The sequence below is a fragment of the Clostridium sp. MD294 genome, assembly GCF_000364165.2.
In the GTDB taxonomy this organism is placed as follows: Bacteria; Bacillota; Clostridia; order Lachnospirales; family Anaerotignaceae; genus Coprocola.
In genome coordinates this window covers 2,249,186-2,364,528 of sequence record NZ_CP097810.1, presented here as the reverse complement: position 1 = coordinate 2,364,528, position 115,343 = coordinate 2,249,186, and the positions used below count along the sequence as shown (strand labels likewise).

The following is a 115,343-nucleotide window of genomic DNA, read 5'->3' as shown; positions in this document are numbered from 1 at the left end:
GAGGGGCGGTAGTGATTTTGTGGTGTTTTATTCCTATAATCCGCCTCAAAGTCAGTCAAATTGGGTGAATGAGGAAGTGTTGCAGAAAAGAAACGACCGTCTAGTACATCATAGTACATATTTGACCGTGCCGCCTGAATGGCTGGGGGAGCAGTTTTTGATAGAGGCGGAGCACCTCAAAGCCGTGAAACCGCAAGCCTATCAACATGAATATATGGGCGAAGTTACCGGTACGGGCGGTGAAGTTTTTACCAATTTAACACTTAGAGAGATTACGGATAGTGAAATCAGTCACTTTGACCATATCGCTAGGGGCATTGACTGGGGCTATGCCGCTGACCCTTTTCACTATACTGTCAATCATTATGATAAAACAAGAAGGCGTTTGTATATCTATTATGAAATTCAAATGCTGAAATTGAGCAATAGAAAGGCAGCGGAATTGGTGAAAAAAGAGAATAGATGGAATGATGTTGTAATATGTGACAGTGCAGAGCCAAAAAGTATAGCAGAAATGTATAGCTATGATTTAAGGGTATTGAAAGCAAAAAAAGGTTCTGATAGTGTGCAATATGGCATAAAGTGGTTGCAGGATTTGGAAGAAATTGTAATTGACCCTAAAAGATGCCCTAACACCGCTAGGGAATTTTTGGAGTATGAACTCGAAAAGGACGCAAACGGTAATTTTAAAGGCTGTTTTCCAGATAAAAACAATCATAGTATTGACGCTGTACGCTATAGTCGTGAGTTCGATATGAGAAATGTTAAAATTGGATAATATTTGACCTAAACAAGTCGAAAAACTGTTCTTTTTTTATGCTCAAAAATATTAAGGTAATCACTAGAAAGGAGATTTTAAAAATGAACTGGCTAAAAGAATTGTTGGAGAAAGAGAAAGATAGTCAAGAACTAGAAAAACAAATAGCCGAAAAGCTAAAACAGGAGTATGTGCCTAAAGCCGATTACGATGCGGTTGTGGTTGCTAAGAATGGCTTAGAGGGGCAGATTGCTCAAAGGGACAACGACATAAAGGCGTTGAAGGAAGGGGCAAAAGATAACAAGGATTTGCAGAAAAAGTATGATGAATTGCAGGAAAAATACAAAACAGACACCCAAAATCTACAAAAACAATATCAAGATAGTCGCAAAAATAGTGCCATTGATATGGAGATTATGAAGGCAAAAGGTAAAAATACTAAAGCAATAAAGGCATTGCTAGATATGGAAAATATCACGTTAAAAGAAGATGGTACGCTTATAGGGCTTGACTTGGAAGGGCTCAAAAAGTCCGATGGCTATTTGTTTGAAGTGGAACAAACACATAGACAGGGCATTGATGGCGGTGTTGGTAGTGGTTTTGGATATGAGAGCAAAAATAACAACAAAAATACATTTGCAGAAAGCGTATTCAGAACATTAGGAATAAATCAAAATAAATAAGGGAGGTATCAATTATGGCGAATACTTTAGAATTTGCAAAAAAATACGTACCAGTGTTAGATGATTGTTATAAACATTTGTCTAATACGGCAAATATGGACGCAGGAAAAAAAGTTGATTTTACGGGAACAAATGAGGTAAAAGTGCTTATTACAAATGTAGATGGCGGTATGGGTGACTACTCCAGAATAAATGGTTACCCTAAAGGCGATGTTAGTGCAACATGGGAAACATTAAAATTGACAGAAGAAAGAGCAAAGGAACTTAATGTTGATAGAATGGACAATGAAGAAATGGAAAATGTTTTTGGTATTCTCACAGCAAGATTTATGGAAGATTATGTTGTGCCAGAATTAGACGCTTTTCGTTTTGCGAAGTATGCAAGTGCAAATGGCATTACAAAAGCCACACCAGCAATATTGACAAAAGATGACATTATAGCAGAAATTGACGAAGCTATAAGACAATTAAATGCTGATGAAATACCTATTGCAGGAAGGGTGTTGTACATCAATAGCAACTTACAGCCGTTGTTAAATAGTGCTTTGCCTAGAAGTTGGAGTAGTCAAGGCAGTGTTAGTACACTATTGACAAATTACAATGGTATACCTATTAAATATGTGACACCTTCTAGGTTTTACAGCGAAATTGAATTAAATGATGGTAGCACAGCTTGGGGTTACAAAAAGTCTGAAAATGGTAAAAATATCAATTTTATGCTGATATATCCAGAAGCAATATTGCAAGTAGTAAAATTTGCTTTACCTAAAGTGTTTACGCCAGACGAAAACCAAGACAAGGATATGTGGAAATTTCAGTTCAGAATATATCACGATGCCTTTGTATATGAAAATAAAGCGAAGGGCATTTATTTGCATACTGCAACAAATTGATGGGGGTGTTATGATATGAAAGTGTATAAAAATGGTATTTGTAGGGAAATTGACCAAAAAAGAGAACAAGAATTTAGAGAAAAAGGATATACCATAGAAGGAAAAACGACTACTGATACTGTAGAGGTGTTGAAACAAGAAAAGGAAGTGTTAAAAGCAGAAAATGAAGCACTAAAAGTTGAAAAGGAAGCATTAAAAGTTGAAAAGGAAGCATTAAAAGTCGAAAAGGAAGCACTAAAAGTTGAAAATGAAGTGTTAAAAGCAGAAAATGAAGCATTAAAAGCACATACGGGCGGTGAGGAAAATGCTGACACAGGCGGAGAGATTGGAGAAACTAAAGCTACTACTAGGGGTAAAAAATGAAGAAAAAGACAATATATTGTTATTTGTGATAGATAAAGTAAGTGATATGGTGTGCAACTATTGCAATATAAAACAAGTGCCTAAAGGGCTTGAAAATGTGTTGTTGAATATGGCAGTAGATTTGTACAGAGCAGAAAGTTTAGGACAGGAACAGGCCGAAGGAAATGTAAAAAGCATTACAGAAGGTGATGTGACAGTGTCATTTGCTTCTGCTAGTGCTATCAGTGAAAATAGTGGTATGCAGTTTTTGAAAAACTACACGGCACAACTAAATAGATATAGGAGGTTAGGCTGGTGAAGTATTCTGATTTGGTGAAAAAGCATATTGAAAAGTTGTACGATGGTGTTTGTACTATTATGTATTATGAAAAAAAACAGGGGATTATTAACAACACAATGTTAGCAATCAAAGCGAAAAATGTAAAATGTAGATTAAGTTATAAAGATGATAATGCAGTAGTACAAACAGAAAGCGTTGCAAAAGTGTCACGAACAATAAAGCTGTTTTTGCCACCAGATACTGAAATCAAAGAGGGTTGCAAGGTGATTGTGACGCAAGAAGGTGAAACAAATGCTTTTATTTGTGCGGGAAAACCGCTTAACTATGGCAGTCATAAAGAGGTTGTGTTGGAGTTAGAAAAGAGGTATGCTTAATGGCAAATTGGGGACAAGTAGATTTTTCGGAATTGGTGGCGTTGAGAGATAAATTTCAAAATTTGCAAAATATAATAGATGATTTTTGTATACAAGTTACACAAGAAATATCACAAGATTTTGTTAAGGCTGTTATAGCAAAAACACCCGGCGGGCAAACAGGTGCACTAAAAAATAATTGGGTAAGCAATATTATAAAAGAGGGTAATATATATAAAATTGAAGTGATAAATCCCTTAAAATATGCGGAGTTTGTAGAGTTTGGGCACAGACAACAACCAGGTCGATATGTAAAAGCAATAGGAAAAAGACTAAAAAAGGGCTGGGTAGAAGGAAAATTGATGCTAACCATAACAGAAAGAGATTTACAAAGAAATTTAGATAAAATCATAAGAGAAAAAGTAAATGCGTTTATAATGGAGGCGTTGCAGTAGTGGTAAATCAGTTGACTATGGCAATCGCTAGAGCGATAAAAGAGCAATTTCCACAAACAGATATTTTTACGGAACAGTTAGAGCAAGGATTTGAAAGTCCTTGCTTTTTTGTTTTGTGCATTAGCCATAAAGAGCACGATAGGCTTGATGTAAGATTTTTGACGGAACATACATTTTGTATTTCTTATTTTCCACAAAAAGGAAATCAAGAATGTTGGGAAGTACAGTCGAAATTAAATAGACTATTGGAATTGATTGCACTTGACGATGGTTCACTTGTGAGGGGTACAAACAGAAAAGGGGAAATTCATGACAATGTATTGCATTTTTTTGTAGATTATGATTTCTATATGCTCAAACGAAAACAACCAGACGAATATATGGAGGTGTTGAATGTTTATGAAAAAACTAGAAACGGTAGAAAATGAAAAGCAACAAACAAAACAACAAAAACTGTATACAAAACAAAATGTGTTACAAAGTAAGAGGTTTGAAGCATACAAAGATATTTTCACTGTAAAGCTGAAAAAGGATAAATTGTATAGTATGAAGGAATTGGAAGAAATAGAAAAAACGATGAAGCAAAAAGGAAAACAAGAAAGAAAGGAGCAGTAATTATGGCGTTAGGTGGAGGAACATTCACGGTACAAAATAAAATATTGCCCGGTGCGTACATCAATTTTGTATCGGCGGCAAATGCTTCTACAACATTGTCTGATAGGGGCGTTGTGGCAATGCCTTTTGTGGCAGATTGGGGCAAAGAAAATGAGGTCATAGAAGTCACAAATGAAGAATTTTTCAAAAATTCAGTGAAGTTATTTGGCTATGACTACACACACCCACAAATGCAGATGTTTAGAGAAATATTTAAAAATGCTAAAAAAATGTACGGCTATAGGCTCAATAGCAATGCCCAAAAAGCCCAAAATGCCTATGCAACAGCGGTGTGTGGCGGTACAAGAGGAAATGCTATTACAATAGTGGTAGAAAATGATGTCGATGTAGAAAACGGCTTTATTGTTAGGACGCTTTTGGATAATGTAGAGCAAGATAGACAGACGGTTTTGACTGCGGAAGAATTGAAAAACAATGATTTTGTGACATTTCAAAAAGAGGTAACGTTAGAAGCTACTGCAGGGATACCACTAACAGGTGGTACAGATGGGGAAGGTAGAACGCCCCAAAATTATCAAAAGTTTTTAGAAAAAATAGAAAAATACAGCTTTCACGCACTGGGTTGCAATTCTCCAGAAAAAGAAATCGTTGATTTGTTTATTGCGTTCACAAAAAGAATGAGAGAGCAACACGGCGTAAAATTTCAAACAGTGGTATACAGGGCAGAAAATGCTGATTATGAGGGTGTAATATCTCTTGAAAATAAGTTGTTGAATGTGGATTATAACTTATTTGGTGACTTTTCACTTGTGTATTGGCTTACAGGGGCAGTTGCTGGTTGTGCCGTGCAAAGTAGTCTAACAAATAAAATTTATAATGGAGAATATGACATTGATACAGATTATACACAAACACAATTAGAGCAGGTGGTAGAAAATGGTAAATTGATATTTCATAAAGTTGGTGACAATGTGTGTATATTAAAAGACATTAACAGCCTTGTGACGCTCACAAAAGAGAAAAACCAATATTTCCAAAGTAATCAAGTGGTTAGAGTGCTTGACCAGATAGGCAATGATATCGCTAGTATATTCAATAGTAAATATCTGGGAAAAGTGCAAAATAACTATGCAGGACGTATTGCTTTTTGGAATGATATTGTAGATTTTTACAACAAGCTACAAAGAATAGAAGCAATTACTGATTTTAATGCAGAGGATATTGTAGTAAAACAAGGAGAAAGTAAAGAGAGCGTTGAAGTAACAACATATGTCACACCAGTACAGTCTATGGAAAAATTGTATATGACAGTAATAGTAAGATAGAGATATTAGGGATTTTGTCCCTAATACCCTACAAGCTTTTTGAAAAAAGCTTGACAAAAACTTTTTGAGAAAAACTGGCGTTTTTCTATATTTTTTTTAGCGAAACATACGTTTCGCTTTGAAAGTTATTTGTTTCTTTCTTTCAAGGCTCACCGCCAAGATAGGCGGACGCCGCTAGGTGGCTTTTGCGTAGCAAAAGTGATAAAAAGAAAGAGGTTGTTAAGGTTTTAATAGAAAGGAGAATAAATATGGCTTTTCATACAATGCGTGCAAAGGATAGTATAGCAGGTAGTAGCGGAGAATGTTATGTTTTGATTGATGGTAGACGTATCAATTTTATGTCCGCTGTAAAAGTAGAAGCAACCGTTGAAAAAATAAAAGTAGAAGTGCCTATATTGGGGCAAAGAATGAAGGGAAACAAAACAGTAGGTGCAAAAGGTACCGGTACGGCTACATTTCATTACAATACTTCAATATTCAGAAAAGCTATGAAACACTTTGCCGATACAGGGAAAGATATGTATTTTGATATGATAGTGACAAATGACGACCCTACCAGTGCCGCAGGCAGACAGACTACAATATTAAAAGGCTGCAATTTAAACAAAACCGTTGTAGCAAAAGTGGACGCCAACAACAACAACTATTTAGAAGAAGAAATTGATTTCACTTTTGAAAGCTGGGATATGCCAGAAGAATTTAACGAATTAGAAGGAATGTGAAAGGAGCAATACATATGAATTTAAGTGCATTTTTAAATCCAATAGAAAAAGAAAACAAAAAGGTAGTAGTGAGTGATAGATTTGTAGAAAATGGCAAGCCTGTAGAATGGGAAATTAAAACAATATCAGAAGAAAAAGAAGAAGCCATTAGAAAAAGCTGTACTATAAAGAAAAAAGGCAAAAATGGTGCTATGGAAAAAGAACTTGACGAAAATTTGTTTAATGCAAAAATGGCAGTAGAAAGTATAGTATATCCAGATTTGCAAAATGCAGAATTGCAAGACCATTATAATGCCTTAGGGGCAGAGGATTTGCTCAAAAAAATGCTTACAAGTGGAGAATATTGGTCATTTGTGCTTTTTATACAAGAATTTAACGGCTATGGTAAAACACTTGATGATATGGTGGATGAGGCAAAAAACTAATGAAAGAGGGCGACGCAGAAACGACTATTGCATATTTATGTTTTAGAGAGTTTCATATGTTGCCCTCTACATTTGTAAATTTGCCCAGACAAGAAAAAGCAATGATTGTTGCATTTGTAAAGCAATGGGCAGAGGATTGTAAAACACAACAAAAACAGTTCAAAAAATAAGGAGGTGAGGGTATGAGTGTTATTGATGAAGTGCTTGCTTATGTGGATAGGCAAATCGGTAAGAGTTACAGCCAATCAAACAGATACGGCAAAAATAGTTTTGATTGTTCTAGTTTGATATATAGGGCGTTTGATGCTGCAGGGGTGAAGCTGATACATAAAGATACAGGTGGTAAAGTAGATATTAGTAGTAATGAATGTTATGCAAAAGGTTTTGAATTGGTTTATCCGGATAGTTATGCTAAAATTGGTAAAAATCTGCCCTCCCCTTCTAACATTACTGAAAAATATCAAGCGGGTGACATCATTTTTTGCTGTACAGATAATTCCACAGCGAGGGCAAATAAAATTACACACGTTATGATAGTAAATCAGTACGGCGGCATTACCCACGCCGCCAACCCTCGTGATGGCGTTGGTAAAGTGGGAAAAAATACATATTCTACTAAAGTTTGTGCACTGTTGCGGTATCAAGGAGAAGGTTATACAGGTAGTGGCGGCGGTTCTGGTGGTTCTGAAAATGCTTCAGAAAGCAATAACAAAGAAATTACATCTATACAAATTGTGTATGGTGAGGATAACAAGCCCGTTGCAAAAGCAAATGATGAATTAAAAGGCATTAGGAAGTTAACGAGGAATGCTCGTGAACTGCTTATTGAACACAAAGGCAATGTTATGTTACCTATTGCTTGCGAGAGTGTAACAGTAGAATTTAGTAGAAGAAGCACCGCAGGAAAATTGCAATGTAAAGTGTTAAAAGATGACAAATTAGACTTTCACGAAGGCGATGCGATAAGTTTTCAAGTCAATGGCACGCCTTATTTTTATGGGTATGTTTTCCAAAAATCAAGAGTGGGTGACGGCATTATTAACATTATTGCGTATGACCAGTTACGTTATCTCAAAAATAAAGATACTATGATATTTGGCGGAACGGCTACAGAATTATTGCAATTAATAGGTAAGAATTTTTCATTAAAGCTAGGAAGTGGCGTTGAAAATACTGGTTTTTCGGCTCAAACAAGGATATTTGACAACAAAACACTTTTTGATATGTTAGAAGAAATACTTGACGATACGTTAATTGCTACAGGTAAAAATTTTGTACTTTATGATGATTTTGGTTTTCTATTTTTGAAAGATATGGAAAATATGGTACTTGATGACTTTTTGATAAACGACAGTAATATACAAGATTACAGTTATACTACTAGCATTGACAGTGATACTTATAACAAAATCAAACTTGCCTATGACAATAAAGAAACAGGTGTGAGGGAAGTTTTTCAGACGCAAAATGATGAAAATATGGGGAATTGGGGCACGTTGCAGTATTATGAAAAAGTGAGTAGTAAAGAATTGGCAAAAGTGAGAGCGGAAGCCTATTTGAAAATATATAACAGAAAGACAAGAAATTTACAGATAAAAGGAGCGTTCGGTGACATTAGAGTGAGAGCTGGCACGGGAATTTATGTCAATTTGGACATAGGTGACATTGTGCTAAACAACAGAATGTGGGTGGAAAAAGTCAAGCACACGTTCGAGCAAAATTTACATACTATGGATTTGACATTAAAAGGCTGGGAATTTGTAGAGTAAAGACAAAGACAAAGACCTTGAGGCGTTGCCTCAAACTCCACTTCCTTTTTGGAAAAAGAAAGCGAAAAACTTTAAAAGCGAAACGTGCGTTTCGCTAAAAAATCTAATAGAAAAACGCTAGTTTTTCTCAAAAAGTTTCGCTCAAGCCTTTTCAAAGGCTTGTAGGGTTTTAGGGACAAAGTCCCTAAGGTCTTAAAGCTTTAAAGTCTTAAAAGTAGGTGATGTTGTGGCAAATGAGGAATTATTTCTAAAAATAATAAAACAAGCGGCACTTGATGCCGTGCAAAATAGTAGCCCGTGCGATTTCTGCATTGGTGTGGTTGTAAGTGAAAGCCCTTTGTCTATACAGCTAGACCAAAAATTGACGCTTACAGAGGATTTTTTACTTTTGACAAGAAATGTCACAGATTACACCATTACTATGGTTGTAGACCATACTACAGAGCCCGAAATGGGCGGTAGTTGTGGGGAACATTGCAGAGAACACAGTCACGATTATATAGGAGAAAAAGAATTTATAGTCAAAAATCATTTGACGGAAGGCGAAAAAGTTGTACTTGCAAAAATGACAGGCGGTCAAATGTTTATTGTATGGGATAGATTGGGGGTATAGCAGTTGTTTTTGACACAAACAGATTTAATCAATGCGAAATTGATGGCAGAAGGGGCATTGAATGAAAGTGATATACTAAAATACATCATAAATGATGATGTAAATAGCCAACAAAAAAAAGAAATGCAGAAAGGTGAAAGGTATTATAATGGGGAACACGATGTACTACAGAAAGATTTTACTAGTTCAAAATTATTGGAAACAGAGAAAAAAGAGGGAATAGTACAGCAAAAAATTACCACATTTCGTAATGTCAATAGAAGCAATCACAAAAATATCAATGCCTTTTTGAAAATATTGGTAGACCAAAAAACCGCTTATTTGGTGAGCAAAGAACCCACAATTAAAGTGTCTGGTGCAGAAGAAAATACAGAACAAAAAGCATATGAAAAAATGTTGTGTGAGTTTGCAAATGACAACTTTAATGAAGTTTTGCAGGATTTGGTGACAGGGGCAAGCTGTAAGGGCTTTGAGGTATTGCACATTTACTATGACGATAATGGAGAATTGCAGTATTGCATTGTGCCAGCGAATGAGATAATAGCGATTTACGACACAAATAATCAGAAAGAACTACTTGAAGTAATACGCTATTATGATATTACAGTAGTTGAAAATGGACAAAAATATATTCGCAAAAAAGTAGAATGGTGGACAAAACAAAATGTCACATATTATATTGAAAAAGAAAGCAATTTGTTTGTAAAAGATACGTCTATTTCGGTCAATCCCGCTCCCCACTATTGGAGTATTACAACATTAGACGGCTTTCAGAAAAACAAACAAGGGCATAGTTGGGGACGTGTGCCTTTTTTGTTGCTCAAAAATAACCGAAACAGTACCACCGATTTAGAACATATAAAAGGCTTAATTGACGCTTATGACCTCATATCTAGTGAAGGTACAAATAACTTTTTAGACCTTGTGGAGTTGTACTGGGTAATATATGGTTTTGGTGGCGATGAAGCAAGCACTGTAACAAAAAAATTGCAGATAAACAAGGCTGTTAATATGATGGGTTCGGGTGAAGATGGTAGAGTTGAGGCAAAACAGGTCGAATTGCCCGTTGCTGGTAGGTTAGAGTTTCTCAAAATGTTGAGAAAAGATATATTTCATTTTGGTATGGGTGTTGATACCGATAGTGACAAATTTGGCAATGCCCCATCGGGCGTTAGCTTGAAATTTCAGTACACGCTACTAGACCAAAAAGCGGGCAATATGATAGCAAAATTAAGAAAAGTCATAAAAGAATTGTTATGGTTTGTGACGGAAGATTACAACAGTAAAAACGGTACAAACTACAATGCCAATGACATACAAATTGACATTAACAAAAATATTGTCACAAATGATGTTGAAACGGTGAATATGATACAATATAGTAAGGGAATTGTTTCGGACAAAACGCTTTTGAGTATGCACCCGTTTGTATCAGATGTCAATGCAGAATTGCAGGAATTGGAGGCTCAAGAGCAAAAAGAGTTAGAAAAGTTTGGTGATATGTATGCCACAAAATGACTATTGGGAAGAACGATTTTTGTTGCTTATGGAGATGTTGCTGAAACAGGGTGACGATTATATACAACATTCTGCAAACAATTACATAGCGACTATGGCAGAAATTGAAAAGGATATAAACAATTTTTATATGAGATTTGCCAATGAAAACGGTATCACATATCAGCAGGCAAAACAGTTATTGACAAGTGAACAACGACAGGCTTTTCAAATGGAAATTGACGACTACATAGCATACGGACAACAAAACGGACTTGATGATGTGTGGATAAAAAAGCTAGAAAACGCCAGTACGCTTCACAGAATAACAAGGCTACAGGCAATACAATATCAATTAAGACAGCAAGTGGAAAAGCTAGAAGCCCAAAAAATAAAGGGCATTACAGAAACACTCAAAAACATCTACAAAGAAGGGTATTACCGCACCGCTTACGAAATACAAAAAGGCACTGGCATAGGGCAAGCATTTTCTAAAATAGACGAAAATAAAATTGATAAAGTGTTAGCAAGGGCTTGGGCTCCCGATGGTAAAAACTTTTCTGAAAGGGTATGGGGTACAGATAGGACACAACTGATTTATCAGCTACAAACACGATTTACACAGGGCATTATAAGGGGCGAAGGCTCTCAAAAAATCATAAAAGATATGTCAAAGGCACTGTATAGTTCACGAAAAGCCACAGAAAGGCTTGTGTTAACAGAAAGTGCCTTTGTTGCGTCTGCGTCCAGAAAAGATACTTACGAGAATTTAGGAGTAAAACAGTACAAAGTGCTTGCGACACTGGACATAAAAACAAGTGAAATGTGTCGTAAGCTAGATGGTAAAGTGTTTGACTTGAAAGACTACAAAATAGGGCTTACTGCTAACCCTTTTCACCCAAGATGTAGAAGTACCACAGTACCAAACATAGATAGCAAATACATACAAAATCAGCAAAGAGCTGCAAGAAATAAAGAAGGTAAAACTTATTATGTGCCATCTGATATGACATATGAACAGTGGCATAAAACTTATGTAGAAGCCGACACTGAATGGCTGTTGCAGGAGAAAAAACATCAAAATAAGAGTGTAGATAAAAAACAGTATGAACAATATAAGGCGGTTTTGGGGAGAAAAGAAGTCGGAAGTTTTGACAATTTCCAGAATATGAAACATAGTGATAGTGAAAAATGGAGTGGTTTTAAAAAGAAATATGCAGAAAAAAGTCCTAATAGCAATATAGAAAAATTTAAGGTAGAAGCTTCAAAACAACTAGAGAATTTGACAGAACAAGAAAAAACAGCCCTTAAAAAATATACTGGAAATAGTGCATATCAAATCAATAGAAAACTTGCAAAAGGTGAGGATTTAGGAAAATATGCAGAACAAGCGGAACAAATAAGTTCTGCATTACAGAAATGTGAAATACCAAGAAATATTGTTGTACAAAGAAAAACAATATTAGAACATTTGAATATTCCTGATGAGATAGTGCAACAAATAAAGAACAATAAAAATTTAATTGTTTTATTAAAAAATAAGGTTATAACAAATAAATCATTTACATCAACAAGCATTATTGATTTTGATTATCCCCCTAGAGATGTGGTTATAAAATTTAAAGTGCCTAAAGGGTATAAAGGTGCATCTTATATTAAAAGTGCAGCTTATCAAAAATATCAAAATCAAGAAGAAGTTTTATTTGATAGAGGATTGAAATATAAAATTGTATCTGCTAGAATAGAAAATAATAATTATTGTTTAGAAGCGGAAGTGATACTATGATAGAAGAAAAAGAACCAATGATTGAAAATCAAGATGATGTTCCTACTAGTTGCCAAGTAGTTTATGGTGAAGCTGAAATTACATCAATACCAATATGTTCATTCTGTAAAAATGAAATATTAGAAATATATGAAGGTTGCAAAAATTGTAAGGTTTATGGATTTGCACCAAATGAATACTTAGATAATCATAATAAACGAGATTGTAAAAAATTTGAATTAGATAAAGATGGTATATTTTATAAATATTATAGCCATTTGTTAAAAAGAGATTGACAAAATAATTGACCTGAACAAGTCATAAAACTGTTCTTTTTTTATGCTTAAAAATATTAAGGTAATTTTTTTCGCAAGAATGCGAAAAACCATTCGTACATTTGACATTCGAATTGCTCCTGCGTTACTTCGTCAACGCTATGTCGCAACTCTCATAAGCGTCAAATGTACTCACTAAGGAGGTGTAGCAAATGGGTGAGATACGTTCCACAATACAACTTGCAAATGGTATGACACCAGCATTACAGAGCATTACAAATGCTTTAAATATGACAATAAGCCATTTCGAACAAATGCAAAGGGTATCAAGGAATAGTATTGATGTTACGGGCTTTGAAGCAGCTAGGGCTGAAATCAGAAATGCTGAAGCGACTATTGTGGAAATGGAAGAAGCTTTGACAGGATTTAGCAGAAGTGGTGCAGAAGTTGCAAGAAGCTATGATGATGTGGGTTTAGCAGCAAATGGTGCATTGCAAACAATACAGCAACAGCAAAATACAATAGCAGGATTGGCAGGGGCATCTGAAACTGCATTACAGCAAATGACAGAAGCAATACAACAACAGACAAATAGCATATTGACAATGTCTGAAGCAATGCAACAGTTTATGAATAGAGCAAGTGAAAGTTCACAAAGACAAACACAACAAACGCAACGCCAAACAGAAGGAACCCGTCGACAAACACAAGAAACACAAAGGCAAACACGTGAAAGGCGACGACAAACGCAAGAAACACAAAGGCAAACGGAAGAAACACAAAGACAGACACAACGTGTGACATTACTTAGAAGGATTTTTCAGACAATGACGACACCGATAAGAGGGGCGGCACACGCCGTTTCTGTTTTGGGAAGGGAATTGGCAGGGGCAAACAGTGCCGCAAATGGACTAATGGGGACATTAAAAAGTATGGCAGGTATGTATTTATCATTTCAAGGCATTAAATTTGCTGGGGAATTATCTGATAATGTGACATCGGTATTGTCTAGATTAAATTTAATGAATGACGGTTTGAGAACTACAAAAGAATTATCAGAAGTAATAATGAAAGCGGCTTATGAAAGCGGTGCAGGGTATTTGGACACCGCCGAAGCTATTGCCAAAATGGGTTTAAATGCTGGTTCGGCATTTTCAAGTAATGATGAATTGATAGCGTTTATGGAGCAAATAAACAAGACTTTTGCTATAGGCGGTGCGTCGGCAGTAGAACAGTCAAATGCTATGGTACAGTTGTCACAAGCTATGGCAGCGGGGGCACTGAGGGGAGAAGAACTCAATTCTATATTAGACGGTGCACCAGGTATAGCCCGAAATATTGAAAAATATATGGGTTGGGCAGAAGGGAGTATTAAAAGTTATGCGGAAGATGGCAAAGTAACTGCGGAAGTGGTTAAAAATGCTATGCTCTCTATGGCAGAAGAAACAAACGAGAAATTCAACAGTATGCCTACCACAATAAGTAGAACATTTGAAAAAATAAAGACGCTTGCACTAAAAAGTTTTACGCCCGTTTTGCAAGGGATAAACGGCTTATTCAACAACAGCAATGCAGAAAGCATACTGTATCAGTGGGGTTCGGTATTCCAATATATTGCAGACAGAGCGACTGTTACAATAGAAAAACTTAAAACATTGCTAAATAGTGAACAATTTCAAGCATTTTCAAGTGATATTATGACGATATTTGCAGAAGCTGGTGCGACGATTACTTGGGTATTTGACAATATCGTAAACGCTTTCAACTATGTTGTCACACATTGGGAAGAAGTCAAACCCGTTTTAACGGGCTTGGCGATGACAATCGGTATCGTCACGGCGGCACAATGGGCACTAAACATTGCGATGTCACTCAATCCTGCAACGCTTGTTATAGTAGCAATAGGTGCATTGATTGTGATGTTTTACAAGCTTGTTGACCACATAAACAAAGTGAAAAATACAAGCATTTCCGCAACGGGTATCATTGCGGCAGCGTTTGCTGCAATTTATGCTACAGCAAAAAATAGTGTTGTAGGTGCATGGAATTTATTTGCTGATTTCGTGAATTTCGTATATAATTTTTCCAAAAATAAAACAGAAGCGATAAAAGTGTTGTTTTTTGACTTGGGAGATGATATACTTGCAAGTTTTCAAAATGTGATACAAGGGCTTTTATCTGTTACAAGTCACATACCGAAATTATCTTTTATTACAGAAGGGCTCGAAAAAGCGGATAACTTTTTGACAAGATGTAGAAATACGGCACAAGATTTATCACAACAAGCAAAAAATAAAATGGATTGGGAAGAGTTTATACCTAGATTTGGTTATACAAATGTTACTGAATTGGTAGAAACAGTATACCACAAAATTGCTGATTTTGGGGCAGGTTTTGGGGAATATATGGAGGATTTTAACCCTTTTGAAGGGGTAGAAAGTATGAATGGCTTACTTGAGGGCATATTGAAAAATACACAAAATATGTCAAAAGATACAAGTAGTATAAAAAGCAATATGGAAATGGATAAAGAGGATTTGGAGTTTATAAGGACAATGGCAAATATCAAATATGGTGATAAATATATTATGCCTCAAGTGAAAATTGAAATGACAAACAACAACACAATACAAAATGATATGGATTTAGACGGCTTTTTTAACAAAAAGGTTGAAGAAATGGCAAATATTGTGCAAATGTCAGCGGAAGGAGTGCATATATAATGTATCAATACTATATAGATGGTGTACTACTACCCGTTGCCCCAAGTGCTATGGACACAAACATCAACAACAATAATACCACAATAAAGTTGTTGAATGGTGAAGAAATTAACATCATAAAAAAGGTGGGGCTGTCTGATGTTTCATTTACGGCACTTTTGCCAAACAAAGAATATCCCTTTACAATATATGAAGGTGGCAGTTTTCAAAATGCAAAATATTATTTGGATTTATTTGAAAGGCTTAAAAAATCACAAAAGCCTTTTTTGTTTTTGGTGATAAGAACAGATGAAAGTGGTAATGTCGTTTATAGGGGCGGTGACGACGAGGACAAAGAGCCGTATTACACATTGGAAGAATATACCATAAAAGAAAATGCAGAAGAATATGGCACGGATTGTGGTGTGGAATTGTCACTAAAACAGTATAGAAGTTATGCTACTGCAACGGGCAGTATACAAATAGACCAAAATAGTCAAACTGCTACCCTAACACAAAAAAGAGATAGCACTTCAAAACAAACAGCAAAAAGTTACACGGTTCAAAAAGGCGATACACTATGGAATATCTGCAAAAAAGAATTGGGTGACGGTGCGAAATATCAAGAAATTGCACAGAAAAACGGTATTACTACACCAAACAACATACAGGTGGGACAGGTGATACAGTTGGAGTAAGGGGGTATAATAGTAATGTTACCGCAAAATAATAACTTGTTAAATCGTGGCATTGAGGTGAAAAGCAATGCTTCTAAAACATATTATATTGACACAAAAAATGAAAAAATGACAGGTATGACAGATGGCATTGAAGCGTTAAAACAAGCTATCTATTTGATACTTAGTATCGAAAGGTATGATTATGTAATATATAGCTGGAATTATGGTATAGAACTAAAAGATTTGTTCGGAAAGCCTACAACATACGCTTGTGCGGTGTTACCTAGCAGAATAAAACAAGCACTACTGCAAGATGACAGAATAAAAAATGTATACAATATTGTCACAAAAGCAGAGGGAGAAACGGTTTTTGTAAAATTCACAGTTGATAGTGTTTTTGGAGCGTTTGAACAGGAGGTGAAGTACATTGTATGAACATATGACATTTGAAAAAATAATAAAAGATATGCTTGATAAAGTGCCAAATACGTTAGATAAAAGAGAGGGAAGCGTACTATATAATGCCCTTGCACCTTCTGCTGTAGAGTTGCAAAATGCCTATATCGAAATGGACAACATACTAGATATGGTATTTATAGATACTACAGAGGGTGTTTTTCTCACTAAAAAATGTCACGAAAGGGGAATTGAAAGACTACCCGCTACCAATGCTATATGTAAAGGGGAATTTAACATTGATGTGCCTATAGGTAGTCGCTTTTATTTGGAGGGGCTACATTATATTGTTACAGAAAAAATGTCACAAAATGTTTTTAAATTGCAGTGCGAAACTTCTGGAGAAAAAGGCAATCACCCACTAGGAAATATGATACCAGTGGAGTACATACAAAATTTGACAAGTGCCGTACTAACAGAAGTGCTTATTCCTGGTGAAGAAGTAGAAAGTGACCAGAGTTTAAGACAAAGATATTATGATAGTCTTTTTGGGCTTGCTTTTGGTGGAAATATTGCAGATTACAAACAGAAAGTGTTGCAAATGCAAGGTGTTGGAGCGGTGAAGGTGTACCCTACTTGGCAGGGCGGCGGTACAGTAAAGTTAGTGATACTTACATCGGAATACAACGCCCCTAGTCAAGAATTGGTGGATATGGTGCAAACCGCAATAGACCCTACACAAAATCAAGGGCAAGGCTTGGGATTAGCACCTATTGGACACGTTGTGACGGTGGTAGGGGCGGAAAAAACGACAGTAAATGTCGCTGCTCATATCACATATCAGAATGGTTATTATTTTGATAGAATACAAGCGGCACTTCAAAATACTATTGACGATTATTTTAAACAGCTTAATGAAAGCTGGGGAAATGAGAAAAATTTAGTGGTGAGAGTGTCACGAATTGAAAGCCGTATATTGGATTTAGAGGGCGTATTAGATGTAAGTGATACGGAACTAAATGGGCAAATGAGAAATATTGAAATTGACGAAAACAATATTGTAGTAAGGGGGCAGGTGTATGACAAGAGAAGTTGATTTGTGTCAGTATCTGCCAGAAGTGATAAGAAATGTAAGAGAATATCAAGTGTTGTGCAATGTACAAAGTCCACAAGTCAATGCACTGTGGAAGGCTCTTGAAGTCGTTTTCGATAATGGCTTTTTAGAAAGTTTGACGGAATATGGTTGTAAACGTTGGGAGGACATATTGCAATTAAATGCGTCTGATACAGATACATTAGAAATCAGAAGAAAAAATATTTGGATACGATTGAACGAAAATTTGCCTTATACATGGAAAAGACTTGTAATGCTTATGGATAGTATATGCGGTGAAAATGGCTACACTATGACATTGTACCACAATGATTATTTTTTAGACGTTTCAATACAACTCACAGAGCAAAATTTAGAAAGTCATATTGTCAAACAAGTGCTTGAAATGTTCGAAAGGGTACTACCAGCGAATATTGAATACATTAAGAAATTTCGATACGATGCAGAGGATACAAGTGTAAAGGTAGGTGGCACTACCGTAATAGCACAAGTTGTCGATGTGCTGCCAATTATGCCCTCAAACTATCAAAATGAAGCGGAATTGTATACAGATGGTGTGTTGTGTGTGGGATTGAGTGCAGAAATAAAGGAGGGATAGTATGGCAGAACAAAAATATTATACCATTGTGACAGATTTGGGTGCGGAATTGATGGCAAAAGCCGCACAAAAAGGACAAAAAGTAAATGTAGTAAGTATTGCGGCTGGTGACGGTGACGGCGTTTTTTATAAGCCTACAAGCGATATGACAGCATTAAAAAGGGAAATATGGAGAGGAAAAATACAGAATTATGAAATAGATAGTATTTCACAAAATGTCATAAAAATTAGTGGTACTATTCCAAAAGATGTAGGACATTTTACACTAAGAGAAATGGCAATATTTGACGACAACAACAATATGATAGCAGTGTGTAATGCACCAGATTTATTAAAAGCAGTGTTGGAAGAAGGGGCATTGACAGAAGCGGTTGTGTATATGAGAATAGCCGTTACAAATACAGAAGTCGTAAATATTGTGGTAAATTCTAGTGCTGTTTATGCTACCATGCAAGAACTTGACGCTCACAAAAATGATGAAAATGCCCATAAAAATTTGTTTGATGAAAAGGTAGATAAAACCGAATTTACAACAGAACTAAACAAAAAAGTAGATGAAACGGATTTTACAACAGAACTAAATAAAAAAGTAGATGAAACGGAATTTACAGCAGAATTAAATAATAAGGTAGACAAAACAGAATTTACAACAGAACTAAATAAAAAGGTAGACAAAACGGAATTTACAACAGAATTAAATAAAAAAGTAGATGAAACGAAATTTACAACAGAACTAAACAAAAAAGTAGATGAAACGAAATTTACAACAGAATTAGATAAAAAAGTAGATAAAACGAAATTTACAGGGGAAAAAATAGGAGAATTGTTAGAAGCGGCTGGTTGGCAAAGTGGTACTTCTTTAACAAAAACTGAAATTTATAACGTTTTAAAACCTTCTGGAGGTGGCAGTGAAAATATATCATTTGGTATAAATGCTTTGGCACAATCTGTATCTGGTTCAATGAATACAGCCGTTGGAAATCAAGCACTATATAATAATACAAATGGACGACAAAATACAGCAGTAGGCTTTGTAGCATTAAAAGCAAATACAGCAGGACATAGTAATACGGCAGTAGGAGAAGAAGCGTTATATAACAATACACAAGGAAATCAAAATACGGCAGTAGGTTTATTTGCATTAGGCAATAGTAAAACAGGAAACTGTAATACAGCTTTAGGAGAATATGCTTTAGGTTACAATACAACGGGAAGTGACAATACAGCAATAGGCTGTCAAGCCTTAAAAACAAATACAAATTATTCTAATTGTACTGGTTTAGGTGCAAATTCCACTGTTACGGCTTCTAATCAAGTACAACTTGGTGATACGAATGTCACCGTATACGCTCAAACCGCTGTACAAACCCGTTCGGACGCTAGGGACAAAATAGAAATACAAGACACTGTACTAGGTTTAGACTTTATTAAAAAGCTAACACCTAGACAATTTAAAATGAATAGCAGAGAACTCTATTTTGAACAGGGAAAACAAAGAGATTATACAGCTACAAATGATGGCAGCAAGGCGGGAAAACGCTTTCATCAAGGATTTGTAGCACAAGAAGTCAAAAAAGTCATAGAGGAAATGAATGTTGATTTTGCAGGCTATCAAGACCACAAAATAAACGGTGGGGAAGATGTACTTTCATTGGGCTATACAGAATTTATTGCCCCTATTGTAAAGGCAATACAGCAACAACAACAAATGATAGAATTGCAACAGCAAGAAATAGAAGCATTAAAACAAAAAGTAAATGGGGAGGTGTTTTCATGTCAACAAGAAAATATTTTGCAATATTGACAGATGTGGGACAGTCTAAAATAGCCGAAGCGGTAGCAGGAGGACAAAAGCTAAATATTACCACATTTTTAGTAGGTGATGGTAATGGGGAATATTATGTGCCCACAAGTGATATGACCGCAATCAAAAATGAAGTGTGGAGGGGTACGATTTCTAAAGCCGATGTTGTACAGGACGCTCAAAAAATATTGAGAATTACTACAGTAATTCCCGCAGAAGTGAGTGGCTTTATTGTAAGAGAAATAGCTTTACTTGATGAAACAGAAGAACTTGTTGCAATAGGGAATACTCCCGATTTACCAAAAGTGCGATTGGAGGACGGTGCTTCTACAGAACTCAAATTAACGATGCGATTAGCTGTTAAAAATACAGAAGCACTTTCCTTTACTATAGACCCTCATACTGTTATTATGACAAAAGATATGCTTGATACCCATAATGTAGATGACAATGCCCATAATGAATTGTTTGAGGGGAAGGCGGATAAAGAACACCAACATAGTGTAGATGATATTATAAGCGGTACATTGTCTATAGCAAACGGCGGAACGGGTGCTACAACAGCGGCAAATGCTAGAACAAATTTAGGTGCATTCCCAAGTGCAGGAGGTACGATAAGCGGTGCAACTATCATTCAAGGAAATTTGACATTAAAAACAGCTAGTAGCAACTATGGTTGCAAAATCAATTTTGGCGATGGTGATTATGTTCATATTAGTGAACCTACAGATGATAATATGGAGATTAAAGCTAAAAATGTAAATTTTATTGTGAGTGGAAATATTACTAAAAATGGTGCAGCTTTTGGTGGTACAATGACAAAATCTGAAATTGATAATGTAATGATAGGGGCAGGAACAGGATATGGTAATGTAGGTTTAGGAAAATATACTTTGTCAAATAACACAACAGGAAAGTATAATACTGCGATTGGCAGTCAAGTATTACAAAATAATATATCTGGTGATAATAATATAGCAATTGGTGCTTTGTCTATGTGGAAAAATAAAACTGGCAGCAAAAATATAGTGATTGGAAATGATGTTTGTAAGGATATAGAAGAAATGGGTTCAGAAAATATAGTAATAGGTCATAGCAACTATTCAAGTATTGGAAATACACACGCTAATATAGCAATAGGTAATGATGCCTTAGCAGTAAGCTCAGGTGGAACGCTTACTAATTGTAATATAGCAATAGGGTCTGATACTTTATATGGTATAACTTCGATAGATGGAGGTTCATCTAATAAAAGAAGTCAAGGAAATATCGCAATAGGTCATAGTGCTATAGGATATAATTACACAGATGAAGATAGAATAATAGTAGGCACTATAGCTATAGGAGAATTTGCTTTACAAAATGTTATTACTGGAGAATACAATGTAGCTTTAGGTTACTTAGCATTATATTCTTTAACAAAAAGCTCAAATAATTGTGCAATTGGATATAAAACACTTACGAACTGTAAAACAGGTAATTACAATACAGCTTTAGGTGCAAGTGCATTGGAAAATTTAACAACTTATACTAATTGTACTGGATTAGGTTACAATGCCCAAGTTACAGGCTCTAACCAAATACAACTCGGAAATACTTCCGTCACTGTATATGCTCAAAAAGCGTTAGTAGTTCGCTCCGACGCCCGTGACAAGCTAGACATTGAGGACAGTCCACTAGGATTAAATTTTATAATGAAGTTACGCCCTAGAAAATATAGAATGAACAGTCGTGAAGCGTATTTTGAACAGGGCAAAGAGAGAGATTTTACAGCTACAAACGATGGCAGCAAGGCGGGCAAACGTCCACACTATGGACTGGTAGCACAAGAAGTAAAAGAAGTAATGAATGATTTAGGCGTTGACTTTGCTGGATATTTGGATAGTAAAATAGATGGTGGGGAAGATGTATTGTCATTAGGATATGCAGAATTTATTGCGCCTATGATAAAGGCAATACAGCAACAACAACATATGATAGAACAATTACAAAAAGAGATAGAATTATTGAAGGGCTAAGGCTCTTTTTTTTATTGATACTTTTGTAGACTATTTTGATTTTAGTATGGGTAGGAAGGAGGGAATAGTATGGAGTGGGAAATTGTAACAGTAATGATTGCATTGCTAGGGCTGATTGCTACAGTCACAAAGCCTATTATGAATTTGACAAACACCATTACAAAATTAAATGATACTTGTGAGCATTTAGAGTCAAAAATGGAGAAATTTGAAAATCATAATCACGACAGCCACGTTAAAATATGGGCACACAATGACAAACAAGATGAACAACTAGCAGAACACGAGAATAGAATAAGTATATTAGAAGAAAGGAAGGTATAGCTTATGAAAAAAATCAACTGGAAGGTAAGGGCAAAAAATCCGTATTTTTGGTTTGGATTGGTGGCGATAGTGTTGGCGGCGGTTGGTGCAAAACCAGAAATGTTTACCAGTTGGGCAATACTAGCGGAACAAGTGAAAAATCTTTTGAGTAATCCTTTTGCATTAGGGTGTGTAGTTGTAGCAGTTGTGGGCTATGTCAATGACCCTACTACACAAGGAATTACAGATAGTAAACAAGCATTGACTTATCAGAAACCTAAAAAAGATTAAAAAATAGAGAAAATAGGAGGAAAATATATTATGAAAAAAATAGCAATGATATCACAAACAATGGGCGGCAAAACAGAGCAAGAAATTTTACAAACAAGAGAAAGGGCAGTAGCAGCTTTAACAGAAAAAGGCTATGAAGTGTTAAATACTTATTTTGATGATAATGAACAGGATTTGAAAGAAAAAGGTTTTGAAAATGTTCCTTTGTATCATCTTGCAAAATCTCTAAAATATATGTCAACCTGCCAAGCAGTTTATTTTTGTAGAGGTTGGGAAAAGGCAAGAGGATGTAGAATTGAACACGAAACGGCTAAGGCTTATGGTTTAGACATTATTTATGAATGAAAGGTGATACTATGGAAGTCAAACAGATGTTAGCACATCAAAGTAACTACAATAAAGGTAGAAAATCATCTATACAGTACATTGTAGTACATTATACAGCGAATAACGGTGACAAGGCAGAAGGTAATGGTAATTATTTTGCTCAACCAAATAGAAATGCTTCGGCTCATTATTTTGTAGATGAAAGCAATGTAGTACAAAGTGTAAAAGATACTGATACGGCTTGGCATTGTGGAGCAAAAAGCTATAAGCACCCAAAATGTAGAAATGATAACAGCATTGGTGTTGAAATGTGTAGCGAAAAAGATGACAAAGGGCAATATTACATAAATGAACAAACGCAAAATACAGCAATTAAACTCATAAAGGTTATTATGAAAAAGTACAACATACCAATAGAAAATGTGCTTAGGCATTATGATGTCACAGGAAAAATGTGTCCAGAACCTTTTGTCAGAAATCAAATACAATGGCTAGATTTTAAAAAGAAGTTGAGTGAAGAAAAGAAGGAAGGAAATGAAATGCTTTACAATAAAATAGATGATGTACCAAAATGGGCAAAACCCACAATTAAAAAGTTGATTGACAAGGGTGCTCTTGTAGGAAATGAAAAAGGAGAGTTGATGTTAACATATGATATGTTGAGGATTTACGTTTCTCATGATAATATGGGATTGTATGACAGATGAGGGCGAAAAGCCCTCTTTTTTTATGTTAGGAGGTTTGTTGTTATGGATAGTTTTATTACTTGGATTGGCGGTAAAAAGCTACTTCGAAAAGAAATTGTAAAAAGATTTCCACAATATATTAGCAGATATGTAGAAGTGTTTGGCGGTGCAGCTTGGGTATTGCTTTATAGAGAAAAGTATGCGGAACAAGAAGTATATAATGATATAAATAGTGATTTAGTAAATCTATTTCAATGTATTAAAAAGTATCCTAAAGAAGTATTACAAGAATTGAAGTTCACGCTCAATGCAAGGGAGATTTTTAACAAATTTAAACAAGACTATAACAAAAAAGAACTTACAGACATTCAAAGGGCAGCAATGTTTTATTATATGATTAGAACCTCTTACGGTGCAAAATTAGAACACTATAGTGCAAATTACAGAAGTCCTTATTTGCTTTTGCAAAATGCAGAAAAAATTGCAAAAAGGTTATCAAAGGTAGTAATAGAAAATAAAAGTTTTACAGATATACTAACACGATATGATAAAGAAGGTACGCTATTTTATTGTGACCCTCCATACTATAAGGCGGAAAAAGTATATCATATGGGAGATTATGTTTTTGATAAAGAACAACATATACTTTTGAGGGATAGCCTTAAAAACATAAAAGGGCATTTTGTACTTAGCTATAATGATAATGAATTTATAAAAAATTTGTATGAAGGATTTGATATACAAGAGGTAGAAAGAAGTAGCAACTTATCTCTTAGTAATGGTAGAAAAGGAATGTATAAAGAATTGATTATAACAAATTTTTAGGAGATAGGGGAGAAATTCTCCCCTTGTTTTATATAACAAATCCGTCCTACAATTTTGTTTTTTTGTCCTTCTTTTGTCCCACTTTTATACGAAAAAACACACATATTACCATAAATTAAAAAAGGTATTTTTCTATAAAAGTGTTGAAAATACAACATTGTAGACTTTTCCCGTTAAAATACAAAATGATTATCATTATATTGATGTGATAATATCATAAAAATTTGGGAAAGAAATATTTACACACTCTGCATCTATGATAGTTGTTTCACCTAAAGCAGCAGTTCCAGCAACTGCCATAGCCATAGCAATACGATGGTCTTGATAGCTTTGTGTAACACAACCTTTTAATGTATTTCCGCCCTGTATTATCATACCATCATCTGTTTCAGTAATATTAGCACCAAATTTTTTTAATTCTGTAATAATTGTTTTAATGCGATTTGACTCTTTTACTTTTAGTTCTTGTGCATCTTTTATAATTGTTGTGCCTTCTGCAAAGCAGCCAGCTACAGCAATAACAGGGATTTCATCAATAAGACGAGGAATGTCAGCACCGCCTATTGTGCTACCATGAAGAGTAGAATATTTTACATGAATATCACCTGTTTTTTCACCATTTATTGTTTTTTCATTTTCTATTGTAATATTGCCTCCCATAGATTGCAAAGCATCAATAATACCTGTTCGTGTTTCATTGATACCTACATTTTTTAATAAAATTTCACTATTTTTACAAATACAAGCCATTACAATAAAATAAGCAGCAGAAGAAATATCACCAGGTACAACAATTTTTTGAGCATAAAGTTCTGGTACTGGTTTACAATGTATTTTATTTCCAATTTTTTGTATATCTGCTCCCATATAACGTAGCATAATTTCAGTATGGTCACGAGTAGGCTCTGGTTCTACTATAATTGTTTCACCTTTTGCAAAAAGTCCAGCTAATAATATAGCACTTTTTACTTGTGCACTTGCTACAGGGAGTGTGTATTTGATAGAATGTAGGGCTTTTCCCTCTATAGTAAAAGGAGCAAATAAATTTTCTCTATCATTTCCTATTAATACAGCACCCATTTTACGCAAAGGTACAGCAATACGGTTCATAGGGCGTTTTTGTATAGAGCTATCTCCTGTTAAATGACATAAAAAAGGTTGAGCAGATAATATGCCACTGATTAAACGTAATGTTGTACCACTGTTTCCTACATCTAATGTTTCACTTGGTTTTGTTAAGCCATGTAATCCTTTTCCGTAAACAAATATTTTATTGTTGTTTTGTTCTATTGTAATACCTAATTTTTGAAAACAGGAAATTGTAGAAAGGCAGTCTTGTCCCATAAGAAAACCCTCTATTTCTGTTACTCCTTTTGCTAATGCACCAAACATAATACTTCTGTGAGAAATAGATTTATCACCAGGTACTGTTATGGTAGCACGAATATTTTTTTTAGGTGTTATAATTTGGTTCATTAGTATATCAATCCTTTACAAAAACATCATAATTTAAGTCATTAAGCAAATGAATACTTTTTTGTCTATCTTCTTCTGTATCAAAAGCAAAATATAAAGCACCTTGTTGTTGTTCTCTGTTATTAACAATGCTCATATTTTTAATATTAATACCATGACTAGAAAAGAGTACTGCAATAATAGCAATACTACCAGGACGGTCTAATACATCAACAGTAATTTCATAGCGTTTTACAAAACTTTTCGGTGTAATAGAAAGAAAAGAGTCTCTGTAAACTCTTGCTATATCAAAATAATCATGTACAGATTGATATTGTTCTTTTGATAACTTTTGACGAATATCTTGTATTACTGTTTCAAAAGAAGAAAGCACTTTTAATATTTGCTCTTTATTTTCCATGCAAATACCTTGCCACATATCAGGACTAGAAGAAGCAATTCTTGTAATATCTTTAAATCCTCCCGCTGCTAATAAGTGCATATATTGATTTGGTGTATCCAAATTTTTCACATTATGTACAAGAGCAGATGCAATAATATGAGGAACATGACTAATAGAAGCAACAACATAATCGTGTTCTTGAGGGGAAAGTATTACAGTAATTGCACCAATAGAACGTATAAAGTCTGAAAAAGCATTTGTTTTTTCTTCTGTAATGGTTTCATCTGGTGTTAAAATATAGTAAGCATTTTCAAAAAGATGTTCTTTTGAAGCATTATATCGAAAACGTTCAGAGCCTGTCATAGGGTGTCCGCCAATATATGTAAATTTATCAGAATATTGTTTCATTTTTTGATATAATTCCCATTTTGTACTACCTACATCTGAAACAATGCAATCTTTTGATATAAAAGGAATTAATTTTTCTGCATATTCCATAATGTTTTGAACGGGTGTACAAATAAAAATAATGTCACAATTTTCAAATATATCTGTAATTTCTGTAGCATAGTCATCAATAACACATTGCTTTTTTGCTTCTAATAAAACATCTTCATGACGATTAAATGCTACAATTGTTTTGACAGAGGTTCTGTTTCGAAATGCTTTTGCAAGAGAACCTCCTATCAAACCAAGTCCTACAATGCCAATTTTAGAAAACATATTTAAAACTTCCTTCCTGACAGTTGTATATATGGTTTTAATTCTTCACAAAGTTGTTTAAAATCTTCTGGATTTAATGACTGTGAACCATCAGACATCGCTGCAGCAGGATTTGGGTGTACTTCAATTTCAAGACCGTCTACACCAACAGCTACTGCGGCACGACTCAAAGGAGCAATATAATCACGTACACCAGAAGCATGGCTTGGGTCTATAATAATAGGTAAATGTGTTTTGCTTCTTAAAACAGGCACAGCACTAATGTCTAAAGTATTTCGTGTACTTGTTTCGTAAGTACGAATACCTCTTTCACAAAGTATTACTTTTTCATTTCCTTCACTCATAATATATTCTGCAGCATTTAGCCATTCATCTATTGTTGCAGAAAGACCTCTTTTTAATAATATAGGTAATTTAGATTTTCCTACTTCTTTAAGCAATTCGAAATTTTGCATATTTCTAGCACCAATTTGCATAATATCTACATAATTAACAGCAGTTTCTGCAGCTTTACAGCTTGTTACTTCAGTAATAACAGAAAGACCTGTTTCTTTTTTAATTTCTGCCATATAACGAAGACCTTCTTCTTCTAAACCTTGAAAAGAGTAGGGAGAAGTACGAGGTTTATATGCACCACCTCTTAATATTTGAGCACCAGCGTTTTTAGCTGCAATAGCAGATGCCATAAGTTGGTCATAGCTTTCAATAGCACAAGGCCCTGCCATAATAACAAAATTGTCACCACCTATTTTAACACCATTTACATCAATAATAGTAGGTTCTGGGTGAAATTGAATGTTAGCTACTTTATAAGACTCACTAATTGGAACAAGTTTTTCAACGCCAGGCATAAGCTGAGGATTTTCAGCTAAAAATTTAGATTTATCACCAACAACGCCTATAATAGTAATAGATGCACCTCTAGAAAGATGAGCATCTAATCCTAAGCTATATAATTTTTGAATAATGGATTGTATATTTTCTTCTGTTGCAGAATGTTTCATTACAACTATCATGTTTTTGTTCCTCCTTTAACATATTGTAAAAATGTATTTTATGTATATTCTACTCTCGGAAATAATACATGTCAATCATAGGATAATTTTCTACTTGAGCATAATTTTCTTGAAACATATAAGTAGAAATAGCATTTAAAGTAATCTGTCTGTAAGGACGACTAATAAATGCTTTTTTATCTGTATTATAAAAACTAACTGTCCAATTTCTGGAACTTTTATCAATTTTTAAAATTTTATAAGGGTTGATAATATAAGAGCGATGAGATTGTATTAAAGTGTTATCTGGTATTAATTCTAAGAAATGTTGAAATGTTATAGGCACTTCTGTAATTGTATTATTTTCTGTATAAATAAAAACTTTTCTGTTTCTAGCTTCTGCAAATAAAATATCATCTATTGAAAAATGATAAGAACAAGAAGAAGAGTTTAATTCTAAAGTTTTTTTATAGCTTGTTTTATACATATTATAATAAATATAAATATATTCTGATAAATTATTAGAAATTTCTTCAGTGATAGGCAATAAAATTGCTTGGAAAGGCTTTAATTGGAAAAAAGCATTTAATAAGTAGTTTTTGTTGTAAGAAAAAATAATGATAGGATAGTTACGGTATTTTGAACTATTTTGTATTGTTTTTATAAATTGTATTGTATGATATGGGTCTTTATCTAAATAAAACAAAAATAAATGAATTGGAAAATTCATTTGTTTCGACTGCATAATATTACATATCATAATTTTTATATTGCTTTTTTCTTTTGGAAAAAAATCTATAATATTTGGAATAATTTCTTGATTGACAAAACATTGTAATATCGTAAAAGGATAAATGGAAATCACCTCTTCAATTATTTAAAAATAAACAACACATAAAAAACTTCTATATATGAACTTTTTTCTAATTTTTTTCCAAAATAGAATTAATAAAAAAATTTGAAGAAATATCTTATAAATTTATATTAGAATTAATTAAGAAACTTTAAAATAATATCTCATAAGCTAATTTTAACAGTTTATTAAAAAATATTATAAAAAAATTTTATCATATTTTATCATAACTGTACAGAAAAATTTTTGTAATATGTCATATACTAAAGGGGATTTTCATAAATATAAATAATAAAAAGGAGGACAACATATGTCAGTAAAAAATGTGCTTTTGAAAACATTTGGAGAAAATTTAAAACAAATTATACAATCATTAAAACAAGACTTTTTAGAAGAAATAGAAGAAATACATATTAGAGTAGAAAAACCTCTTTTTATATTTGCTCAAAGAAAAGAATATATTATAAAAGAAGATGGAAGTATTACAGACAAAATAGAAGAAGCTTATTTTCCAAAAAGAGAAGATATACAACATATATTAGAAAGGGCAAGCAGATATTCCTTGTATGCTTTTTCAGAAGAAATAAAAAATGGTTTTTTAACAATAGAAGGCGGCCATAGAATTGGCATTGTAGGAAAAGTAGTAGTTGAAAATGGTGCTATAAAAGCAATACAAAATATTAGTGCATTAAATATAAGAATTTCTCATGAAGTAAAAGGCTGTAGTGATATGGTTTTAAAGTATGTTATAGAAAACAAAAATTTTTATAATACACTTTTAGTTTCGCCTCCTGCTTGTGGTAAAACAACACTATTAAGAGATATGGTAAGACAACTTAGCAATGGTAAAAAAGGCTTTTTTGAGGGACAAACTGTAGGTGTAGCAGATGAAAGAGGAGAAATAGCAGGCTGTTATAAAGGGGTTGCTCAAAATGATGTAGGAATTAGAACAGACATTTTAGATTGTTGTCCTAAAGCAGAGGGTATGCTTATGCTTGTTAGAAGTATGTCACCTCATATTATTGCTGTAGATGAAATTGGAAAAAAAGAAGATTTTGTAGCAATAGAAAGTATTGTAAATGCAGGTATACAGTTACTTTGTACTATACATGGAAATGATTTGGAAGATGTAAAAAAGAGGGAAATATTAGGAAATATGATAAAAAATGGTGTTTTTCATAGCATTGTAGTACTTTCTGCAAAAAAAAGAGTAGGAGAAATTCAAACAATTTACAATAGAAATTTAGAAATTGTTTATAAAATGTAGGGAGGAAAATAATATGTTTTTACAGTTAATAGGTGCTTTAATAGTAATGCTAAGTTGTACTATTACAGGTATTTGTTTTGGCAAAAAAATATGTTATCGCATAGAAGAACTACAAAAAATGCAAAGTGCAATGACAATGCTTCAAAACCAAATTGATTTTCTATCAACACCTTTACCAGAAGCATTAGAAGAAATTGGATTAAAATATAATAATGTGATAGGTAGTCTGTTTTTAAAAACAGCCCAAGAAATGGAAAAAAGAGAAGGAGAAAAAGGAGAAGAAATATGGAAAAAAGCAGTATTAAATTGGAAACAAAAAACATATTTAGAAAAACAAGATATTGATGCAATATTGTGTTTTGGCTATTCTATGGGATATTTGGACATAACGCAACAAAAAGCAAGTATTTGTTTACTTTTACAATATATTGAAATGACATTAGCACAGTTACAACAAAAAAAGAAACAACAACAAAAATTATATTCTAGTATGGGGATATTGGGAGGAATGTTGATTATAGTGATATTATTATAAAAAGGGGGTAAATATTTTATGGAAATTAATATTGTATTTCAGATTGCAGCAGTAGGAATATTAGTAGCTGTGTTAAATCAAGTTTTGGTGAGAGCAGGCAGAGAAGAACAAGCTATGATGACAACATTAGCAGGACTTGTAGTAGTGCTTTTTTGGGTAATACAATACATAAGTCAGTTGTTTGATACAGTGCAAACGCTGTTTCAAATTTAATGGCACTGTGGGAGGATATTTATGAATATGGCACAAATTGTAGCAGTTGGACTAATAGGAACAATACTTTGTATTACAATAAAAGAACAAAAACCAGAAATAAGTCTTTTGATAGCAGTTACAACAGGAGTTTTGATATTTATTTCTATTTGTACAAAATTAGAAATATTACTTTCTCTTTTAGAAGAAACAGCACAAAAAGCAGGTGTGAGTAAAGGATATTTTGCTATTGTGTTAAAAGTAACTGGAATTGCTTATTTAGCACAATTTGGTATGCAGTTATGTATTGATGCAGGCCAAAACAGTATTGCATCTAAAATTGAACTTGCAGGGAAAATTATGATGATGATAATTTCAGCACCAGTATTGCTATCTTTGTTAGATGTCATTATGGGATTAGTATAGGGGGAACACAAATGAAAAAAACAAATGTGTTGTTTCTAATAGTATGTTTTTGTTGTCTGATATGTGTTGTAGTAAAAGCGGAACAAACAACAGAAGAATATACACAAGAAGTATTGACACAACAAATTGAAAAATTGCCTTTTTATGATGTGGACAGGCAAATAGAACAAATTTGGCAAAAAACAGAAATACCTTCTTTTAAAGATTGTGTTATGAATGCTATTACAGAAGGAAAATTAATAGATTTTGAATATTTATTTTCCATATTTGTTCAAAAACTAGCTGGAGAAATTACAACACAAATTTCAATGATTAAAAAAATACTATTTATAGTGTTGCTTAGTGCCATATTAAAAAATGTCAATACTTCATTTCAATTAAAGTCAGTAGGGGAATTAGGATTTTATGTTTGTTATATGGTACTTATTGTGGTAATTACAGCTACATTTTATAGCCAAACAGATATGGTAAACAATACCATAAAAAGTATTGAAACATTTTTTAAAGCAATGATGCCTGTTTTTATGACACTGTCTATAGCATCAGAAGGATATGGACAAGCTACTGTAACAGCACCAGCTATTATGGCAGGAGCAGCAATATTAACAAATATCGTTTGTTATGGCATATTACCTGCTATTGTTATGGTAACTTCTTTGGAAATGATAAACAATATATCAGAAAAACCTATGCTAAACCGTTTTACAAAATTGTTTCAAGGAGTAATTTCTTGGGGAATGAAGGGAATTGCTTTTTTATTTATGGCGTTGCTTTCATTGCAAAAGTTGGGAGGTAGTTTATTAAATCAAGGCATTGGAAAAACGGCAAAGGCAGTTGTAACATCTGTTCCTATTGTGGGTGATGTAATGGGGGGAGCAGTAGATACAGCAGCAGCATTGACAGAAATGATAAGGGGAGGAACACTCATTGCAACAGTTGTTTTTTTAGCATTACTTTGTGCTGTACCACTTATCCGTTTAGCCATTATGATATTGATATATAAAATTATGGCAGCAGTATCAGAACCTATATGTGAAAGTAGGCTTGTAAAATGTATTAGTGGAGCAGGAGATTTTTCTGTATTGCTTTTTGGGGCGTTGTTTTTGGTAGAGTGTATGTTTTTATTCTCTGCTATATTGCTATTAACATTTTTTTAAGAAACAAGGAGGACAATAGGAATGTTAGAAGCTTTTTCTGCATATATAAAAAACATAGCAGTATTTACATTGTTTGCAGCATTTGCAGAACTGCTTATGCCAGAAAACAATTTTAAAAAGTATCTTAGTATTGTGATGGGTTTGCTTTTATTGACGGCTGTTTTAAAGCCTATGCTTTTGATATTTCAAAGAGGTACTGATTTGGAATTACAGACAATACAAAAAACAGTATCACTTTGGGCAGAAAGTAGTAAAGAAGTAAACACAACGCAAGAGAAATGGAATGATGAAATGATACTAGATATTTATAAAAAAGAACTAGAACAGAAATGGACAAAAGAATTACAAAACAAATTTCACACAGACACCATTTCAGTATTAACAGAGCTTTCTAAACAGCCAGATAATTATGGTCAAATATTGTCTGTAAGTATTGTAGGAAAGTGTGAAAAAGGGGAGGAGATGAAAGAATATATGAAAAATAAATATGATATAGAGGGGATAATAATAGAGGATAGTTAAAAAATAAAACATACAAAAGAGGTGAATATACTTTGGAAAAAAAGAATTGGGCAAAAGAATTATTTCGCCCTGAAAATAAAAAAGCACGTATCAATTTATTTACAGCATTTTTAATAGGAATATTGCTTCTTTTAATGAGCCATGTTTTTTTTGAGCCACCAGAGCAGCAAACAGAAGCAATACCTCAGATACAAGAGCAAATAGAACAAAAAGAGTATAACACAGAAGAAGAAATTGAGAAAAAGTTAGAAACTGTTTTTTCAAATATGGAGGGAGTAGGGCAAGTAAAAGTAATGATAACAATGAAAAATACAAAAGCATCTGTATTAGCGAAAGAAGAAAAAAAAGAATATTCTTTGACAGAAGAAGGACAAAATAAAAAAACACAAACACAAAGAGAAGAAAATACAGTTGTAATGTCTGAAGACAGCAGAGGAACAAGAACACCTCTTGTTGTACAGGAAACAATGCCAGAAATAGAAGGTATTGTGATTGTGGCAGAAGGGGGAGATGATGCAAGAGTAGTACAAATGTTATCAGAAGCATCACAAGCTCTTTTTAATGTACCAGCTCATAAAGTAGCAGTATTAAAAATGAAATAAGGAGGAAAAAAATATGTTTGTAGTAAAAAGAAATCAAGTGATTGTAACAGCATTGGCTGTTATGGTAGCAGTAGCAGGCTATTTGAATTTTACAGAAAGTAGAGCAAGTGAAGGAACAAAAACAGCAATGTCATTAAATGAGGAAGGCGATGCTATGGCATTGCTAGATGATTTTTCTGTATTACCAGATACAGACCCTAATGAAATGGCAGAAGCAAATACAGAGGGATTAGACCCTATTACAGCAGAAGTAAATATAGCAGAGGCATCTACTACTACAGGAGATGGTGCGGCTGTTTTTGTTAATGCAGAAGAAAATGCAGGAACAGTAGTAACATCAACTTTTTTTGCAGAGGCAAAACTGGATAGAGAACAAGCAAGAGCAAAACAAAAAGATATGCTTACAGAAATGATGAACAATGAAAGTGTAGACGAACAACAAAAAGCTGCTTGTGCTGATAATATGTTAGAGTTGCAAAAAAGAATTGAAAAAGAAACAGCAGCAGAAGCAATGATTGAGTCAAAAGGATTTAAAGAGGCATATGTGCGTATTGATGATGAAACAGTAGATGTTGTGGTAGATAAAGAAGAATTGACAGATGCAGAAGTAGCACAAATTGAAGATATTGTAAAAAGAAAAACAGGTTTTGAAGCAGATAAAATTAGAATTAGCCCTTTGAAAAAAACAAATTAAATACATAAATAAAAAAGATTTTTATGGGGAACAAAATATAATACAATAATAAAAAAAAGTAGGAAGTACAAAAAGCATTGTATTTTCAATGTTTCTAAGCACTTCTTACTTTTTATTTTGTTTCAATTTATGCTTTTTTGTCCCACTTTTGTACTACTTTTTCAAAATTCAGCTTTTGCTCTAATGTTTCAGCAGCTGCAATATCAGCATCTACAAGAGCATGAACATATCTATTTGTAATTCCTCCTTTTTATTATTTTATGCTTTGGTAGCCTTATCCTCCATTTCAAAAACGAAATTCATAAATTTTGCTCTGTCACGAATATTCAATGAACGATATAGGTCTAATATTCCAATTTCTTCTTTAGATGAAGATATATTATTAGGGTCATTTTCAAAAGTAGAAGCAACAGAAATAGAAGCATTACCAAAAACAGAACCGTTTCCTTGTACGACACTACTATCGTTAATGTTATTTACAGAGTAAGTAGTTGCTTGAGTATTAGTACGACCTAACAAATAATCAACAGATACATTAAGATAATCTGCTATTTTGGCAAGATTATCTACTTTGGGCATAGATGTTTTCATATTAGACATTGTATTAAATCAAAGTCTTACATCTTCTAACAATTTTTTCATTGGAATATTTTTTGATTTAGCTATCGTTTTTATTTTATCAGCAATATCACTAGAATTATACATATATATTCACTCCTTTTTAGATAAATTGCTAAAATCTCTAAATTTATATAAAAACACTTTAAAATATCTAAATTTATAGATGTAATATAATCAAGTTAAAAGTAACACAGTTACATTTTAACACAAAATGTAACATCGAACAACAATATGTGAAGGGAGATGAGGAAATATGAGTTTAGCTGAGAATGTAAGAAAGAGAAGAAAAGAAAAAAAGTTAACATAAAAACAACTAGCAGAACAAGCAGGTGTGTCAAAAGTATACATTACTCAAATGGAAACAAATGTAAGAAATCCTAATGTACAAGTTGTTTATTTAGTAGCAAAGGTATTAGGTTGTACTTTAAATGATTTGTATGATGAAGATGAAAAAAGTGTAGTATGATGTCCAAGCGGTGCAAATTTTAAAAAATGGTTACAAATAAAAACAATAGCAGAACCTTTTTCTGCACAGTGGATAGGCTTGCAAGGTACAGAAAAAGGCAATGTGTTTGTATTGCTTTCAGATTGGACAGAAAGCTATTTATCACAACTGGAAAGCTTCCCAGAGGGAAAATATAAAGATATGGCAGACGCTTCTAGTAATGGTTTTGCAGAACTGACAAAGGGTAATACAGCTATTGTACCTCCTGATTGCTTTGCTGAAAAAGATAGAGAAAATGGCTGGATATAAATACTCCTAAAAGTTAGAAGTATTCATTGCCAAGAAATTTGTAATTGCTTATTATTTATTGCACAGTCAGTAAGATATAAATTGATAAGTGTTTGATAAGGAATACCAGATATATCAGATTGTTTTTTAAAATATTCTATTGTGTCAGTATCAATATTGATTGTGATTTGTTTTTTTAGTTTTTTGGCATAAGGATTTTTTTTTGCATTGGAAAAATCATATTCTTCTTTCATGTAATCACCTCATTGTTGATAGTATTGTTTTGTTTCTGTTTTGGTAGCTTTTCGTGCTGATATAATTCGTATTACGGTTTCAGAAGCTCTATAGCAATGACATACGACCAATAAATTAGCCTTTTTGCTTAGACCTAATATAATAAATCTTTCTTCCTCCTGTGAATGTTCTGGGTCATCAATGACTAATGCTTCTTCATCATAAAATACAGTTTTTGCTTCTTCAAATGCTACATGATGTTTTTTCTTATTGATTGTATTTTTATTTTCGTCCCATTCAAATATTATCATGTATACATTATATTATAATTATAATATAATTGTCAAATATTTTTAGTTAAGGTGGTGAGGAAATTGGATATATTTGGTGAATATGGACGTATAGGACAAAGGCGATATGGTGGTGTATTTTTTGAGGAATTTTTAACAGAGTTACAAGGGCAAAAAGGCATTGAAGTGTATAAAGAAATGTCTGAAAATGATGATATTATAGGAGCAATGCTTTTTGCAATAGAAATGCTTATGAGGCAAGTAACATGGGATATAGAACCAGCAGCAAATACAAAAGCAGATAAAAATGCAGCAGAATTTATAAAAAGCTGTATGAATGACATGGAACAGTCCTGGCAAGATACCATTTCTGAAATCATGTTATTTTTAATTTATGGCTAGAGTTATCACGAAATTTGTTATAAAAGGCGAATACAAAATCAAAGTAAATATACAGATGGATTGATAGGCTGGAAAAAATTAGCATTGCGTTCACAGGATACATTGTATCGTTGGGAATATGGAGAAAATGACGATTTGTTAGGAATGTCGCAGATAGCACCACCAGACTATATCATTAGAACAATACCCATTGAAAAAGCATTACATTTTGTAACAAAGAGTAGAAAACAAAATCCAGAGGGGCGTTCTATACTAAGAAATTGCTATACAGATTATTATTATAAAAAGAGATTTAGACAGATAGAGGGCATAGGAGTAGAGAGGGATTTAGCAGGATTGCCATTGTTGCAACCACCAGAAGGAGCAGATATATGGAATGACGACCCAGAGAATATGAAAGCATTAGCCTATGCAGAAAAGCTAGTAAAAAATATTAGAAGGGACGAAAAAGAAGGTATTGTGTTGCCGTATGGCTGGACGTTTAGCCTAGTAAACGGCGGAAGCAAAAGACAATTCGAAATAGGCAATATTATAGAAAGAATAGACAACAGAATGGCTATGACTTGTATGGCTGATTTTGTGCTTTTGGGACATCAACAAACAGGAAGTTTTGCACTTTCCAGCGATAAAACAAGGCTTTTCGCAGTAGCGATAGGTACTTATTTAGACATCATATGCCAAACAATAAATACACAGGCAATACCAAAGCTGATAAAAGTCAATCAAAGCCATTTTAAAAATATAAGAGATATGCCAAAGCTGATACATGGTGATATTGAAAAACAGGATTTGACATAGTTTGCAGATTATATTGTAAAAATGGCAAATGTGGGACTTTTAACATTAGTGTAATGGGGTAGAAAGAATGGCAAAAAAAAGAGTGTGGAAAAAATATTAAAAAAGCGGGAAATACAGGAATAGCAAGGGATTGCAAGAAAAAACAAAAAAGAATTGTCATTCTTTACGGACTAGAAAAAGTGGCAAAAAAGGCATAAATGAGAAAAGTAAAAAAATAAGAAGAATTTTTTAACTTTTTTTTAAATTCTTTAAAAGCCAGTAAAATCAAGGAGTTGAGAGAAAGGAAAGGCAAAAAAATGGTTCAGAAAGAATGGCAAGGTACAAAAATGAAAAAGAGTGAAAAATAGTTCAGTGTATTATCAAAATGAAAAAAACGAGGAGGTTTAGTTTTATCTCCTCGTTCTACAGATGCAATTAAAAAATTTAATTTACTTATATGTGTAATAGGCAGTTTGATAGTTTATTTAAAAAAGAAATTCAGAAAAAAAGAATATAATACAGTTGTTGATAGAGAACATATTGCTGCATCAGCAAATAGGAAAAATAAAAATTTAAAAAATGGTAGCAAAGATAATGACTATATAAAGATAAGAGCAAAAGAAAAAAGGGAAAACGTTAATCAATCCCTTATTCATCAGAATATTCTAAATATTTTTTAATTTCCTTTTTTAGTTTATTCCATGCAGTTTTAGGTAATGTTTTTTGTTCTGGAAGTCGAACTTTTTCCATTTCAGTTAAAAAGATTTGTTCGTATTGTTCTAAAGTTTGAGGATATTCTTCAACAGCGACTTCTATCCAACCTAATAAAGCAGGAGCAATAAAGGCATATTGTTTAAATGCTGGGCAACTAGAAGAATTATGAACATTATTAGGACCAGAAAAATCTAAATAATAAAGTTCAAAGCATTTTACAAGCATTCCATAGGGAGAAAATTTATGCAGGGCATAGCCTGTTTCTAACAGATAATATTTTGCATTACGATATAGACCAAAATCTCTACGTTTGAGATGAAATTCTGCTTCTGCTGTATATGCATCCCAATCAAAAAAGAGGCGTTCTTGTTGTAATGGTTTCCATTCATCTTCAGATAATAACATATATTCTTCAGAATGAAAATTTTGTTTTACATAAAACCGTTTTTTGCAATGAGGACAAATACGACTGCGAGTAGAAAGTTTTTCTATAACATTTTGACAATAGGGGCATTGTTTTGACTGAAAGCGAGCAGAAAAACGAGTGTACTCTTTTTCTAATATACCCTATTCTTCATGGTTGGCATAATACATTTCTTCAAAAGGAGAAGGTGTTTGATTTGCACTATCTGGAAAAACAGTAAACATTTTTACTTCTAAACCATTATTTTGAGTAGTTAAATTTTTAGAAGAATGATTATGTGGTTTTATAATACCAAATGTTATTTTTTGTATAAATTGTTGTTTTGCTTCTTTATATCTTTGTAATTTTTCTAATCTCTCTTTATATTTTTGCTCAATTAATGATTGTCTTTGTCTAGCTAGTTCTTTTTGTGTTTCGTTCCATTCATTAATTTTGTGAAAAAGTGTTTCTATACTTTTAAAAAAACTCATAAAAAAGCTCCCTTCTATTTACTTTCATTTGTTCTATATCTATTTCTTTAAATGACATATTTTCCCTCATGTTGAACGCCTCCTTATATAACATATCACTTACGCAATATGCAAGTCACAATTAAAAAAAATACTCCCTGCTTCATCTGGTGTGATTTCTAAAACATCAATTAATCTTTCGATGATTTTTGTAGATGGTTTTATCTTTCCATTCAATATCTTAGATAAAGTATCACACCCCACACCACTTTTTTCTGAAAGGTCTTTAATTGTATTAATTCCTTTCATAGCCATTTTTGTTCTAAGTGCAATACAATCTGTTGTATACATATTATTCATTTATTTTGCCTCCTCAACTTTCTTACTTATTAAGTAAGTTAATATTACCATCATTTGAAATCTCTGTCAATACTTTTTGCGTAAGTTTTTTATTTTTTTAATTATATTTCTTGCATTTTACGTAATAATGTGTTATTCTTTAGTTACAGGAGGTTAAATAATGTCAATAATCAATGAACGAATAAAACAGCGACGTATAGAAAATGGATTAACATTGTTACAAGTTGCCAATACATTAGGTGTTAAAGAAGCTACTGCACAACGCTATGAAAGTGGTGAAATTAAAAATATTAAATATGAAACAATTGAAGCACTATCAAATATTTTAAATTGTCACCCTTGTTATTTAATGGGCTGGGAAGAAATGCCTAAATGCAAAAAAGAAGTAAGAGAGATTAAAGACTTTGTAAATGTTTCTCCTCTTGCACTAACAGTAGCAAGAAAGTTTGATAAGGCATCATTAAAAGAAAAGAATACTGTTCTTCTAACTTTAGATTTAGAGATGATAAAAGAAGAACCAGAAACAAAAGCTAGTGTTTCTTAAAAGGGAAGGAAATGTTACTTACTTGTTTCCTCAGTCCAAAAAATAGTAACAAGTAAGTAAATATACCCACCTATAATTATGTATCATATATTATATTGTGAAATAATGTCAATATATATGTGATATTGTCTAAAAGTAAATATAATTATGTATCATATATCATATTGTGAAATAATGTCAATATATATGTGATATTGTCTAAAAGTAAAAAAATGCCCTTGTATTGGCGTACAAGGACATTTCATATAAAGAGGTACTTCTGATATAAAGCACCAAAACCCAATTTAATTATATCAAAGTACCTCTTATTTTTCTATACCCAATTTTAGAAAATAGGAGGTTTTTTTATGGCTGCAATCAAAAAAAGAGGGAATAGCTATTCTATTCGTGTATCTTGTGGTTATGATATGCAAGGAAAGCAAATTATAAAAAGCATGACATGGAAACCCGAAAAGGGTATGACAGTAAAGCAAATAGAAAAAGAAGTACAAAGACAAGCAGTATTATTTGAGGACAAGTGTAAAAAAGGCTTATACTTAGATGGAAGTATTCGTTTTGCAGGCTTTGCCGAAAAATGGCTTACAGACTATGCTGAAAAACAGTTAAAAGCAGTTACAATATATCGCTTAAAATATATGTTGCAACAAATTAATCAGTCAATTGGGCATATTCCTCTTGAAAAGCTACAACCTATACATATAATACGCTTTTATGATAATTTAGCAGAAGAAGGTATTAAACATACCACTGCATATGTTGTTAAAATAGATTTAAAGGCACTGTTGAAAGAGAAAGGATATACCTATCAGCATTTAGCAAACCTTTCAGGAACCAGTATATGTACAATACAAAATATATGTAATTGTCATAATGTGTACCATAAAACAGCACAAAAAGTTGCAGATGCTTTAGAATATCCTATAGAAAATTTATTTACTAGACAGCTAAAACAAAGCAAGCTAAAATCTAGTACTATAAGAGCATATCATATTGCAATATCATCTGTACTTTCTACTGCTGTACATTGGCAAATAATTACTTCTAATCCTTGTCAACGTGTCAAACCACCTAAAATAGATACAAAAGAAAGTAAATATATTGATGAAAAACAGGCATTGTATATGCTTGAGTGTCTTTCTAATGAACTTTTGCAAAATCGAACACTAATTACATTACTTGTTTATACTGGTATGCGTAGAGGGGAAATATTGGGATTAAAATGGAGTGATATTGATTTCCATAATAACACTATTACTATACAAAGGGAATTGCTTTATACACCTGATAAAGGGCTTTTTGAGGATACTCCCAAAACTACCACTTCAAATCGTATTATCAAGGTTGCAGAAGCACCTTTAAAACTATTAAAGAAACATAAAGCAGAACAAACTATTCGTCGTTTACAGTGTGGAGATTTATGGCACAACAATAACTATGTATTTTCTACTTGGAATGGTAGACCTTTAAATATATCAAGCGTTAACCTTTGGTTTAAAAAGTTTCTAGAACGTTACGACCTACCTCTTATTACACTACATTCTCTAAGACATACAAATGCAAGTCTTTTAATTGCAAATGGCGTTAATATTACAACTGTATCAAAAAGACTAGGACACGCTAATACAGCCATTACAGCTAGTATTTGCAGATATGGTGTTAGCATTTTGTAACGGACATTCTAAAGGGACAAAATTTGTCATTGACCATTTTAAAAAATATAAAGTTACTATAAAAATTATAATATTAAAAAAGAAAGATACTTCTGTATGAATGTCTTTTTTTTTGACAAAATTTTTATAGTTAATATATTGACAAAAAAGCAAAAAAATGCTATTTTTGAATTGGTTCAAATTGAATGAATTCAAATTATTATAGGGAGGGTAATTTTATGAGAAATACAAAACCCAAACAAGAAAAACAAAAAGAAATTATGGACGCAGCACTACAACTATTTTTAGAAAAAGGATATGAAAAAACTTCTATAAAAGATATTACAGAAAAAATGAATATTGCAACAGGATTATTTCATTATTATTTTAGTTCAAAAGAAGATGTTTTGATAAAATGTGCTTATCTCAATAGCCAAATGATTACAGAAGAATTACAGCTTGAAACATTTTTTGAAGGAAAAGGCAATGCAGTTGAAAAAATCAATTTGCTTATGAGTCAAGTACTTCATAATGTAGCACAAAGAAATGATATTATAAAAGATAGTGCCAAAATAAACCAATCACTTTTATTAGATAGAATTACCTATATTACATTAGATATTATTATTACAAAATTAGTAGAATTTATAAAAGAAGGGAATAACGAAAAAATATTTGATTGTCCTTGTCCTCAGGAAACAGCAGAAATATTAGTATATGGTTTTGAAAGAATGTTTCGAAAGCAAAAAGAAAAAGATAGTTCTTTAAAAGATATAACATTAAGTGAATATTTTATGCAAAATAAATATAAATTGGCTGAGATGTTTAAAAAATTGCTTTGTATGAAATATGATTATCATTTTCAATTTGGAGAATGTGAAAAAACAGAAACAGAACTCTAGTTGTAATAGTATAGCAGAATAGTACATATGTTTTAAAAAAGTATGAAATTAGGAGGGAATTTATATGAAAAAAACAATTTCATTACTGCTATTAATGGCACTTTTGGCAGGGTGCAGCAATGCAAATGCAGAACAAAGCAGTAAAGCAGAATTGAGAACAGTAGCAATTGAAACAGTACAAGCAGATGGTTATGGTGATGTGTTGACAGTCAGTGGAAATATTGTTCCAACACAAACAGTAAAAGCATCTTTTAAAATTCCGGGTGTTTTGCAAAATGTTGCAGTATCAGAAGGGGAAAGTGTTGTTGCAGGGCAAACGCTTGCTGTATTAGATAAAGTAGACTATAACATACAAGTAAAAGGTGCACAAGCAACAAAATCTACAGCACAGGCACAGACAAGTGCAGCAATCGCACAAAGAGAAGCGGCAGCAGCACAAAAAGATGCAGCAACAGCACAAAAAGATGCAGCAGCTATTGACATTGAAACAGCACAATTACAACTAGATACAGAAATACCAACAAAAATAGAACAAGCAAAAGCACAATATGATTTGACAAAAACAAGTTATGATAGAGTAAAACAATTGTATGAACAAGGTATTGCGTCACAAAGTCAATTTGATGAAATTAGTGCAAAATTGAAAGTAGACCAAAATACATATCAGCAAGCATTAGATGCAAAATCTATTGCTGAAAGTAAAATAAAATCAGCACAATCACAGCTGAATGCAGCAGAGGCACAAATTAGTATGACGACAGCACAAATTGATATGACAGTAGCACAAGTTTCTGCTTCTAATGCACAAATTGAAGCAAGTGATGCACTACTTGATGCTGCAAAAACAAAATTAAGTGATACTGTTTTGAAAAGTCCTATTGATGGCGTAGTATTACAAAAAATTTCAGAAACAGGAGAAACCATAGCAGAGGGGTATCCTGTTGTTGCTATAGGAGATATTAGTGATGTTTGGGCAGAAATTGGTATAACAGATGATATGATAAACAAAATACAAAAGGGACAACAAGCAGAGGTATATGTTTATGGATTAAATCAAACTGTTATAGGTGTTGTAGATGAAATTAATTCTTTAGCAGATACTACAACAAGAACATTTCCAGTAAAAATTAGAATAGATAATACAGAAGGAATATTAAAACCGGGTATGATTTGCCGTGCTGAAATTGCTATGAATAATGTGGAAGCTATATTTGTACCTATTGATAGTGTAATACATTTTGCAGAAGGTAGTGCAGTATTTTTGTTAAATGAAGACAATACTGTTACAAAAACAATTGTAACAACAGGAGAAATTACAGGAGATAGAATACAGATATATTCTGGACTGCAAAGCGGAGATAATATTGTAACAAAAGGACAGTTTACGCTGCACGATGGCGATACAGTACAGATAGAGGAGATGGAAAAGTAATGGTAAAATGGAGTGTAGAGCATAAAAGTATTGTTATACTTTTGACAGTTGTAACATTGATTGCAGGATTTCTGTTGTATGGAAATATGGAAAGACAAGAAAATCCTACTGTAGCAAGCCCTATTGCTACCATTAGCTGTATTTATGGTGGAGCAAGTCCTGAAGACATTGAAAAATTGATTGTAAAGCCTATTGAAAACAAAATAGGAGATATAGCAGAAATTAAAAAAATGGAAAGTTTTTGCATGGATAGTATTGGTGTTATTAAAGTTACATTAAAAGATTTAAGTGATAGTGATATTGCAAAAGTATGGGACGACATGAAAGATGACATTGATAGCGTAGAGGCAAGTCTGCCAAGTGATGCACAAAAACCAGTAGTAGAAACGGATTTTACGAGTAGTTATGGTATATTATTAGGTTTAACATCAAAAGACTATACTTATCAAAATTTGAAAGATGTTGCAAATGATTTAAAAGATATTTTAAAAGAGGATGATGGTGTAAAAGCGGTTGATATATTTGGAGAAGTAGGGCAACAAATAGAAATTAGTTTAGATATGATAAAATTACAACAGTATGGTATTACACCAACAAATATTATTACTTTTTTAAAAGCGAGAAATATTAACATACCTGGAGGAAATTTAGAAATTTCTGGTACAAAAATACCAATACAGATTTCAGGAGAATATGAAACAATAGATGAAATTAAAAATACTATTGTAGCTGTTTCAAAAGAAAATGGTGTACCTGTATATTTAAAAAATGTAGCTGATGTGGTACAAAAAGAACAAAAGCCAGAAGCACTAGCAGAAGTCAATAATCAAAAGGCATTGATAATTGGTGTAAAATATGCAGATGCTCAAAATATGCTTACAATACAAAAAAGATTGTATCAAAAAATAGAACAATTTGAAAAAAATCAACTCTATACGAATATGGAAATTATAAAATTGACAGACCAAGCAGATTTTGTAAAATCTTCTATAGCACTGTTTCAAAATAATTTAATTTCTGCTGTAATATTAGTAGCGGTAGTAGTACTTATTACAATGGGCATAAGGAGTGCTATTGTGGTATCTCTGCCTATACCAGTTGTTATAGCGATTGTGTTTATTTATATGGTGTTAACAGATATACCATTGCACCAAGTTTCTATTGCTTCATTAATTATATCGTTAAGTTTGCTTGTAGCAAATGGCATTGTAGCAAATGATAATATTAATGTATATTTAGAAAAAGGACATAGTAAAAAAGAAGCGTGTATAAAAGGAATTAAAGAAGTAAATATTGCTATACTAACATCAACATTAACAACAGTCGCTTCCTTTTTACCTCTTGCTATGATGCAAGGTAGTGCAGGGAAATTTGTAAAATCTTTGCCGATATTGGTTTCTGTTGCATTAGCAGGCTCTTATATTACATCATTAACATTAGTACCTGCAACAGGATATTGGCTTTTACAGCCAAAAAGTAAGCAAAAAAAATGGGCAATAAAACAAAAACTAAAAGAAATATTTCATATGGAAAAAATAGGAGAGAGTATATTATTATTTTATGAAAATATGCTTAAAATAGCATTAAAAGCTCCTAAATTGTTGATATGTGTTTTTATTTTTATATTTGTATTGAGTGGTTTGCTAGTTCCTTCTATGGGTATACAAATTTTTCCACCAGCAGAACGTGACCAATATGCACTGAATGTTATGGTGCAAGATGGCAGCAACATAGAACATACAAAACAAGTTATGAAACAAATAGGAAATTACTTAGAAGCAGATAGCTCTATACAAAATTATTCTTTTATGGTTGGTGATGGCTATCCTAAATATTATGTAACATTTACACCCAATGAATTGGACACAGCAAAAGCACAATTTTTAATAAATGGCAAACTTTCAGACATCAATAGAATAGAAAAAGAATTAAATGAAAATATACCAGGTGTAGTAGTGAATGCGAAAGAACTGGAAATTGGTATTCCTGTAAATTATCCTATTGAAATTAGAATATCTGGTGCAGATATAGAAGTGCTGCGAAAAATTGGCGATGATGTCAAAAATAAAATATATGAAATAGAAGGCGGAAAAAATGCAGAGGACAATTATGGTTATTCTTCTAATAAATTAAAAGTAAAAGTAAATGAAGAAAAATCAAATATTGTAGGTATTTCTAATTATGATGTTGCTTCTACGGTAAGAATGGCAGTCAATGGCTTAGAAGTATCAGAATTAAAACAAAAAGATATAGATGAAGACCCTTACCCTATTAATATTAAAATACCAGATAATGATAAAACAAAAAGAGAAGTATTAAATGATATTTATATAACATCACAAATTACAGGAGAAAATATACCTTTAACACAAATTGCAGATATTGTTACAGAGTCCTCTATGAACAAAATTGTTAGGCGAGATGAAAAAAGAACATTGACAGTAGGTCTTTTTGTAGAAGATGGATATAACACACAAACAGTTATGAAAAACTGTCAGCAAGCACTGCAAGGCTATGAATTGCCAGAAGGCTATAGTATAGTATTTGGTGGAGAAAGTGAAGAAAATAGAGATACTTTTTCCTCTCTTGTGATACCGACATTGATTGCTATAGTAGGCATTTATTTGATACTTGTATTGGAATTTGGTGATATTAGACAACCCCTTATTATTATGGGAACAATACCACTGTCGTTTATAGGTATTTTGTGGGGACTAAAATTGTTAAATTATCCTATTGGTTTTATGGCACTTTTGGGAGCAATTAGTTTAATGGGCGTTGTAGTAAATAATGGTATTGTTTTATTAGATTATATTAATACATTAATAAAAGAATATGAAAATCCTATAGAAGCCATTACGCAGGCTTGTAAAACAAGATTAAGACCAATTATGATTGGTATGATTACAACAGTAATTTCATTGATACCTTTAGCATTAACAGGAGGATTACTTTGGGCTCCTTTGGCAACTTCTATTGTATATGGTATGTTGCTTTCTTCTATATTAACAATGTTTGTAATACCAAGTGCATATTATATTTCTGTAGTAAAAAAGAAATAAATTTATTTTATGATATAAGGAGGTATAAATAGAAATGTTTTGTACAGCAGATTTAAAATGGACAAGAAAACCAAAACAATATACTATAGAACAAAATAAAATTAAAATTGTTACAGAACCAAATACAGACCTCTGGCAAAAAACTTATTATGGTTTTCAAAACGATAATGCACCTGTTTTACAGATGACAACAAAACAAGAATATTTTTCATTTGTTGTAAAAACAGAATTTGAAAGTAAAAAAAGATTTGACCAATGTGGTATTGTAATGTACTTAGATAGCGAGAATTGGTTGAAGGCATCTGTAGAATATGAAAATGAAAAGTATCAAAGATTAGGGAGTGTTGTAACAAACAAAGGATATTCTGATTGGGCAAGTACAGATATAGATGCTACTATAAAAACAATGTGGTATCGTTTTAGCAGACGAAAATCTGATTATTGTATAGAATGTTCGCAAGATGGTATTCATTTTAAACAAATGCGTATTTGTCATATGTGCAAAGGAAATGCTGAAATTCAATTTGGTATATATGCTTGTTCTCCAGAACAATCCTCTTTTGAAGCAGTATTTTCAGATATGAAAATAACAGATTGTAAATGGTTAGAACATAAATAAAAAGTATTAAAAAGTGTCTATATTTAAGACACTTTTTTAATTAGATAGTAAACTGGAATACTATAAAACAGTATTGTCAATAAATGATAAAAATGCTATAATATTGCAAGAAAATTTTAGGGTTTAAAATGTTCCTCTCTACGATATCATTATTTGGGTATAAAACAATAGAAAGGTGGAATACAATGAAAAAAAGAATAGTAATAGTGATGTTTTTGCTGGTAATTTTATGTATAACAGCAGCATCAGGCTGTGATAAAAAGGAGAATGAACAAAGTATTTCTTCAAATGATATTGAAACAGTCGAGCTATTGCTTTGGGGAGCAAAAGAAGATGAGGTTCTTTTGAATAAAATCATACAAACATTCCAACAAGAATATCAAGGACAGGCAAATTTTCAAATTACATTTCAAGAACAAGGAGAAACAGAATGTAAAGATACAATTTTAGGCGGTTTAGAAGAAAGTGCGGATGTATTTACATTTGCAGATGACCAGCTGAGTGCATTAGCAGCAGCAGGTGCATTAAATCCTATAGAAAATGCTGATAGTATAAAACAAATGAATTTATCAACAGCAGTAGAAGCAGCTACTGTAAGAGATACATTATATGCTTATCCTTTGACAGCAGATAATGGATATTTTTTATATTACAATAAGCGATATTTCAGCGATGAAGATATTCAAGCATTAGATACTATTTTAGATATTGCAGCAAATAATGGCAATTTCTTTTGTATGGATTGGTCTTCTGCATGGTATATTTATTCTTTTTTTGGCAATACAAATATGAAAATTGGACTAAATGAAGATGGTATTACAAATTATTGTACATGGAATGATAAAGAGGGCGATATTTGTGGTGTAGATGTGGCTAAAGCTATGTTAAATATTGCAATGAAACCAGCTTTTTTAAATAGAACAGATGAAGAATTTTTAGAAGGAGTAAGAAATGGAACAGTGATTGCTGGCGTTAGTGGTGTATGGAATGCTGTAGCAATAAAAGAAGTATGGGGAGAGGATATGGGTGCAGCGAAATTACCAACATATACTTGTAATGACCGTCAAATACAAATGGCGTCGTTTTCAGGTTGTAAGCTAATAGGTGTAAATGCTTATTCTAAGCATTATGATTGGGCTTGTAAATTAGCAGAATGGATTACAAATGAACAAAATCAAAAACTTCGTTTTGAATTACGTGAGCAAGGACCATCTAATATACAGGCAGCTTCTTCTATGGAAGTACAACAATCTCCAGCTATTGCAGCGTTATTAGAACAGTCGGAATTTTCTCAACTACAAAGAGTAGGAGGAAAATTTTGGGACCCTGTAGCAGCTTTTGGTGAAAATATAGCTTCTGGAAATGCCACAGGAGAAGACTTACAAGAGCAATTAGATAAAATGGTAAAAAATATTACTGAAAGATAAATGTTATTATAATATTGAATATAACTGTAGGAGGTTAGTAATGGATAGAAAGCTTAGTATACAACAAAAGCTGATGTTACCGATTATTCTATTAGGCTTTGTAGCGTTGTTTTCTAATGCTCTGGCTATATTTAGTATACATAATGTAAATGCCAATGCGTCAAATATTGTAGATAATTACATGGAAGGAAAAACAAAGTTAGTAGAAATTCGTCGTTCAACAATGAATATTCATAAAATGGCTCTTTCGCATATTGTTGCTACAGATTATAGTACAATGATTGATGTTGTAACAAAAATTAAAGAAGAAGAAAAAAATATTGAAAATACTTTAGAAGAATATAGCAACTATGTAGAAGAGGAAGAAACTGAAATATATCAAGAATTACTAGAAAATTATGACTCTTTTAAACATACATTAGTTTTTTTAGTATGTGCTAGTGCAGACAGTAAAACAGAAGCAGCTTATGAACTTGCTAATGGAGATGTTGCTTTTTATGGCAGTGCTATAGAGCAAAATATAAAAGAATTATATCAGTCTGTTACAACACAGACAGAAGTCGCAAGAAAAAAACTTTTAATAGTTTATATCATATCTATAGTAATAAGTGTGTTGTCTATGATTGTATGTGTACTGTTGGCAATTGCTGCTATTAAAATGATTATGAAGTATGTAGTAAAGCCTATAAAAAGCGTTATGGTTACTATGCAAGGAAGTTCTGAACGTGTAGATAATATGGTTGAAGAAGTAAGAAAAAGAACGTGGATTTCTAGCAAAAGTGCAAAAAAACTATCTGTAATTTCAGAAAAGTTGTCTTATACAATACATCAAATAGCAAATAATTCTACTTCTATTAATAGCAGTATTACAGATATAAAAGATGATATCTATACTATGGCAGAAGAATGTGCTGTAATTACAGAATATTCTGTAGCAATGAGAGATAGAGCTAATACTATGGAACAATCTGCTCATATGAATATGGAAACTATCAATACAAAAGTAGAAGATATGTTAGTAATATTAAATGAAGCTATTGAAAATAGTCGTAGTGTTGACCAAGTAAATGTTTTGGCAAAAGATATTCTAGAAATTGCTGCAAATACAGACCTTATTGCTGTTAATGCTTCTATTGAAGCTGCAAGAGCTGGTGCTGCTGGAGCAGGTTTTGCAGTTGTAGCTCATGAAATTCGTGCTTTAGCGGACTCTTGCGGAGAAACAGCAACACATATTCAGGAGATTAATAATAATGTCACTAGTGCAGTATATAACCTTTCAGAGAGCGTACAATATTTAGTAGATTACTTAAATCAATCTATTTTAACAGAGTTTAGAAGATTTGTTTCTTCTGGTCAACAATATAGAGAAGATGCAGCATATATTGAGGCTGCTATGGCAGAATTTAATCATAGAGCAGACCGTTTAAGAAGTTCTATGGACGAAATTGCTTGTTCTATTGAAAATATTACAAAAGCTTTAGATGAAGGTGCTGCTGGTATTACAGGTGTAGCAGATAGTACCAAAAGTATGGTAGGAAATATGACAGACATCGCTAATCGTATGGATACAAGCAAAGAAATTGCAGAGGAATTGAAAAAACAAACAGAAATGTTTGCAAATTTGTAGTAAAGATATACTAATATAATAAAGTATTTGGAGGAATAATATGATAAATGTACTTTTTGTATGTCATGGAAACATTTGCCGTTCGCCTATGGCAGAATTTGTTTTAAAAGATATGGTAAATAAAAGAGGAATAAAACAAGAATTTTTTATTGCTTCTGCTGCAACAAGTACAGAAGAAATTGGAAACAGTGTACATAGAGGAACAAGAGAAAAATTAAAACAATATGGTATTAGTACAGAGGGAAAATATGCTGTACAATTAAAAAAACAAGATTATCAAAAATATGATTATATATTAGCAATGGATAAAGCAAATGTAAAAAATACACAAAGAATTGTTGGAGAAGATAGTCAAAATAAAGTACATTTATTGCTATCTTATGCAGAAAAAAATAGAGATATTGCAGACCCATGGTATACAGGAGATTTTGATAAAACTTATGACGATATTGTAGAAGGCTGCAATGCCTTTTTAAACAAAATAATATAAAACAAGTTATAAATAAATTTATTTTACAAATTATGTAATAATGTATTTAAAAAATTTGATAAGTTATTTTTTACTAAATTGTATAGAATTTTACTAATATCTGATAAAAATAATGAAAAAATGCTTACTTAAAATAAACATTTATTTTAGTAAGTGTTTTTTATTGAAAAAAATACTATTAAGCTGTAAAATAGTTTATATAACTTGTTAAAATTATATTATAGAATGAGGAGCAGAAAATATATGTTTCAGTCGTTAGTTTTATCTATTATTTGTATTATATGGGGATTTATATTGATTATACAGGCACGAATGGAAATGAAACAATCTCAAAATCCCAAACAAAAGCAAAAAGTGGAAGAAAAGGAGGATAAATTTTCAGGAAGAACATTGTATTTTAGTAATGTGCCTTTAAGAGAAATGGAAGAGTGTTGTTTGAGAAAACAAAATATTTTTGAAGAAATGAATGTAATTGAGAGAGTGGAATGTAAAACAGCAATTTATTGGATAATAAGATTTATTGATAAAATATTTTTAGAAGATGTTAAAGGATTTTTTACAGAAGAAGGAAAAAAGAAATTAAATACTGCATTAAATAATATTTTAAGTATGAGGCCATGTTTTAAAAAACAACAAGTGCAAGAAGACCTTACAACAGTTTGTAAACTTATAAAATATACATTAGAGAAGGAAGATGTAAGTGGTATATTTTATGGACATCATATATTAAGTGATTTAAACTTTTGGATATTAGACCAACCTTTTCCTATAGAAGAATTAAAAACATGGGAACCAAAACCACCAAAACAAAAAGAAACGAGAGTTTTTTATGGTATTACAAAAAGCTGGGAATATAACTATCCAAGAGATTTACAAAAGAAAATAAAAAATATTGTATTGCCAAAAGAGGAAGAAATATTTGACATTAGAGCACATTTTGCTCAAAAATATATGGAATTGGCACAAACATTTTACACTTTAGAAGATTGGCATATACAACAGATAATAGAATATTGTGGTACAATGGAACAAATTTTTAAAGAAATCATTAGTTTTCAGGCAGCAGATGTTGTGATGGAAGAATTAAATGAAATGGAACAAGCAATTTTTGATAAAAATGGAGCAGTTACAAAAGGTGTGTTAAAATATTATAATATGATAACAATGGAATTAGATAGAACAATGGGATTTTTGCCAGAATGTAAATTAAAACAAGATTTTGATATAATAAGACAAAAAGTACAGAATGTATATGACAATCACGCAAATATAGAATATCAATCTTATGAAGAAATATTTAAAGCCAAAAGAATGATAGAAGAAATCAATCGTTTTATTTTACCAAAAGAAATTGATTGGCATGACAATTATTTTTATTATGGAGTAACTACAACAATGAGAGATATACAACAAGACCCTATTATTGAAGTTGCAGGAATAGAAACAACTATGCCAGCAGAAAGAGATTTCTTTGATAGAATAATAGAAGGAGAATATAAAACAGAAATAACACAAAACAATACTAGAGAAAATAGAGCAAGAGAAAACAGACTTAGGGAAAATAGAATAAAAGAGAACAGAGTGAGAGAGAATAAACAAAAGGACAATAGAATAATAGAAGAAATGAAATTTGAAGAATTTGAAGAAATACAACAATAATAATAAAAGGGAGTAGCTATATAATAACTGCTCCCTTTTCCCTTAAAAATAAGAATACCCTATCACATCATAACATAAGTTATAAAAAGATACAATAAAAAATTTAAAAAATGTATACAATATTATAATAAATTTTAATCGTCCCAACCTAATGCTTCTAATGTTTCCTCTAAAATATCATCTTGTTTGTCCAAAATATCTTTTTGTTTTTCTAATTCTATTACTTGTGCTATATAATCTTCTCTTGATAGTGTATTGTTTATATAATTTTGTTCTGCTTGGTCAAGTGAAAGTTCTAATTGTTTTTCAGCAAGTTCTACTTCTTTTAATTTTTGTATCATTTGTTCCATGTTTGTAGTATCTATCCAATTTTGAGCAAGTGTAACAGGTATTTGATGCTCTAAAGCGTCAATTTGTGCTTCTAATGTATTTTCTTGTTGTTTCAATGTTGTTTTTTGACTTTGAAATGTATTAGCATCTATTGCATTAGTATGAAACTGTTGTTCTAATATTTCAATATCTGCTTCAATAGCTTTTTCTTCTGCAACCATTTTATAATAATTTTCTATTGTTTCTGTAGTAATAGTAGTGTTTGCTGTAGTAGCAGTAGCACTTGTTACAGTATCTATAGAAGCATTTACAGCAGTAGTATCATTTAATGTACTTGTAGTATCTACATTTATATTTGCATCAGAATTTACTATAGTAGTATTTGTTTGTGTAACAGAAGATGTATCAGTTGATGTTTCAGAAGATGGAGCATTATTGTTGCAAGCAGTTGTTGTTAGTATTAAAAGTAATAATGCTATATATTTTTTCATGTTATTTTTCCTCCTTTATTATTATTTATTATATCAGAAAACAATAAAAATAATATAATTTTTTTGAAAAAAAATAAACATTTTTATTGTTTTTTCCCCATTGTTTTGATATGATATACTTAGCAATAAAATAACACAAGGGAGGTATTAAAAATGAATTTTGGTAAAAAATTTATAGCAGTTTTAACAGCAGGAGCAATTTTAACAATGGGTACAACACAAATATTTGCAGCTGTGTTGACATCAGAACAAGCGAAAAGTATTGCTTTAGCATATGTACCAGAGGAAAGCATACATATCAATACAAAAGAAGAATATAATAAATTTGAAATAAAATTATACAATCAAAAAGACCAAACAGCATATGAAATTGATATTGATAAAACAACACAAAAACCTATATCATTTGAAAGTAAATCTCAATGTCATATAGGAGGCATACAAGTAGTATTATCTGAAGAACAAGCAAAAAATATTGTATTACAGGAGATACCACAAGCACAGTTCATATCAAGTTATTTAGAGTGGGACGATGGTATGCAAGAATATAAAATTAGTTTTTATACTCCAAATATACAAGGAAAATATCAAATTAATGCTCAAAATGGTATGATAGTGGAGAGAGAAATTAAATTTATTGAAAATCAAACTACTATAATACCACAAACACCACCAACAATAAATACTGTAACACAAAATACTGTAAAATCACCACAAACTATACTTACAGTAGAGCAGGCAAAACAAATTGCACAATCTAAAGCACCTAATGCAGTACTTTATGAAATTAAATTAGATAATGATGATGGTAGAATGATATATGAAGGTGAAATGAAACAAGGACATATTGAATATGAATTTGAAATTGATGCTACAACAGGCGTTATAATAGAGTGGGATATAGACATTGACGATTGATAAAATAAAAAAAGACATTGAAAAGTTTTTGCTTTCAATGTCTTTTTTGTTAAAATAGTCCAACTTTTGAAAGATATTTATCTATTTTCTTTAATTTATCTTCATTAGAATAACCTACTTTTTTGCTGATAAAAGAGCAAAGTAATTCACAAGCAAATACAACAGAAACATAAGAATTAAAAAAAGTGTTGCTGTCTACACTGATTGTTAAAAGTTGTGTAGCATATTGTGCCAAAGGAGAGCTTGCTTTATCTGTTAAAAGTAATATTTTTGCACCAGCATCATATGCCATTTGTGCAGCAAGTAAATCCATTTCAGAATAACGAGGAAAACTGATAGCAATTAAACAATCGTTTTCTGTAATATCAGATAAATGGTCTATTACATTAAGTGCTGGATAAGATGTTTCATGTACATTAGGTAACATATGTTTTAAAAGTAAAAGAAGCATATCACCAGTACCAGAGTTTGCACGAGAAGCTAATATGTATTTATGGTGACTGGATATAAGTGTATCACTTGCTTGTTCAAATGCTTGTATGTCATTTGCATTAATCAGTGTTTTAATATTTTTTAAAATATTAGAAAAATAAGACTCTACAATACTGTTTTGGTCTAATTTTCCTATACTTAATTTTAATCGTTCTGAAGGAACGGTAATATTTTCAGAAAGACTGTTTATTCTGTCTGTATATGTTTTTCGTATTGTTCTTTGAAAATCCATAAAACCAGAATAGCCTAATGTACGAGCAAAACGAATAACAGAGGAGTCGCTAACGTGAAGCCTTTTCGCCATATCTGTTGATGTAATAAAACACGCTTCTGCAAAATGGTCTAAAACAAATTCTGCAATAATTTTTTCTTTTTTTGTTAATCGTATTCCTTTCATTTGGTTTCTAATTTCTTCTGTCATATTTTAATCACCCCAAATTTAATGCATTACTCATCAGATGTTAGTAAATATATCAAAATACTTTTACATATTGAAGTAAAACGAATTGTATCGTTGCTATAATTGATATTTAACCACACTATGGAATTATTTTCAATAAAAAAAGTATACAAAAAACAAAAATTATTAAAATTTTTGAAAAAATTTATGTTTTTTTAATAAAATATTGTTAGCACTCTTTACAAGTGAGTGCTAATAGTGTATACTAAAAACGTAAAATAAATAAAAAGTAAAAGGAAGTATTTAATATGAAATGGAATAAATACTATTTTTGGTAGCAGTATAGCAAAATGGCAAAGAAGGGATAAAAATGATATTAGGAAATCCATATAAATTTGCTATTATCATACAAACAATAAAACAATGGAATAAAGAGGAAAGTGCTGATAATCCATTTTGTAATGGAGTACTACTTTTTTGTATTGATGGTGATATTTATACAGAAGAAATTTTGACAGCAACATTAAAAACAGAAGTATATATGTTACTAGAAAATTTACATACTATTTCTGTGAATAAAGAAATATATCATATGAAAAAAGAAAAAGCATTTAAAAAAATGTATCATTTGATATTTTCAGAAGAAGATACAGATATTAAGTATTATTTTAATATATCACCATATTGTTTTTTAGATAATCAATATTATATATTTGCAGTAAGTGATGGCACTAATATAAGAATTTTAGCAAGTAAATTAAAGTATATTAAAAAGCATTCCAATCATAAGCTAAAAAATATTAATGTTAGTGAAACAATTATTAGTATAAAAGAATTAAATGATATACTATATAAATTAGAAAAATTTGATTATTTTCATAATATCACATAAACTTTGTAGTATTTAAGGAGGGAAAATTATGAATTTACAAAAATATACACAAAAATCAATAGAGGCAATACAAAATACACAAGCAGTTGCAGCAGAATATCAAAATCCTCAAATTGAGCAGCAGCATTTGTTATATACATTATTAGCACAACAAGATGGATTAATACCACAGCTTTTAATCAATATAGGCGTAAATGTGAACGATATTGTAAATAGTGTGGAAGAAGAAATTGCAAAATTACCTCATGTTTCTGGAAGTAGAGAAGCAACAAAAGTTTATATTGCCTCTGATGTGGATAAAGTTTTTACAAAATCAGAAAAATTAGCAGATAGTATGAAAGATGAATATGTGTCAGTAGAGCATTTATTTTTATCATTACTTACAAGTCCTAATATTGTATTAAAAAAAATATTTGAACAATATCATATAGATAGAACGAATTTTACAAAAGCACTTGTAAAAGTAAGAGGAAACACAAGAGTAACAAGTGACACGCCAGAAGAAACATATGATGCACTAAAAAAATATGGCACAGATTTAGTAGAAAAAGCAAGAAATCAAAAATTAGACCCTGTAATAGGTAGAGATGATGAAATCAGAAATGTCATCAGAATATTATCCAGAAAAACAAAAAATAATCCTGTGTTAATAGGAGAACCTGGTGTTGGTAAAACTGCTATAGCAGAAGGATTAGCACAAAGAATTGTAAAAGAAGATGTTCCTAATAGTTTAAAAGAAAAAACAATATTTTCGCTTGACATGGGCTCTCTTATTGCAGGAGCAAAATTTAGAGGAGAATTTGAAGAAAGATTAAAAGCAGTATTAAATGAAGTAAAAAAGAGCGATGGTAAAATTATATTGTTTATAGACGAACTGCATACTATTGTAGGAGCAGGTAAAACAGATGGTGCTATGGACGCAGGCAATTTATTAAAACCTATGTTAGCAAGAGGGGAATTACATTGTATTGGAGCAACAACATTAAATGAATATAAACAATATATTGAAAAAGACCCTGCATTAGAAAGAAGATTTCAGCCTGTGCTTGTAAGTGAGCCAACAGTAGAAGATACCATTGCCATATTAAGAGGATTAAAAGAAAGATATGAAGTATATCATGGTGTAAAAATACAAGACCAAGCAATTATAGCAGCAGCAACACTTTCTAATAGATATATTTCAGATAGATTTTTGCCAGATAAGGCAATAGACTTAATAGACGAAGCCTGTGCTATGATAAGAACAGAAATTGACTCTATGCCTACAGAATTAGATGTTATACAAAGAAAAATTATACAATATGAAATTGAAGAAGCAGCACTTAAAAAAGAAAATGATAAAATATCAAAAGAACATTTAGAAGAAATACAAAAAGAATTAGCAGAAACAAGAGAACATTTTAATCAGTTAAAAGCAAAATGGGAAAATGAAAAAGCAGATATAAACAGTGTACAAAAATTAAGGGAACAAATAGAAAGTACAAACAGTGAAATTGAAGCAGCAGAAAGAAAATATGACTTGAATAAAGCAGCAGAATTAAAATATGGTAAATTACCTCAATTACAAAAAGAATTAGAACAAAAAGAAAAAGAAGTAGAACAAAATGGCATGAAAAATTCATTGCTTCGTGATAAAGTAATGGAAGAAGAAATTGCCAGAATTATAGAAAGATGGACAGGAATACCTGTATCAAAATTGATGGAAGGAGAAAAAGAAAAACTAATCCATCTGGAGAAAATACTTCATGAAAGAGTAATTGGACAAGAAGAAGCAGTTACAAAAGTTTCTGAAGCGATTATTAGAAGTAGAGCAGGTATACAAAATCCAAACAGACCAATAGGTTCCTTTTTGTTTTTAGGTCCAACAGGTGTTGGCAAAACAGAATTAGCAAAGTCATTGTCAGAATGTCTGTTTGATGATGAAAAAAATATTATACGTATTGACATGACGGAGTACATGGAAAAATTTTCTGTATCTCGTTTAATAGGAGCACCTCCAGGATATGTAGGATATGAAGAAGGCGGACAGCTTACAGAAGCAGTAAGAAGAAAACCATATGCTGTAATACTGTTTGATGAAGTAGAAAAAGCACACCCTGATGTATTTAATATATTACTTCAAGTGCTAGATGACGGACATATTACAGACTCTCAAGGTAGAACAGTTGATTTTAAAAATACTATTATCATATTAACGTCAAATTTAGGTTCTCATTATTTGTTAGATGGCATAGATGAGCAAGGAGAAATTAAAGAAGATGCTAAAATAAAAGTAGGAGAACTTTTAACAAAATCATTTAGACCAGAATTTTTAAATAGATTAGATGAAATTGTATTTTATAAACCATTAACAAAACAGAATATTACAAATATCATTGATTTGATATTAAAAGACCTTAATAATAGAATGGCTGAAAAACAACTACAATGTACTGTTACAGAAAATGCAAAACAACTCATTATTGAACAGTCATATGACCCTGTTTATGGTGCAAGACCACTCAAAAGATATATACAAAGACATATTGAAACACTCATTGCTAAAAAAATGATACAAGAGGATTTAGAACCAGATACTATATTGACGGTAGATGTAGATGATAGAAATAATTTATTTGTAAAGTAATGTTTACTGTAATGAATTGTAATTTTGTATTGATAGATGACAAAAAATGAGATATAATAAAAAAAAATAAGCATTTGTATAACTGGCGGAAGTGGGTAAACCACAGGGAGTACAAATGGAAAAGCCGACCGCCTGGGCATCACATAGAAATACCCAGACGGTTTTTTTTATGTGATAAAAGGGAACAAATAAAGGAGGATATTTTTATGAAACGTGCATTAATTAGTGTATCTGATAAAACAGGCATAGTAGAATTTGCAAAAGAGCTGTCTAGTTTAGGGATAGAAATTATATCTACAGGAGGAACTTATCATACATTACAAAGTGCAGGTATTTCCTGCATTGGCATATCAAGTGTAACTAATTTTCCAGAATGTTTAGATGGCAGAGTAAAAACATTACACCCTTCTATACACGCTGGTATACTTGCTATAAGAGGAAATACAGAACATATGAAACAACTTTCAGAATTAGGTATTGATACCATTGATATAGTAGTAGTAAATTTGTATCCTTTTAAACAAACAATATTAAAACAAGATGTAACAATAGAGCAGGCAATAGAAAATATTGATATTGGTGGGCCTACCATGATAAGAGCAGCAGCAAAAAATTATCAAGATGTAGCAGTTATTATTGACCCAGAAGATTATAACAAAGTACTTTCAGAATTAAAACAAAATAATGAAATTTCAGTAAAAACAAAATTTTATTTAAGTACAAAAGTGTTTATGCACACAGCACATTATGATAGTTTGATAGCAGATTATATGAAAAAACAGGCAGGTATAGAACAATTTCCAAATACATTAAGTTTGACATATGAAAAAGTGCAGGAAATGAGATATGGAGAAAATCCTCATCAAAAGGCAGCATTTTATGCAGAAGTAGGAAACAGCAAAGGTGTTTTGACGAATGCTGTACAACTTCATGGAAAAGAACTTTCATTTAATAATATCAATGATACAAATGGTGCTTTGGAACTTTTAAAAGAATATGACGAACCTACTATTGTAGCTTGTAAGCACGCTAACCCTTGTGGTGTAGCAAGTGCAAAAAATATTTATGATGCTTATATGAAAGCGTATCATTCAGATACTGTTTCTATATTTGGAGGTATTATTGTTTCTAATAGAGAAATAGATAAAAAAACAGCGGAAGAAATTAATAAAATATTTGTAGAAATTGTGCTTGCACCATCATTTGAAAAAGAAGCACTTGAAATATTGGAAAAAAAGAAAAACATTCGTTTAATGACATTGCAAGATATTACACAAAAACAGCCAGCAGGTTCTATTGACATTAAAAAAGTATCTGGTGGTATATTAGTGCAAGATATAGATAATGAATTGCTTGTCGAACAAGATTTAAAAGTGGTAACACAAAGAAAACCTTCTGATAAAGAAATGGAAGATTTACTATTCACATGGAAAATAGTAAAATATACCAAATCAAATGGTATTGCAATAGCAAAAGATAAGCAGTCTGTAGGCATTGGACCAGGACAAGTAAATAGAATATGGGCTTGTGAGCAGGCTATAGAACATGGTATAAACCATTTAGGAGAACAAACAGTAAAAGGTGCAGTATTGGCTTCTGATGCCTTTTTCCCATTCCCAGATTGTGTAGAAGCGTGTGCAAAAGCAGGTATTACAGCAATTATACAACCAGGCGGTTCTATACGTGACCAAGAGTCTATTGATGCTTGTGATAAAGCAGGTATTGCTATGGTGTTTACAGGTATGAGGCATTTTAGACATTAATGAGTATAACCCTCTACGAACTTTTTTGTTTGTAGAGGGAATTTTATAATATGGAGGAATTATGAAAGACTTAAGTAATATGATACAAAATTTGGTATTGTGGTATCAAAAAAATGCACGTGTATTACCTTGGAGAGAAAAACATTGTGCATATGGTGTATGGGTATCTGAAATTATGTTACAGCAGACAAGAGTAGAAGCAGTAAAAGAATATTATGTGCGATTTTTAGAAGAATTACCTACAGTAAAACATTTGGCAGAGGTGTCTGATGAAAAGTTATTAAAACTTTGGCAAGGATTAGGATATTATAATAGAGCAAAAAATTTAAAAAAAGCAGCGATACAAATTATGGAACAATATTGTGGAGAAATCCCTAATGATTATAACAAATTGCTTCAATTAAAAGGCATAGGAGAATATACAGCAGGAGCAATTAGCTCTATTGCTTTTGGACAGCAAATAGCAGCAATAGATGGTAATGTTTTAAGAGTAATGACACGACTATATACAGATGAAAGAGAAATTACAGACAAAGCATTAAAAAAAGAATACAAAGAAAGTATAGAAGCAATATTAAATCATACTAATCCTAATATTTTTAATCAAGCATTGATGGAGTTGGGAGCAACGATTTGTTTACCAAATGGTATGCCAAAATGTGAACAATGTCCTATAAAGCAATATTGTAAAGCATATGAAAAAAATAATGTATTGGAATTTCCTCATAAAGCAACAAAAAAGCAAAGACGCATTGAAAATCGTATGATGTTTTTTATATTATGTCAAAATAAATTGGCATTGCACAAAAGAGAAGAAAAAGGATTACTTTCTAATTTGTGGGAATTGCCCAATGCTTTAACAGACAAAACAAATACAGAACAACTTTTACAATGGGGGATAAATTATACTGATATAAAAGATATAGGAAAAGCAAAACATATTTTTACGCATATAGAGTGGCATATGAAGGGATATTTTATAAATGCAAATTCTTTTGAAAATACTTCTGATTTTATATGGGTAACACAAAGCGATTTACAACAAAAATATGCTTTGCCTTCTGCATTTAGAGAATATGTGATAAAAGGGTGGAATATGACATGAATTTTTTAGAAGAAATTAAATTATATCAACCTCAAAATGAACAAGAGCAAAAAGACAAATCTATTATGATGCAGTATATTGTAATGTTTTATGACAAAATAGCATATCGTAATAATATGCTTTTTCATATGACAGCATCAGCTATAGTATGTAATGAAAACAAAAATAAAATACTTCTGATTTATCATAAAATTTATCAATCATGGTCATGGCTTGGAGGACACGCAGATGGTGAACATGATTTACAAAAAACAGCAGAGAAAGAAGTGCAACAAGAAACAGGTGTTTCAGAATTAAAACCAATTAAAAATGGTATTGTATCCCTTGATATTTTAACAGTAGAAGGGCATTATAAAAATAAAGAATATGTTTGTCCGCATATTCATTTGAATGTAACATATTGCTTTATGGCATCAGAAAAAAGTAATTTGATATTAAATGAAAAAGAAACAGAAGGCATAAAATGGATACCTATTTCAGAAATAGCAAAATATTGTACTGAGCAAAAAATGCTTCCTATTTATCAAAAAATTATACAAAGAATAATCGTATAACATAGCACAATATATTGTATAGTATCAATAAAAAAATAAAAATTATAAATTATTTTTTGGTACTTTTTTAATAGATTATATTCTAATGATAACCACTATTATTTGACTTTTTTTCTCTTTTGTAATACAATGTAGCGAAATGGACATTGAATAAAGAAAAGAGTGATATTTTGGTTCAAATAGCAACAGAACAACAAAAACAACAATATTGTGATATTTGGCAGCAATGTTTTGAAGATAGTGAAGCATTTCAAAACTGGCTTTTTGAAAGACGTTTTTTGCCTAGTCTTTGCACCTATATTAAAAAAGAAAATAATATTGTTTGTTGTATGCAGTCTTATCCTATGCACATATGGGTAAGAGGGAAAATAGTAAAAGGCGTTATGCTTTGTGGTGTTTGTACAGATAAAAAATATAGAAAACAAGGACTTATGACAGAATTGTTTTCTCATACTATGAATATTTTAAGTGAAAAAGGATTTGTATTAGCTGTACATACGCCAGCAGTATTACACAGTTATTATCGTTTTGGCCATATTGCCGTAAATCGTTGTAAATATATTAAATCAGACAATACAGCACAGTTTATAAAAGATGACAATATCAAAGAAATCAATCAAAATTTTAAATTACTTTATGAATGTTATGAAAAATTCAGCCAAAAATATTCTGGCTGTATCAGCAGAACATTAGCAGATTTTTTGTTAAAAATGGAAGATTATGCTGTAGATAGTGCAAAAGTAATTGCTTACGAATATAATAACGATATAAAAGGATATGCTGTATTTTATGATACAGATGATATTGTACAGGCAGTAGAAACGATAGCAGAAAATAATGAAATATATCAAAAGATTGTAGAAGGCGTATGCAGCTATGCACAAGGAAAAAAAGTTAGTATTAAATTGCCTGAATATGTTAGCATAAAATTAAATTCTCTTTATGAGGAAGTCGTAGAAAAAGGCGTTGCAGGAATATTAGATATTTCGAAATTGATGGCTGCATTGGGACAGAAAAAAAATTGTGCTATACAAATAGAGGATACTATAATAGAAAAAAATAATGGCATATTTGATTTAGATGGTACACCTACAACAAAATCACCTGATATAAAATTAAGTGCAGGAAATGCAATACAGTTAATTATAGGCTATTGCTCTTTAGAGGAGTTACAAAAACGAAATGAGGTAATAATATATCATAATGAAAATGCAAAAAAAATAGCGAATGAATATCAAAAACAGTATTGTTATATTGTAGATGAGTATTAAATTTGGGAGGATATTATGGAGTTAGGATTAGAAATAAAGCCAATACAGCAACAAGAAATAAAAAAGAAATTAAAATTTAAACCAATAGATTTATCATCAAAAAGTATTATAGAAAGCTACACAAAACCATGGAATTTAGGTTGTTCTGATTTGTCATTTGCCAATCTTTTTATATGGGGCATAAATGGCAAAATGGAATATGCTCAGCTAGATAATGTATTGTATATTAAATTAGACTTTGAAAAAGTACCTGTTCATTTTTGGGCACCAATTCCGAAATTAGGTGCAAATGTAAATTATAGAGAAGCAGTATATACTGCACTTGATTATATGAAAAATATAGGTGCAGAGCCAACAATTCGTTCTGTTTGGACACCTTTTAAAGATAAAATATTGAAATGCTGCCCTGAATTGTTTGTACAGCCTACAGAAATAGCGTGGGATTATGTATATGAAAGAGAAATTCTTGCTACATTAAAAGGTAAAAAACTGCACGGAAAAAGAAATCACATCAATAAATTTTTATCAAAATATCCAGATTATGAATATGCTGTATTAGATGATAGTATGATAGAAGAATGTATTGCACTGTATGAAGACTGGAGCGACCAAAAAGACGAACATTCTGTTGAACTATCAGATGAAAGAACATCGGTAATGCTTGCATTGCGTCATAGAAAAGCATTGGGATTAACAGGTGGCTGTATATTTGTAAAAGGGGAATTAGTTGCATTTACAGTAGGAGAAAGATTGTCAAATACTATGCAACTGATACACATTGAAAAAGCAAAAACAGATATTGAAGGAGCATATCCTATGATAAATCAGCAGTATATATTGCATGAATGTCAAGGGGTAGAACTAATCAATAGAGAGGAAGATATGGGAATAGAAGGCATGAGAAAAGCAAAACGTTCTTATCAACCTATAAAAATGATAGAAAAATATCTTATCAGTACAAGGGATTTAACAGATGTAAAAGGTATTTGGGGAAAATAGTATTGGGGGGAGTGTATGATACATTTTATATTAAAGTATTTTGTCAAAAGTGATGTAATAGATGGTGAAGCAAGGAAAAAATGTGGTGTGATAAGTGGATATATAGGTATATTTTGCAATTTTATGCTTTTTTGTGTAAAGTTGTTTGCAGGTATGATAACATCTTCTGTATCTATTATGGCAGATGCACTGAATAATTTATCTGATGCAGCTTCTTCTATCGCAACACTTTTAGGTTTTCATTTGGCAGATAGACCACCAGATGAAGAACACCCTTTTGGTCACGGAAGATATGAATATGTAGCAGGCTTTGTAGTTTCTCTTATTATTATATTAATGGGAATAGAACTTTTAAAAGCATCTTTTGATAAAATAATACACCCCCAGCAAATGACATTTCATATAGTATCACTTTTCATAATGCTGTGTTCTATATTGGTAAAATTGTGGCTGTGCTTTTTCAATAAAAAAATGGGAACTATGATTTCTTCTGCGACACTACAAGCAACAGCAATGGATAGTTTAACAGATGTAGTAGCGACTTCTGCTGTTATAGTAGGTATGCTTATAACACATTTTTTTGAAAAAAATATTGATGGATATATGGGTATTGTGGTAGCACTTTTTATATTATATACAGGTATTACTACAGCAAAAGAAACACTTAATCCTATTATTGGAACAGCACCATCTTCTGATTTAGTAGAAAAAATTAAAAATGAAGTACTTTCTTACAATGGAATATTAGGAGTACATGATTTGATTATACACTCTTATGGTGCAGAAAAAAAACTAGTTTCTCTTCATGCAGAAGTGTCAGCACATGATGATATATTAAAAATACATGAAGTAATTGACAGCATAGAAAAAGATATTAAACAGAAATTTTTGTGTGATACGGTCATACACATGGACCCTATTGATATGGAAGATGAATATACAAAACAACTGTATCATACAGTAAAACAAATTGTAAAAAATATAGATAATACATTTGAAATACATGATTTTAGAGTAGTAAAAAGTATAGGAAAAATAAAATTATTTTTTGATGTAAATGTGTCATTTCAATGTCAACAAAATGACAATGATATAGCAGAAAAAATAAAATGTGATATAGAAAAATTAGAGCAATGTTGTATTGCTGATATTACAATAGATAGATTATATTCCAGTATTTCTAAACATACAATAAAGCAATAATAATAGCCCAAGCATTTGCTTGGGCTTATTAGCGTGTCGATAAAGTCGACACGCTAAGTCGAAAACAGGTTTTCAACTTGTTTAAATAGAAGTATAAACAGCGAGTTTCATAGGCTTAAAAGCCTTGAAACTCGCTGTTTTCCTCAGGCGAGCAAAGCTCGCCTTGCGGATTAGTATGGGGAGTTGCACTCCCCATTCCCCTTGCTTTTTACAGCAAAATGAGGTTTTTTGACAGACTGAGAAGCCCAAGCAAATACTTGGGCTTATTTTGGTTTTGTTTAATTTTGAATAGGTTTTTTCAATACTGCTAATAATAATGTACCAACTACAGAGCCAATAATGAGTGCTAATAAATACATAATACTATTTCCTATAACAGGAAGTACAAATAATCCGCCATGTGGTGCCATCAATGTACAGTTAAAAAACATTGATAATCCTCCTGAAATTGCTGCACCAATTGCACAAGCTGGTATGACATGAATAGGGTCAGACGCTGCAAAAGGAATTGCACCTTCTGTAATAAATGAAAGCCCCATAATATAATTTACAACACCTGATTTTCTTTCTGCTTCTGTAAATCTATTTTTAAAGAATGTTGTTGCTAATGCAATGGCAAGAGGGGGAACCATGCCGCCTATCATAACGGCTGCCATCATTTCATAATTGCCTTCTGTAATAGATGCTGTACCAAATACATAAGCTGCTTTATTTATTGGGCCTCCCATATCAATAGACATCATACCAGCTAATATAATGCCAAGCAATATTTTACTAGAGGAACCCATTGAATTTAAACCATTAAATAATGCTGTGTTTATGGCACCTACTATTGGATTGATAATAAATATAATAATTACACCTATTAGTAATATACCACAAAGAGGATAAAGCAATACAGGTTTGATACCTTCTAAGCTTTGAGGAAGTTTGTCAAATACTTTTTTTAGTGATAATATCAAATAGCCTGCTATAAATCCTGCTGCTAATGCTCCTAAAAATCCGCTGCCGCCTTCTTTTGCTAAAAATCCACCTACAAAACCTACTGCTAATGCAGGTCTGTCGCCTATACTAGAAGCAATAAAACCAGCTAATACAGGTAACATAAATGCAAAAGCACTATCTCCAACTTGTTTTAAAAATGCTGCAAATGGTGTATTACTACCAAAATTTGCTGGATTGATTTCATAATTATCAAATAAGAATGCCAATGCGATTAAAATACCACCACCTATTACAAATGGTAACATATTAGATACACCGTTCATTAAATCAACATATACTGTATGAAGTCCTTTTCCTTTTTGTTGTGTTTGTTCTTCTGCACCACTTTCTGCATGAAATATTGGTGCATCGCCTGCCATAGCTCTGTCTAACAATTCGTCAGCTTTGTGAATACCATCAGCAACTTTTGTAACAATGACTTTTTTACCATTAAAACGTGTCATTTCTACTTTTTTATCTGCTGCAACAATAATACATTTTGCATTTTTAATTTCTTCTGCTGTCAATACATTTTTAGCACCGCCTGAGCCATTTGTTTCAACTTTGATTGAAATACCTTTTTCTTTGCCTTTTGTTGCTAAATTTTCTGCTGCCATGAATGTGTGTGCAATACCTGTAGGGCAGGCTGTAACAGCTAATACATCATATCCTCCAGTGCTTTGTGAGGCTGGTTTTTCATCAGCATATTCTTCTGCAAATTTTTCTCTTTCTGCTTTGTCAATAATATCTAAATAAGTATCAACATCTTTAGCATTTAACAAGTCATTTCTAAAATTTTCATTCATTAAAAGCATAGAAAGTCTTTGCAATACTTCAATATGTACATCTCCACCTTCAGCAGGAGCTGCAATCATAAAAAATAATTTACTTGGTTCGCCATCTAATGACTCATAATCCACTCCCTCTGGTACTGTCATAGAACTTAAACCGGGATTTTTTACCGCTGCAACTTTTGCATGAGGAATAGCAATTCCTTCTCCTATACCGGTTGTTCCGCTCGCTTCTCTCTCCAATACTCCCTTTTTGTAACCTTCTCTATCGTTTAATTTATCTCCTTTTTCCATTAAATCTACTAATGTATCAATGGCTTCCTCTTTACTTTTTGGTGCTGCTCCCAATAATATAGAATTTTTTGATAATAATTCTGTAATTTTCATAAAAATATCCTCCTCTCAAATTGTCATATTATATTTCTCTTTTTAATGTCTTTAATATTGCCTCTACTTCTGGTTTTGTTGCCAAATATTTCGAAAAAGCACTTGCACTGCCTGTTGCTACACCCATATAAAACGCTTCTTCTAATGAATTGTTTTTTAAATATCCTGCTGTAAATCCCGCTACCATACTATCACCAGCACCTACAGAATTTACAACAGTACCTTTTGGTGCAGGTGTTTTATATATTTCGCCATCGGCACCTACCAATATTGCACCATCACCAGCCATAGATACCAAAACATTTACTTTATTATTGCCCATTTGCTGTAGTTTTTTAGCATATGTAATAATTTCGTGCTCGCCTTTTAATTTCACACCAAATATTTCACCTAATTCGTGATTGTTTGGTTTTATTAAAAATGGCTGATATTTCATGACATTAACAAGTAATTCTTTTGTAGCATCTACTATAATTTTAATACTTTTATTTTGTAATTTTGACATTATTTTTTCGTAAATGTCTTTAGGAAGTGTTGCAGGTACGCTTCCAGCTAATATCAATATGTCTTCTGATTGTAATGTATCTAATTTATCAAAGAGTTGCTGTAATTCTTTTTCGCTGATTTCTGGCCCTATACCATTGATTTCTGTTTCTTCTTTTGCTTTGATTTTAACATTGATACGAGAAAGTCCTTTTTCTAAATGTATAAAATCGCTTTTTCCACCACTTCTTTTAAAACCATTTTCGATTTCTTCTCCTGTAAAACCTGCTACAAATCCGAGTGCTGTATTTTCTACTCCTAAATGGTTTAATACAATAGAAACATTGATGCCTTTTCCTCCGCTAAGTATTAGTTCTGATGTTACTCTGTTAATTTCTCCAGCGATAAGTTGCTCTGTTGTAATAATGTAATCTAATGAGGGATTAAATGTAACGGTATAAATCATATTTTTCGCCTACCTTTCATTGTTCTACATATATGGTGTTGATATAATTTTCTGGTGCTGATTTTGTTGTAATAATGGTACTGTTTTCTATATGACCAAATGTTACTGCAGAAACGATGTTAAATTTGCTAGAGTCTGCTAAAACATAAGATTTTTTACATTGCAACATAGCTGTTCTTTTTACAGATGCTTCATTTGCTTCTGGTGTGCTAAATTGTGCTACTTCACTTATGCCATTTGTACCGAAAAAGCCCTTTGTAAAATGATACTTTTGTAAATTTTCTACTGCTTCACTACCTATAATTGCTTCTGTAATTGCTTTAAAATTACCTCCTATAATCGTTACAGGTATATTATTTTTTGATAATGCTTTTGCTTGCCAAACAGAATTAGTAACATAATTTGCTTCTTTTTCTGTAATATAACCTGCCATAATTTCAACAGTTGTACCAGAGTCAAGATATACAAAATCACCAGGTACAATTAATTTTGCTGCATATTTGCCTATAATGTGTTTTTGTTCTAAATTTAATGTACTTTTTTTAGCAATGCCTACATCAGTCATTTCATATTGTAAGTCGAGGGCAGTTGCACCTCCATGCACTCTGATAAGTTTTCCTAACTTATCAAGTGATACCAAATCTCGTCTGACTGTAGACTCTGATATATTTAATTTCTGAACCAATTCTAATACAGTAACTGTTTTTTTACTATCTACTATATCCATTATTTTTTGGTATCTTTGTTCTGTCAGCATTTACTTCTCCCTCCTTCTGTTAATAATATAACATCATTTTCAATTAAAATCAATCATAAACAGTTACAAATATACTAAATTTTTATTGTAATATATGCACAATATTGATTGATATTAAATGAAAATAACTGTATTATTATAATGCTATTTCAAATAAAAAAGATACTACAACAGTATTTGCTGTAATATCTTTAAAAATAAAAAGTATAGTCTATTTTTATTATGAAAATAAAGTACATTTATTTCATATAATATTCAGTCAAAATCAATCAATATTGTTATAATGAAAACGAAGGGCATTGATTTGATGAAAGTAAAAAAAGAATATTGTTAATATTTGATAAATGATGAGTTTCTATTTTATTTACAGGCTGGCATATTTAATATACTATTTGTTTTAAATTTTTATTTAGAAAATGTGACTGTAACAAGTGCGAGGTTTATATGTGTTTTGAAGGTAGTGTCGATTTATAATATAAATATGACATTGATAGTATGTATTATGCTTTTATTATGTGAAATAAAATACTTAAAAATTTCTTACATATTTGACTATAGCATTGACAGTATAAATTTATATACTATATAATTAGTAAAAAGTGTTATATTTGTTATATTGTATAAAAGAGTGGGGGAATGTATAACATGATGAAGTGGTTTATAAAGTTATTAAGTGTTGTTTTGATGTTTTGTTTTACACCATATGTATGTTTTGCACAAGTGGAACAAAATGAGCAGAATACTGTAAAATTTCAAAAAATTATTGCCAATATGAAAAATGAAAGTGCAAATTTTATTTCAACATATCATAATGAGAATATAATACTTGCAAAAATATTAAGAGATGCTCATATTGCAGCAATGCCTTATAATGTAAATTTAGAAACAGTAAATAATGTAGAAAAATTTTACATTGATTTACAATTTCAAATTGCAGATTTAAAAGGTGATATTAGTAGTTTATCTAAAAAACAAATTGCTGATAGTATAATATTTTCTACTTCATTATACTATGATGCGGAATGTATAGCAGGATATTCTATATTAGATGCTTTGCTTGGCAGCGAAAATATAAACAAAATAAAACAAGAAGGTATCAATAGTGTTTGTGCTGCTTTTACAGCATATACCTGCCACGATAAATATAGTAAAAAAACGCAAGCAGAACAAAAACAACTTTTAGAGTTTATACTAAACTATGATTATGATGACAATATATTAGCTATTACAAATGCTTTGATTGCTATTAATAATGTAGAAAGTACTACAGAAATACAAAATTGGAAACAAAATATATTAAATAAAATAGTTGATTTTTATAAAGAAGATGGTTGGTCTACACAGAGAATTGCAAATGTTGTAACCTGTGCTATGATTTTGGGAATAGATATTGACAACGACAGTAGATTTATAAAACAAGGAAATACTATAATAGATACTTTGTATAATGAAGTACAAAGAGAAAATATAAAACAAGCACAATATATAGAAGACGTATTAACTGCTTTTGTATATTATCAAACAAAACAAAATCCATATTATTATGGCAATTATAATTTAAAGCAAAATCATAATCAAATTACTACAGAAGTGTATCAATATTTGTTAAATAAAAGTGATATTTCAAAACATTGGTCAAAACAGAATTTTGTAAATATGATTTTAAATGGCTATATAAAATATGATTACAATACAGAAAAAAATGTATTTCCTGATAAAAACATCACAAGAGGGGAGTTTATTTCTTTTATTTTCAATACAAAAAATATAGAAAATACTTCTGAACAACTGTTTTATGATATAAATAACTCTATTTATAAAAATGAAATTAATAGTTTTATGAAAGAATACATTACAACTAAATTTATTTCTATATCAGAAAAACAAAGTTTTTTAAATTTATATTTTGGTGAAAATTTTAGACCAAATGACAATATTACAAGAGAAGAAGCTGCATTTTTTATAAAGTGTGCTTCTGGTTATGCTAATAAGTTACAGCCAGATAATACTGAAAATTTAAAAACATTTATTGATTATAATGATTGTGATGAAAAATATATTGATATGTTAGAATTTTGTGTAAAAAGAGGTTTTATTTCTGGAAGAGATGGAAAGCTTCTTCCGAAACAAACATTAACAAGAGCAGAAGCAGTTACACTAATTACAAATTTTAATCAATATCATTAAATGGGTGGCAGTAAAATAATAAAAATCACTCTTGAATTTTATTTATTCAAGAGTGATTTTTTTGGTTATATTAATATTCTCCTGCTTTAAAATTGTATATAGGTTTTATAACGTCTATAATTTCTACAGTATCTCCAATATTATTTATAATATCTTCCATATTTTTGTATGCCATAGGACACTCATCTAATGTATTTTTATTGATAGAAGTAGTATAAATTCCATTCATTTGATTTTGAAATTCTGATACAGTAAAAGATTGTCTTGCTACAGAACGACTCATCAATCGCCCTGCACCATGTGGTGCGGAATAATTCCAATCTTCATTTCCTTTGCCCATACATATCAAAGAGCCATCTCTCATATTAATTGGTATTAGCAATTTTTCATTTTTTTGTGCTGATACAGCACCTTTTCTCAATATCATAGTATCTGTGTCTATATAATTATGAATAGTAGTAAACTGTTCTGTAATATGTAGTTTCATACCTTTTACAATTTCATAAATCATAGCTTTTCTATTCCATAGTGCATAATTTTGTATGATTTTCATATCGTGTATATACTGTGTAAATAAATCTCCTGTTACATAAGCAAGTTGTTTAGGTATAGATGTCGTTTTAGTATTTTTTAATGTAGTAATACTTTTTTGAATTTCTTTTGTTTTTCCTTGTGATTTTAAATTTGCAATTAAGTCATCAATATCTTTTTTAGAACAACCATTCAATGCTTTATAACCTTCTAATTGATAATAATTTGCAACTTCCAAACCTAAGTGTCTACTTCCAGAATGTACAACAATATAAATGTTACCATTACTGTCTTTATTTGCTTCTATAAAATGATTGCCACCGCCTAATGTTCCTAAACTTTTTTCTGCTCTAATTTGGTTGATATTTTTATAACAGTAAAGTTCCTCTAAATTTATTTTGTTAAAATAACTGTGTGCTTTTTCTCTTATATCAAATCCAGATGGAATTTTTTGATATATCATTTTATCTAACTGTTGCAGTTCAATATGTTTTTCTTTTATTTTAATGGTTTCCATACCACAACCAATATCTACCCCTACTAAATTAGGCACAACTTTGTCTTTAATTGTCATAGTTGTACCAACAGTACAGCCTGCACCAGCATGAACGTCTGGCATAAGTCTTATTTTACTATCAGAAACAAATTGTTGATTTAACAAAAGCATAATTTGAGAAATAGATGTTTCATCTACAACATCAGTAAAAATTTTTGCTCCATTATATTTACCTTTTAATTCTATCATATTTCCTCCTAAGTTACTATTTTATAATAAATGTTTTTTTGCATCATTATTTTTTCTATGAACATATCAAATTCCTCCTTTATTTCTGAAATAAATTACACAAATGTACTTTATATTATGTTTAGTATATCAATTTTATCAATATAATACAATTATTTTATAATGTATTGTGCTAATAGTACTATTGTATATAATTATAAAGTAGTACATAAATTTTGTAAATAAATAGTATATAAAACTGTTATTTTCGCCTAAAATAGTATATAATGGTATAAGAAATAGTATTATGTTATTGGAAATATGTAAAAAAAAGGATAGGTGATACAGTATGGCATTGGTATTTACAAACGAAAAATGTATAGGATGCAATAAGTGTATACACGTATGCAGTTGTATAGGAGCTAACATTTTTGTAGTACAAAATGGTAAAAATAGAATAGAAGTTGATGAAAAAAAATGTATTGCTTGTGGAGCTTGTATTGATGTATGCGAACATAAAGCTAGAGAATTTAAAGATGATACAAATGAATTTTTTGAGGATTTAAAAAAAGGAGCAAATATTTCTGTGCTTGTTGCACCAGCATTAAAAGCAAATTATGCTAGTAATTATAAAAATATATTAGGAGCATTAAAAAGTATGGGAGTAAATCACATTATAAATGTATCATTTGGTGCTGATATTACAACATGGGGATATTTAAATTATATTAAAGAATATGATTTTAAAGGTGGAATTTCACAGCCATGCCCTGCTGTAGTAGGATATATTGAAAGATATATCCCTAAGCTAATACCTAAACTTTTTCCAGTACAAAGTCCTTTGATGTGTGCTGCAATTTATGTTAAAAAATATATGGGAATAAAAGATAAATTGGCTTTTATTAGTCCTTGTATTGCCAAAAAATTAGAAATAAATGACCCCAATAATGAAAATTATGTGAGTTATAATATTACATTCAGTCATTTAATGAACTATTTAAAAAAGCATAATATCAGAGCAAAAGAATATACAGATGAAATTGAATATGGTCTAGGTTCTATTTATCCACTTCCTGGAGGATTAAAAGAAAATGTAAAATGGTTTTTAGGAGAGGACATTTTTATACGTCAAATGGAAGGCGAAAAAAGAATGTATCATTATTTAGAAAAAAATAAAGATAGCATAGCAAATAATCGTGTAAAATACCTTTTTGTAGATGCTCTAAATTGTGAGTCAGGCTGTATTTATGGAACTGGAATTGAAAGTAACAAATTAAATGATGACAACAATTTAAGTAATCTTTTTGATATTAAAATACAAAGCAAAAAAAATAATATAACAAGTGCATGGAGCAATAAATTAAAACCAGCACAAAGATTAAAAAAATTGAATAAACAATTTTCAAAATTAAACTTAAATGATTTTATACGCAAATATACAGACCGTTCAAAACAATGCCAATATAAAATTCCTAATTCTATGGAGTTAAACCGTATTTTTTTAGAAATGGGAAAAGAAGAAGAAAAAGAAAGAAATATTAATTGTTCTTGCTGTGGTTATGAAACCTGTTATGATATGGCAGTTGCTATTTATAATCAATTTAGTCACAGAGATAATTGTATTTATTACATCAAAAAACAAGTAGAAGAAGAACAAAAAAAGACATTACAACAAGCAGAAAATATTATAAAACAGAAAGAAGATTTATTAAAAGCAGTAGAAAAAATTAATAATGAATTTTCTGGTCTTTATCAATCGGTTGACCAAATGTCAAAAGAAAATGATGCTAATGCAATAGAAACTTCTGGAATTTCTGAAGAAATGCAAGAGGTTTCAGATTTTTGTAAAAATCTTGAAAATTCCATAATAGAAATAAGTAAATTACTTCAAGAATTGAATACGAATAATGAAGAAGTGGTTTCCATTTCTTCTCAAACAAATTTACTTGCTTTAAACGCATCTATTGAAGCGACGAGAGCAGGTGCTGCTGGAAAAGGATTTTCAGCTGTGGCATTTTTTATTAAAGAATTAGCAGATAAGTCAAAAAAGACAGTAATAGAAAGTAGCAAAAGTCAATATAAAATAGAAGATGCAATAATAAATATACAAAAAGATGCACAAAAGTTAATAGAAATTATAAATAAAATAAATGACAGAACATATAGCCTTGCTGCTTCTACAGAAGAAATTGCAAGTTCTGTATCATCTATTATAGAAGTGTCAGAAATTATAAAAAATAAATTAAAAACATTAACACAATAACACAATAACATAATAACATAATAACATAATAACAATACATATACTGTAATGACTTTATAATAAAAGTGGACAATGTGTAATACTGTTGTTTCATATCAAAAAAACTTTCCTTATTTAAAATATTTATTTGCATATTCTCTCTAAAAAACAAGTGCTTTACAAAATATGCGATACTATGTTATAATCTATACAAGAAAGTAGTTACAATAATGTAACCATTCAAATGAAGGTAAAACTACCCTAGTTATTTCAAGGCTATTATGGGTAGTTTTTTATTACTTTATTTTATTCGTCAAGTGTAGTAGCAAATGATATTTTTATAGTATTACAGAATATTACATATTTGAGCAATAAAGAAAAGAGGAAAATGGTATGTCTTTTTTACCAGTAACAATGGAAGAAGTAAAGCAAAGAGGTTGGAAGCAATTAGATTTTATATATATTTGTGGAGATGCTTATGTTGACCACCCTTCTTTTGGAGCAGCAATTATTTGCAGAACATTAGAAAGCAAAGGATATAAAGTAGGCATAATAGCACAACCAAATTGGAAACAAAAAGAAGATTTTATGAAATTGGGAGAGCCTAGATTAGCTTTTTTGGTCAGCAGCGGCAATATTGACTCTATGGTAAACCATTATAGTGTAGCAAAAAAAAGAAGACAAAAAGATGCCTATTCTCCGGGAGGAAAAGCAGGACTTCGTCCAGATAGAGCAGATATTGTATACAGTAATAAATTGAGAGAAATTTACAAAAAAACGCCTATTATATTGGGAGGAATTGAGGCAAGTTTAAGAAGATTGTCACACTATGATTATTGGGATAATAAAGTAAGACGTTCTATATTGTTAGATGCTGGTGCAGATTTAGTATTGTTTGGTATGGGAGAACATCAAATTGTGGAAGTTGCAGAGGCACTAGATAGTGGTATTCCTATTGAAGAAATTACATTTATAAGAGGTTCTGTATATAAAACAAAACAACAATATAGAGCATTTGACGCGATACGTTTACCAGATTATAATGATGTTGTACAGTCAAAAAAGAAATTTGCAGAAAGCTTTTTCATACAATATCAAAATACAGATGCCATTACTGCAAAAACACTGATAGAAAAATATAATGAATGTTTTGTAGTACAAAATCCACCATCACCACCTTTACAAACATCTGAATTAGATAGTGTATATTCTCTCAATTATATGAGAACATATCACCCTATGTATGAAGAGCAAGGCGGTGTTCCAGCAATTGAAGAAGTAAAGTTTAGTTTAATCAGTAATAGAGGTTGCTTTGGCAACTGCAATTTTTGTGCTTTAGCATTTCATCAAGGAAGAGTAGTAACTGCTAGAAGTCATGCTTCTTTGTTACAAGAAGCACAAAAAATAACTTGGGAAACTGATTTTAAAGGGTATATACATGATGTAGGAGGGCCTACAGCAAATTTTAGACAAGCAGCTTGTGAAAAACAATTAAAACAAGGTGTTTGTAAAAATAAGCAATGTTTGTTTCCTAAAAAATGTGAAAATTTAAAAGTAGACCATAAAGATTATATGAAACTTTTAAGAAAATTAAGAGAAGTACCAAAAGTAAAAAAGGTATTTATACGCTCTGGTATACGTTATGACTATTTGATATATGATAAAGATACTACTTTTTTTGAAGAACTTTGCAAATATCATGTAAGTGGTCAGCTAAAAGTAGCACCTGAACACGTTTCTGATAAAGTTTTGAAAAAAATGGGAAAGCCTACAAAAGAAGTTTACGATAAATTTGTAAAAAAATATTTTGAAATTAACAAAAAAATAAATAAAGAACAATATCTAGTACCTTATTTAATGAGTAGTCACCCTGGAAGTGATTTAAAAGCAGCAATTGAATTAGCAGAATATTTAAGAGATATAGGACACCAGCCTGAGCAAGTACAAGACTTTTATCCCACACCAGGAACACTTTCTACAGCAATGTATTATACAGAGTTAGACCCTTTTACAATGGAAAAGGTTTATGTTCCTAAAACACCTCATGAAAAAGCAATGCAAAGAGCATTGATACAATATAAATCCCCTCAAAATTATGATTTGGTTTTAGAGGCATTAAAAAAGGCACACAGACAGGATTTAATAGGATATGATAAACATTGTTTGATACGTCCTGTACCACCTTCTCATAATGCAATACAAAAAGGAGCAAAAGCAGACCGTTCTAAAATAAATAACAAACAATTTGTAAAACAACAAAATAACAGCAAAACACAACCAAAAAAGAAAACAATTAGAAATGTACATAAAAAGAAAACAAAATAGCAAAGAAAAGAGGGAAAACAATGAATTATATTGGCACAAGAGATAATACTATTACAGCAACAGCTTCACAAGCAATATTACAAGGAATTTGTAAAGATGGAGGACTTTTTATACCAGAACAAATTCCTCAAATAGATAAAACATTATCAGAATTATCAAAATTAAATTATAAAGAATTAGCTTATGAAATATTAAAATTATATTTAACAGATTTTACAGAACAAGAATTAAAATATTGTATACAAAATGCTTATGATACAAAATTTGATACTCCTGAAATTGTACCACTTGTGAAAAAGGAAGATGCTTTATTTTTAGAATTATTTCATGGTAAAACACTTGCTTTTAAAGATATGGCACTTTCCATATTACCTTATTTTATGAAAACAGCAGCGAAAAAGAATGGTATAGAAAAAGAAATTGTAATATTAACAGCAACTTCTGGAGATACAGGAAAGGCAGCACTGGAAGGTTTTGCAGAAGTAGAAGGAACAAAAATTATTGTATTTTTCCCAGAAGATGGTGTTAGTGCTGTACAAAAACTGCAAATGACAACACAACAAGGAAACAATACTTGTGTTGTAGGTATAAAAGGAAATTTTGATGATGCCCAAACTGCTGTAAAAAGTATATTTACAGATGAGCAACTTTCAAATACATTAGAACAAAATGGCTATATGTTTTCTTCTGCAAATTCTATAAATATAGGTAGACTTGTGCCACAAATTGTATATTATTTTTATGCCTATATGCAGGCAGTAAAACAATGTGAAATAAAAATAGGAGATAAATTGAATTTTACAGTACCTACAGGTAATTTTGGTGATATATTAGCAGGATACTATGCCAAATGTATGGGATTACCAGTCAATCATTTTGTTTGTGCATCTAATGATAATAAAGTGCTTTATGATTTTTTTGAAACAGGAGTATATGATAAAAACAGAGCATTTCATGTAACAATTTCTCCTTCTATGGATATATTGATTTCCAGTAATTTAGAAAGATTTCTTTGCCATACTATAGGACAACAAAAAACAAAAGAATGTATGATAAAATTGCAAAAAGAGGGTAATTATAGTATAGAAGCAGTACAAAATAGTGAAATCTCTGGAGAATATGCTACACAACAACAAACTTATACTGCAATCAAACAGTTGTATGAACAAACAGGCTATGTTATGGATACACATACAGCAGTAGCTTATGCAGCATATCAAAAATATAAACAACAAACAAATGATGATACACCTATGGTAATTGTATCTACAGCAAGCCCTTATAAATTTACAAAAGATGTTATGATTGCATTAGATGAAAGCAATCAAAATAAAGATACCTTTTTACTTATGAAAAAATTACAAGAAGTATCTGGTGTAAAAATTCCTGCATCTATACAAGATATTGAAAAAAGAAAGGTATTACACAACAATGTATGTGAAAAACAAAATATAAAGCAATTTGTAACAAAATATTTATTAGGATAAAATAAGTTTTTTTGTACGAAATATAGTATATCATATTGTTTTAAAATGACAAATAATGTAATAATAAGGAGGAAAACAATGTTAGATTTTAGCGAAATACAAAAAGTAGATGCTGCTGTAGCAGATGCTATTGCACAAGAATTAGAACGCCAACAACACAATATAGAATTGATTGCTTCTGAAAATGTTGTTTCTAAAGCAGTTATGTTTGCTATGGGAACACCTCTTACAAATAAATATGCAGAAGGCTATCCAGCAAAACGTTATTATGGTGGTTGTGAAAAAGTAGATATTGTGGAAAATATTGCAAAAGACAGAGCAAAAGAACTTTTTAAATGCGACCATGTAAATGTACAACCACATTCTGGTTCACAAGCAAATATGGCAGTTTATTTTGCTATGCTTAAACCGGGAGATACTGTACTTGGTATGAATTTAGACCAAGGAGGACATTTAACACATGGCAGTACTGTAAATATTTCAGGAAAATATTTCAATTTTATTTCTTATGGTGTAGATAGCAATGGCATATTAGATTATGAACAATTACACCGTTTGGCAAAAGAACACAAACCGAAAATGATTGTAGCTGGAGCAAGTGCTTATGCAAGAATAATTGACTTTGAAAGAATTGGAAATATTGCCAAAGAAGTAGGAGCATATTATATGGTAGATATTGCTCATATTGCAGGATTAGTAGCAGCAGGATTACACCCATCACCAGTACCATATGCTGATTTTGTAACTACTACAACACATAAAACGCTTAGAGGCCCTAGAGGCGGTATGATTATGTGCAAAGAGCAGTATGCAAAAGAAATTGACAAGGCAATTTTTCCAGGAATACAAGGCGGCCCTTTAATGCACATTATTGCTTCTAAAGCAGTTTGTTTTAAAGAAGCATTAGAACCTTCTTTTAAACAATATTGTAAACAAGTTATTGAAAATGCTTCCGTATTATCAAAAACACTGATAGAAAATGGTATACCTATTGTTTCAGGTGGTACAGATAATCATTTGATGTTGGCAGATTTATCCAGTTTGAATATTACTGGAAAAGAAGCAGAAAAAATATTAGATGAAGTAGGCATCACAGTCAATAAAAATACGATACCAAATGACCCACAATCTCCTTTTGTAACAAGTGGTATACGCATTGGAACACCAGCAGTAACATCGAGGGGTATGAATGAAAATGATATGAAAGAAATTGGAGAAGTGATTGCACTTGCATTAAAAGATTTTGATAAAAATAAAAATGAAGTTGCAAAAAGAGTGCGTGCTTTAACAGACAAATATCCATTATACCAATAAAATAATAAAAAAAGAGTGTTTTTATAACACTCTTTTTTTATTTGCGTTAAAATATCATTAAAATGCATACATTAGAAATTAATTTTAATAATTGTAGAAAACAGCGTTTACTTTAAAAATAAATACAATATCAGTATTTTATAATAAAAAATAATCTCCTTTTGAATATACCATACAAAGTTTCAGGAGATTATTTTTTTAAAACAACATTATATTATTTATCAGAATGCTATTAAAATTATAAAAATATGTATTTACATATAAACAAAATAGCTAATATATACATAAGTGGTGTAATTTTATTTGCTTTTCCGCAACATAAATGAATAATAACATAAGACACTACACCTATAGCAATACCTTCTGAAATACTATAAGCAAGAGGCATAACAAGCATACATAAATAACATGGAATTGCTTCTATAGCATCATTAAAATCAACATTTAATATAGCGGATACCATTAAAAATCCTACAAAAATCAATGCAGGGGCGGTTGCAAATCCGGGAATAGCTGTAAAAATAGGTGCAAAAAATATAGCAGCAAGAAATAAAATACCTGTTGTCATTGCAGAAAGTCCAGTTTTTGCTCCAGCTCCTACACCAGCAGAACTTTCTACAAATGTTGTTGTTGTAGAAGTACCAATTACTGCTCCAACAGACGTAGCAACAGCATCTGCTAAAAGTGCTTGTTTGATGCGAGGAAGTTTTTCTTGTTTATCAAGCATACCTGCTTTTGTTGCCACACCGACTAATGTTCCTATAGTATCAAACATATCTACAAATAAAAATGCTAAAAGCACTATAATAAAATTAGCAATACTTACATTAGAAAAATCAGCACGAAAACATTGTCCAAATGTTTGTCCTAATGCAGAAAAATCAGTTAATGCAAATGTAGGGTAGAGTGAATAAAAACCACTTTCAATATTTGGTATATAAATACCTACTGCTTGACATAGCATACCAAGTACCCATGTTACTATAATACCAATCAATATAGAACCATTTACATTTTTAATATGAAGTATTGCAGTAATGATTAAACCTATTAATGCAAGTAGTGCACAAATTCCTTCTGTATGAAAATTAGAAGTAAAATTGATATATGTTAAAAGTGTAGCATCACTATTTATAATAATATGTGCTCCTTGCAATCCTACAAATGCTATAAATAAGCCAATTCCTGCACTGACTCCTTTTTTTAAACTGCTCGGAATGGCATTGAATACTGCTTCTCTTATATTAGTAAGAGATAAAATAATAAATATAATTCCCTCAACAAATACAGCAAGTAGTGCCACACGCCAGTCGTAACCCATTTCACCACATACAGTATATGCAAAATAGGCATTTAGTCCCATACCTGGTGCTAATGCAAAAGGATAATTTGCCATCAATGCCATTGCAATAGTACCAATAAATGAAGCAAGGCAAGTCGCTATTAAAATTGCTGTTGTATCCATTCCTGAAGCAGAAAGTATACTTGGATTGACTGCTAGTATATACGCCATTGTCATAAATGTGGTAATACCAGCAAGAATTTCCGTTTTCATAGTTGTTTGATTTTCTTTGAGTTTAAATAGCTGTTCAATCATTTTTTTCCTCCATTTCTTGACTAATAATATTATTATTTTACAATATGTATTATAGCATACATTATAAAATGCTGCTATATTTCTTATTTTTTCATAAAATAAAAAGTCACTAGTTTTGCTAGTGACTTTAAATAAAACAATTATTTTTTTAAAAACCACATTCTTCTCCAACAATAATTACTTTAACACGATTTGCAGGTCTACTTGTACGAGTAATTAAAACTTCTGAACAGATGCAGTCTGGTGAAGTACAGTTATGGCATTTTCCACTTGTTTTACAAGGTGTTTTAATATCAAAACGACCTGCATTGATAGGAGCTGCTGTAAATCTAGCTCTGGATATTGCTGCCTCTAAATTTTGTGCTATTTTATTGATGCCACAAATCACAATAACATTTTTAGGACCAAAGCAGATAGCAGCCAAACGATTACCATTTCCGTCAATATTTACAAGAATACCATCTTCTGATATAGCATTTGTACTTGTAATAAAATAATCTGTTGTCAAGCATTTTCTTTGTAATTCTGCTGTTTCTTCTGGAGTTTTTGCTAAATCTCTGTCAATAACAGTATAATTTCTTTCATGTATAGCTTGTGTTAAACCCATTTCTCTAATTGTAACAGAACCACCCCAACCTACAGAACTGCCTTCTGGAATTAATGACAATGCTTTTTGTAATGCCTCTTGTGTAGTAGTACAGTAATATGCTTCAAAATGTCTTTTTTCTAAATTTGATATTACTGTTTTTGCTAATAAAGCATTTCTTTTTTCAATCACTTCATTTGCCATATTTTATAACTCCCTTCTTAATGGATAAAAATTTATAATAGAATTGATATTTGAAACCATATTTTGAAATAATAAATCTACAAGTGCAATCGCTGTCATTGCTTCTACTACTACTACAGCACGAGGCACTATAATAGGGTCATGACGCCCTTTTATATTTACATTGATATTTTCACCATTTTTTGTAACAGTTTGTTGTGTTTTATATATAGAAGGTGTTGGCTTAAAAGCTAAACGAAATATAAGGGGAGAACCGTCGCTTATTCCGCCTAATATTCCTCCAGAATGATTTGATTTTTTTTGTATATCACCATTTTCATCTGCAAAAAAGGCATCATTATTTTGAGAACCTTTTAATTTTGATACAGAAAATCCATCACCAAATTCTACACCTTTTACAGCTCCTATAGAAAACAGTGCCTGCCCCAATACAGACTGTAATTTATGAAAAACAGGCTCACCAATTCCTATAGGCAAATTGGAAACAACACATTCTATTATACCACCAGCAGAGTCGTTTTCTTTCATACATTGTTGTAAATAAATTTCTGCTAATTCTGCTGCTTTGCTATCAGGCATAAAAAGTTTATTTTTTACAATATCCTCTTTATGAAAATTTTCTTCAGAAACTGTAATATTACCTATTGATTTTGTATAGGCAAATAAATCAATTTGTAAAGCAGACAGTATTTTTTTTGCAATCGCACCTGCGGCAACACGACAAAGTGTTTCCCTTCCAGAAGAACGACCACCGCCTCTATAATCGCGTATACCGTATTTTTTATCAAAAGTATAATCTGCGTGTCCGGGACGATAGTAAGAAGCAATTTCACTATAATCTGAGGAATGATGGTCTTTGTTATATACAAGCATTGAAATAGGTGTACCTGTCGTTTTTCCTTCAAATACACCAGAAAGAATATGTACTTCATCATTTTCTTGTCTTTTTGTACCATAAGGATTAGAGCCAGGTTTTCTTTTATCTAATTCTTTTTGAATATCTTCTTCAGAAAGAAAAATACCTGAAGGACAACCATCTACTACAACACCGAGAGCTTTTCCATGACTTTCTCCCCAAGTAGAAACTGTAAATAATTTACCAAATGTAGAGCCAGACAAATTTATTTCACCTCTTTTCATAGCAATATGTGTTTATTCTAACATAAAAGTATTTTTTTTAATAGCATTTTTTAACAGAATTGACATAAAAATTTGTTTCTTTCTATTAGCATTACTTTTTTTGTGTTATAATACATCTATGTAAAAATATGCAAAAGAGGGAATAAAATATGAAACAATTTAAAAAAAAGATATTAAAAAACAATCCTACTAGAAGTATTATATTTGGTTTTTTTGTTGTAATATTATTTGGCACCATATTGCTATCGCTACCTTTTTCAAGCCAAAATGGAGAAAGTGTAGGAGTATTAAATGCTTTGTTTACGGCAACATCTGCTACTTGTGTAACAGGGTTAGTTGTTGTAAATAGTATGAGTCAGTGGACAGCTTTTGGCAAATTTATATTATTTTGTTTAATACAAATTGGTGGACTAGGATTTATGACATTTATTGTGTTAGGCTCTCTTGCCTTACATAAAAAAATTACATTGTCAGATAGATTATTGATTAAAGAGTCTTATAATCAAAATAATATTGTAGGTATGGTGAAATATATTAAAAAAATTATATTTGGTACAGTTTTAATAGAAGGTATAGGAGCAGTACTTTTAGCTATTGTTTTTGTACCAATATTTGGTATTCAAAATGGTATATTATATGGTATTTTTCATTCTGTTTCCGCTTTTTGTAATGCAGGTTTTGACATCATTAGTTTAGAAAGCCTGATACCTTATGTAGACAATACTCTTTTAAATATAACACTTATGTTTCTCATTATTTTGGGAGGAATTGGCTTTATGGTTTGGATTGATACCATACGAGTATTCAAATTAAAATGGACAAAAAAATGGTCTTTTAAAACAGCAATTAAAAAGTTGTCACTTCATAGTAAAATAGTATATGTTTCTACTTTTCTACTTTTGCTATCAGGTATGATATTATTTTTTATATGGGAAAGTAACAATGTAAATACTATGGGGAATTTGTCTTTGAAAGGGAAGTTGTTGGCATCGGCTATGCAGTCTGTTACAGTAAGAACAGCAGGATTTAATAGCATTGACCAAGGAAGCATGACAGAGGTTTCAAAATTTATATCTATATTGCTGATGTTTGTAGGAGCTTCTCCAGGAGGAACAGCAGGAGGAATAAAAACAGTTACATTAAGTGTATTGTGGATTGCTGTACTTTCTGTTGTTCGTGGTAGTGACCACACACACGTTTTTAAAAGAAATATTTCTTTTTCAACATTACAAAAAGCATTAGCTGTATTTTTTATTAGTCTTACAATGGTGTTGTTTATTACATTACTATTAAGTTTTACAGAAAAGAATATGCCTATAGAACATAGTTTTTTAGATATATTATTTGAAACGGTATCAGCACTTGGAACAACTGGTGTTACAACAGGAATTACACCCTATTTATCAAAAGCAGGACGTGTTATTATTATTATTGCGATGTTTATGGGTAGAATAGGGCCTATCAGTATTGTGATTGCACTGACTAAAAAACAAAATCAAAAAAAATATCAATTACAATATGCAGAAGAACAAATTATAGTAGGATAAAAGAAAGAGGGAAAATAAAACTATGGTAATTAAAAAACAATTTGCTGTATTAGGATTAGGACGTTTTGGAAGAAGTATTGCGAAAACATTGTCAGAAAATGGTGCAGAGGTACTTGCTGTAGATAATAATATGGAATTAGTACAAGACATATCAGAATATGTAACACACGCAGTAATGGCAGATATTACAGATGAAGCAGATTTGCGTAATTTAGGGCTTGGAAATTTTGATGTTGTTATTATAGCCACAGGGAGTCATTTAGAGTCGAGTGTATTAGCGATATTATTAGCCAAAGAAATGGGAGTACCTTATGTTATTGCAAAGGCATTAGATGAAAACCATAAAAAGATATTAGAAAAAATTGGTGTAGATAGAGTGATATTACCAGAGAGAGAAATGGGAGTTCATATTGCAAATAAATTGTTATATGGTAATTTTTTTGAATTAACTGAAATTTCTGATGATGTAAGCATAGCAGAAGTTATTCCAAAAAAGGAATGGATAGGCAAAAGTATTATAGAGTCAGATATTCGTGCAAAATATGACTTGAATATTATTGCAATTAGACAGCATGAAGATATTATTGCCTCTCCAAAACCAACATATGTTATTTGTGAAAATGATGTATTGATTGTATTGGGTGAAAATATAAATATACAAAAATTTTTAAATAAAAAAGGGTGAAAAAATTGATTGAAAGTGTTCAGAATAAATTAGTAAAAAAAATAAAGGCATTGCAACAGCGTAAAAATAGAGAAAAAGAATGTTTATTTATAGTAGAAGGTATTAGATTTGTGCAAGAAATACCAGTAAATGATAGTATACTTTTTTATGCAGTTTCAAATACATTTCAAAAAACAAATGACATTACTATTTATGAAAAGAGAAGTAAAGTGTTTGTTTTTTCTGATGATGTATTTCGTAGTGTTGCAGATACACAACATACACAAGGTATATTAGCAGTTTGCCAAAAAAAGGAAATCAATTTAAACGATTTTAAATTAAAACAAAAAGGCTTTTATATTTTAGCAGAAGAAATACAAGACCCTGGAAATTTAGGCACAATGATACGTACAGCAGACGCTTGTAATGTAGATGCTATTTTTTTGTCAAAGGGGTGTGTAGATTTATATAATGCAAAAGTGTTGCGTTCTACTATGGGTTCTTTATTTCATGTACCTATTTTTAGTAATGTAGACTTAGAAAAGTGTATTGATAGTATGAAACAAAAAAATATTACAGTTTTTGCTGCACATTTAAAAACAGAACAATATTATTATACTGCTGATTTTAAAAAGGGTTGTGCTTTTTTAATAGGAAATGAAGGAAAGGGTATTACTGAAACAATAGCAAAAAAATGTGATAAACTGATTAAAATTCCTATGATTGGACAAGCACAATCTCTCAATGCTTCTGTTGCAACTGGTGTATTGTTATATGAAGTCGTTAGACAAAGATTGTTGTTGGAAAGGTGACTATATGAAAATATTTAAAAGATTACTCTGTTTTGTTTTTATGTTAATGCTATATTTATATTGGCAAGATAATGCTATTGTCGTTACAAAATATAAATATCAAAATAAAAAAATACCAAAATCATTTTATGGATATCGTATTGTTCAAATATCTGATTTACAGAATAAAACATTTGGAAAGCAACATAAAAAATTGATTTCTGTTATCAAAAAGCAATGTCCTGATAGCATTGTAATTACAGGTGATTTGTTAGATAGAAATCGTACAAATATTCCTGTAGTAATGAAATTGATAACACAAATAGTAACGATTGCACCTGTTTATTATGTTTCTGGTAACCATGAACATCAGTCAGGCCAGTATAACGAATTGATTTCTGCTTTGAAAAAAAGTGGTGTTTTTGTATTAGATAATCATAAACAAACTATTACAAAACAAAATGAAACAATATCTATATTGGGTATAAAAGATAAATCAGTAAATGCAAATTATCAAAAAATATTGTCTGTATTGTCTACTGTAGAAAAAACAGATTTTCAGATATTGCTTTCTCATAGACCAGAATTACTTTCTATTTATAGTCAATATGATATAAATATTGTATTTACAGGTCATGCTCATGGTGGACAAATTCGTATTCCTTTTATAGGAGGTATATTTGCACCACATCAAGGCTTTTTCCCAAAATATACAAATGGTATTCATACACAAAACAATACTACAATGATAATTAGTAGAGGACTTGGAAATAGTACATTTCCATTTCGTGTCAATAATAGACCAGAAGTAATTGTTGTTACATTAGTAGGGGAGGGCAAATAATATGAGTAAAGTCTATAGTGCTATTATGGGTTTGGTGGTGGGAGATGCTTTAGGCGTTCCTGTAGAATTTCAACAACGAGATACTTTTAAAATTACAGATATGATTGGATATGGAACTTATAGACAACCTGCTGGTACGTGGTCAGATGATAGTAGTTTGACACTTGCAACAATGGAGAGTATAAGCAGATTAGGTAAAATTGATTTATCAGATATTATGCAAAATTTTTATAAATGGTTGCATAAAGCAGAATTTACACCATTTCAAAATGTATTTGATTATGGTATGACTACTTATAATGCAATATTGCATTATGTGCAAGGAGAAGCACCTGAAAATTGTGGTGGTAAAGAAATTATGGATAATGGAAATGGTGCTTTAATGCGTATATTACCACTTGCTTTTATTCCACATAGTGATGATGATATTTATAAAGTAGCAGGGCTGACACATGCCCATGAAATTTCACAAAGAGCTTGCTATTTGTATTTGCTTGTTGCTAAATATATTTTAGAAGGAAAAGACTTTCGTATGATATTTGAAAAAAAGGATATTTGGAAAAAAGAATATAGCAGAGTATGTGAAATAAAATATTTAAAACGAGAAGATATAAAAAGTAGTGGTTATGTAGTAGATACATTAGAAGCTGCTTTTTGGTGTTTGTATCATACAGATAATTATAGTGATTGTGTATTAAAAGCAGTGAATTTAGGCGATGATACTGACACTGTAGCAGCAGTTGCTGGTGGACTTGCTGGCTTACTTTATAGTTGCGATAGTGATAAGGGTATTCCTGATAAATGGATTTCACAAATTCCACGTAAAGAATGGATAAAAGAATTGTGTAATGAATTTGAGAATAAGTTTAAACAAAAAAATTCGTATAAATGGTATAATGAATTTTTAAATAAATTTAAAAAAATATAATTTGAAAATAAAAGAGCTTATGATATAATAACAACATTATGAAAAAATAAGAGAGGAAGATGTTTATTATGGAAAAAAATCCTATTGTTACGATTGAGATGGAAAATGGTGCAATTATAAAAATAGAGCTATATCCAGAAATTGCACCAAACACTGTAAACAATTTTATTAGTTTAGTTCAAAAGGGATTTTATAATGGTTTAATATTTCATAGAGTAATAAAAGGTTTTATGATACAAGGTGGTTGTCCTGATGGTACTGGAATGGGTGGGCCAGGTTATACTATTATTGGAGAATTTGATTATAATGGAATTACAAATACACTGCAACATAAAGCAGGTGTTATTTCAATGGCACGTTCTATGATGCCAAATTCTGCTGGTTCTCAATTTTTTATTATGCACGAATATTCTCCTCATTTAGATGGACAATATGCAGCATTTGGAGAAGTCATAGAGGGTATGGAAGTAGTAAACGATATTGCAAAAGTCAAAACAGATAGAAATGACAGACCGAAAACACCTCAAGTAATGAAAAGTGTAACAGTAGAATTATTTGGTGAAACATATCCAGAACCAGAACACTTTGAAGGATTTTAAATGATACTATAATTAAGATGAGCGAAAATAATATATTTTTCGCTTGTCTTAAAAAAAATACAATAAAAATGAAAAAAATACAAAAAATAGCTTGCATTTGTAATATAGGTGTGTTATTATAATGAAGCGGTAAGGAAGTAACAAAAAATATGCGGATGTGGCGGAACTGGCAGACGCGCTGGACTCAAAATCCAGTTATGGTGACATAGTGTGGGTTCGATTCCCACCATCCGCACTCAAAATGGTTTGAATATTCAAGCCATTTTTTTTATTATAAAATATATGGAGTATTATTATGGAAATTAAAATAGTTTCAGAAAATAAAAAACAGTTTATAGATTTGCTTTTATTGGCAGATGAACAACAAAATATGATTGATAGGTATTTAGAGAGAGGCACATTATTTGCATTATATGAAAAAAATTGTGTGAAATGTGTTTGTGTTGTTACAAAAGAAAAAAAAGGCATTTATGAAATAAAAAATTTAGCAGTAGATACGCATTACAAAAGACAGGGATATGGAACAAAAATGCTAAAATATATTTTTGACTATTATAAAAATGTATGTGATATATTATTTGTAGGAACAGGTGATAGTGATTTGACCATTCCGTTTTATAAAAGTTGTGGTTTTGTATATTCTCACAAAGTAAAGAATTTTTTTATAGAACATTATAATGCTCCAATATTTGAATGTGGTGTACAATTAGTAGATATGATTTATTTAAAAAAGTTACTATAATGAAAATGACGACAATAAACTGCCGTCATTTTTTATTTATTATTATTCTGTTTTTTCTGGTTGCAATGATATATTACTTACAGCTAAAACAACATACGTTTTTTCTGTACCAGAACTATCTGTTTTATTCATTGTTCCTAAAGGAATACCAACAGATGTTTCTATAATACTTGTTTCTTTTAATTCTTCTATATTTCCACGATAATATAAGGCATAATTTTCACCTTTATCAGAAAAAGCTTCTATATAAACACCTCTTAATTCTGTAAGACCTTCTGGGTTTTCTGTAATAGAAAATGTAGAAAAAGTGGAAATAGCCAAATCAGATATAGAAATAAATTTATCACCATATTCATCACTATTTTTTATAATATCTTCATAGTGAATATTTTTATCTATTAAATTAGAAGGTATTTCTGAATATTGAGCTGGAAAATAATTTTTTTCTGCTGTTAAAATAGTACGAGCTTTTTGATTGATTATGAAATCACTTCCTGGCAATGTTTGCATAAATTCAAAAAATTGTATGGTATTAGGGTGCCAAATATCTTTTATATAAGTGCCTTGCTGTATTTGACCATTTTCAAAAACAGTTTTTCCTGTTCCTTCAAAATGTCCTTCTACAAAATCGCCTTCATAATACCAACCTCTTTGATTTTGATTTTGAGAAACAAATTTACCTTTTCCATGAGGAATATTATTTTTTGTTTCACCTGAATATATTCCTGTCATTTTTCCAAAAGCACAGTCAAGTGTGATTTCTGTGGCATTTTCCATGTTTTTTTGTGCTTGTGTAGCAAAGTCAGATGTTATATTTGTTTGTATATCATCATTTTGTATAGTATTATTTGCTGTATTTTGCATAGAAGTTTCTACATTATTGCAAGCAGAAAGTGCCAAAATGAGCATAGTAGAAAAAAATGCAGCAAAATATTTTTTCATAATGTTTAACCTCCTTATGTGTTTATTAAATGTTATAGTAGCACAAAAAAAATTATATGAAAAGGGGACAACATCAATTTTAATAAATTTGACATTTTTTAATGAATTTTATAGCGATTGTTCAGAATTTCTTTCGTTTTTGTTCATAATTTATACAAAATATAGATGTATAATAAAAATGTACCAAAAATAATAGTATATACATATTTATTTCAAAAAAATATATATTGATATATTGATAGGAGGAATAAAATTTATGAATAAAAAAGAGAAAAAACAAAATATCATACAAAATCAATCTAAATTAAAAAAGAATGATATAAAAAAAAGAAAAGAAAAAAAATATGCTGAAGTAAATGCTATGATGCTTTTGACATACTATTTAGCCAATGCGTAAGGTACATAGTCTATTTTTTAAATGTTAAGTCAAAAACAGATTTTTGACTTGCTGAAACAGAGGAGTAAACAGCTTGTTTCATTGTATTAAAGGCTTTGAAATTTGCTGTTGAAAGCTCCTGTTGTATATTAAAATAATATATTTCATGCTTCTATTTGACGAGTAACAACGAAAAAAACGTAAAAACTTGTACTTTAATAGGCTTTTTATATAGATTGTTATTTTTTTATGGAATTTTATAGAAATATATGTTAAAATAAAAAATAATAAAAAAATTGTATGTGGAGGATTTAGATATGGTAAAGAGTACAAAAAAAGATAAAAAATTACTTTCTGTATTATTTCTTTTATATACATAAGGCAATGAAAAGAAACGATTTTTCTTTTGATTGTCTTTCTTTTTGTAATGAAATAAAGGAGGATTATTATGCTAAACAGAAAAGATATTCTTGGTTTAAAGGATATGACAAAAGAGGAAATATTAGAAATACTCCAAACAGCAAAGGAGATGAAACTTCGCATTGATGATAGTACTAAAAGAGTAGATGAAGTGAAAGGGTGTAGTATTGTTAGTTTGTTTTATGAAAATAGTACAAGAACAAAAACTTCTTTTTCGCTTGCTGGAAAATATTTAGGAGCAACAGTACAAGACTTAGGTGTAAGTACAAGTAGTGTAAATAAAGGAGAAAGTTTAATTGATACAGGAAAAACGTTGGATCAAATGGGTGTAAAAGTGATGATAATGCGTCATAATATGACAGGAGCACCACATATTTTAGCGAAAAATGTATCAGCCCATGTTATTAATGCAGGAGATGGTTCTAATGAACACCCTACACAGGCTTTATTGGACTTATTTACTATATTGGAATATAAAAAATATTTTGAAGGCTTAAAAATAGCAATTATTGGGGATATTTCTCACAGTCGTGTTGCAAGAAGTAATGTATTTGGCTTATCTAAATTAGGAGCAAATGTTACATTAGCAGGCCCTTCTACATTATTAGGTGGTTCTGGATTACTTGGTGTAAAAACAACACCTGATGTAAAAGAGGCAGTAAAAGATGCTGATATTGTAATGGGTTTGCGTATACAATTTGAAAGACAAAAAACAACAGCTTTTCCTGATTTAGCAGAATATCGTGAGTTGTTTGGAATAAATAAAGAAGTATTAAAATATGCAAAAAAAGATGTATTGATTATGCACCCAGGGCCTGTGAATAGGGGAATTGAATTAAGCACAGATATTATTGATGGTAAAAATTCTGTGATTAATATACAAGTGAAAAATGGTGTTGCGGTTAGAATGGCAATATTAAAATTATTATATCAAGGAGGAGAAAAATGAAAATTTTAATTCAAAATGGACAAGTAATAGACCCAGCTTCTCAAACAAATGAAGTAATGGATATATTGATAGAAAATGGTATTATTTCAAAAATAGAAAAAAATATCACAGACAAAGCAGATAAAACTATAAATGCAGAAGGGAATTGGGTAACACCAGGTTTTATTGATGTTCATGTACATTTAAGAGAGCCTGGATATGAATATAAAGAAACAATAGCAACAGGTACAAGGAGTGCAGCAAAAGGTGGATATACTACAATATGTCCTATGCCAAATACTAATCCAGTATGTGACAGTGATATTATGATAGAATACATTAAATTAAAAGCAGAAAGAGAGGGAGTTATACACGTTTTACCTATTGGAGCAATTACAAAAGGACAAAAAGGAGAAGAACTCTCTAATATTGGGAAAATGGCAAAAGCAGGGGCTTGTGCTATTAGCGAAGATGGCAAAAGTGTACCATCTTCTGGATTACTAAAAACGGCTATGAAATATGCAAAAATGTTCGATATTCCTGTACTTTCTCACTGTGAAGATATTAACTTAGTAGCTGGTGGTTCTATGAATGCAGGAGCAAGTGCACAACTTTTAGGATTAAAAGGTATTTCAAATGACTCGGAAGAGGTAATTGTAGCAAGAGATATCATATTAGCAAAAAGTACAAATTCTAAATTACACATTTGTCATATGAGTACAAAGGGTAGTGTGGAATTATTACGTCAAGCAAAATCAGCAGGTCAAACTGTTACCGCAGAAGCAACACCACATCATTTTACATTAAGTGATGATTTTATAACAGACTATGATGGAAATACAAAAATGAATCCACCTTTGCGTTCTAAAGAAGATGTATTAGCAATTCGTCAAGCTTTGAAAGATAATGTAATAGAAATTATTGCAACAGACCATGCACCACATAGTATAGACGAAAAAAATTGTGAATATGAAAGAGTGGCTTTTGGTATTGTAGGATTGGAAACAGCATTACCTTTAGGCATTACTGTGCTTGTAGAAGAAGGTTGGTTAACACCTATGGAACTAATTGCTAAAATGACATATAATCCTGCTAAAATGTTAAATATTGATAAAGGTACATTGACAGTAGGAAAAGCAGCAGATATTACTATTGTTGACCCTAATAAAATATATAAAATTGATACTGATACATTTGCCTCAAAAAGTAAAAATACACCTTTTGGAGGTTTTGAAGTAAAAGGAAAAGTAATATATACTATTGTAGATGGCAATATTGTTGTAGAAAATGGTGAATTGGTAGAACAATTGAATTAGCACAATTTTATAGTATTAAAAATAAATAAAATATGTAGTATGTTATTTTAAATTATATTTTAAGGAGTATATTTATGTACTCCTTTCCTTTTTATATTTATTTAAAATGACATAAATTGGCAGTATATTTTATTTATCATAAATGACAAGGGGGAAGGGGAATAATGAGAAAAAGATATTTCAGTATATTTGTGTTGATAGCTATGTTGTTTTCGTGTGTGACTGTTTCAGCAGAAAGTACAACAAATAATGATATTATTGTGTTATATGAAAGTCTGAGGGAGATTATGTTATTGATATTATGAACCAAGTAGGATATGATGCAGTTGCACTTTTGGGAAAAAGTATAAGAGAATAAATAAAAAAGCTTCCTTAATATTTATTAAGGAGGCTTTTTATTCGTTTTCTAAATTTATTTTATTATTATATTTCTCTAATTTTAAACTGCTTCACTAAATTCATCAAAAATTGAGCTTGAGTTGACAATTCTTTACTAGCAGCTGCACTTTCTTCAGAAGTAGCTGAATTAGTATGTACCACACTAGAAATTTGGTCAATTCCCAGCGTTACCTGTGCAATAGATGCTGCTTGTTCCTGTGATGCTTGAGAAATCTCTTGGACTAATTCTGCTGACTCTTGAGAAGAAAGAACAATACGTTCGAGAGATTTAGCAGTTTGATTAGCTATATCAGCACCTTCTTGCACAGATTGAACAGTTGCTTCAATAAGAACTGCTGTGTTTTTAGATGCTTCTGCGGACTTGCTTGCCAGATTACGAACTTCATCTGCTACAACAGCAAATCCTTTTCCTGCTTCTCCAGCACGTGCCGCTTCAACTGCTGCATTCAATGCAAGTATATTTGTCTGAAAAGCAATATCTTCAATCGTTTTTATAATTTTGCTAATTTCAGAAGAAGAGTTATTAATCTGGTTCATAGCAGTAATCATTTGCTCCATCTGTTTTTTTCCAACACCTAGTTCTGTTGCAGCAACAAGAGCTTGGCTACTAGTTTGTTTTGCATTTTCTGCATTGTTTGATATATGATTGTGTATTTCGGTAATTGTTGCAGCTAATTCTTCTACAGAAGATGCTTGTTCTGTAGTTCCCTGAGCAAGAGCCTGAGCACCAATTGCTACTTGTTCTGAACCACTTGCTACCTCTTCAGCACTCATATTTAATTTTCTGAAAATATCATTTAGTTTATTAATGGTACGCTGAAATGATTCTTTAATAGGTGCAAAATCCCCTACATATTCCATATCAATATCAAATATGAGATTTCCTTTGTCAAGTTCTGCTAATGATGCAGATATATTTTCAATATAATCACGCCATGTTTGCACTGTTTTTGCTAAAGCACGTGTTAAATCTCCAATTTCATCTTCTGCTTTAAATTCTTCTACTTCTGTCTTAAGATTTCCTTGACTAAGTTCAATCAAACGTTCTGATGCCGCTTTAATAGGGTCTGCCATTTTTTTAGCTATTATAGAAGTGACAATAGTACTAATGATAAAAATAATTAAACCAAAAAAGTATGTGATTAGTATTGACTGAAAACAAGATTTATTTGCAGCATCTAGTTCTCCTTGAATAATAGGAAGCATATCTTCCTCATAGTTTCCAGTTCCAATATACCAGCCATAAGGCTCAAATTTTTTGACAAAACCTCTCTTGGCTTTCGCTTCAGTTTCTCCAGATTTTGCAAAATAAAAATCTATAAATCCTCCTCCTGGTTTATCTCCAGCGGCAATCGTATCTCGTACAAAATAATTTCCTTTTTCATCTTGAGTATTATAACGATTAGTTCCTTCTACATCTGGATTAATATGTACTGCATTTGTTCCATCTGCCATATCTGCCCAAAAATAACCTGTTCCATTATTATATCTAGTGGTACGAACGATATATTTAGCATTTTCTATAGCTTCTTCTTCAGTAATATCACCACTTTGATATTTATTATATTCTGCTTGAAGTACTCCAATCATACATTCTACTTGACTTTGAATAATCTGGTCCAGTTTTTCTTTGGTAGCTTCAATGTTTTTGTCGTATGCTCTTTTCAAAGACAAATACGATAGGGAAGAAATTAACAATACAGCTACAAAAATAAGAATACCTGTACTGAAAATCAATTTCCCCCTCAACTTCAGTTTCATTACAAAAGACTCCTCTCATATTAAAAATAATTTTATTATTTTTCAACAAAAATAGCTGAAAAATATTTACTATATTTTATTATAATAGATAATACTTCAAAAGTCTATGATACATTACTATTTTTTGCTATATTTTATCATTTTTATTATAATTATGTATAGTATTGTTAATAAGCATATTGTTAGTATTTATGTTATCATTTTGCTTGGTTAATGGGAAACATAAGTTGTTACTGTTGCTTTTGTGTAAGCATAAAGAATATTTGGTACTATAATGGGATATAAAAAATATTGTAAATTCAATAGATTGCATCGTTTTATATAAACATATTATAATATTCATATTTTGTTTACAAATACTACATATCCCATTCATATTTTTATTTTATAGTGTATACATACCCAATAAACATAGCAAAATTACATGACACTTCCCTAAAGAAAAAAGAACCTGCCCCTCAGGTTCTTTTTTCTTTTGTTTTTTTATACGACATTTTAAAAATAAAATTATTTTTTTATTTTCTGCTCATAATAGACATTTTATATATTACCATAATTATAGAATAGTATATTTTGTTTTACTTGGTATAAATGAGATAAAACCACATTTTGAACGTGATTTTATTTTATGTGCAGAAATAGTTTATTGTGTGAAATGGCTTTTGTTGTATGACCACATTTGTGAAATAAAAATAAGATTTAAAAGAGTTATGCCATTTTATAATAAAGAAAATAAAAAAATTGTAATAGTTGTATAGCAAATAGGAAAATAAATGAAAAATGAAAATGAAATTTTATAAAAATTTTAAATATTTGCATTTTAAAATTTATAAAACTGCCGTCTTGACGAAAACAACATTTTTAGCGTATTATTTACAAAATAAGTTTTGTGTTGTGATAAGCGGTACAAAAAAAGTAACAAAAGTTACAAAGAAAAAACACAGGGAATTATAAAAAATATTGAGGGGGAAAGAATATGAAAAAATTTTTAGCAGGAGCAATGGCGCTAGTAATGATGTTTTCATTTGCAGCTTGTTCTTCAGGTGAAGATACTCAACAATCAAATAACAATGAAAATAATGTAGAAAGTTATGCAGATAATCCTACTATTTTGATAGGAGGAATTGGACCACTTACAGGTGGTGCTGCATCCTATGGAACTAGTGTAAAGCAAGGTGCAGAAATTGCTATTGCAGAAATCAATGAAGCAGGTGGTATAAAAGCAGGAGATGGAGTGTATACTTTTGCACTTGATTTTCAAGATGATGAGTCTAGTGAAGACAAAGCAATTACAGCTTATAACTCTTTAATGGATAAAGGTATGAAAGCTTTGATTGGTACTGTAACAAGTGCACCATGTATTGCAGTAAAAGAATTATCTAAACAAGATAATATATTGCAAATTACACCTTCTGGTTCTGCTATTGAATGTATTACAGATGCACCAAATGTTTTCAGACTTTGTTTTACAGACCCATTACAAGGAAGAACAATGGCTGACTTTGTAAAAGACCAAGGTTTCACAAAAGCAGCAGTTATATTTAACAATTCTGATGACTATTCTACAGGTATGAAAAATGCTTTTGTAGAACAGGTTAAAACAAATGGCGGAGAAGTTGTAACAGAAGAAGCATTTAATGAAGGTGATGTTGATTTTTCAACACAATTAACAAAAATTAAAAGTACAGATGCAGAAATCATATTCTGCCCAGTATACTATGAAGCAGCAGCATATATTACACAACAAGCTAAAGAGCTTGGAATGAATTTACCATTTATTGGTGGAGATGGTTGGGACGGCATATTAGCACAAGTAACAGACTCAGCTACTATAGAGGGTGCTGTATTTTTAAGTCCTTTCTTGGCAACAGATGAAGCAGAAGAAGTTGCAGGTTTTGTAGCAAAATATCAACAAAAATATAGTTCAACACCAGACCAGTTTGCAGCGGATGGTTATGATACTGTATATGTTATTAAAGCAGCTATAGAAAAAGCAAATTCTATAGAAAGTGAAGATATGATTGCAGCAATGACAGAAATTACAGTAGACGGTATTACAGGTTCTATGTCATTTACAGAAGACGGCGAACCAGATAAAAGTGCAAAATTTGTTGTTATCAAAGACGGACAATATACAGCAATGGAATAATAAAGATATATTGTTATAATAAGTGACAATAAAAGTCCCTTCCGCCTAGTGGGTGGAAGGGCATTGTTTTAAATAGGAAAGTGATTATGATGTAAAAGAGGTGGAAGAAATGTTAATTAGTATGCTGGAACAGCTGATAAATGGATTAAGAACAGGCAGTATATATGCTTTGATTGCTTTAGGCTATACTATGGTTTATGGTATTGCCAAAATGATAAATTTTGCTCATGGCGATATTATTATGGTAGGTGCTTATACATTATATATAGGCATCGCATTATTAAATTTATCAATACCGATTTCTATATTGCTAACAGTTATTGTTTGTTCTGTAGTGGGCGTTGCGGTAGAGAAAATTGCCTATAAACCCTTAAGAAATGCCCCTCCTCTTGCAGTATTGATTACTGCCATAGGAGTAAGTTATTTTTTACAAAGCGTGTCCCTTTTGATATTTAAAGCGACACCAATACCATTTAATTCAGTCATTAATATACAATCTGTTAAATTTGGCAGTTTAAATATTTCAGGTATTACCATTGTAACACTAATTGTTACAACAATATCAATGATAGTATTAACTTTATTTATCAATAAAACAAAAGCAGGCACAGCTATGAGAGCAGTATCAGAAGACAAAGGTGCAGCACAATTAGTAGGTATCAATGTAAATAAAACAATATCAATGACATTTGCTATTGGCTCGGCACTTGCAGCACTTGCGGGAATACTTTATATTTGTCAGTATCAAACATTAAAGCCAACAATGGGAGCTTTGCCAGGCATTAAAGCATTTGTTGCAGCAGTATTAGGTGGTATAGGTAGTATTCCTGGTGCTATGCTAGGAGGCATTGTATTAGGAATTATAGAAAGTTTGTCAAAGGCATATATTTCAACAGAATTATCAGATGCTATTGTGTTTGGAGTGCTTGTTGTGGTATTGCTTGTAAAACCTTCTGGAATATTAGGTAAAAAACAAAATGAAAAAGTATAGGAGGTGGGCAAATGGAAAAAATCTTTCAGAAATTTGATAAAAAAGAAATTAGAAATATAGCAATACTTGTGTTAACTTATGTTTTTATAACAATATTGATAAAAGGTGGATTTTTAAATCGTCAGTATACTTCTTTACTTGTGCCTATCGCAGTAAATATTATGTTGGCAGTTTCATTAAATTTAGTAACAGGATTTTTAGGAGAATTGTCATTAGGACACGCTTGTTTTATGTCTATAGGAGCATATAGTAGTGCAATATTTACAGTAAATACAAATTTACCAGCAATATTACAATTTATTATAGCACTTGCTTTAGGTGGCATTATGGCAGCAATATTTGGTTTTTTAATAGGTGTTCCTGTATTAAGATTAAGAGGAGATTATCTCGCTATTGTGACATTAGGATTTGGTGAAATTATAAAATCTATATTGATTGCTATGAGCGGTATTACAAATGGTGCGAAAGGTCTTTCTAAAATACCACTTTATTCTAATTATAAAAATTATACAGTAGTATATATTATTATGGCAATTACAGTATTAATGATAGCAAATTTAGTAAAATCGAGAGATGGTCGTGCTATTTGTGCAGTAAGAGATAATGACATCGCAACAGAGTCTATAGGTATTAAAGTAAGTGCTTATAAAATAAAAGCATTTGTAATATCAGCATTTTTTGCAGGGATAGCAGGTGTATTATATGCACATAATGTTGGCATAATCAAACCAACAACATTTGATTATAACCAATCTATTGAGATACTTGTTATAGTAGTATTGGGTGGTATGGGAAGTATACAAGGTTCTATTATTGCAGCAATTATATTGACAATATTACCAGAACTTTTAAGAGGAGCAGATAATTATAGAATGTTGCTTTACTCTATCGCATTGATACTTATTATGGTATTTAATCATTCTAAAATAAAAGAGGGATTAATAGAAAATAGAACGTTATCAAAACTCTTTCAAAAAAAGGGAGGGGTAGAAAATGGCACTTCTTGAGGTAAAAAATTTAAGTATATCATTTGGAGGATTAAGAGCTGTTGATGATTTTAATATTAGTATAGAAAAAAATCAGCTTTATGGTTTAATTGGCCCAAATGGTGCAGGAAAAACAACAATATTTAATCTTTTGACAGGAGTATATCGCCCTACAGAGGGAAGTATAGAATTAGATGGTGTAAGTTTGGTAGGAAAAACAGCTTCAGAAATTTGTAGAGAAGGTTTTGCTCGTACATTTCAGAATATACGTCTTTTTAATAGATTAACAGTGTTGGATAATATCAAGACAGCATTGCATAATCAAGTAAAATATTCTTTATTGGATAGTATGCTACATACTTCAAAATATAAAAAACTAGAAAAAGAAATGAATAAAAGAGCCATAAATATATTAAAAGAATTTGATTTAGATAAAGAAGCAGATGTAGTTTCTGAAAATTTGCCTTATGGTAAACAAAGAAAATTAGAAATTGCGAGAGCATTAGCAACAAATCCAAAAGTACTTTTGTTAGACGAACCAGCAGCAGGCATGAACCCAACAGAAACATTAGAATTGATGGATACCATTAGAAATATACGTGATAAATTTCATATTGCGATACTTTTGATTGAACACGATATGAATTTAGTGTTAGGTATTTGTGAGGAATTAGTTGTTTTGGACTACGGCAGAGTAATTGCAAAAGGATTGCCTTTAGATGTAGTAAATGACCCTACTGTTATTACAGCATATATAGGAGATTAAATAGGGGGTGAGTATATGCACATGCTTAAAATTAAAAATTTGAATGTATATTATGGGCATATTCATGCAATAAAAGGAATATCACTTCGTGTAGAAGAAGGGGAAATTGTTTCATTGATTGGTGCAAATGGTGCAGGAAAAACAACAACAATGCAAACAATATCAGGACTGTTAAGAGCAAAAAGTGGTTCTATTGATTTTATGGGAAGGAATTTGATGAAAACAGAACCACATAAAGTAGTAGAATTAGGTATTGCACAAGTTTTAGAGGGAAGACGAGTATTTGCTAATTTAACTGTAAAAGAAAATATACAAATGGGTTCTTATACAGTAAAGGACTCTTTAGAAGGATTAAGACAAGCAAGAAAAGATATTTATGATAAATTTCCAAGATTGAGAGAAAGAAAAGAGCAGCTTGCTGGAACACTTTCAGGAGGAGAACAGCAAATGCTTGCTATGGGAAGAGCTTTAATGACAAGACCAAGACTATTGATATTAGATGAGCCATCTATGGGACTTTCTCCTCTTTTAGTAAAAGAAATATTTGAAATTATAAAAGAGGTAAATAAATCAGGTGTAACAGTTTTATTAGTAGAACAGAATGCAAAAATGGCACTTTCTGTTTCTGATAGAGCTTATGTTTTGGAAACAGGAAAAATATCAATAGAAGGAAAAGCAGATGAATTAATGAAAAATGAGTCCATTAAAAAGGCATATTTAGGAGCTTAATGATAAACTAAAAAACATTGAGGAGAAAGCTCCTCAATGTTTTTTTATGTTACAATGTTTTTTAACATTTCTGATTGTTCTGATAATTTTTGAGATGTTACTTTACTTTGTTCTACAATATTTACTGTGTTTTGTATTAAATTAGAAATACGATTGATGCCTTCTGTAGCATTTTGTACCATATCTGCTTGCTGCTTAAAAATATGTATTAACTGAGAAATTGCTTCTTGTGATTTTGTAGTATGCTGTATAACTTGTATAAACTCGTCATTTGCTTTGCGAGCAAATGTTTCACCATCTTTTATAGCATCTAAAGTAGCTGTAATTAAATCATTTGTCGATTTTGATGCTGTTGCACTTTCACCAGCCAAAGTACCAATTTGTGTTGCTACTACAGCAAAACCTTTTCCAGCAGCCCCTGCTCTTGCAGCTTCAATAGAGGCATTAAGGGAAAGCATATTTGTAGATTGTGAAATAGAGTCAATTTCATTTATAATATTTTTAATTTTTTCAGTTGTTTGTAGCATACTATGTATAGAATTCATCATTTGTTCCATATCTTCGCTTGTTTGTTTCATACCTTCTATCATATCGGCAGAATTTTGAGCGACTATATTAGAAATATCTTCACTTTCTTTAGATTTTTCAAGAAGATTTTCCATGTCAGTAAGTAATGTGTTTACATATTGTGTTTGTGTTATAGTATCTTGTACAATTGCTTGCGATGTTTGAAATGTTTGTGTTGTTGTATCAGAAAGAGAAACAGCAGCTTGTTTTACTTGATTTACAACACCTTCTTGTTTTTGCATTAAAAGTTCAGATTGTTGTATATTTTGTTTTATACTTGCTACCATTTGATTAATATTAATACTTAAATCGTGAAATTCCTGATTTGTATGAATATCTACTTCTACATCTAAATTTCCAGAAGTAATTTGTTTTAGTTTTTCTATAATTTGCTGTATTCCTAAAACAACATAATTTTGAATGAAAAAATTGATTACTAATATTAATATAATAAATACAATAAGACAAATAAACATAATTGTTATAACTTGATTTGTACGAGAACGATATAATTCTTTTGTAGGCATTGCTAAACCAATGATATAGTTTTCATATTTTTCTGTAACAACATAAACTTTTTGATTAAGAATTTTATTTATACCAAAAGTACTACCCGAATGATTTGTTTCAGAAATAATATTGTCTGGAATACCATATTGTTGATAAGTCATTTGTTCTCCATTTGTACCTGCTGCCATAATTCCCGTATTAGTATCTACTGCAAATACATAACCACTGATACCATATTCAATATTTGATAAGGCTTTTTCTATAGTATTATTAGCAAGTGCGGTATTTAATTTTTCTGGTTCTACACCAACTTGTACAATGCCAGGAGAGTCTAAACGAGAAACGCCTATGTATTGAAACATTTTTCCAGTAGCTTGATTTGGCTGAGGCTCTTGTGCTAATTGAAAAGAGGAATTTGTTAATATAGGTAGAAACGCTTGTGTTTGTGCTCCATCGTTAAAATTTAGTCCATAATATTCAGGTATGTTTCCCCAAAGTAAAACACCATTTTCATCTGTAATATGTACTTCACTTACATTTAATAAATCTGCTATATTTTGCATGAAATCTACAGAATATAATAATTGTGTATCTTTTGAAATGATATAAGACAATGTTTTTGCTTTTATTAGTGCTTCTTCTCCAAAGTCTTGTTTAATTTTTTTAATCTCATTATCATTTTCTATTAGTGTTGTTTTTATCGTTTTTAATTTTTCAAGTGCGACAGCTTTCTGATTAGAACGTGATAATGCAGTTTGAAAAGCAAAAACAATACAAACAATGATAATAAATGCTACTAACATACAAAGACTTAAGTATTTTGTGAATTTTTTCTGCATAGTTTTATCTCCTGTCATATAATATGTGATTTATGTTTATAGTATTATATACTATTATGTAAAGTATTGTCAATTAGTATAATAATAATGTGTAAATAAACAAATTATTGTGCTATACTAATAAAAAATATGATAAGTAGAAGGAGAGATTTGTTTGAAAAATATCATTTGTTTTTGTTTGAGTATAGTGTTGTTTAGTTTTGGAATGTATGAGCAAGTAAAGGCGGAAACAAAAGAAAATGCTTCTACAATTAGTGCATTGTCTGTAAAAGGAAATCAATTAGTAAATGAAAAAGGAGAAATAGTACAGTTAAAGGGGATTAGTACACATGGTATTGCATGGTTTCCAGAATATATTAACGAACAATGTTTTAAAGAATTAAAACAACAATGGGGGATTAATGTTATTCGTATTGCGATGTATACAGCAGAAAGTGGGGGATATTGTACAGATGGTAATAAAGAATATTTAAAAAGTTTGGTGAAAAAAGGAGTAGAATATGCTACAAAATATGATATGTATGTCATAATTGATTGGCATATATTATCTGATGGAAATCCTAATACTTATAAAAAAGAAGCAAAAGAATTTTTTGATGAAATGTCAAAAACATATGGTAAACAAAATAATATTATTTATGAAATATGCAATGAACCAAATAGTGGTACAGATTGGGAAGATATTAAAAAATATGCACAAGAAATCATTGATGTAATAAGAAAAAATGATATAGATAATATAATATTGATAGGTACACCTAATTGGAGTCAGTTTATAGAACAGGCAGCAGAAAGTCCTATTCTAAATGAAAATAATATTATGTATACATTGCATTTTTATGCAGCAACACATAAACAAGATTTACGAAATAGTATGAAAAAAGCCATTGAAAAAGGAGCACCTATATTTGTTTCAGAGTTTGGCATTTGTGATGCTAGCGGAAATGGAGCGATAGATGTAGAACAGGCAAATGAATGGATAAATTTGATGAATAAATATCATGTAAGCTATGTGGTGTGGAATTTATCTCATAAAGCAGAAACATCAGCAATATTAAAAAGTGATTGCAAAAAAAATAGTAATATTACAATTGACGATTTAAGTGATAGTGGAAAATGGTTGTATAAAATGTTGACAAGTAAAAATACAATACAGTCACAAAATATAAATTATAGCATACAAAATATAGATATAAATAAAAATAATTTAGAAATATCTACAAATGTAGTAAACCATTGGCAGCAAAATGGAAAACAATATTATCAATATGAATGTACTATAAAAAATAATAGTCCTTATACAAGAAATCAGTGGAATATAACATTTCAATTTGATGAAGCTATAACGCTGGTAAATGCTTGGAATGGAAATTTTAATGTGATTAAAAATAAATTATTTGTTTATTGTATGAATTATAATGCAAATATAAAACCAAGAGAATATGTTGAAAATATTGGATTTATTATTTGTGCAGATAAAGAAATTGAAATGAAATATTATAAAATGATATAAATAAATGTTATCAATTTTTCATAAAAATAAATTGACTTTATTATAATATTATATTATAATACAATATAGTATTTTTAACTAATTTTGTTATTTTACAGTATATCAATGGGGGAGAATTTTATGTTGAAAGGTAAAAGTAGAGGAGCAAAAAAAGTTAATAGAAAATTTTCAAGCAGTTTAAGTAAAAAAATTATTGCAAAAATGAGTATATTTATAGCAATTATATTTTTGATTAATGTATCTATATCTGGTGCTATATCAATGAAATCTTTAGTTGATGTAACAAATAGTAAATTGATTTCTTCTGCTTATGAGAACGCATTTTTAATTCAAAATACTATAGAAAATGTTTATGGTCAAGTGATAGGTTTTGCAAATTCATTAAAAAATATATCAGCATTGCCTCCAGACCAACAAAGACAAGCGATTGATAATGCTTTAGCTGGTGTATTAACTGGAGATAAAAATTATACTACAGTATTTGCATATTTTGAACAAAATGCTATAGCAGATGCAAATGGAGAACCATATAGTGTACATCATAGAGAAATTGCATATGAAGCAATTGCTTATCCAGATGAAACAGGAACAAGTGTGACATTTGAAAAACATGAAGATGCTTTTGATAATTTCGAAAAAGAATATTATGTACAAATAAAATCTTCTGGACAGCCATACATTATGGAACCTTATGTATATAATTTACGTGGTGAGGATATTATGATGATTAGTATTATTGCACCAGTTTATAATGCAGAAGGAGCATTTTTAGGAGTAGCAGGCTGTGATGTTGCTTTAAGTGATATGAAAACACAACAATATGCAAGTACAGGATATGCTTCTACACATATGGTAGCACTTGCAGAAGATAAAACTGTTTTGCTAGATACAAATAGTGATGAGTATGTCGGAAAAAACGCTTCTGAAGTAGGATATGAAGGTTTAGCAGAAGATACAGATAAATTAAAAGCAATGCCAGAAGGTACACATTTGAACAGTAACTATATTATTAATACAGACATAACAAATTTTGCGACAATGAGAAGAGGTGTTTCTGTTACAGTACCTCTTAAAATGAATAGTGGAAATGGCAATGAATGGACATTATATATTGCCATTGACAAAGCAGAATTTAATACAGCTATCATTAAAGACACTATTAAATTGATGTTAGCAGTAACATTGTTTGGTATTATACTGCTGTATATTATTTATAGAATTATTAAAAATTCTCTTTATCCTATTACATATATTACAGCAGGTGCTTCTCAATTAGAAAAAGGAAATCTAAAAATTAACATTGATGTAAATACAGATGACGAATTAGGACGTTTAGCAAGCGGTATTAACCATATTAGTGAAACAATGGACAATTATGTGCATGATATTTCTCAGCAACTTTCAGAAATGGCAGAGAACAATATGGATATTGAAATCAAACAGAAATATATTGGAGATTTTATACCAATACAAACATCTATTGAAAAAATAGCAAGTTCATTAAATGAAACATTACATCAAATTACTATTTCAGCTGATGATGTTGCTTCTGGTTCTGTTAGTGTATCCACAGGAGCACAGATATTATCAAAAGGTGCATTAGAACAAGAAAAAGCAATTGATGAACTAGCAGTATCTATAGAAAGTTTATCTGAGGATGTAAGAGCAAATGCAGATGATGCACAAAAAATAAGTTTTGCAGTAAAACAAGTAGGCGAAAATATAGAAACAAGCAACGATGAAATGAAAAAATTAGTAGAGGCTATGGCTGATATTAGAACATCTTCCGCAGGAATAGAGCAAATATTAAATACAATAGGAGAAATTGCAAGACAAACAAATCTACTATCTTTAAATGCTTCTATAGAAGCAGCAAGAGCAGGTCAAGCAGGAAAAGGGTTTGCTGTAGTAGCTGATGAAATACGTAATTTGGCGTCAAAAAGTGCAGAAGCATTACAGCAAACATCAGAATTGATTGAAGGTTCTTTTTCCGCTGTAAAAAATGGAACAAATATTGCAGATGAAACAGCAAAATCATTTCTGTCTGTGGTAGAAGGTGCAAAAGAAATTGCTTCATCTGTAGATAAAATTAGTTTGGCTTCTCAAAACCAAAAAAGAGCATTAGAAGAATTGGTAAAAAATATTGATTTAATTGCAGAAGTTGTGCAATCAAATACAAATGCAGTACAAGAAAGTGTTTCTACAAGTGAAAAACTGTCAAAGCAATCAAAATTGTTGCGTGATTTAGTAAGTAAATTCCACTTGAAAGAGTTTTAATACTATTTTATATGAAAAGGCAAATGAAAATTATTTTCATTTGCCTTTGTTATTTTAAATATAAAAAATATTGAAAACATAATAAAAGACTAGTATACTACAGATAATATAATTTGACTGATATTAAAATAATTTGTTAAAAAAGGAGAATGTATATGATAAAACAATATATTATTGATGCTTTTACAGACAAAGTTTTTACAGGAAATCCAGCAGCGATTTGTATTATGGAAAAATTTCCATCAGAAGATATTATGATAAAAATGGCAATAGAGAATAATTTATCTGAAACAGCTTTTGCAGTAAAAAAAGGAGAAAAATATCATTTACGTTGGTTCACTCCTGGAGGAGAAATTGACCTTTGTGGTCATGCTACATTAGCTTGTGGTTATGTTATTATGAATTTTTATGACAAAGAAACAGAAACTGTTGTGTTTACTACATTAAGTGGTGATTTATCAGTACATAAAAAAGGAGAGTTATATGAAATGGACTTTCCTGCATATGATTTAAAAAAAGTAGAAATTACAAATGAAATGATACAAGCAATAGGAGTAACACCGACAGAAGCCTATTTAGCAAGAGATTTATTATGTATATTTGATAGTGCAGAAATAGTAAAAAATTTGCAGCCTGATATGGAAAAAGTAAAACGACTAGAAGGATTACTTTTACAAGTAACAGCAAAAGGAGAAAATACAGATTGTATTTCTCGTTCATTTGCACCAAAATTAAATGTAGTAGAAGACCCTGTTTGTGGTTCTGGACATTGCCACATTGTACCTTATTGGAGTAAAAAATTGCAAAAAGAAGATATTGTTGCATATCAGGCTTCTAAAAGAGGAGGCACATTGTATTGTAAAGTAGTAGGAGATAGAATAAAAATGAGTGGAAAAGCTGTTTTATATTCAATAGCAGAAATAAATATTTAAAGTTTTATATTTGCACTTGCTTTTCTATATTGGTATAATATTAAAAAAATAGAAAAGAGAGGGAGTACAATATGAATAAAAAAGCAGTTTATTTTATCAATAATAATAAAGAATTTGGTTATGTATCCTATTATGTATGGGATATATTAGAACAAGAAGGATATTTTGCAGAAAAAACAGATATTTTATTTGATGGACAACAAGTAATGAAATATATAGATGAAATAGGAAATGAATACTATTTTGCACCTACACAAAAAGCGATTTGCTTGGAATATGAAAGGTTACTTCCCGAAATGAACAAATATTTTGCTGATTTTGATATTTCAGGCATGGTAACATGGCATGAAGGAACAAATGCTTTAGAAAAAGTATTAACAGTACATTCTTTGGGAGATGTAAATTCTGGTACATATGGTGCAGCAAAACCAAGATATATGAGAAATTTGATGTTAGCAATAGAAAGAAATAGAAAAGAATTAGGTTTAAATGATTTTCGTACTGTAACAGAAGCAACGCATTGGTCTGGAGTATATCATAATGAAGGAAATCCTGCACTATTGAACGAATTTCCAGTTGCAATGATGGATATTGAAGTAGGTAGCGAACCAGAAAGTTGGGAAAATAAAGAAGCAGCGAGAGCATTAGCACGTTCTTTAACAAAAATATTTACAGATGATGGAAAAACAGTACATAATTTGCTTTGTGTAGGAGGAGTACATTTTGAACCTAATTTTGCAGAAGCTGTTTTCACACAATGGGGGCAAAATGAAGCATTTGGTGTCACACATATTATAGCTAATCAATGGCTAGTTGCAGGAGAATATGAAAATGAAACAGGTGTGGAGAGAGCTTCCGCTTGTATTGATGCCATAGAAGGTGGTGTGGAGGCTATTGTATTTCACGATAAAATGAAAGGCTGCTATAAAGATTTAGTGAGAGCATTGGGTAAGAAATACAACATTCCTATTTATAAACATCAAAAATTACACAGCCCAGAAACAATGGAATTTTGAAAAATAAAAAGAGTATCTTTTTGAAAGATACTCTTTATTGTAGTATTAGTAATTATCTCTTAAATGTTGTTGTTCTTCTTCATAATCTATTCTTTGACGCTCTTCTTCCTGCATTTGTATTTGACGTTCTTCTTCTTGCAGTTGTCTAATTTCTTCTGCTCTTTGTAATATATATTCTTCTTCTTCCCTTTTTTGTTCCATTAGCCTTTCTGCTTGTTCCAATATTCTTTGTTGTTCTTCTTCAGTATCTGCTTGCTGTAAAAGTTCCTCTTTATTATTAAAATAAATATTATCAAAATAATAAGGATTGTCTGTTATAATATTCATTCTAGTAGGAATATATAGTATAGCATCTGGATAATTTTGTAATTTTTTTACAATCGTTTTATTTAATGTATTTTTGTTGAATTTGAATTTACCATAAACAGGCTCAATACCAATTTTTGCTGTACTTTCATCTATATAATTAATACTAACGGTATCATACATAGAAGAATATGTTTCTACATTAAATGTTTCTATATAGGCAGTATCATCTGGAGATTGTTTTACTAATATATGATTATAGTAATAATAATTGTTATTGAAATCAATGTCTAATGTTTGTATATGATTTGGAATTTCGATTTTTTCTGGTGTAATACTAGATGTTTCTAATAAATGCTCTACATCTCCAAAAACTGTCTTGATACCAATAGGAAGCGTAATAGCAAACCCTAAAAAAGAAACCAAAAAAGCCATAGCAGTAATGATAGTAATTTTTTTAAACATATTAAGCAACCCCCTTTGTTGTATAACGATTATTTCTCATCAATATGTAGTTTTTGATGAGTTTGATATTCATTTTTAGTATATAAAGCGTCAGTAGTATCAGAAGTACTGCCAATGCAAGTGAGGCAATAATGGCAAATACAACGGAAAGTGATAATATATGCGGTAAAAAGGTAAGTGAAAAACCTAAACAGAATATACCAAATATACCGCAACATACGAAAAAAATTGCTGCACCAATACAAAAACCATATACAAATATGGTAAAAAAGAATTGTAAAAATGCAAATACAAAAAATACAGCAATAGATTTTATTACAGAAAAAAGTGTTTTAGTACCCTTTGTGATATTACCGCCAATATTTAGATTACTTTGTTTTTCAGAATTTTTTATTTTATCACTTGCATTTTGAAATGTTTTGCTGGTTTCTTTTTTTAATGTAGTAAATGCTTTTCCAGTACCTTCTTTCATGCTATGCAGTAATTGGTCAATAATTTCTTTTTTACTTTCTTTATTGCTTTCATTTCCAATTTCTTCTATAAATTGCTGTGCAATAATTTCAGGATCACCTAATTTAGCAGAAATTTCAGTATCTGTTTTATTTTGTCTTCTTCCATCATCAAAATATTCTCCGTAATCTCTTAAAATATCATCAATTTCTGATTTAGAAAGATGCTTTTTTAAGAGGTTTTCCAAAGCTTGTAAATAGCTTTCTTTTGTCATACTATATCAGTCCTTTCTAAATAATAATACGATTTAAAATTATAAATGCTTTCATTCACTGTTTTTTTGTTTCCCTTGCAATATATCATTGACCATATTTGAAAATTCTTTCCAATCATTTTTAAGAGAACCTAAATATCCTTTACCTTTTTCAGTAATATGATAATATTTTCTAGCAGGGCCTATAGTGCTCTCTTTTAGATAGGTAACAAAATATTCTTCTGTAGTTAAACGACGTAATATGGGATAAATAGTACCTTCATTTATGTCTGTGTAAGAGGCAATGCTCTGTACAATTTCATAACCATACATATCTTGTTCTACTATCAATGCAAGTACACACATTTCAATAATGCCTTTTCTAAATTGTGTATTTATAATATTTTCCTCCTTTCTACAGTTCTTGTTATTGTAATGTAGCAATTATAACATACTACTATGTAATAAACAATACCTGTTATTAAAAAATATCTTAAAACTTTATTAAGAAAAGTTTTATTGACAATTACTACAAATGTAAGATATAATAATATCATACAAATGTAGGAGATGATACTATGAAAAAATTGACACGTTTACCAGATACAGAATTAGAAGTGATGAAAGTAGTATGGCAAAAAGGAAGTGGTATGTCTACTTCTGAAATAAAACAAGAGTTAGACAATCAGAGAACATGGAATGTTTCTGCACTACAAACGCTTTTAAATCGTTTAATAGATAGAGGATTTTTAACAAGTTATAAAAAAGGAAAAAATAAATTGTATGATATTGTAATAGAACAAAAAGAATATTTAGCATTTGAAAATGGCTCTTTTTTAAAAAAAATAAATGAAAACTCTGTAACAAAATTAGTTGCTTCTCTTTATCACAGCCATTGTATCACTAAAAAAGACTTAAAAGAATTAGCAGAATTTATAGAAAAAAGTACAGAAGGTGATGAAAATGTTTGAAACAATGTTACTTCATACATTTCAGGCACTATTAAAAACATCTATAGGTATGATACCATTTTTAATCATTATAATGCTTTTGGAAAATAAATTTAGAAAACGATATAGTACAGCATGGAAATATAGCTTATTTTGGATTATACTACTGCGTTTATTATTACCTGTATATACGGGTAATAATGAAAATTTAACGTTAAATAATATTTTACCTGCAGTAGAAATGACAGAAACAACAAGTAAATTTGCTAAAAAATACGATAATAATAAAAATAATTTAGAATTGTCGAAATCAGATATACCTTCTGAAAAAATAACACCATCAGCATCAGAAATAAAAACAATTACAATACCTAAAATACCAATAATCACTATACCAGAAATACCTAAAATACAATATACACAATATTCTTTTTTTACTCTTCCATATAATACTTCATTAATTATAATATTTGCTTATATTTGGTTTTTTGTTGTAATAACAAAGCTATTATATTTACTATTACAATATTTATTATTTTATAAAAAAGTGATGCGTTGGAGAACAACTGTATTACAAAAAAATACTATAGAAATATACAAAAAAGTTTGTAATGATATGAAAATAAAAAAAATACCTTCCCTATTTGTTTGTAGTGTTATTGAAAGTCCTATGTGCTTTGGAATGTTTAAAAAAGGAATTTATATTACAAAACAAGAAATGTCACAGCAGCATATGGAAATGATATTAAAACATGAGTTATGCCACTATAAAAGAAAAGACTTATACTATCAATTATTATGTGTATTGGTGTCTGTTATTCATTTTTTTAATCCTTTTGTAACAGCATTTGTCAAAATAGTAGAAAGAGATATTGAATTGTCTTGTGATGATGTAGTAATGGAAAATTGCTCTAAAGAACAAAGAAAACAATATAGTATTATGATATTATTGGCAATAAATGAAAGCATTTCTAAAAATAATGTGTTGTCAATAGATTTTGTAAAGGAGAAAGAATATATGAAAAAAAGATTTGAAAATATATTAGATACAAATGCTAAAAAAAGTGGTAAATTATTGTTACTATTGTTAGGGCTAATATTTGTATTAAGTTATACTATAGTTGAATTTGCTGCAAAACAGCAGTTAACACTATTATTTTATCTGTTTAATCTGTTTGCATTTTTTAGTATTTGTTTTATTGTCAAAACAAAAGGAAAAGAGAAAAAAACATTGTATGCCATAATAGTATTATGCTTGTTAGTAAATACATTGCTTGTAGGCTGTAGTCAAGGTATTCAAAATATAACAGAAAAATCAGAACAAATAGAAAGTGCTAAAAAACAATATAGCGATGAAGAAATACAAAGATTTTTAAAATGGAAAACGGATTATGTAGGAGATAATTCCGCAGTAGGAAATATATTAACAGAACTAGGTGCACCAGATGGTATGGTAAGTAATGGATTTGAAATACAAAGTGATGCAGAGCCTTATGGCATCAAAATATATTATACTATAGAAGACTTTTTAAAAACACAGCCTTATAATGGTAGTGGTCATGGATTTAACAATAGTGAAATAGAAGTAAATGATGATGTAGAATTTCATTTTAAAAAAAGTTTTATGGTGCTGTTTAGCTTAATAAAAAATTTAAAATATGTAGAATATCACATTTCTTATCAAAATGAACAAAAAATAATGTTTTGTGTAGAAAGGGAAAATGTGATTGCTTATGATGGTGCACCTGATTTATTGAAAGAGGGTATATTAGAAGGATATACAGATAGTGTAGCATCTTATCGCTATTTTTTGGAATATGTAGATAGTATGAAAACAGAAAGCCATATTGGTTATGAACAATGGCAGAAAGAAATTGATACTGCTTTAGATGAAATAATATACAACAAAAAAGTAGCACATCATTCTGATGTAGAAAGTTACATTCAAAATGCACCCAATGACAGCTATCAAAAAATTATACAAAAGGGAAAACAAGCACTATATTATTTTTTAGAGCGTTTTGAAGAAGGTACAGCAAAAGGCTTAAGAGGGCAAGTTATGATGAGAGCTTGTCAAGATATACTAGGAGAAAATATAGGAGTTACGAATATGCCTGCAGAAGAATGGTATGAAAGATATCAGTCAGAATATAATGGTGTTTATCCTCTTTATAGCACTGTAGTGGAAGAAGAAAAAGACAGCGAATTGTTATTACCAAGACATAAAAAACAAATATTTATGGCAATTGAAAAAGAATATAAAGCGAGAAATATAAAAGTATTATCCTCTTTGTTGTTATATACTTCTCCAAATGGTATAACACACGAATACGAAAATGCTCTCAAAACTAATTATTATGCTAAAATAAAATGTTATAATTTTGAGATATTAAAGCAGAACAGAGGGAATGTGTTGTGTTTAAAAAATAGCTATATATTGCCTGTAAAAATTGCATTTGAACAAACAGGAGATACCATATTATTAAAAGAGGTCAAATTACAGTCTAATGAAGCATTAGAAACATTTTGTGCAGAGGATAAACAAATGATACCGATTTTGTCAAATGAAAATCAAGACACTTTTGCTTTTGATAATACTTTAGAACAAAATTTAAGAGATTATGTTTCTATCAATCAAATAGATGTACAATATTATTGTATTGATGGAAAAACAATACAAACATTTTAAAATTATAGGCGTATTTTCCTTGAAAAAAGAATATAAAATTGCTAAAATAGTGTCATACAAAATATGGTAGAATGTTCTAATAAATATATAAATACTGGAAAAGAGATGAGCCTATTATGAAACAATCTCTATTAGAAAATTTACAAAAACTTTATAATGAAAAAAAATATCAAGAAATTATAAATGAATTGCTAGAAATAGAACCAGAGCAATGGGGATATGATTTAACCTGTCTTTTTGCTAGAGCACTCAATGAAATAGGAGAATATGATGATGCAATGGGGTATCTTTTAAAAGTTGCAAATCAAGGTAGAAAAGATTATATGTGGTATATGAGAATAGGATATACTTATTTTTTACAAAAAAAGTATAGAGATGCTACAGAAATGTTTGAAAAAGCATTAAAATTACAACCAAATAATCAAGAAGTACTTTTATTTTTAGCAGTAACGAAAAGTGCAGAAAAACAAGAAAATGTACATGACTATATCAATCATATGATAGAAGAATTAAAAAAGATGAAACAAAAAACAGAAAATATTGATATGATACAAAACATAAAACAAATGATAAAAAAGTTACCTCAACATAAAGATATATTAAATACACATACATTGTTAAGAGTATTAAAAGATAATAGTATTGTATTTCATATTGAAGAAAATATGCTAAAAGA

At 30.7% G+C, this 115,343-nt stretch carries 111 protein-coding genes, 1 tRNA gene, 2 pseudogenes and 1 riboswitch (2 of these 115 running past the window's edge); of the genes and pseudogenes, 89 read left to right on the top strand and 25 right to left on the bottom strand.

Annotated elements, in window-relative coordinates:
• The 30 genes from C820_RS11755 to C820_RS11610 form a co-directional block, all read left to right on the top strand.
• Positions 1-778: the 3' portion of a PBSX family phage terminase large subunit gene (locus tag C820_RS11755; RefSeq protein WP_004033586.1), read on the top strand. Its footprint begins 461 nt before the window's first position; the window shows 778 of its 1,239 coding nt (coding positions 462-1,239); the start codon falls outside the window, past its left edge; its stop codon occupies positions 776-778.
• 83 nt (positions 779-861) lie between these two features.
• On the top strand, positions 862-1,440 hold the full coding sequence (locus C820_RS11750; RefSeq protein WP_004033588.1) for a phage scaffolding protein: 579 nt from the start codon (positions 862-864) through the stop codon (positions 1,438-1,440).
• 14 nt (positions 1,441-1,454) lie between these two features.
• Positions 1,455-2,333 (top strand): hypothetical protein, encoded by an 879-nt coding sequence (locus C820_RS11745; protein WP_004033590.1) that lies wholly within the window; start codon positions 1,455-1,457, stop codon positions 2,331-2,333.
• A gap of 15 nt (positions 2,334-2,348) precedes the next feature.
• Positions 2,349-2,696 (top strand): hypothetical protein, encoded by a 348-nt coding sequence (locus C820_RS11740; RefSeq protein WP_004033592.1) that lies wholly within the window; start codon positions 2,349-2,351, stop codon positions 2,694-2,696.
• Positions 2,638-2,994 (top strand): phage head-tail connector protein, encoded by a 357-nt coding sequence (locus tag C820_RS11735; RefSeq protein WP_004033594.1) that lies wholly within the window; start codon positions 2,638-2,640, stop codon positions 2,992-2,994. The genes C820_RS11740 and C820_RS11735 overlap by 59 nt, the downstream gene beginning before the upstream one ends.
• On the top strand, positions 2,991-3,350 hold the full coding sequence (locus tag C820_RS11730; protein ID WP_004033596.1) for a hypothetical protein: 360 nt from the start codon (positions 2,991-2,993) through the stop codon (positions 3,348-3,350). Before C820_RS11735 ends, C820_RS11730 begins: the two co-directional genes overlap by 4 nt.
• Positions 3,350-3,784 (top strand): HK97 gp10 family phage protein, encoded by a 435-nt coding sequence (locus C820_RS11725; protein ID WP_004033597.1) that lies wholly within the window; start codon positions 3,350-3,352, stop codon positions 3,782-3,784. The genes C820_RS11730 and C820_RS11725 overlap by 1 nt, the downstream gene beginning before the upstream one ends.
• The gene (locus tag C820_RS11720) at positions 3,784-4,212 is read left to right on the top strand and encodes a phage tail terminator family protein (RefSeq protein WP_004033599.1); all 429 of its coding nucleotides are present in this window, start codon (positions 3,784-3,786) and stop codon (positions 4,210-4,212) included. The genes C820_RS11725 and C820_RS11720 overlap by 1 nt, the downstream gene beginning before the upstream one ends.
• Positions 4,184-4,399, top strand: coding sequence for a hypothetical protein (locus C820_RS11715; protein WP_156801378.1), 216 nt, complete (start codon positions 4,184-4,186; stop codon positions 4,397-4,399). The genes C820_RS11720 and C820_RS11715 overlap by 29 nt, the downstream gene beginning before the upstream one ends.
• A gap of 2 nt (positions 4,400-4,401) precedes the next feature.
• Positions 4,402-5,724, top strand: coding sequence for a phage tail sheath family protein (locus tag C820_RS11710; protein WP_004033602.1), 1,323 nt, complete (start codon positions 4,402-4,404; stop codon positions 5,722-5,724).
• A 248-nt stretch (positions 5,725-5,972) separates the two neighbouring features.
• Positions 5,973-6,446 carry a phage tail tube protein gene (locus C820_RS11705; protein WP_004033604.1) on the top strand — a complete coding sequence of 158 codons (474 nt, stop codon included), beginning with the start codon at positions 5,973-5,975 and terminating at the stop codon, positions 6,444-6,446.
• A 14-nt stretch (positions 6,447-6,460) separates the two neighbouring features.
• Complete coding sequence (locus C820_RS11700; protein ID WP_004033606.1) at positions 6,461-6,871, top strand: phage tail assembly chaperone; 411 nt, start codon at positions 6,461-6,463, stop codon at positions 6,869-6,871.
• Entirely contained in the window at positions 6,871-7,041 is a 171-nt protein-coding gene (locus C820_RS11695; RefSeq protein WP_004033608.1) for a hypothetical protein, read from the top strand. The genes C820_RS11700 and C820_RS11695 overlap by 1 nt, the downstream gene beginning before the upstream one ends.
• Before the next feature lie 12 nt (positions 7,042-7,053).
• Entirely contained in the window at positions 7,054-8,640 is a 1,587-nt protein-coding gene (locus C820_RS11690; RefSeq protein ID WP_004033610.1) for an XkdQ/YqbQ family protein, read from the top strand.
• 226 nt (positions 8,641-8,866) lie between these two features.
• Entirely contained in the window at positions 8,867-9,253 is a 387-nt protein-coding gene (locus C820_RS11685) for a DUF2577 domain-containing protein (protein ID WP_004033612.1), read from the top strand.
• A gap of 3 nt (positions 9,254-9,256) precedes the next feature.
• Positions 9,257-10,771, top strand: a complete 1,515-nt coding sequence (locus C820_RS11680) for a phage portal protein (protein ID WP_004033614.1) — start codon at positions 9,257-9,259, stop codon at positions 10,769-10,771.
• Complete coding sequence (locus tag C820_RS11675) at positions 10,749-12,536, top strand: minor capsid protein (RefSeq protein WP_251855626.1); 1,788 nt, start codon at positions 10,749-10,751, stop codon at positions 12,534-12,536. The genes C820_RS11680 and C820_RS11675 overlap by 23 nt, the downstream gene beginning before the upstream one ends.
• Positions 12,509-12,811, top strand: a complete 303-nt coding sequence (locus C820_RS11670; protein WP_251855595.1) for a hypothetical protein — start codon at positions 12,509-12,511, stop codon at positions 12,809-12,811. Before C820_RS11675 ends, C820_RS11670 begins: the two co-directional genes overlap by 28 nt.
• A 191-nt stretch (positions 12,812-13,002) precedes the next feature.
• Positions 13,003-15,513 carry a tape measure protein gene (locus C820_RS11665; RefSeq protein ID WP_004033618.1) on the top strand — a complete coding sequence of 837 codons (2,511 nt, stop codon included), beginning with the start codon at positions 13,003-13,005 and terminating at the stop codon, positions 15,511-15,513.
• Positions 15,513-16,190, top strand: a complete 678-nt coding sequence (locus C820_RS11660; protein WP_004033619.1) for a LysM peptidoglycan-binding domain-containing protein — start codon at positions 15,513-15,515, stop codon at positions 16,188-16,190. Before C820_RS11665 ends, C820_RS11660 begins: the two co-directional genes overlap by 1 nt.
• Before the next feature lie 15 nt (positions 16,191-16,205).
• Positions 16,206-16,607, top strand: coding sequence for a DUF2634 domain-containing protein (locus C820_RS11655; RefSeq protein ID WP_004033621.1), 402 nt, complete (start codon positions 16,206-16,208; stop codon positions 16,605-16,607).
• Entirely contained in the window at positions 16,600-17,664 is a 1,065-nt protein-coding gene (locus C820_RS11650; RefSeq protein ID WP_004033628.1) for a baseplate J/gp47 family protein, read from the top strand. The genes C820_RS11655 and C820_RS11650 overlap by 8 nt, the downstream gene beginning before the upstream one ends.
• Positions 17,648-18,280: a putative phage tail protein gene (locus C820_RS11645; RefSeq protein WP_004033631.1), complete on the top strand. Its 633-nt coding sequence runs from the start codon at positions 17,648-17,650 to the stop codon at positions 18,278-18,280. The genes C820_RS11650 and C820_RS11645 overlap by 17 nt, the downstream gene beginning before the upstream one ends.
• Position 18,281: 1 nt before the next feature.
• Positions 18,282-20,084 (top strand): phage tail-collar fiber domain-containing protein, encoded by a 1,803-nt coding sequence (locus tag C820_RS11640; protein WP_004033633.1) that lies wholly within the window; start codon positions 18,282-18,284, stop codon positions 20,082-20,084.
• Positions 20,054-22,102 (top strand): phage tail-collar fiber domain-containing protein, encoded by a 2,049-nt coding sequence (locus C820_RS11635; RefSeq protein ID WP_004033635.1) that lies wholly within the window; start codon positions 20,054-20,056, stop codon positions 22,100-22,102. The genes C820_RS11640 and C820_RS11635 overlap by 31 nt, the downstream gene beginning before the upstream one ends.
• Positions 22,103-22,171: 69 nt before the next feature.
• Complete coding sequence (locus C820_RS11630; RefSeq protein ID WP_004033637.1) at positions 22,172-22,426, top strand: hypothetical protein; 255 nt, start codon at positions 22,172-22,174, stop codon at positions 22,424-22,426.
• A 3-nt stretch (positions 22,427-22,429) separates the two neighbouring features.
• A complete protein-coding gene (locus tag C820_RS11625; RefSeq protein WP_004033639.1) occupies positions 22,430-22,696 on the top strand; it encodes a phage holin in 267 nt (88 codons plus the stop codon).
• Positions 22,697-22,726: 30 nt separating this feature from the next.
• A complete protein-coding gene (locus C820_RS11620; RefSeq protein WP_004033641.1) occupies positions 22,727-23,041 on the top strand; it encodes a DUF4406 domain-containing protein in 315 nt (104 codons plus the stop codon).
• Between the two features lie 11 nt (positions 23,042-23,052).
• Positions 23,053-23,730 (top strand): peptidoglycan recognition protein family protein, encoded by a 678-nt coding sequence (locus C820_RS11615; protein WP_004033643.1) that lies wholly within the window; start codon positions 23,053-23,055, stop codon positions 23,728-23,730.
• A 42-nt stretch (positions 23,731-23,772) separates the two neighbouring features.
• On the top strand, positions 23,773-24,534 hold the full coding sequence (locus C820_RS11610) for a DNA adenine methylase (protein WP_004033644.1): 762 nt from the start codon (positions 23,773-23,775) through the stop codon (positions 24,532-24,534).
• 195 nt (positions 24,535-24,729) lie between these two features.
• Here the strand turns inward: C820_RS11610 and aroA are convergent, their stop codons facing one another.
• Genes aroA through C820_RS11590 form a run of 4 tightly spaced genes read right to left on the bottom strand, consistent with a single transcriptional unit; the run spans position 24,730 to position 28,840 of the window.
• Positions 24,730-26,010: a 3-phosphoshikimate 1-carboxyvinyltransferase gene (aroA, locus tag C820_RS11605; protein WP_004033646.1), complete on the bottom strand. Its 1,281-nt coding sequence runs from the start codon at positions 26,008-26,010 to the stop codon at positions 24,730-24,732.
• A 7-nt stretch (positions 26,011-26,017) separates the two neighbouring features.
• Positions 26,018-27,115, bottom strand: coding sequence for a prephenate dehydrogenase (locus C820_RS11600; protein ID WP_004033659.1), 1,098 nt, complete (start codon positions 27,113-27,115; stop codon positions 26,018-26,020).
• Positions 27,116-27,117: 2 nt separating this feature from the next.
• Positions 27,118-28,131: a 3-deoxy-7-phosphoheptulonate synthase gene (aroF, locus tag C820_RS11595; RefSeq protein WP_004033662.1), complete on the bottom strand. Its 1,014-nt coding sequence runs from the start codon at positions 28,129-28,131 to the stop codon at positions 27,118-27,120.
• Between the two features lie 49 nt (positions 28,132-28,180).
• The gene (locus tag C820_RS11590) at positions 28,181-28,840 is read right to left on the bottom strand and encodes a LytR/AlgR family response regulator transcription factor (RefSeq protein ID WP_162213023.1); all 660 of its coding nucleotides are present in this window, start codon (positions 28,838-28,840) and stop codon (positions 28,181-28,183) included.
• Positions 28,841-29,273: 433 nt separating this feature from the next.
• Here C820_RS11590 and spoIIIAA point away from each other — a divergent pair, with 433 nt between their 5' ends.
• The 8 genes from spoIIIAA to C820_RS11550 are packed head-to-tail and all read left to right on the top strand — an operon-like array spanning position 29,274 to position 34,358.
• Positions 29,274-30,230 carry a stage III sporulation protein AA gene (gene spoIIIAA, locus C820_RS11585; RefSeq protein WP_004033665.1) on the top strand — a complete coding sequence of 319 codons (957 nt, stop codon included), beginning with the start codon at positions 29,274-29,276 and terminating at the stop codon, positions 30,228-30,230.
• Positions 30,231-30,243: 13 nt separating this feature from the next.
• A complete protein-coding gene (locus C820_RS11580; RefSeq protein ID WP_004033668.1) occupies positions 30,244-30,765 on the top strand; it encodes a stage III sporulation protein AB in 522 nt (173 codons plus the stop codon).
• 18 nt (positions 30,766-30,783) lie between these two features.
• On the top strand, positions 30,784-30,978 hold the full coding sequence (gene spoIIIAC, locus C820_RS11575; protein ID WP_004033670.1) for a stage III sporulation protein AC: 195 nt from the start codon (positions 30,784-30,786) through the stop codon (positions 30,976-30,978).
• A 21-nt stretch (positions 30,979-30,999) separates the two neighbouring features.
• Positions 31,000-31,383, top strand: a complete 384-nt coding sequence (spoIIIAD, locus tag C820_RS11570) for a stage III sporulation protein AD (protein WP_004033672.1) — start codon at positions 31,000-31,002, stop codon at positions 31,381-31,383.
• An 11-nt stretch (positions 31,384-31,394) separates the two neighbouring features.
• Positions 31,395-32,540 (top strand): stage III sporulation protein AE, encoded by a 1,146-nt coding sequence (locus C820_RS11565; RefSeq protein ID WP_004033674.1) that lies wholly within the window; start codon positions 31,395-31,397, stop codon positions 32,538-32,540.
• A gap of 21 nt (positions 32,541-32,561) precedes the next feature.
• On the top strand, positions 32,562-33,062 hold the full coding sequence (gene spoIIIAF / locus C820_RS11560) for a stage III sporulation protein AF (RefSeq protein ID WP_004033676.1): 501 nt from the start codon (positions 32,562-32,564) through the stop codon (positions 33,060-33,062).
• A 32-nt stretch (positions 33,063-33,094) separates the two neighbouring features.
• On the top strand, positions 33,095-33,664 hold the full coding sequence (locus C820_RS11555) for a SpoIIIAG-related protein (RefSeq protein WP_004033677.1): 570 nt from the start codon (positions 33,095-33,097) through the stop codon (positions 33,662-33,664).
• A 13-nt stretch (positions 33,665-33,677) separates the two neighbouring features.
• The gene (locus C820_RS11550) at positions 33,678-34,358 is read left to right on the top strand and encodes a SpoIIIAH-like family protein (protein ID WP_004033679.1); all 681 of its coding nucleotides are present in this window, start codon (positions 33,678-33,680) and stop codon (positions 34,356-34,358) included.
• A 258-nt stretch (positions 34,359-34,616) separates the two neighbouring features.
• On the opposite strand, the gene C820_RS11545 is transcribed toward C820_RS11550, so the two are convergent.
• The gene (locus tag C820_RS11545) at positions 34,617-34,937 is read right to left on the bottom strand and encodes a helix-turn-helix domain-containing protein (RefSeq protein ID WP_156801380.1); all 321 of its coding nucleotides are present in this window, start codon (positions 34,935-34,937) and stop codon (positions 34,617-34,619) included.
• Positions 34,938-35,298: 361 nt separating this feature from the next.
• Here C820_RS11545 and C820_RS11540 point away from each other — a divergent pair.
• Together C820_RS11540 and C820_RS11535 are read left to right on the top strand one after the other, a co-directional pair.
• Positions 35,299-35,445 (top strand): annotated as a pseudogene (locus C820_RS11540) (helix-turn-helix domain-containing protein); the annotation flags it as partial.
• Between the two features lie 78 nt (positions 35,446-35,523).
• A complete protein-coding gene (locus C820_RS11535; RefSeq protein ID WP_004033685.1) occupies positions 35,524-35,733 on the top strand; it encodes a hypothetical protein in 210 nt (69 codons plus the stop codon).
• A gap of 23 nt (positions 35,734-35,756) precedes the next feature.
• On the opposite strand, the gene C820_RS11530 is transcribed toward C820_RS11535, so the two are convergent.
• Both C820_RS11530 and C820_RS11525 read right to left on the bottom strand, forming a co-directional pair.
• Positions 35,757-35,966: a BrnA antitoxin family protein gene (locus C820_RS11530; RefSeq protein ID WP_004033687.1), complete on the bottom strand. Its 210-nt coding sequence runs from the start codon at positions 35,964-35,966 to the stop codon at positions 35,757-35,759.
• A gap of 9 nt (positions 35,967-35,975) precedes the next feature.
• Positions 35,976-36,257, bottom strand: coding sequence for a BrnT family toxin (locus C820_RS11525; protein WP_004033689.1), 282 nt, complete (start codon positions 36,255-36,257; stop codon positions 35,976-35,978).
• Between the two features lie 51 nt (positions 36,258-36,308).
• Here C820_RS11525 and C820_RS11515 point away from each other — a divergent pair.
• Positions 36,309-37,436: pseudogene (locus C820_RS11515) on the top strand (phage portal protein family protein).
• Positions 37,437-38,063: 627 nt separating this feature from the next.
• Here the strand turns inward: C820_RS11515 and C820_RS11510 are convergent.
• The 3 genes from C820_RS11510 to C820_RS11500 form a co-directional block, all read right to left on the bottom strand.
• The gene (locus C820_RS11510) at positions 38,064-38,534 is read right to left on the bottom strand and encodes a hypothetical protein (RefSeq protein WP_004033694.1); all 471 of its coding nucleotides are present in this window, start codon (positions 38,532-38,534) and stop codon (positions 38,064-38,066) included.
• A 162-nt stretch (positions 38,535-38,696) separates the two neighbouring features.
• Entirely contained in the window at positions 38,697-39,023 is a 327-nt protein-coding gene (locus C820_RS11505; RefSeq protein WP_004033696.1) for a hypothetical protein, read from the bottom strand.
• A 99-nt stretch (positions 39,024-39,122) separates the two neighbouring features.
• Positions 39,123-39,362 (bottom strand): helix-turn-helix domain-containing protein, encoded by a 240-nt coding sequence (locus C820_RS11500; RefSeq protein ID WP_004033698.1) that lies wholly within the window; start codon positions 39,360-39,362, stop codon positions 39,123-39,125.
• 160 nt (positions 39,363-39,522) lie between these two features.
• Here C820_RS11500 and C820_RS11495 point away from each other — a divergent pair, with 160 nt between their 5' ends.
• The 10 genes from C820_RS11495 (at position 39,523) to C820_RS11450 (ending at position 52,773) form a co-directional block, all read left to right on the top strand.
• Positions 39,523-39,906, top strand: a complete 384-nt coding sequence (locus tag C820_RS11495) for a helix-turn-helix domain-containing protein (protein ID WP_004033700.1) — start codon at positions 39,523-39,525, stop codon at positions 39,904-39,906.
• 347 nt (positions 39,907-40,253) lie between these two features.
• Positions 40,254-41,576, top strand: a complete 1,323-nt coding sequence (locus C820_RS11490) for a site-specific integrase (RefSeq protein ID WP_004033702.1) — start codon at positions 40,254-40,256, stop codon at positions 41,574-41,576.
• A 218-nt stretch (positions 41,577-41,794) separates the two neighbouring features.
• Positions 41,795-42,457, top strand: a complete 663-nt coding sequence (locus C820_RS11485) for a TetR/AcrR family transcriptional regulator (RefSeq protein WP_004033704.1) — start codon at positions 41,795-41,797, stop codon at positions 42,455-42,457.
• A gap of 64 nt (positions 42,458-42,521) precedes the next feature.
• Complete coding sequence (locus tag C820_RS11480; protein WP_004033705.1) at positions 42,522-43,889, top strand: efflux RND transporter periplasmic adaptor subunit; 1,368 nt, start codon at positions 42,522-42,524, stop codon at positions 43,887-43,889.
• Entirely contained in the window at positions 43,889-46,951 is a 3,063-nt protein-coding gene (locus tag C820_RS11475; protein ID WP_004033707.1) for an efflux RND transporter permease subunit, read from the top strand. The genes C820_RS11480 and C820_RS11475 overlap by 1 nt, the downstream gene beginning before the upstream one ends.
• Positions 46,952-46,985: 34 nt before the next feature.
• A complete protein-coding gene (locus C820_RS11470; protein ID WP_004033710.1) occupies positions 46,986-47,570 on the top strand; it encodes a DUF1349 domain-containing protein in 585 nt (194 codons plus the stop codon).
• 185 nt (positions 47,571-47,755) lie between these two features.
• The gene (locus C820_RS11465; RefSeq protein WP_004033712.1) at positions 47,756-48,997 is read left to right on the top strand and encodes an extracellular solute-binding protein; all 1,242 of its coding nucleotides are present in this window, start codon (positions 47,756-47,758) and stop codon (positions 48,995-48,997) included.
• 40 nt (positions 48,998-49,037) lie between these two features.
• Positions 49,038-50,624 (top strand): methyl-accepting chemotaxis protein, encoded by a 1,587-nt coding sequence (locus C820_RS11460; RefSeq protein ID WP_004033714.1) that lies wholly within the window; start codon positions 49,038-49,040, stop codon positions 50,622-50,624.
• A gap of 40 nt (positions 50,625-50,664) precedes the next feature.
• The gene (locus C820_RS11455; protein ID WP_004033715.1) at positions 50,665-51,114 is read left to right on the top strand and encodes a low molecular weight protein-tyrosine-phosphatase; all 450 of its coding nucleotides are present in this window, start codon (positions 50,665-50,667) and stop codon (positions 51,112-51,114) included.
• Positions 51,115-51,357: 243 nt separating this feature from the next.
• Positions 51,358-52,773, top strand: coding sequence for a hypothetical protein (locus tag C820_RS11450; RefSeq protein ID WP_004033718.1), 1,416 nt, complete (start codon positions 51,358-51,360; stop codon positions 52,771-52,773).
• Positions 52,774-52,907: 134 nt separating this feature from the next.
• Here C820_RS11450 and C820_RS11445 read toward each other — a convergent pair whose 3' ends face one another.
• On the bottom strand, positions 52,908-53,594 hold the full coding sequence (locus C820_RS11445; RefSeq protein ID WP_004033719.1) for a hypothetical protein: 687 nt from the start codon (positions 53,592-53,594) through the stop codon (positions 52,908-52,910).
• A 153-nt stretch (positions 53,595-53,747) separates the two neighbouring features.
• Between C820_RS11445 and C820_RS11440 the strand changes: the two genes are divergently transcribed.
• Positions 53,748-54,512, top strand: a complete 765-nt coding sequence (locus tag C820_RS11440) for a PepSY domain-containing protein (RefSeq protein ID WP_004033720.1) — start codon at positions 53,748-53,750, stop codon at positions 54,510-54,512.
• A 49-nt stretch (positions 54,513-54,561) separates the two neighbouring features.
• Here the strand turns inward: C820_RS11440 and C820_RS11435 are convergent, their stop codons facing one another.
• Positions 54,562-55,425 carry a MurR/RpiR family transcriptional regulator gene (locus tag C820_RS11435; RefSeq protein ID WP_004033721.1) on the bottom strand — a complete coding sequence of 288 codons (864 nt, stop codon included), beginning with the start codon at positions 55,423-55,425 and terminating at the stop codon, positions 54,562-54,564.
• Positions 55,426-55,774: 349 nt separating this feature from the next.
• Here C820_RS11435 and C820_RS11430 point away from each other — a divergent pair, with 349 nt between their 5' ends.
• The 8 genes from C820_RS11430 (at position 55,775) to C820_RS11395 (ending at position 65,817) form a co-directional block, all read left to right on the top strand.
• Positions 55,775-56,296, top strand: a complete 522-nt coding sequence (locus C820_RS11430; RefSeq protein ID WP_004033722.1) for an immunity 42 family protein — start codon at positions 55,775-55,777, stop codon at positions 56,294-56,296.
• A 28-nt stretch (positions 56,297-56,324) separates the two neighbouring features.
• Entirely contained in the window at positions 56,325-58,922 is a 2,598-nt protein-coding gene (gene clpB, locus C820_RS11425) for an ATP-dependent chaperone ClpB (protein ID WP_004033724.1), read from the top strand.
• A 68-nt stretch (positions 58,923-58,990) separates the two neighbouring features.
• Positions 58,991-59,067: riboswitch (ZMP/ZTP riboswitch) on the top strand.
• Positions 59,068-59,128: 61 nt separating this feature from the next.
• The gene (purH, locus tag C820_RS11420) at positions 59,129-60,685 is read left to right on the top strand and encodes a bifunctional phosphoribosylaminoimidazolecarboxamide formyltransferase/IMP cyclohydrolase (RefSeq protein ID WP_004033726.1); all 1,557 of its coding nucleotides are present in this window, start codon (positions 59,129-59,131) and stop codon (positions 60,683-60,685) included.
• A gap of 61 nt (positions 60,686-60,746) precedes the next feature.
• Entirely contained in the window at positions 60,747-61,790 is a 1,044-nt protein-coding gene (gene mutY, locus C820_RS11415) for an A/G-specific adenine glycosylase (RefSeq protein WP_004033727.1), read from the top strand.
• Positions 61,787-62,344, top strand: a complete 558-nt coding sequence (locus C820_RS11410; protein WP_004033732.1) for an NUDIX hydrolase — start codon at positions 61,787-61,789, stop codon at positions 62,342-62,344. The genes mutY and C820_RS11410 overlap by 4 nt, the downstream gene beginning before the upstream one ends.
• 170 nt (positions 62,345-62,514) lie before the next feature.
• The gene (locus C820_RS11405) at positions 62,515-63,615 is read left to right on the top strand and encodes a GNAT family N-acetyltransferase (RefSeq protein ID WP_004033734.1); all 1,101 of its coding nucleotides are present in this window, start codon (positions 62,515-62,517) and stop codon (positions 63,613-63,615) included.
• A 15-nt stretch (positions 63,616-63,630) separates the two neighbouring features.
• On the top strand, positions 63,631-64,614 hold the full coding sequence (locus C820_RS11400; protein WP_004033736.1) for a DUF2156 domain-containing protein: 984 nt from the start codon (positions 63,631-63,633) through the stop codon (positions 64,612-64,614).
• 15 nt (positions 64,615-64,629) lie between these two features.
• A complete protein-coding gene (locus tag C820_RS11395) occupies positions 64,630-65,817 on the top strand; it encodes a cation diffusion facilitator family transporter (RefSeq protein WP_004033738.1) in 1,188 nt (395 codons plus the stop codon).
• 278 nt (positions 65,818-66,095) lie between these two features.
• On the opposite strand, the gene C820_RS11390 is transcribed toward C820_RS11395, so the two are convergent.
• The 3 genes from C820_RS11390 to C820_RS11380 are packed head-to-tail and all read right to left on the bottom strand — an operon-like array spanning position 66,096 to position 69,685.
• Complete coding sequence (locus tag C820_RS11390; protein ID WP_004033740.1) at positions 66,096-67,979, bottom strand: PTS fructose transporter subunit IIABC; 1,884 nt, start codon at positions 67,977-67,979, stop codon at positions 66,096-66,098.
• A 28-nt stretch (positions 67,980-68,007) separates the two neighbouring features.
• Positions 68,008-68,928, bottom strand: a complete 921-nt coding sequence (gene pfkB, locus C820_RS11385; protein ID WP_004033742.1) for a 1-phosphofructokinase — start codon at positions 68,926-68,928, stop codon at positions 68,008-68,010.
• Positions 68,929-68,944: 16 nt separating this feature from the next.
• Positions 68,945-69,685, bottom strand: a complete 741-nt coding sequence (locus tag C820_RS11380; RefSeq protein WP_004033744.1) for a DeoR/GlpR family DNA-binding transcription regulator — start codon at positions 69,683-69,685, stop codon at positions 68,945-68,947.
• A gap of 645 nt (positions 69,686-70,330) precedes the next feature.
• On the opposite strand from C820_RS11380, the gene C820_RS11375 reads away from it, so the two are divergent.
• Entirely contained in the window at positions 70,331-71,872 is a 1,542-nt protein-coding gene (locus tag C820_RS11375; RefSeq protein ID WP_004033746.1) for an S-layer homology domain-containing protein, read from the top strand.
• A gap of 70 nt (positions 71,873-71,942) precedes the next feature.
• On the opposite strand, the gene C820_RS11370 is transcribed toward C820_RS11375, so the two are convergent.
• Complete coding sequence (locus C820_RS11370) at positions 71,943-73,148, bottom strand: RtcB family protein (protein ID WP_004033748.1); 1,206 nt, start codon at positions 73,146-73,148, stop codon at positions 71,943-71,945.
• A 328-nt stretch (positions 73,149-73,476) separates the two neighbouring features.
• On the opposite strand from C820_RS11370, the gene C820_RS11365 reads away from it, so the two are divergent.
• The 4 genes from C820_RS11365 (at position 73,477) to glyA (ending at position 80,495) form a co-directional block, all read left to right on the top strand.
• Positions 73,477-75,390, top strand: coding sequence for a [Fe-Fe] hydrogenase large subunit C-terminal domain-containing protein (locus C820_RS11365; RefSeq protein WP_004033749.1), 1,914 nt, complete (start codon positions 73,477-73,479; stop codon positions 75,388-75,390).
• A gap of 372 nt (positions 75,391-75,762) precedes the next feature.
• Positions 75,763-77,694 carry a YgiQ family radical SAM protein gene (locus C820_RS11360; protein ID WP_004033750.1) on the top strand — a complete coding sequence of 644 codons (1,932 nt, stop codon included), beginning with the start codon at positions 75,763-75,765 and terminating at the stop codon, positions 77,692-77,694.
• A 20-nt stretch (positions 77,695-77,714) separates the two neighbouring features.
• The gene (gene thrC / locus C820_RS11355) at positions 77,715-79,181 is read left to right on the top strand and encodes a threonine synthase (RefSeq protein WP_004033751.1); all 1,467 of its coding nucleotides are present in this window, start codon (positions 77,715-77,717) and stop codon (positions 79,179-79,181) included.
• 78 nt (positions 79,182-79,259) lie between these two features.
• The gene (glyA, locus tag C820_RS11350; protein WP_004033752.1) at positions 79,260-80,495 is read left to right on the top strand and encodes a serine hydroxymethyltransferase; all 1,236 of its coding nucleotides are present in this window, start codon (positions 79,260-79,262) and stop codon (positions 80,493-80,495) included.
• A 238-nt stretch (positions 80,496-80,733) separates the two neighbouring features.
• On the opposite strand, the gene C820_RS11345 is transcribed toward glyA, so the two are convergent.
• From C820_RS11345 to aroC, 3 genes are all read right to left on the bottom strand, one after another.
• Positions 80,734-82,092, bottom strand: a complete 1,359-nt coding sequence (locus C820_RS11345; RefSeq protein WP_004033753.1) for an NCS2 family permease — start codon at positions 82,090-82,092, stop codon at positions 80,734-80,736.
• 148 nt (positions 82,093-82,240) lie between these two features.
• Complete coding sequence (locus C820_RS11340) at positions 82,241-82,882, bottom strand: lactate utilization protein (protein ID WP_004033755.1); 642 nt, start codon at positions 82,880-82,882, stop codon at positions 82,241-82,243.
• A gap of 3 nt (positions 82,883-82,885) precedes the next feature.
• Positions 82,886-84,001: a chorismate synthase gene (gene aroC / locus C820_RS11335; RefSeq protein WP_004033757.1), complete on the bottom strand. Its 1,116-nt coding sequence runs from the start codon at positions 83,999-84,001 to the stop codon at positions 82,886-82,888.
• 170 nt (positions 84,002-84,171) lie between these two features.
• Between aroC and C820_RS11330 the strand changes: the two genes are divergently transcribed.
• From C820_RS11330 to C820_RS11295, 8 genes are all read left to right on the top strand, one after another.
• Positions 84,172-85,569, top strand: a complete 1,398-nt coding sequence (locus tag C820_RS11330; protein ID WP_004033759.1) for a TrkH family potassium uptake protein — start codon at positions 84,172-84,174, stop codon at positions 85,567-85,569.
• 22 nt (positions 85,570-85,591) lie between these two features.
• The gene (locus C820_RS11325) at positions 85,592-86,254 is read left to right on the top strand and encodes a potassium channel family protein (protein ID WP_004033761.1); all 663 of its coding nucleotides are present in this window, start codon (positions 85,592-85,594) and stop codon (positions 86,252-86,254) included.
• A gap of 5 nt (positions 86,255-86,259) precedes the next feature.
• The gene (locus C820_RS11320) at positions 86,260-87,045 is read left to right on the top strand and encodes a TrmH family RNA methyltransferase (RefSeq protein ID WP_004033763.1); all 786 of its coding nucleotides are present in this window, start codon (positions 86,260-86,262) and stop codon (positions 87,043-87,045) included.
• Positions 87,046-87,049: 4 nt separating this feature from the next.
• On the top strand, positions 87,050-87,868 hold the full coding sequence (locus C820_RS11315; protein WP_004033764.1) for a metallophosphoesterase: 819 nt from the start codon (positions 87,050-87,052) through the stop codon (positions 87,866-87,868).
• Between the two features lies 1 nt (position 87,869).
• Positions 87,870-88,796 carry an ADP-ribosylglycohydrolase family protein gene (locus C820_RS11310; protein ID WP_004033766.1) on the top strand — a complete coding sequence of 309 codons (927 nt, stop codon included), beginning with the start codon at positions 87,870-87,872 and terminating at the stop codon, positions 88,794-88,796.
• A gap of 68 nt (positions 88,797-88,864) precedes the next feature.
• On the top strand, positions 88,865-89,395 hold the full coding sequence (locus C820_RS11305; protein ID WP_004033767.1) for a peptidylprolyl isomerase: 531 nt from the start codon (positions 88,865-88,867) through the stop codon (positions 89,393-89,395).
• A gap of 151 nt (positions 89,396-89,546) precedes the next feature.
• A tRNA-Leu gene (locus C820_RS11300) sits at positions 89,547-89,630 on the top strand.
• Positions 89,631-89,690: 60 nt separating this feature from the next.
• Entirely contained in the window at positions 89,691-90,137 is a 447-nt protein-coding gene (locus tag C820_RS11295; RefSeq protein WP_004033769.1) for a GNAT family N-acetyltransferase, read from the top strand.
• Between the two features lie 42 nt (positions 90,138-90,179).
• Here C820_RS11295 and C820_RS11290 read toward each other — a convergent pair whose 3' ends face one another.
• The gene (locus C820_RS11290) at positions 90,180-91,079 is read right to left on the bottom strand and encodes an MORN repeat-containing protein (RefSeq protein WP_004033771.1); all 900 of its coding nucleotides are present in this window, start codon (positions 91,077-91,079) and stop codon (positions 90,180-90,182) included.
• Positions 91,080-91,335: 256 nt separating this feature from the next.
• On the opposite strand from C820_RS11290, the gene C820_RS11285 reads away from it, so the two are divergent.
• The 4 genes from C820_RS11285 (at position 91,336) to C820_RS11270 (ending at position 94,424) form a co-directional block, all read left to right on the top strand.
• A complete protein-coding gene (locus C820_RS11285) occupies positions 91,336-91,476 on the top strand; it encodes a hypothetical protein (protein WP_004033773.1) in 141 nt (46 codons plus the stop codon).
• A gap of 424 nt (positions 91,477-91,900) precedes the next feature.
• Entirely contained in the window at positions 91,901-92,824 is a 924-nt protein-coding gene (locus C820_RS11280) for an aspartate carbamoyltransferase catalytic subunit (RefSeq protein WP_035295489.1), read from the top strand.
• Complete coding sequence (locus C820_RS11275) at positions 92,821-94,119, top strand: dihydroorotase (RefSeq protein WP_004033777.1); 1,299 nt, start codon at positions 92,821-92,823, stop codon at positions 94,117-94,119. Before C820_RS11280 ends, C820_RS11275 begins: the two co-directional genes overlap by 4 nt.
• Positions 94,120-94,283: 164 nt before the next feature.
• On the top strand, positions 94,284-94,424 hold the full coding sequence (locus C820_RS11270; RefSeq protein WP_004033778.1) for a hypothetical protein: 141 nt from the start codon (positions 94,284-94,286) through the stop codon (positions 94,422-94,424).
• A 118-nt stretch (positions 94,425-94,542) separates the two neighbouring features.
• Here the strand turns inward: C820_RS11270 and C820_RS11265 are convergent, their stop codons facing one another.
• Positions 94,543-96,279, bottom strand: coding sequence for a methyl-accepting chemotaxis protein (locus C820_RS11265; protein ID WP_004033779.1), 1,737 nt, complete (start codon positions 96,277-96,279; stop codon positions 94,543-94,545).
• A gap of 976 nt (positions 96,280-97,255) precedes the next feature.
• On the opposite strand from C820_RS11265, the gene C820_RS11260 reads away from it, so the two are divergent.
• The 5 genes from C820_RS11260 to C820_RS11240 all read left to right on the top strand — a co-directional run bounded on the left by C820_RS11260 (position 97,256) and on the right by C820_RS11240 (position 101,900).
• Positions 97,256-98,428: an ABC transporter substrate-binding protein gene (locus C820_RS11260; RefSeq protein WP_004033780.1), complete on the top strand. Its 1,173-nt coding sequence runs from the start codon at positions 97,256-97,258 to the stop codon at positions 98,426-98,428.
• Between the two features lie 115 nt (positions 98,429-98,543).
• Positions 98,544-99,419 carry a branched-chain amino acid ABC transporter permease gene (locus tag C820_RS11255; RefSeq protein ID WP_502799883.1) on the top strand — a complete coding sequence of 292 codons (876 nt, stop codon included), beginning with the start codon at positions 98,544-98,546 and terminating at the stop codon, positions 99,417-99,419.
• 11 nt (positions 99,420-99,430) lie between these two features.
• Positions 99,431-100,426 carry a branched-chain amino acid ABC transporter permease gene (locus C820_RS11250; protein ID WP_004033782.1) on the top strand — a complete coding sequence of 332 codons (996 nt, stop codon included), beginning with the start codon at positions 99,431-99,433 and terminating at the stop codon, positions 100,424-100,426.
• Positions 100,413-101,171, top strand: a complete 759-nt coding sequence (locus C820_RS11245; RefSeq protein WP_004033783.1) for an ABC transporter ATP-binding protein — start codon at positions 100,413-100,415, stop codon at positions 101,169-101,171. Before C820_RS11250 ends, C820_RS11245 begins: the two co-directional genes overlap by 14 nt.
• Before the next feature lie 21 nt (positions 101,172-101,192).
• On the top strand, positions 101,193-101,900 hold the full coding sequence (locus C820_RS11240) for an ABC transporter ATP-binding protein (RefSeq protein ID WP_347562957.1): 708 nt from the start codon (positions 101,193-101,195) through the stop codon (positions 101,898-101,900).
• Between the two features lie 44 nt (positions 101,901-101,944).
• On the opposite strand, the gene C820_RS11235 is transcribed toward C820_RS11240, so the two are convergent.
• Positions 101,945-103,816, bottom strand: coding sequence for a methyl-accepting chemotaxis protein (locus C820_RS11235; RefSeq protein ID WP_004033793.1), 1,872 nt, complete (start codon positions 103,814-103,816; stop codon positions 101,945-101,947).
• 154 nt (positions 103,817-103,970) lie between these two features.
• On the opposite strand from C820_RS11235, the gene C820_RS11230 reads away from it, so the two are divergent.
• The 4 genes from C820_RS11230 (at position 103,971) to C820_RS11215 (ending at position 109,554) form a co-directional block, all read left to right on the top strand.
• Positions 103,971-105,329: a cellulase family glycosylhydrolase gene (locus tag C820_RS11230; protein WP_004033795.1), complete on the top strand. Its 1,359-nt coding sequence runs from the start codon at positions 103,971-103,973 to the stop codon at positions 105,327-105,329.
• A 120-nt stretch (positions 105,330-105,449) separates the two neighbouring features.
• A complete protein-coding gene (locus tag C820_RS11225) occupies positions 105,450-107,606 on the top strand; it encodes a methyl-accepting chemotaxis protein (protein WP_004033801.1) in 2,157 nt (718 codons plus the stop codon).
• A 158-nt stretch (positions 107,607-107,764) separates the two neighbouring features.
• Positions 107,765-108,538, top strand: a complete 774-nt coding sequence (locus C820_RS11220; protein ID WP_035295763.1) for a PhzF family phenazine biosynthesis protein — start codon at positions 107,765-107,767, stop codon at positions 108,536-108,538.
• Between the two features lie 71 nt (positions 108,539-108,609).
• The gene (locus C820_RS11215; protein WP_004033815.1) at positions 108,610-109,554 is read left to right on the top strand and encodes a D-aminoacyl-tRNA deacylase; all 945 of its coding nucleotides are present in this window, start codon (positions 108,610-108,612) and stop codon (positions 109,552-109,554) included.
• Positions 109,555-109,599: 45 nt separating this feature from the next.
• On the opposite strand, the gene C820_RS11210 is transcribed toward C820_RS11215, so the two are convergent.
• From C820_RS11210 to C820_RS11200, 3 genes are read right to left on the bottom strand one after another with little or no spacing between them, the layout of a single operon-like run.
• Complete coding sequence (locus C820_RS11210; protein ID WP_004033817.1) at positions 109,600-110,325, bottom strand: hypothetical protein; 726 nt, start codon at positions 110,323-110,325, stop codon at positions 109,600-109,602.
• Between the two features lies 1 nt (position 110,326).
• Positions 110,327-111,049: a DUF1700 domain-containing protein gene (locus C820_RS11205; RefSeq protein WP_004033825.1), complete on the bottom strand. Its 723-nt coding sequence runs from the start codon at positions 111,047-111,049 to the stop codon at positions 110,327-110,329.
• A gap of 51 nt (positions 111,050-111,100) precedes the next feature.
• Complete coding sequence (locus C820_RS11200; protein WP_347562955.1) at positions 111,101-111,472, bottom strand: PadR family transcriptional regulator; 372 nt, start codon at positions 111,470-111,472, stop codon at positions 111,101-111,103.
• 134 nt (positions 111,473-111,606) lie between these two features.
• Here C820_RS11200 and C820_RS11195 point away from each other — a divergent pair, with 134 nt between their 5' ends.
• From C820_RS11195 to C820_RS11185, 3 genes are all read left to right on the top strand, one after another.
• Positions 111,607-111,999 (top strand): BlaI/MecI/CopY family transcriptional regulator, encoded by a 393-nt coding sequence (locus tag C820_RS11195; RefSeq protein ID WP_004033834.1) that lies wholly within the window; start codon positions 111,607-111,609, stop codon positions 111,997-111,999.
• Positions 111,992-114,667 carry a M56 family metallopeptidase gene (locus C820_RS11190; RefSeq protein WP_004033836.1) on the top strand — a complete coding sequence of 892 codons (2,676 nt, stop codon included), beginning with the start codon at positions 111,992-111,994 and terminating at the stop codon, positions 114,665-114,667. The genes C820_RS11195 and C820_RS11190 overlap by 8 nt, the downstream gene beginning before the upstream one ends.
• Before the next feature lie 116 nt (positions 114,668-114,783).
• Positions 114,784-115,343 carry the 5' portion of an immunity protein Imm33 domain-containing protein gene (locus C820_RS11185; RefSeq protein ID WP_004033843.1) on the top strand. 298 nt of this gene lie beyond the right edge of the window, so 560 of the gene's 858 nt are visible here — the first part of the coding sequence; its start codon is at positions 114,784-114,786; its stop codon lies beyond the right edge, outside the window.

What these genes read in the sequence shown, in the direction of transcription:
- C820_RS11750 (WP_004033588.1), top strand. Translation starts at nt 862, where the DNA reads ATGAACTGGCTAAAAGAATTGTTGGAGAAAGAGAAAGATAGTCAAGAA.
- C820_RS11745 (WP_004033590.1), top strand. Translation starts at nt 1,455, where the DNA reads ATGGCGAATACTTTAGAATTTGCAAAAAAATACGTACCAGTGTTAGAT.
- C820_RS11740 (WP_004033592.1), top strand. Translation starts at nt 2,349, where the DNA reads ATGAAAGTGTATAAAAATGGTATTTGTAGGGAAATTGACCAAAAAAGA.
- C820_RS11735 (WP_004033594.1), top strand. Translation starts at nt 2,638, where the DNA reads ATGCTGACACAGGCGGAGAGATTGGAGAAACTAAAGCTACTACTAGGG.
- C820_RS11725 (WP_004033597.1), top strand. Translation starts at nt 3,350, where the DNA reads ATGGCAAATTGGGGACAAGTAGATTTTTCGGAATTGGTGGCGTTGAGA.
- C820_RS11715 (WP_156801378.1), top strand. Translation starts at nt 4,184, where the DNA reads ATGAAAAAACTAGAAACGGTAGAAAATGAAAAGCAACAAACAAAACAA.
- C820_RS11710 (WP_004033602.1), top strand. Translation starts at nt 4,402, where the DNA reads ATGGCGTTAGGTGGAGGAACATTCACGGTACAAAATAAAATATTGCCC.
- C820_RS11705 (WP_004033604.1), top strand. Translation starts at nt 5,973, where the DNA reads ATGGCTTTTCATACAATGCGTGCAAAGGATAGTATAGCAGGTAGTAGC.
- C820_RS11700 (WP_004033606.1), top strand. Translation starts at nt 6,461, where the DNA reads ATGAATTTAAGTGCATTTTTAAATCCAATAGAAAAAGAAAACAAAAAG.
- C820_RS11695 (WP_004033608.1), top strand. Translation starts at nt 6,871, where the DNA reads ATGAAAGAGGGCGACGCAGAAACGACTATTGCATATTTATGTTTTAGA.
- C820_RS11690 (WP_004033610.1), top strand. Translation starts at nt 7,054, where the DNA reads ATGAGTGTTATTGATGAAGTGCTTGCTTATGTGGATAGGCAAATCGGT.
- C820_RS11665 (WP_004033618.1), top strand. Translation starts at nt 13,003, where the DNA reads ATGGGTGAGATACGTTCCACAATACAACTTGCAAATGGTATGACACCA.
- C820_RS11660 (WP_004033619.1), top strand. Translation starts at nt 15,513, where the DNA reads ATGTATCAATACTATATAGATGGTGTACTACTACCCGTTGCCCCAAGT.
- C820_RS11655 (WP_004033621.1), top strand. Translation starts at nt 16,206, where the DNA reads ATGTTACCGCAAAATAATAACTTGTTAAATCGTGGCATTGAGGTGAAA.
- C820_RS11645 (WP_004033631.1), top strand. Translation starts at nt 17,648, where the DNA reads ATGACAAGAGAAGTTGATTTGTGTCAGTATCTGCCAGAAGTGATAAGA.
- C820_RS11640 (WP_004033633.1), top strand. Translation starts at nt 18,282, where the DNA reads ATGGCAGAACAAAAATATTATACCATTGTGACAGATTTGGGTGCGGAA.
- C820_RS11635 (WP_004033635.1), top strand. Translation starts at nt 20,054, where the DNA reads ATGTCAACAAGAAAATATTTTGCAATATTGACAGATGTGGGACAGTCT.
- C820_RS11630 (WP_004033637.1), top strand. Translation starts at nt 22,172, where the DNA reads ATGGAGTGGGAAATTGTAACAGTAATGATTGCATTGCTAGGGCTGATT.
- C820_RS11625 (WP_004033639.1), top strand. Translation starts at nt 22,430, where the DNA reads ATGAAAAAAATCAACTGGAAGGTAAGGGCAAAAAATCCGTATTTTTGG.
- C820_RS11620 (WP_004033641.1), top strand. Translation starts at nt 22,727, where the DNA reads ATGAAAAAAATAGCAATGATATCACAAACAATGGGCGGCAAAACAGAG.
- C820_RS11615 (WP_004033643.1), top strand. Translation starts at nt 23,053, where the DNA reads ATGGAAGTCAAACAGATGTTAGCACATCAAAGTAACTACAATAAAGGT.
- C820_RS11610 (WP_004033644.1), top strand. Translation starts at nt 23,773, where the DNA reads ATGGATAGTTTTATTACTTGGATTGGCGGTAAAAAGCTACTTCGAAAA.
- aroA (WP_004033646.1), bottom strand. Translation starts at nt 26,010, where the DNA reads ATGAACCAAATTATAACACCTAAAAAAAATATTCGTGCTACCATAACA.
- C820_RS11600 (WP_004033659.1), bottom strand. Translation starts at nt 27,115, where the DNA reads ATGTTTTCTAAAATTGGCATTGTAGGACTTGGTTTGATAGGAGGTTCT.
- aroF (WP_004033662.1), bottom strand. Translation starts at nt 28,131, where the DNA reads ATGATAGTTGTAATGAAACATTCTGCAACAGAAGAAAATATACAATCC.
- C820_RS11590 (WP_162213023.1), bottom strand. Translation starts at nt 28,840, where the DNA reads ATGAATTTTCCAATTCATTTATTTTTGTTTTATTTAGATAAAGACCCA.
- spoIIIAA (WP_004033665.1), top strand. Translation starts at nt 29,274, where the DNA reads ATGTCAGTAAAAAATGTGCTTTTGAAAACATTTGGAGAAAATTTAAAA.
- C820_RS11580 (WP_004033668.1), top strand. Translation starts at nt 30,244, where the DNA reads ATGTTTTTACAGTTAATAGGTGCTTTAATAGTAATGCTAAGTTGTACT.
- spoIIIAC (WP_004033670.1), top strand. Translation starts at nt 30,784, where the DNA reads ATGGAAATTAATATTGTATTTCAGATTGCAGCAGTAGGAATATTAGTA.
- spoIIIAD (WP_004033672.1), top strand. Translation starts at nt 31,000, where the DNA reads ATGAATATGGCACAAATTGTAGCAGTTGGACTAATAGGAACAATACTT.
- C820_RS11565 (WP_004033674.1), top strand. Translation starts at nt 31,395, where the DNA reads ATGAAAAAAACAAATGTGTTGTTTCTAATAGTATGTTTTTGTTGTCTG.
- spoIIIAF (WP_004033676.1), top strand. Translation starts at nt 32,562, where the DNA reads ATGTTAGAAGCTTTTTCTGCATATATAAAAAACATAGCAGTATTTACA.
- C820_RS11550 (WP_004033679.1), top strand. Translation starts at nt 33,678, where the DNA reads ATGTTTGTAGTAAAAAGAAATCAAGTGATTGTAACAGCATTGGCTGTT.
- C820_RS11545 (WP_156801380.1), bottom strand. Translation starts at nt 34,937, where the DNA reads ATGCCCAAAGTAGATAATCTTGCCAAAATAGCAGATTATCTTAATGTA.
- C820_RS11530 (WP_004033687.1), bottom strand. Translation starts at nt 35,966, where the DNA reads ATGAAAGAAGAATATGATTTTTCCAATGCAAAAAAAAATCCTTATGCC.
- C820_RS11525 (WP_004033689.1), bottom strand. Translation starts at nt 36,257, where the DNA reads ATGATAATATTTGAATGGGACGAAAATAAAAATACAATCAATAAGAAA.
- C820_RS11510 (WP_004033694.1), bottom strand. Translation starts at nt 38,534, where the DNA reads ATGTTATTATCTGAAGATGAATGGAAACCATTACAACAAGAACGCCTC.
- C820_RS11505 (WP_004033696.1), bottom strand. Translation starts at nt 39,023, where the DNA reads ATGAGTTTTTTTAAAAGTATAGAAACACTTTTTCACAAAATTAATGAA.
- C820_RS11500 (WP_004033698.1), bottom strand. Translation starts at nt 39,362, where the DNA reads ATGAATAATATGTATACAACAGATTGTATTGCACTTAGAACAAAAATG.
- C820_RS11495 (WP_004033700.1), top strand. Translation starts at nt 39,523, where the DNA reads ATGTCAATAATCAATGAACGAATAAAACAGCGACGTATAGAAAATGGA.
- C820_RS11490 (WP_004033702.1), top strand. Translation starts at nt 40,254, where the DNA reads ATGGCTGCAATCAAAAAAAGAGGGAATAGCTATTCTATTCGTGTATCT.
- C820_RS11485 (WP_004033704.1), top strand. Translation starts at nt 41,795, where the DNA reads ATGAGAAATACAAAACCCAAACAAGAAAAACAAAAAGAAATTATGGAC.
- C820_RS11480 (WP_004033705.1), top strand. Translation starts at nt 42,522, where the DNA reads ATGAAAAAAACAATTTCATTACTGCTATTAATGGCACTTTTGGCAGGG.
- C820_RS11475 (WP_004033707.1), top strand. Translation starts at nt 43,889, where the DNA reads ATGGTAAAATGGAGTGTAGAGCATAAAAGTATTGTTATACTTTTGACA.
- C820_RS11470 (WP_004033710.1), top strand. Translation starts at nt 46,986, where the DNA reads ATGTTTTGTACAGCAGATTTAAAATGGACAAGAAAACCAAAACAATAT.
- C820_RS11465 (WP_004033712.1), top strand. Translation starts at nt 47,756, where the DNA reads ATGAAAAAAAGAATAGTAATAGTGATGTTTTTGCTGGTAATTTTATGT.
- C820_RS11460 (WP_004033714.1), top strand. Translation starts at nt 49,038, where the DNA reads ATGGATAGAAAGCTTAGTATACAACAAAAGCTGATGTTACCGATTATT.
- C820_RS11455 (WP_004033715.1), top strand. Translation starts at nt 50,665, where the DNA reads ATGATAAATGTACTTTTTGTATGTCATGGAAACATTTGCCGTTCGCCT.
- C820_RS11450 (WP_004033718.1), top strand. Translation starts at nt 51,358, where the DNA reads ATGTTTCAGTCGTTAGTTTTATCTATTATTTGTATTATATGGGGATTT.
- C820_RS11445 (WP_004033719.1), bottom strand. Translation starts at nt 53,594, where the DNA reads ATGAAAAAATATATAGCATTATTACTTTTAATACTAACAACAACTGCT.
- C820_RS11440 (WP_004033720.1), top strand. Translation starts at nt 53,748, where the DNA reads ATGAATTTTGGTAAAAAATTTATAGCAGTTTTAACAGCAGGAGCAATT.
- C820_RS11435 (WP_004033721.1), bottom strand. Translation starts at nt 55,425, where the DNA reads ATGACAGAAGAAATTAGAAACCAAATGAAAGGAATACGATTAACAAAA.
- C820_RS11430 (WP_004033722.1), top strand. Translation starts at nt 55,775, where the DNA reads ATGATATTAGGAAATCCATATAAATTTGCTATTATCATACAAACAATA.
- clpB (WP_004033724.1), top strand. Translation starts at nt 56,325, where the DNA reads ATGAATTTACAAAAATATACACAAAAATCAATAGAGGCAATACAAAAT.
- purH (WP_004033726.1), top strand. Translation starts at nt 59,129, where the DNA reads ATGAAACGTGCATTAATTAGTGTATCTGATAAAACAGGCATAGTAGAA.
- mutY (WP_004033727.1), top strand. Translation starts at nt 60,747, where the DNA reads ATGAAAGACTTAAGTAATATGATACAAAATTTGGTATTGTGGTATCAA.
- C820_RS11410 (WP_004033732.1), top strand. Translation starts at nt 61,787, where the DNA reads ATGAATTTTTTAGAAGAAATTAAATTATATCAACCTCAAAATGAACAA.
- C820_RS11400 (WP_004033736.1), top strand. Translation starts at nt 63,631, where the DNA reads ATGGAGTTAGGATTAGAAATAAAGCCAATACAGCAACAAGAAATAAAA.
- C820_RS11395 (WP_004033738.1), top strand. Translation starts at nt 64,630, where the DNA reads ATGATACATTTTATATTAAAGTATTTTGTCAAAAGTGATGTAATAGAT.
- C820_RS11390 (WP_004033740.1), bottom strand. Translation starts at nt 67,979, where the DNA reads ATGAAAATTACAGAATTATTATCAAAAAATTCTATATTATTGGGAGCA.
- pfkB (WP_004033742.1), bottom strand. Translation starts at nt 68,928, where the DNA reads ATGATTTATACCGTTACATTTAATCCCTCATTAGATTACATTATTACA.
- C820_RS11380 (WP_004033744.1), bottom strand. Translation starts at nt 69,685, where the DNA reads ATGCTGACAGAACAAAGATACCAAAAAATAATGGATATAGTAGATAGT.
- C820_RS11375 (WP_004033746.1), top strand. Translation starts at nt 70,331, where the DNA reads ATGATGAAGTGGTTTATAAAGTTATTAAGTGTTGTTTTGATGTTTTGT.
- C820_RS11370 (WP_004033748.1), bottom strand. Translation starts at nt 73,148, where the DNA reads ATGATAGAATTAAAAGGTAAATATAATGGAGCAAAAATTTTTACTGAT.
- C820_RS11365 (WP_004033749.1), top strand. Translation starts at nt 73,477, where the DNA reads ATGGCATTGGTATTTACAAACGAAAAATGTATAGGATGCAATAAGTGT.
- C820_RS11360 (WP_004033750.1), top strand. Translation starts at nt 75,763, where the DNA reads ATGTCTTTTTTACCAGTAACAATGGAAGAAGTAAAGCAAAGAGGTTGG.
- thrC (WP_004033751.1), top strand. Translation starts at nt 77,715, where the DNA reads ATGAATTATATTGGCACAAGAGATAATACTATTACAGCAACAGCTTCA.
- glyA (WP_004033752.1), top strand. Translation starts at nt 79,260, where the DNA reads ATGTTAGATTTTAGCGAAATACAAAAAGTAGATGCTGCTGTAGCAGAT.
- C820_RS11345 (WP_004033753.1), bottom strand. Translation starts at nt 82,092, where the DNA reads ATGATTGAACAGCTATTTAAACTCAAAGAAAATCAAACAACTATGAAA.
- C820_RS11340 (WP_004033755.1), bottom strand. Translation starts at nt 82,882, where the DNA reads ATGGCAAATGAAGTGATTGAAAAAAGAAATGCTTTATTAGCAAAAACA.
- C820_RS11330 (WP_004033759.1), top strand. Translation starts at nt 84,172, where the DNA reads ATGAAACAATTTAAAAAAAAGATATTAAAAAACAATCCTACTAGAAGT.
- C820_RS11325 (WP_004033761.1), top strand. Translation starts at nt 85,592, where the DNA reads ATGGTAATTAAAAAACAATTTGCTGTATTAGGATTAGGACGTTTTGGA.
- C820_RS11315 (WP_004033764.1), top strand. Translation starts at nt 87,050, where the DNA reads ATGAAAATATTTAAAAGATTACTCTGTTTTGTTTTTATGTTAATGCTA.
- C820_RS11310 (WP_004033766.1), top strand. Translation starts at nt 87,870, where the DNA reads ATGAGTAAAGTCTATAGTGCTATTATGGGTTTGGTGGTGGGAGATGCT.
- C820_RS11305 (WP_004033767.1), top strand. Translation starts at nt 88,865, where the DNA reads ATGGAAAAAAATCCTATTGTTACGATTGAGATGGAAAATGGTGCAATT.
- C820_RS11295 (WP_004033769.1), top strand. Translation starts at nt 89,691, where the DNA reads ATGGAAATTAAAATAGTTTCAGAAAATAAAAAACAGTTTATAGATTTG.
- C820_RS11290 (WP_004033771.1), bottom strand. Translation starts at nt 91,079, where the DNA reads ATGAAAAAATATTTTGCTGCATTTTTTTCTACTATGCTCATTTTGGCA.
- C820_RS11285 (WP_004033773.1), top strand. Translation starts at nt 91,336, where the DNA reads ATGAATAAAAAAGAGAAAAAACAAAATATCATACAAAATCAATCTAAA.
- C820_RS11275 (WP_004033777.1), top strand. Translation starts at nt 92,821, where the DNA reads ATGAAAATTTTAATTCAAAATGGACAAGTAATAGACCCAGCTTCTCAA.
- C820_RS11270 (WP_004033778.1), top strand. Translation starts at nt 94,284, where the DNA reads ATGAGAAAAAGATATTTCAGTATATTTGTGTTGATAGCTATGTTGTTT.
- C820_RS11265 (WP_004033779.1), bottom strand. Translation starts at nt 96,279, where the DNA reads ATGAAACTGAAGTTGAGGGGGAAATTGATTTTCAGTACAGGTATTCTT.
- C820_RS11260 (WP_004033780.1), top strand. Translation starts at nt 97,256, where the DNA reads ATGAAAAAATTTTTAGCAGGAGCAATGGCGCTAGTAATGATGTTTTCA.
- C820_RS11250 (WP_004033782.1), top strand. Translation starts at nt 99,431, where the DNA reads ATGGAAAAAATCTTTCAGAAATTTGATAAAAAAGAAATTAGAAATATA.
- C820_RS11245 (WP_004033783.1), top strand. Translation starts at nt 100,413, where the DNA reads ATGGCACTTCTTGAGGTAAAAAATTTAAGTATATCATTTGGAGGATTA.
- C820_RS11240 (WP_347562957.1), top strand. Translation starts at nt 101,193, where the DNA reads ATGCTTAAAATTAAAAATTTGAATGTATATTATGGGCATATTCATGCA.
- C820_RS11235 (WP_004033793.1), bottom strand. Translation starts at nt 103,816, where the DNA reads ATGCAGAAAAAATTCACAAAATACTTAAGTCTTTGTATGTTAGTAGCA.
- C820_RS11225 (WP_004033801.1), top strand. Translation starts at nt 105,450, where the DNA reads ATGTTGAAAGGTAAAAGTAGAGGAGCAAAAAAAGTTAATAGAAAATTT.
- C820_RS11215 (WP_004033815.1), top strand. Translation starts at nt 108,610, where the DNA reads ATGAATAAAAAAGCAGTTTATTTTATCAATAATAATAAAGAATTTGGT.
- C820_RS11210 (WP_004033817.1), bottom strand. Translation starts at nt 110,325, where the DNA reads ATGTTTAAAAAAATTACTATCATTACTGCTATGGCTTTTTTGGTTTCT.
- C820_RS11205 (WP_004033825.1), bottom strand. Translation starts at nt 111,049, where the DNA reads ATGACAAAAGAAAGCTATTTACAAGCTTTGGAAAACCTCTTAAAAAAG.
- C820_RS11195 (WP_004033834.1), top strand. Translation starts at nt 111,607, where the DNA reads ATGAAAAAATTGACACGTTTACCAGATACAGAATTAGAAGTGATGAAA.
- C820_RS11190 (WP_004033836.1), top strand. Translation starts at nt 111,992, where the DNA reads ATGTTTGAAACAATGTTACTTCATACATTTCAGGCACTATTAAAAACA.